Genomic DNA, 115,343 nt, shown 5'->3' on the forward strand with positions numbered 1-115,343 from the left:
ACCGGTTTTTATTGGTCAACAGCCGTTAAGGTTATTTAAGATGCGTCTGCCGTGACGTATTATTAAACCTATTCAACACTATTTAAACAATTCGGGACTCTGTTTTTATCTTTTTTCTTAAAATTTTATTATGGAATCCAATTTATCGCCGCCGAATTCTGCTGTATTCTTCTGTCAATGCGTCTCATTAAATTCATCGATGGAATAATTGATGAAATCATTGAAGCGCCCGGCCTGTCTGATTATAGGCAGGAGATTCCGGGGAAAATCGTCCCGCGACAAAGAATCATCTGAAAAGATATCCGTACTACAGCAGAAATCTTTAGGTCGGATATAGTCCATGTATGGCCAGTCTTTCGGGAATCCTTTCGGTGCAGTCTTTAACAGATTCTCTCCGATTCTTGGAAACACGCAGCGAAACCCGTCAGACTCCACGATGGAGCGATACTCGTCAATCTCGTCGTAGATACTCTGCCTTATTGCTTTTACTAGAGGCGACGGGAGGCACACAGTCCCTGCGGCAAAGAAACAATTGTCCGGCTCGATATGCAGATAGTATCCGCAACGGAGCGACTTCTTGCCGAACGGAGGATTGACGAATATGCCGACATGCGTCTTATAAGGACTCTTGTCGGTCGAAAAACGCGTGTCACGATAGATGCGGTATGTGCAGTCGGCCGGAGTCAGACGCGATGCCTCCGCATCAACCTCCGACACCAACGTGATCAACTCAGCGGCAAGCCCGTCGACCCTCTCCTTTACTTTCAGATACCGCTCCTTATTGGCATTGAACCACTCTCGGTCGTTATGCGCCCTAAGCTCACGCAGAAAGTCCAATATGTCATTCATATCCATCATGTCTCACTCCAAATTTTTACGGACACGTGATAGATAGGCAGCCATAGCGGTGGAATCTCGATTCTCGATAATAGATTGAAGTTCGGAGAGTTGTTCGCGAATCTTTTCGAGCTGGCGGGGAGTGTTCGGATTGAAAAGAATCTCGCTTAGCAGATAATCGTCCTCACTCATCAGACCGTCGGCTATGACCTTGTGGCGCTTGAAAGTTGTGCCAGGGGCCGACTGGTGTTTCATACATCCGGCAAACACAAGAGTGGACGCAAACGGTATTGACAGCGAGTAAGCTATCGTCTCGTCATGTTCGCTAAAAGTATATTCCTCTATATGAAGGCGGAGTTCGTTGTACAGATCCTTGAAGAACACCTTGCCGAGATGGTCGCTCTCGCTGATGATGATGGCATTTTCATTGCTCAGGTTGCTCAGAGAGGCGAATGTCGGGCCGAACATCGGATGGGTCGACACAAACGGGTGGCCACATTCCGCGTAAAACTCGGGCAACCCGGTCTTTACCGATGCGATATCGCTCAGTATGCACCCCTTTGGGATATGCGGCATCACAGCCTTGAAGGCATCGATGGTGTATTTTACCGTAGCTGCGTTGATAACCATCTCGGGAGCGAACCCGTCTATCTCATCGACATTGCTGAACCGGCGGCAGTTGAATGTAAACAGCAACCGTCCGGGATCGGTGTCGAATATCGCCACCTCGTGCTTGCCGGAAAGGACGTCGCAGAAGAACGACCCCATCTTTCCGGCTCCTATTATCAGAATCTTCATCGTCTTATATCATCGGGTCCGGTCATTGAATATCTCAATCTGCTGGCGCACGGATTCCTCGTGTATCGCAGCCAGCACAGTGCGCATGAACTCTCCTGACATGCCCATCTCCTCGGCCAGACGTGCACGGCTCTGCATTATCTCGTCGTGACGACCGATCTGGAGCACAGGCATGCGGTGTTCCTTCTTATATTGGCCTATCTCGCGCGACACACGCATACGCTTGTTGAGCACTTCGAGCAGTTCATTGTCAAGCTCGTCGATCTGTTGGCGCAGAAGAGTAAGGCTTTCTGTAGTCACGGTAGCATCACGCAATACAAGGGTATTGAGAATGAAATTTAGCACCTCAGGAGTCACCTGCTGCGTCTTGTCGCTCCACGCGCAGTCGGGGTCGCAGTGGCTCTCGATGATAAGTCCGTCGAAACCCATGTCAAGTGCCTGCTGCGATAGCGGCGCCACAAGTTCCCTCTTTCCGCCGATATGGCTCGGGTCGCAGATGAGGGTAAGATTTGGGAAACGGCGACGCAGCTCGATTGGAATATGCCACTGAGGCATGTTACGGTAGAGGTGCTTTCCGTAAGCGCTGAATCCGCGATGTATAGCCCCGAGACGATGAATGCCGGCATTGTAAAGTCGCTGCAATGCGCCTATCCACAATTCAAGGTCAGGGTTGACGGGATTCTTCACAAAGACAGGCACATCCTTACCGGCATCCTTGAGGGCATCGGCGATCTCCTGCATGGCAAACGGATTGGCGGAAGTTCTCGCTCCGATCCACAGTATGTCGACACCGGCACCAAGAGCATCCTCGACATGCCGGCGGGTGGCCACCTCTGTAGCCGTGAGCATCCCCGTCTCCTCTTTTACCTTGGCGAGCCACGGAAGCCCTTCGCGCCCTATGCCCTCGAAACCTCCGGGCTTGGTGCGAGGTTTCCATATGCCGGCACGAAAAATCTTCACTCCGTTACGGGCGAGTTCACGGGCCGTGGCAAGCACTTGTTCTTCGGTCTCGGCACTGCACGGACCGGCTATGATCAACGGATGTATCGCACCCGTCTCTTCTGACAGAATAGGTTTAAGATCAGTCATTATTATACTGTTTTATATGTTTCTTCAATACGTTTCAAAGCTTCCGACAACTTCTCCTCCGTGGCACACAAGGAGATGCGCACATACCGGTCGCCGTTGGGACCGAATATGAATCCCGGAGTGATGAATACACGCGAACCGTAGAGGACCTTGTCGGCCAAGGATTCGGATGATTCCTCCTTGTCGGGAATACGTCCCCACAGGAACAAGCCACGCTGACGCGGGTCGAAAGTACAGCCGAGCGCCGACATTATTTTCTCTGCCACTACACGACGGGAACGATACACATCATTAAGTTCCGCATACCATTCGGCCGGAGCGTCAAGACCTTTGGCCGCCGCGAGCATCATAGGACGGAACTGGCCGGAATCGATATTGCTCTTCACCTTGAGCACCCACTGTATGAACGTCGGATTGGAGGCAAGCATCCCTACACGCCATCCGGCCATGTTGTGGCTCTTGCTCATGGAGTTCATCTCGATAGCCACATCCTTGCCACCCTCTACCTGAAGCAGGCTCAGAGGCTTATCGTTAAGGATGAAGCTGTATGGATTGTCGTGGGCGATGACTATACCGTGACGACGCCCGAAATCAACAATCTTCTCAAACAGCTCCATGGTTGCCGGAGTGCCGGTAGGCATGTGCGGATAATTGATCCACATGAGTTTTATACGGTCGAGAGGCAGACGCTCCAAAGCCTCGAAATCCGGCATCCAGCCATTCTCTTCCGTAAGGTCGTAATTGAATATCTCAGCCCCCACAAGTCGGCTGACGGAGGTATATGTAGGATAACCCGGATTAGGCACGAGCACTCCGTCGCCGGGGTTAAGGAATGCGAGCGACACATGGAGTATACCCTCCTTCGAGCCGATAAGAGGCTGGATCTCGGTGTCGGCATCAAGTTCCACCCCGTAATGGGTGGAGTAAAAACGGCTCATGGCCTTACGAAGTTCAGGAATACCGACATAAGGCTGATAACTGTGCACACCGGCTTTATGCGCCTCAGTGCAGAGGGTGTCAATCACCTCTGCCGAGGGCATGCGGTCCGGACCGCCTATGCCGAGCGATATTATGTCGCGTCCCTCGGCATTAAGGCGTGCCACCTCCCGCAACTTGCGCGAGAAATAATATTCCTGAATCTCCGACACACGGTCGGCGGGTCGTATCTCTTTCATTAGTTCAAACTTTTACATTATTAAGTATCCTCACACCTCATTCTTGCATGCGGTGTATTCACCAAGTATGCGCAAGTCGTTGGTCAGCGGACGGACAGCGTCGATTGACTGCCGGTAGCGCGAATAGCTGTCAAACTCCAGATCGATGTAGAAGCGGTATTCCCACTCCCTGCCGAGTATGGGCATCGACTGTATTTTAGTGAGATTTATATCGTAGAACGACAATATGGTAAGCACCTTCGACAATGCCCCCTTTGAATGCGGAAGCGTGAACACCACCGACGACTTGTCAATCAGCCTTTCGGAAGGCCTGGTCTCTGCGGCAATGAGCGGATCGGCAAGAATTAGGAAACGTGTGAAATTGCGTTTGTTGGTCTCGATGCCACGCTGGAGTATCTGCAGCCCGTAGAGCTGTGCGGCATACTCGCCACACACGGCGGCATGCCCTGTAAGCCGTTTCTCGGCAATCTCCTTGGCGCTTCCGGCAGTGTCGAAGGTCTCGATCATCTTCATGTTGGGATGGCGCAGAAGAAACTGCTCGCACTGCCTCAACGCCATAGGATGGGAGTTCACCTCGGTCAGCTCGTCGATGGCCTGACCCGGGAGCGCCGCGAGGGTGTGGGATATGCGCATCTTGTACTCACCGACGATCTGCATGTTGGACGCACGCAGCAGTTCATGGTTCTGTAGCAGCGAGCCGGCGATGGTGTTCTCGATAGCCATTGTGCCGAGCAGCGAAGCGTCGGCACCGAGCATGTCGAACATAGCCGGGAAACTGTCGCACGGGATGGTCTCGATCTCCTCGCCCGCGAAATACCCTCGCGCCGCAGCATCGTGATAGCATCCGGCGACACCCTGAATGGTGACGCGCCGATGCGATTTGCCGCCTGTATGTGGATTGTCTATGGTTTCCATAAAAAATACGCTCTTCGTATAACAAAATTCCCGCTTGCCTCATCGCGGAGGAGCGGGAATTTTTATAGTGATGTTTTATTATTGCTCTATCATCATGATTTTGCGCATGCCACTACCCGCTTCAATTTCCGGTGAAATAGAAGTAAGAAAAATAGTATGCGTAAAATCGATTCATCATAGTTGTTCAGCTTTGACCCGACAAATTTAAATCATTCTTTTTAATCCCGCAACATTCTACCCATAAAAGTTTCTTTTCATTTCCATAAATATATACAACGATTCTTTAACAATACTTTTTTATATAATTTTAGAGAGAAAATCAGCGTTAGTCAATATATGGAAAATCATACCGCTACACGCAGCCACACCCCGGGACGACGATTCAAAATAGGGTTGCTCGGGAGAATAGCCATCGCAATAGCCGGTGGAACAGCCTTGGGATTGATAGCCCCCATGTGGCTCGCGCAACTACTACAGACGTTCAACTCGATATTCTCGCAATTCCTTGGCTTCATGATTCCGATGATCATCATTGGATTCGTGGCTCCGGCGATAGCCGACATAGGTGCACGTGCGGGGAAACTGCTCCTTGCCACCTGTGCCCTCGCCTACGGAGCCACATTTTTTGCAGGACTGATGTCATATTTCACCGGCACCGCGATTTTCCCGTCGCTGATCGAGGGTATGAAAGGATTGGATTCCTTGCAGGAAGGAGCGCCGCAGGTGTCACCTTATTTTACCGTAGAGATGCCTCCGCTGATGACCGTGATGACGGCGCTCGTGCTGGCTTTCATGCTGGGACTCGGCATGGCGTTCCTCAACGGAAAGGCATTGCGCCACGGCATGGAGGAGTTCCGCACCATCGTGGCTCGCACCATCGACAGCGTGATACTCCCCTTGCTCCCGCTCTACATATTCGGCATATTCGTAATCATGACCGTAGCCGGGCAGGTAAGTGTGGTGCTCAACGCTTTCAGCAAGATAATTGTGGTTATATTCGTGCTACACGTGTTTATCCTCGTGCTGCAATACTGCATCGCCGCATGTTTCAACCGCCGTAACCCGTTCACTATGCTGCGCACGATGCTTCCTGCTTACTTTACGGCTTTAGGGACACAGTCGTCGGCAGCCACCATCCCCGTCACTCTCCGTCAGACCATAAAGCTCGGCGTAGACGAGGACGTGGCCGGATTCACCGTGCCGCTATGCGCCACCATACACATGTCAGGCTCGACGCTGAAGATCGTGGCGTGCGCCCTTGCATTGACCATCATGCAGGGCCAGCCCCACGACCTGTCGTTGTTCCTCCATTTCATAGCCATGCTCGGAGTGACCATAATCGCAGCTCCCGGCATACCCGGCGGCGCCATCATGGCCTCTCTCGGACTGCTTTCGGGCATACTCGGCTTCAACGAACAGTCGATAGCCCTGATGATCGCGCTCTACATAGCCATGGACAGCTTCGGCACTGCATGCAACGTCACCGGCGACGGGGCCCTCGCCGTAATCCTCAACCGTTTCTTCGCCAAACGTTCCCTCAGGGCGCAATGAAGGAGGAAAAGTTTCGTAAATTTGTAGCCGATACAAAACATCTTACTGCATGAGAACAATCATTTCACTTATAGCTACATTGCTCATTGGGGCCGGTGTCAATAAAGCGGCTTCCGATGAAAAAAAGGTAATACGCATCTCGACCGACTCTACCGACCTGCTGCTACAAGTGGGTGACAACGGCAGGCTCTACCAGACATATTTAGGTCCGAAACTGCTCCACGAGGCCGATACACGGGAATTCGACTGGTCCAGGCATGCAGCGACCGACGGGGCAGTGAGCCGCCGAGGATGGGAAGCTTACGCCACTTCAGGCAACGAGGACTTCTTCGAACCTGCTCTCGGCATGACCCACGCCGACGGCAACATGACCACATATCTCTATTACGTGGACTCGTCCTCCGAACCGGTAGACGGGGGCATCCATACTCGGATAAGCTTGCGTGACAACAAGTATCCTCTTGACGTCACGCTTAACTACATGGCCTATCCAAAGGAGAATGTCATAAAGACATGGAGCGAAATCTCACACCACGAGAAGAAACCGGTATCGCTCTGGCAATATGCATCCGGAATGCTATATTTCGACAAAGGAGAATACTGGCTTACGGAATTCAGCGGAGACTGGGCCAAAGAGGCCGGCATGAGCAGCCAGCAACTGCAGTTCGGCAAAAAAGTAATAGATACCAAACTCGGAAGCCGCGCGGCGATGCACGCCTCGCCGTTTTTCGAGGTAGGACTCGACGGGCCGGTAAAGGAACACTCAGGTGAAGTACTTATGGGCACCATCGGATGGACCGGCAACTTCCGCTTCACCTTCGAAATCGACAATGTGGGTAACTTGCGTGTAATTCCGGGCATAAATCCGTACGCATCAGCCTACAAACTTGATGCCGACGAGACGTTCACGACACCTGAGTTCATATTCACCCTCAGCTATGACGGCACATCACAAGGTTCACGCGACCTTCAGGCCTGGGCACGCCGGTATGGTCTTAAAGACGGTGACGCCCCTCGGCTCACACTGCTCAACAACTGGGAAAACACAGGCTTCAAGTTCGACGAAAATATACTTTCCGGACTAATGAAAGAAGCACGGCAGCTTGGAGTCGATATGTTCCTGCTCGATGACGGATGGTTCGGAAATAAATACCCGCGCCGGAACGACCGCGCAGGTCTCGGCGACTGGGAAGCTACACGCGACAAGCTTCCCGGCGGAATTCCCGCCCTTGTCGACTCAGCCCGCAACGCCGGCGTAAAGTTCGGCATATGGATAGAGCCGGAGATGGTCAACCCCAAAAGCGAGCTTTACGAGAAACATCCCGACTGGGTGATCGAACAACCCGACCGCGACACGTATTATTACCGCAACCAGCTCGTACTTGACATGAGCAATCCAAAGGTACAGGATCACGTATTCGGCGTTGTCGATGACATCCTGACCAAGAATCCTGATGTGGCTTACTTCAAATGGGACTGCAACTCGCCTATCACCAACATCTACTCCCCCTATCAGAAAGGAAATCAAGGCAATCTTTACATCGACCATGTGCGCGGCATCTACAACGTGCTCAAACGCATAAAGGAGAAATATCCCGACGTGCCCATGATGCTCTGTTCGGGAGGTGGTGCCCGTTGCGACTACGAGGCGCTGAAATACTTCACCGAATTCTGGTGTTCCGACAATACAGACCCGGTAGAGCGCGCCTACATACAATGGGGGTTCTCCCAATTCTTCCCTTCCAAGGCCATGGCGGCACACGTGACGGGCTGGAACAAGAAAACCACCGTCAAATTCCGCACTGACATGGCATCCATGTGCCGCCTCGGTTTCGATATCGGCCTCGAAAAGCTGTCGCCCGACGAACTGGCCTACTGCCGTGATGCCGTGGCAAACTGGAAGCGGCTCTCGCCGGCCATCATGGATGGCACGCAATACCGCCTCGTGTCGCCCTACGACACCAACCACATGGCAGTGGAGTATGTCGACGGTACCGGGAATACCGCAGTTGTATTCGCTTACGACCTGGCCACCCGTTTCTCAGAGAAGCTGCAACGGGTCAAACTGCAGGGTCTCGATTCGGCGAAGCGTTATCTTGTCAAGGAAATAAACCTGATGCCGGGCACGGAAACTCGTTTTCCACAAGATGGGAAAATCCTTACCGGAGATTACCTGATGAAAATCGGTCTCGACCTGCTATCATCCAGACAAAAAACTTCAATGGTGGTGGAACTCACTGCGCAATGAACCTAAACCCATTATCACTCATCTACTTCTGAACCGGGTTTACCGTCTACACCCTGACGCTCCGATTTCTCCTCTTTCTGTTGTTTCTTTTGCTCATATTTGCGGCGCAGACGTTTTATGAATGAAAAAATATCATCAAAATCGCGTTTGAACACCACTCCCACGCCCTGGGTGGTTAGAGCCGACTTGACGTAGTAGTTCTGGTCATTGTAGCGGTTATAAGCCTTAAGACGCACGTTGCCCGACTTGTTAAGGAGGTATTCGAGGTCGAAATCACCTATGAACGAATTGTTGTTGAGAGCCTTGTCGCGGTAACCGAAGTTCCCGTTGAAGAGCAGGCGGTTGTCAAGCAAGTAGCTCGACAATGCAAGATCCACCTCCATATCGGAAAAGTCCCCTCGATCGCTTCGGAAAGTAGGGGCTATGTTCCACTTGTCGCTGAGCTGCCCGAGCATAGAGCCTAGCTGTGACGATATTGTCGACGATGCCACCGACACAAGCTCGTTGCCTTTGGTGGTAGACGCCATGTAGTCAGGAGTATAGAATCGGTTCAGTGCAAGGAGGTAGATTATCTGGCGGTTCATCATGTCATCGGTGCTGACTATGCTCCGTACCTTGCGGTAAATGTCCTGGGTGAGCGTGGGGAACTCAAGGTCGAAGCTGATGTCCGGCTGCTGCATGTCTCCGCTCACCTTAAGCAGCGCGTGCACCGGTACGTTGGTGCGGTTAAGGTCCTTATCCTGAAGGAACGACTCGTCAAGATCGCTAAGATTGGCGTTGACGCTATAGACGGCATTGATGTCAAGGTCGGCTGAATAAGGGCTGCCGTGAAACGATATGGAGCTGCCCGGCTTGATCGTGAAGTCCTTTATGATGATGTCCTGCAACGTGAAGTTGTAGCTGCCTTGAGTAAGAGAATAAGTGCCGAACATGCGCAGGTCCTCGTCGGTGGAGTTATACTCCATGCGCAGATTGCCGTCGCCACGAGCCTTTATGCGATCGCCTCCGGCAGGATCCATCACCAATATAAGCTCCGCCTGAGGAGTGGCCTCGACCTGCAGGTTGATACGGTACACCGACGAATTCTGCACGTGCTGCCGCTCCTTGCGTATACTCTCCTTAAGCTGCCGCAACGCCGCTTCCTGCGGATCCTCCAGATTGAGAAGCAGGTCGCCTTTCAGCTCTTCACGGTCATGGAACGTAAGGAACGTATACTCCCCCGCCGCTTCAGTGTCCGAGAGAACGAAAGTAAATGTCGAACCAGTGGCGGTCGACATGTTAACGTTTATGTCTACAAAGCCGGGCACACCCTTCACGAATGCCGATCCATTGCAGAATATGCGTCCGTACCAGTCCGGATTGATGCGGTCGGTAACATCGTAACACATGAGGTTGCGCGCATCGCTGACACGGAATTCAAATTCCGGCTCCTTGAAGCATTTATGGGTCACCCATCCGTTGAGCAGCGCCGTATGCCCGAAATCATCGCGCAAAGTCACGTCGGCAAAGCTTATACGCCCCGATGTCAGATGTATGGAATCGGTGGCATGATAATAAGTATTGGTAAAATCAAGTTTCAAAGCAAGATCTTCAGCCAAGATGTCGCCTGTCATGTCGATGAACTTGAATGTGCCGAAAAGACGGGCCTCCCCGGAAGCATATCCGGACACCTCGGAAGTGAAAGCTTCCATGAAGGGACGCATGAAGCCCACATTGAGCTTCTCGGCCTTGAAATGGAAGTCAAGACTGTCAGCCATGGGATATATGGCACCGTCGACATAGGAATGCGCTCCATTCTCACCCGTGATGTCGGCATTTATTACCACCCCTCGGGAAGCATTGTCCCAATACGAGGCTATCAACGCATCACCGAGCGGCGAACCGTTGTAGGTCATGCCGGCGACATCGAGACGGGGAGTCTCCAGGCGAGGCTCGCTTCCAAGAAGCCCCGAAGCATAGAATTTTCCGGTAGCTATGCCTCCGAACATGGCAGCGCCTATATCGAGCGTCTCAAACACGTAGTCCAGATCGATGCTCTGAAGGTCGAGACACAGCCGGTCGGCAGGATCATCTGACACCGCACCATTTATCTTTATGAACTGATTGCGGCGGCTTACTTCGAAATCGCGAACATAGACATGCCGGGCCGGAGTCACCTCTATTAATGACGGATGTATACGCCATACAGTATCGTTGATCACTATACGTGACGAACGCAGATCTATATCCGTGGCCATGTCTCCGGGAATCTTGCTGTCGGGAGAACGTGAGAACATGGCACCTACATCCACCGAACCGCGAAACACACGCTCGCGGGCTATATTCCAGTCTGCATGCACGCTTATGGAATCATGACCGCCTCCGGCAGTCAGACTGATCGCGGCATCACCTTTCTTGGTAGGATATACCGTATTGGCAAGCATCCGTGCGTCGTCGGCTTCCCCGTCAATGGTGATTCCGACATACGTATTGTCTATGAACTTGTCTTTATGCAGCAGATTAGGAGCGTCGATGCTCGCTTCTATCAACATGTCGGCCGCGCTCATCACGCCTTTTACCGAAACAGGACGCAATAGCCTGACAGGTACATTGAAAAACGACAGCCATCGGTCGGTGACGGCATTCTGTCGCACCTGCATGTCGAATGTCATGTCAAGAGGTGTCGAATCCGCGACATTCCGGCCCCTATCCTCCCGGCCATGAACCTCCAAACCGCTTTCACCCGCCAAAGAAGGAAATACCCGTGCCAATATGCAACGTGCCACAGGAACTATGTCCTTGATCCGGTACTCCCCTTCGGTACGTGCATCTATTACATCGCTATGGAGCATCAGGAACCGAGGTGATGTTGTGCCGGAAGCCATGAACAGCAGATGGTCGAGAGTAAGCTCATCAGCATCGTCTGGAGCGGCATAGCGCATTTCAGTCAGCTCTATCCTGCCGTCAAGTGAATCGTAGTCATCGCCGTGCATGTCCACCTCCACTCTTCCGCTGAGAGTATGACCGGAAAGCCTGTCACTCTTAAACAGACCGAACATAGCCGGATTGAATGAAGCGATTCTTATGTCGGCATCAATATCATGACGGCCCGCCACCATACCGTAAGAGCCTCGTGCCGAAGCGTCAAGCATCGGGTCATGTGACTCCACCACAGCATCCAGCGAGGCTGTGGAAAGGTCTACCATGGCACTTAAACCGCTTATCACACTTCCACCCCACTCGACTTCATCGATATGCATCTCGGCACGACCGACAGGAGCACGCCGGGCCATCAGACGACCGTCAAATGTGACGTTACCACTCACCGTTCCAAGATTTTTCACTCCCGATATAGCTCCGGCTTCTATGCCGTCAATAGTAAGCGATGCCCGTAGCGGCCCCTCAGGATTACGGAACGGTCCGTGATACCGTGCATCCACATCAAGTACGCCGGCCTCCGAATCAAGTGTCATGCTCAAATCGGTAGTCCCGTCGGCCACTGAAGCGTCTATCACAGCTTCTACCACACCCAAAGTGTCGGCCATGGCTATAACTTTCGGATTCATAGTGGCTGTACGGCTCCACAACTCGGCAAGACTATGACCGTCGGCATGCGCGCGCAGCATAGGCAGCCTCACGCTTAGAGAATCTATCGCCGGCAAACCTGTAACAGTGGCATCCTCTATCTCAACTGAAGCAATGTCATCGGCCGATGTGAGCGACAGCCGCGACAAGGCGATATTCCCGAGTGTGCCTCCTGCCTTCAGATCTATTCCGATCGGGGAGTCAAACGGAGCGAAAGGAGCGAAAAAAGGAGCGAGATCGGAAGGTGTTACATGGCTGCCCGGCAGAGTGGCCACCGTAAAACTATGCTGAGCGAAACGCGCTGTCAGATCAGCCCATCCCGAATAGGCCAGCCTGACGGGGGCCAGGTCAATCTGTGTCGATGGCAGCTCAAGGTGGAAATCGTCAGCCGTGAGAAGAGTGTCCGAGACGCGCACCTTCCCCGACAACGAGTTGAGGACAAGCCCGGAGCGTTCGGTGGCTGCAAGCCTGCGCAGATCGGCCACATAGCAGTCGTTGCTTACGCGTGGAAGCCTTATGTCTGCCTTTATGTCATTCAACCCGATATGGTCGAAGTCGATAAGCCCGGATTCCGGAGGCAACGCTGACATCACGTCGTAGGCAAGACGGCTGCGGCGTATCACTATATTGTCTATTGCGAGGTCGAATGCCGTAGGAGGCTTATTGCGGTCACGAGGCTTAAGATGGTCTATTACCGGCTGTATGTTGAGCGGGGCCGAGGCCGAATCACGTCTGAGCCTGGCATCCAGACCGATAATCTCGGCATACGAGAAAACTATGCGCCTGTTCAACAACAACTTGCCCAGACGCACTCCCGCTCCAAGACGCGATACCTTCAAAGCGGTATCGCCCGGAGCTACGATAACGCTCACGCCATGCAGGGTGACCTTGTTGAACGGCGCTATTCCAATACTCTCAATCTCTACGGGGACACCGAGAAGCTCTGTCAGTTCGCTGCGTCCCCGGTCGGCCACAGCCCTCTGCACGGCAGGAAGCGACAATATGACATACAGTAACGCCGGCACAGCCAGAGAGAGCAGCACCAACGTTACCAGTATCGACCTGAGTATCTTATAAAACAGCGTCATCCGGGAACTATCTCTAAAAAAACGGCAGACATGTCACCGTCTGCCGATACAAAGTTACATAACTTCCACGACATAATGCCGTACACCCCCTTGAAATTAACATAATCGCACCGTGAAATACGAGAAATATGTGATGAACCGTAAATAATGAAATTATTTCTTAAAAATCATTTGCATCACATCATTTCATTGCATATATTTGCAAAATCGGTGCTTTTGACGTCAAGGACATAAAAAACATCGGCTTAAACCAATTATTAATCACTCGAGCGCGTTGCAGCCGACCACATGACTGCCGGGCCGATAAAGTTCCGGACAAGGCCGGAAGTAAAACAACCCTTCAACCATGTTACCCACAAACCGAGGCTTCTGGCTCACATTTTTCCTGTCGATCATCACGTTAGGGTTCTACCAGTGGTATCTGATTTATGCTTTTGCCAAAGAGACCAACACGGCATGCCGTGCCGATGGGCAGAACACGACCGGACTGGCACTGTACATAATCCTGTCGATAATCACGCTTGGCATCTACTCCATCGTGTGGTACTGCAAATGGATATCCCGCTGCAACACCTATCTTGCCGTCAACGGACAACCCCAGGGCCTACAGGTCACAACCTACATCCTCTCGATATTCTTCGGATGGCTGACCCTCGGTATATTCAATCTCGTGGTATTCTGCAAGATGCTCTATCTACAGAATGCAGTAAACGCCACCTACAACAGCCTCAACGGCTTTATCCCAGCAGCACCCGCAGGCTTCGCTCCCGCTGCCGTCTGATTACTTACGCACATCCTCTTCCGCCCGACGAAGCTTATCGGGCGTGCCGATATCGTGCCAGCTCGTATCTTCGGGCTGGCACCATCCTTTTATAGCCATACGCCGACATGCATCGATATAGTAGCCGGTAATGGAAAACACCGTCTTACCTTTGTTCCTGCCATAGCGGCACAAATCGTCGAGCAACGAGGTGGAAATCACATGCACACCACCGAAAGCCAGCTGAACCAGCCCCGACGCATCAGTTCCCTCCGGACGTACCGAACCGTCGCGCACGTCGGTCCATCCCTGCATGCGCATATCCTCGTCGAACAGCAGATACCGCGACGTGACACGATGTGCTACCATAAGTGTAGCGTCGGCTTCAGAAGCGGAATGGCATCGCTCCATTTCCCGGAAATCCACGTCGGTATATATGTCGGCATTGTGCAGCAATATCGGCTCGTTGCCACGAAGCATGTGCGCAGCAGCAGCCAAACCTCCTCCTGTGTCGAGCAGCATCCCGCTCTCGTCGCTCACACGTATGTCCATTCCGAAGCAGCCGTGCTCGCGCAGGAATGCCTTGACCTTTTCAGCGAAATGATGCACGTTGACCACCACCTCTTCTATGCCGCAATCCTTCATGCGCAGCAGCACCCGTTCAAGCATAGGTATCCCTCCAAGTTCCACGAGAGCCTTGGGTCGATCGTCAGTCAGTGGACGCAGGCGTGTGCCAAGCCCCGCCGCAAACACCATTCCTTTCATCGGCGCGCATTGTAAATGGTGGATATACCCTGTTCGCGGTGGCACAGCACCACCCTCACGCCATATTTGTCGTTGATATGACGTGCCATGTGCTCGGCGGCATACACTGATCGGTGCTGTCCCCCGGTGCATCCGAAGCTCACCATCAACTGAGAAAATCCGCGCTCGATATAGCGCTCGACTGCCATGTCGACAAGCGCATAAGCATGATCGAGATAGCGCCCTACCTCACCGTCGCTTTCAAGGAAGTCGATCACGGCCTGATCACGGCCCGTGAGAGCGAGATACTGGGGATAACGCCCCGGATTGCTCAATGCGCGACAGTCAAACACGAATCCACCGCCATTAGGAGTAGTATCCTCGGGGATGCCCGATTTGCGATATCCGAAACTGTTGACCCTTACGGTCATGTCGGTTCCCGCGCCTTTGTCGGCGTTCCATCGCGGCAGCCGGGTCAGGCGCCGCAACGTCTCCATAAGGTAGTCCATTCCCTCGGGAGCGTCGTCGAGCAGACGGCGCAGATTGTCCATGGCCGCCGGTATGCTCTGAAGGAAATGGGCCTTGCGCTGCACAAGTCCGCGAAGCCCGTAGGCGCCGAGCACCTGAAGTGTACGCAGAAGCACAAACAGTTTAAGCTCTTTCCGGAACACATCGCCGTTTATACTTACATACGGCTGCGCGGCCTTTATGTATTCATCGATAAGTTCCTCGCGAAGCTCATCAGGATACCGAGCCTGCGCCTGCCAAAGAAACGAAACCACATCGTAATGGTAAGGGCCACGCCTGCCACCTTGAAAGTCGATGAACCATGGAGAGCCGTCAGCACCGAGCATCACGTTACGCGACTGGAAGTCGCGGTACATAAATGTGGGCGTGTCATGCTCCAGCACCCTGTCGCAAAGTTCCATGAAATCCCTCTCCAGCAACGGTTCGGAGTGCTCCAGACCGGACGGTTTCAAAAAGCAGTATTTAAAATAGTTAAGATCCCACATAAGCGCACGGCGATCCATCGCGCCTACGGGAAAACATACGGCATCAAAATCAAGGCCCTCGGCACCACGCCATTGGATTGCCGGAAGCACACGGATGGTGCGCTTCAACACGGCGCGAACATCGTCGCTCCAAACACCCTGGGTACGTCCGGAGGCTATGAACGCGAAGAGCGACGTCGACCCAAGGTCATCCTGTATATAATTCATGCCGTCGTCGCTCACCCCCTTCACCTCCGGCACGGGCAGCCCCTTGTCGCGAAAATGCCGCGAAAGCCTGATGAACGCCTTGTTCTCTGCCGCATCTGTGCCGACTACGCCTATCATAGTCTCGGAGCCGCGAAGTCTATAGTACCGTCTGCCGGAACCTGCGCCGGGAAGAAGCACCATGCTCTCCGGAACCGTCCCCGTGACATTCTCATATAGGCGGCCAAGCATATTGTCGCCGGCCATCTTTGCATTTTCCTCAATCATCATTCAGAATCGCCCGATGAATTAACTATAGTCGAATTTTTCTCTATCGCAAAATCTAATGAGTCGGCTTGCTCGGATGCACGATGCTGAGCCGATCGGTAAGTATCACGCCTATAAGTATCAGCGAACATCCCATATACCCTACCCACGTGACATGTTCCCCAAGCAGAAGAGCTGAGGCCACAAGAGTGATGATAGGCTGTACATACAGGTAATTGTTGGATTTTACCGCACCTATGCCTTTGACGGCCCATGCCCATATCAAGAACGCAAGCATAGAACAGAATACTCCAAGGAACAGGAAATTAGCCCATACCGCCGTTTCGGCGAATACCTTGAAATCGCAATGCCCCGGCTCGGTAAAGAGGAATGGGAGTGCGGTGAGCAGACCGTAGAAAAATGTCTTGCGTGTGATGAACAGAACCGTATAAAACGCACTGAGCTTACGCAATACCAACGAATATACCGCCCAACACACAGCCGCCGACAAAGCGAGAAGATCGCCGAGAGGCTTTACAGCCAACACAAACGAGCTGTTGAATATCACCAGACCGACTCCAAGGAAAGCCACGAGAGAACCGGCTATCATCCCCTTTGTCGGACGCTCGGCCTTATAGAGGGCACCAACAAGCAACGTGGTTATCAACGGCGCAAGAGTCACTATCAGCGACACGTTCGACACCAGCGTATGCTCCAAAGCCGTATTCTCGGCGATGAAATATAAAGAACCGCCACACATGCCGCACGCAATGAAAAGCAGCTCGTCGCGTACTGAATTTGACACCAGACGTTTGTGGCATACCGACAATATCATAACATATGCGAGCAATGTGCGGTACACATACACTTCCGTCGGCTGAAGCCCGTGATCGAGAAGTACTTTCGTGGATACAAACGACACACCCCACGCAGCTACCGTGAGCAATGCTCCCACATTATACAATATAATTGACATCTGTGGTCGATGTGAAACGCCGGTCTGTGAAACCATATATACTCTCTTTTGACTGTTTCTTTACGTGCATTAAAATTGCAAAACGCTTCCCGCTTGCAATTTTTATGCAAATTTACGGATAAATCACGGGATTTCTAAGAGCCTGTTCAAATTTATATGATACGGTTCTCTCATGAAAAGACCGTGCTCTCTGAGTGATCTGACACACTCGGAAAACACGGTCTCCATGATACCTAAATAAATTGTATTCCAATAATCAATGGAATGTCAAAACCATAATATTTACTTACGGTTCTGAAGCTATTGCCGGTTATGGATAGAGGATTATTCTTCTGAAAGCTTGATATGCTTTAGGACGAGGACAGTCTTGCCGTCCTTGTCGGTCATTACAACGTTGCCGTTCTTTCCGGGACGGGCATGCTCGACGCTTTCGAGAGCCACAAGGAGGGCGGTCTCGGTGGCCATGCTCTCACGGTCGCACATCATGCGGGTGGTGGCAATGTCGAGAAATTGCACACTATTGTTCTTGTCGGGATCGATAAGAAGGGATCCGTTCATTAGATTGCAACCGCTGTTGCCATGCAGTTTCTGCTCCGGCACATCAATCACCATCCTCACTTCCTCATTGTGATTGGCTTTTCCGTTGATCTCGACCGGCGTCCATGCCCCGTTGAGAAATTCCATGTTGTGGCGGCGCAACACCATTATTGTCGATTTCGACGAGTCAAGCAGGTCAAGATAAAGTTCATGTCCTTTCTTTGACACGGTGAAATAACGTGCATTGTCGAGAGCCTGGTTGATGGCACTCTCAAAAGGAGCGTCAGCACATGCCATCATCGTGGAAATCACGTTGGAGATACCCAGCGACTGCCCTGCGCCTGTGGTAAAGTCGCCGTTGATTGTATTGCAGCCGTTGTTTCCATAGATACGTCCCTCGGCAATCGAGAAATTCAAGTAAGGACGCGCCTCGCCGGTTACTTTCTTGCCTCCTACCGTCCATACGAGCCATTCGCCGTCAAGCTGAGAAGCATCAGTCGGCTTCATCGGTGTGGCAGTCTGTGTCACTTGTTCTTTAGGCACTGTAATAGTCTTTTTATTGCTTTTGAAAACTCCGCATGAGGAGAGGAGCAGGGTAGAAACGATTATTGTAAGAATTTTACGGTTCATAGTCGTGTAATTTTAATCAGTTCGTTCTATATAAATAAGACACAAATAAACGGATAAAGTTTAAGAGATTATTAAAAAGCAACCTCTAAAATCTTCTCTCAGAGAGTAATCGAGAGGCCGTCGTAAGCAAGGCGGACGCCCGGAGGAAGTGTCGGCTCTACATCGGCATGACGCCCAAGACCGTCGGCGATATGGGTAAACCATGTGACACGCGGCTTCACACACCGGACTACTTCAAGCGCCTCCTCGACCGAAAGATGGCTATGATGCGGGAGGTAGCGCAATGCATTCAGCACAAGAGTATCCACACCCTCCAGAAGGCGAAATGTGGATTCCGGCACTGTCTTGGCATCGGTAATGTAGGCCAACGGCCCTACCCTGAAACCGACAATAGGAAGCTTGTCGTGCATGACAGGCAGCGGCGTGACCTCCACACCCTCTATCATGAAAGGCTTGGATGGATCAATCTCATGTATGGCAAAAGTCGGCACGCCCGGATAAGGATGCTCCAAAAAGCAGTAAGGGACTCGCGAACGGAGATCGTCAGCGACATCTGCGGTACAGTAGACCGGGAAATGCCCCTCGGGTAGGGAATGGCAATAAGGGCGCAGGTCGTCGATGCCGCCCACATGATCGTAGTGGCTATGTGTGAGCAAAGCGGCATGTAATGGCGGCGCACCCGCATCGATGATCTGGCGGCGGAAATCAGGCCCACAGTCGATGAGCAGATTGACAGAGCCTACCGACAGTATGGCCGATGAGCGCAGACGCTTGTCACGTGTGTCGGTCGACAAGCATGCGGGACATGTGCAGCCAATCGCCGGCACACCTGTCGACGTGCCGGTGCCGAGGAAACGCAATGTCAAAGAAGGCATAGTCATATAAAAATCACTTCAGGATGAAGTTCCAGACCGAAAACACGCATGACTTCCTCCTGCACCTTCCTGCTGAGAGCCACGACATCCGCGCCGACAGCCGATCCGGTGTTGACAATGACAAGGCACTGACGCTGATAGACCCTCGCACCTCCTACCCTCGCACCTTTCATTCCCGCGTGCTCTATGAGCCATCCTGCGGGGATCTTCACATCACCGTCGGAGAGGATATAATAAGGCATGTCGGGATATTCACCAAGGAGCGAATGGAATTTAGCTTTATCCACTACCGGATTCTTGAAGAATGACCCGGCGTTGCCCTCCACGTCGGGATCGGGGAGCTTGGCACGGCGAATGTCGATGACGCGCCGACGCACGTCGGCAGGTGACAGTGCCGGATTACCGGAGAGTTCCCGAAGCGGCCCGTAGTCGAGATGAAAATCATTGAGCGTGGAGAGGCGCACGGTGACGGCAGTGACCACGTAGCGTCCGGCAACCTCCGGCTGCTTGAAAAGGCTCTGCCGGTAGCCGTAGGCCAGTCGTTCGCGAGGAAGCTCTACGACCTCCGCACTGAAAGTGTCATAGACCTCCACCGAATGCAGCCGGTCGGCAAGTTCGACCCCGTAGGCCCCGATGTTCTGCACTGCGGCAGCCCCTACCGAACCCGGGATGAGCGAAAGATTCTCTATGCCCGCATATCCCGCACGGCATGCCGTCTCCACAAATGAATCCCACCTCTCTCCGGCAGCGGCAACAGCATAAACGACAGTATCGTTTTGTGGATCGGGATGGAAGTTTATACCTCTGATGTCGGAATGGAGCACTACACCCGGATAGTCGCGGGTAAAGAGGAGATTGCTCCCTCCGCCCATGTGCATCACGGGTAGAGAACGTAACTCCGGCATGTCAAGCAACCGCTTAAGTTCATTGACAGACGAATATGAAGCATAGTAGCGCGCACGAGCCGGAATGTGGAACGTGGTGACGGATGCAAGATCGAAATTCTGTTGCAGATTCATAGAAAAAGTCAATTGACGGTGAATCTATTGACGGAATGATGAGAGAATCCCGTCGAAGAATATTAAGTAGACGCCGTTTTCGTAGATCCATCGCTCCCCGTAGGCACTCGTGCCCTGATAGCGGTCAATACGCGACGGCGACCCGAGCGCAAGACGGCATTCATCACGTGTCATCTCAAGAGCCACACGCCCGTGGACTATACGGTCCCAGTTGGCATCGGCAATCATAGGATAGCGCTGACGGGGATCGGTGAAACTGAAAAGCGAAGAGAAATTGCGTGCGGAATGCACCGCATCCCCAACCGACATGAACATCGAGGCAACGGCCGGACGTCCGTCGACATCGGCTGAGAAAACGACCTTGACAGGATATACCGCATTGCCCGGGACCACATCCTCGATCTTGACCGGGATATATTTCAATCCTGTAAAGGGGCTGCCCACTGAATCATACCACAGCGAGGTACGCACGTAGAGATCGCGCCCGACAAGCCGCGAGCGCACCGAATCGACCATGCTCGTCTCAATTGTGAAAGGGACCGGAACAGCCGGACGACTTTCCAGCTCGGACTGCGAGGCGCTTATGCGATATACGGCCTCGCCACCTTCAGGAAAAGCGAATATCAATTCGGTATCCTCACCACCGGTGACTGACGTGACGCCACGGCTGCCGAGATACCGCAACTCGGTGCCGACAGCGGCTTCCGGCGCCCCCGGCTCAAGAGCGAGGGAGATTTTCTGGTCGGTGACGTAAAAGCGCTTACCCGGCTGCCATGCCTTTATAGGCTGACGGGCCACATCGGCAAGGAAACGGTCCTCGTCGGTGGTCACGACATGACGGCGCGACACATCCTTATCGGTTATGCGCGGAGTGCTCTCGATACCGGTGAAGCATGAGGTGGCGACACCCGCGAGGAGAGTCGCCACTATGGTCAGAGGGGATAGGAGACGCATCGTCATTTCACAGCGGGAGTCTTGCCTAAATTCTTGAATATGAATGAATATATGTCGGTATATTCATCAATGACCTTCCCGACCGGCTTTCCGGCGCCATGACCTGCCTTGCTGTCGATGCGTATCAGCTTGGGAGCATCTCCCGTATCGGAAGCCTGTAGCCGCGCCGCATACTTGAACGAGTGGGCCGGCACCACGCGGTCGTCATGGTCGGCGGTAGTGACCATTATCGCAGGGTAAGGAGTGCCATTGTCACTTATGTTGTGAAGCGGCGAATAGCCGAGGAGATATGCGGCCATCTCGGGAGAATCGGCAGAAGTGCCGTAGTCCGGCGCCCAGTTCCATCCGATGGTGAACAGATGGTAGCGCATCATATCCATCACGCCGACACGCGGTATGGCCACCTTGAATAAGTCGGGACGCATGTTGACGGTGGCACCTACGAGCAGGCCACCGTTTGAGCCGCCTTCGATGGTGATGAGTTCGGGGTTGGTCCATCCCTGCGATATCATGTACTCCGCTGCTGCGATGAAGTCATTGAACACATTGAGCTTGTTGAGCTTTGTGCCGGCAAGGTGCCAGTCCTCGCCATATTCGCCTCCGCCACGAAGATTGGCCTGGGCGTAGATACCGCCGTTTTCAAGCCACAGAATACGCTGTGCGGAAAATGACGGATTGAGCGATATGTTGAAGCCACCGTAGCCGTAAAGATATACGGGGTTGGAACCGTCACGCTCAAGTCCCTTCTTGTAAGTAATGAACATGGGTATCCTGGTACCGTCGGCCGATGGGTAGAATACCTGCTCAGTAACATAGTCGGATGGATTGAAATCCGTTATGTCGGATGAGCGGTAGAGTACGGACTGGTCGGAATCGACATCGTAGCTATAAAGAGCCGAAGGATATGCAAACGAAGTGAACGCATAATAGACTTCCGGATGTTTGCGACTCGCCGAGAATCCTACAGAGCCAATCGAGGGCAGCTGAATCTCGCGAATCTCCTTCCCTGCAAGGGTATAAAGATAGGCATGATTGGAGGCATCGGTGTCGTAGGTGAGTATCATCTTGTCCTTGCCTGTGAAGTCAACGCCGGTCAGCACCCCTTTCTGTTGAGGCACGAGTTCTTTCCAATGATCCATACCGGGATTATCGAGGGTAGCCGTCATAAGGCGGTAGCGCGGAGCACCATAGTTGGTGTAGATATACATAACCCCGTCGATCACATCGAGCACGCTAACTTCGTAGTCCTGGGTGGGACTCATCACCTTCCATTCGGCAAGTTTATCCTTAAGGCTATGCACTTTCACGGAATTGCCGAGACCTTGTCCGGCCCCATAGACGAAAATCATCGACTCATCGTCGGGGATAGATGCCGAGAAGAATCTCAGCGGCTGGTCGGCTTCCTCATAGACGAGGGCGTCATCGCTCTGCGGAGTGCCGAGACGGTGGAAGTATATGCGGTGGTTCTCGTTGGCGTTGCTGAACTCCTTCCCTTTCTCGGGAGCCGGATAGGCGCTGTAATAGAACCCGTCGCCATGCCATGCTGCACCGGTGAACTTCGCCCACTCTATATGGTCGGGAAGGAGCTGCTTAGTAGCGGCATCCATTACATATATCTCAGTCCAGTCCGACCCACTGCGCGATATGGTGTAGGCGGCATAGCGTCCGTCGTTGGAAAAGTATACTCCGGTCAGTGCCACAGTGCCGTCATCACTCAAGGTGTTGGGGTCGAGGAACACTTCCGGTTCGGCATCGAGCGAACGGGTGCGATAGAGCACCGACTGGTTGCGCAGTCCGTCGTTCTCATAGAAATAGTACCATCCATGCTTCTTCGAAGGCAGACCATGCTTGCGGTAGTCGAAGAGCGAAGTCAGACGCTTGTGTATGTCCGCACGGAACGGGATTGAATCAAGATAGGCGCGTGTGACCGCATTCTCCTCCTCGACCCACCGGGCGGTTGTGGCGGCCGTGTCGTTTTCCAGAGGGCGGTAAGGGTCAGGAACGCTGGTACCGAAATAGTTGTCAACAGTGTTATCGGACGGAGCGACCGGATATTTCAACGACTGTGCGCTTGAAGCCATGATGCAAAAAGCTGTTGTTAGTGCTGATAAAGAAAATGATTTCATTGATTTATCTATTTATATGAGCGGGGACGCGGTGGCTTGCGTTGCATTTGTTATGCCGGAAGCATCCGGGATGCAACGCGGCGTCGCCGCGTCCCTACACCTGTAGGATATTGTACCGGCCCAACCGGTTGAAAACCGATTCAAATCAGTCCATCAACGGTTGATACCTTATTATTATCCGGAATAGAGTTATTATCCGGAATAGAGCCATTAAAGTCCGCGACCGTGGCAGTTCTTGTACTTCTTGCCGGAACCGCATGGGCATGGATCATTGCGACCCACCTTAGGTCCGTTATTGACCACTGGAGCCACAGGTTGCTGTGCGCCCTGACGTGCCGAGGCAGCCTGACGCTGTGCGGGATCACCGGGAAGCTCTCCACCGCGCCCCGTGCGGTAGCGGCTATAGTCGTTGCGCATCTCGGGAGCGGCCTGCTTCATCTCCGGCATCGGTCGACGCGGTGCCGCCGGCTGAGGAGCTGCAGCCTGACGACGCTCCGAACTGAGCTGCACGTCGGAAACGCGCTGTGCCGGCTGACGGGGCTGCTGCGGCTGTTGCTGCTGAACAGGAGCGGGAGCGGGCTCCTCGGGACGCTGCGGTATGAATATCTGGCCTCGCATCAGCGACGAAATCGCCTTGACGTTCATGGTGTTGATAGCGCTTTCGAACAGATGGAACGACTCTACCTTGTAGATTACCAGAGGGTCTTTCTGCTCGTAGGATGCATTCTGCACCGACTGGCGCAACTGGTCAAGCTCACGGAGATGCTCTTTCCACACTTCGTCGATGGTGAGGAGAAGGATTGCCTTCTGCCACTCCTTGGCAATGGACTTGCACTGGGTGTCGTAAGCGGTCTGCACGTCGGCAGGAATATTGAACACGCGACGCCCGTCGGTGATGGGAACGAGTATGCGTCCCTTTGCTCCGTGGGTTTCCACGGCATCCTTAATAACGGGCCACGTGATCTCGCAGATGCGGTCGGTGCGGCGCTGAAACGATTCCGTAACAGTGGTGAAAATCTTCTCCACGGCTTCTTCTTTAGAAAGTTTCTTGAACTCGGCCTCGTCGAAAGGAATCTCTACGGCAAACACCTTGAACAGTTCCATTTTAAGCTCACCATAGGCTTCGGGAGAATCGTAGTTGTTGACAAGATTCTCGACAGTATCGTAGAGCATGTTGTTTATGTCGATACCGATACGCTCTCCGAGCAGTGCGTGGTGGCGACGACCGTAGATATACTGGCGCTGCTTGTTCATCACGTCATCATACTCAAGAAGGCGCTTACGTATGCCGAAGTTGTTCTCCTCTACGCGCTTCTGTGCATTCTCGATGGCCTTGTTGACCATGGAGCTTTCAATCATCTCGCCCTCCTGGATGCCCATACGGTCGAGCATCTTGGTGACGCGGTCGGTGGCGAACAGACGCATGAGCTGATCCTCGAACGAGAGGTAGAACACCGACGAACCGGGGTCGCCCTGACGGCCCGAACGGCCACGCAGTTGACGGTCGACACGGCGCGACTCATGGCGCTCGGTACCTATGATGGCAAGACCGCCGACAGCCTTCCCCTTGGCGATGTCAGGATCTTTCATGTCCTTTACTTCCTGGGGGAGCTTTATATCGGTACCACGTCCGGCCATGTTGGTAGCGATAGTAACAGCGCCGGGCAGACCTGCGAGAGCCACGATGTCGGCCTCTTTCTGATGGAGCTTCGCGTTGAGCACCTGATGGTCGATGCGCTGAAGCTTCAGCATCTTTGAAAGAAGCTCGGAAATCTCGACCGAGGTGGTGCCGACGAGGACAGGGCGTCCGATGTTGTGCAGACGCACGATTTCGGCAATGACTGCATTGTACTTCTCGCGCTTGGTCTTGTAGACTCGGTCATTCATATCGATACGCGCGATGGGCTTGTTGGTCGGAATGGTGACCACATCGAGCTTATAAATGTCCCAGAATTCACCGGCCTCAGTCTCGGCAGTACCTGTCATGCCCGCGAGCTTGTGGTACATACGGAAATAGTTCTGTAGTGTGATTGTGGCGAATGTCTGCGTGGCGGCCTCGACTTTCACACCCTCCTTGGCCTCGATAGCCTGATGGAGGCCGTCGCTATAGCGTCGACCCTCCATGATACGTCCGGTCTGCTCATCGACAATCTTGATCTTGTTGTCGTCGATGACATATTCCACATCCTTCTCGAAGAGGGTGTAGGCCTTCAGAAGCTGATTTACCGTATGGACACGCTCGGCTTTCACGGCATAATTATCCATAAGCGCGTCTTTCTTCTCCTGACGGGCGGCAGGTTCGAGCGACTGGTCACCCTCGACCTCGGAGAGCTGTGCGGCAATGTCAGGAAGCACGAAGAACTGCGGATCCTGCGAACGTCCCGTAAGCTCGTCGATGCCCTTGTCGGTGAGATCGACCGAGCGGTTCTTCTCGTCGATGACGAAGTAAAGCGGCTCCACAGCCACAGGCATCTCGCGGCTGTTGTCCTGTAGATAGTATGCCTCAGTCTCAAGCAGGAGCGGCTTCATGCCCTCTTGTGAGAGGAACTTGATGAGCGGGGAATATTTCGGCAGGCCCTTGTAGGCGCGGAAGAGGGCGAGGGCGCCGGCCTTACGCACTTCCTTGTCAGCGCTGGGTATCTTTTCCTTGGCTTCCTGAAGCAGCTGCCCCACAAGTCGGCGCTGAGCGTTGTAGACATTCTCCACATTGTGCTTGAACTCGTTGAAGAGCTGGTCGTCGCCCTTGGGCACAGGTCCGGAGATGATAAGCGGCGTACGGGCATCGTCGATAAGCACGGAGTCGACCTCATCGACGATGGCGTAGTAGTGTTTGCGCTGCACGAGATCCTGCGGTGACATGGCCATGTTGTCACGCAGATAGTCAAAGCCGAACTCGTTGTTCGTGCCGAAAGTGATGTCGCATGCATATGCGCGGCGACGTGCCGGGGAGTTCGGCTCGTGCTTGTCGATACAATCGACGGTCTGGCCGTGGAACATGTAGAGCGGGCCCATCCACTCGGAGTCACGCTTCGAAAGGTAGTCGTTGACGGTGACTACATGCACGCCGCGTCCGGTGAGAGAGCGTAGGAACACCGGCAGAGTAGCCACAAGGGTCTTACCCTCGCCGGTAGCCATCTCAGCGATCTTTCCCTGATGCAGGACAATGCCGCCAATGAGCTGCACGTCATAGTGCACCATGTCCCATGTGACTTCGTTGCCACCGGCCACCCAATGATTCTTATAGATAGCCTTGTCACCCTCGATGGTGAGAAAATCGCGCCCCTGGCCTGCCAGTTCGCGGTCGGCATCGGTGGCGGTCACCTCGATAGTCTCGTTGGCGGCGAAACGTGCTGCGGTCTCGCGCATTGCAGCGAACACAGTGGGGAGCACGCGGTCGAGTTCCTTCTCATAGGTATCAAGGATATTCTTCTCGCGACGATCCACCTCGTCCCAGAGCGGCTGGCGCTCCTCGAAAGGGAGAGTCTCGATGCGCGACTTTATGTCGTCGATAGCTGTGGTATCGTCCTCGACGGCCTTGGCCAGTTCGGCCTTGATGTCGGTGATGGTCTGGCGGAGCTGGTCGTTGGTAAGCTCCTTCATGCTCGGACCGAGCGCATTGATTTCGTCGACAATAGGTTGAATCTCCTTGAGGTCGCGCTGCGACTTATTGCCGAAAATCTTATTGAGTACTGAAATGAATGACATTTAAGTTTAATTTATTTGCATTTTGGTTGTATAGCGGCAACGGTACGCGACCGCCATTGTTTAAGGTCGAGACAGAGAGGCTACTGCTTGCGCTTCAACGGGAGAGCCGGAAGCTCCACCGCATTGGGCGAACGTATTCGCAGCACCCTTGCCACCGTAGGCGCGATCGAACGCGCATCAACAGGGACGGAGATGCGCTCGGGAGCCAGCTCCGGCGACAGGATGAAAGCCGGTGCAGATATGAGTCCCGTGCGGACAGTGGTGCGCTGTTCTTTCTGTGTAGTAGGATTCACGCTCACTATCTCCCATCCGGGATTTACCTCCACGATTACATCACCGGCATAGTCGGCCACGACGTTACGGCGGAGCGCCTGCGCGTTGGTACCGGCCTTGCCGGCCACTACATCGTCGATGGTCCAGGCACCGCTAACGCCGCTCATGCGTATGAGGAACGAAGCAGCGTCCTCGCGCACCTTGCGCAGGTCGAGATCATGTTTTTTTATAAGTTCCTTGTTGAGAAACAAGTGTCCGTTGTGGTATCCGCTAACCCAATCGCCGTTGCCATGTTGCGCCATGAGATAGACGTTGAGCAGCGACATGGCCTTGCGTGCGGAGAATTCGCCGTTCGGTATGCCCCAGCGATCATCGTCACGCTTGTCGGATGGAGCCGCAGGCGTACCTGTGAGGAAGATAAATGTCTTATCAAGACCCACAGAACTGTCGATGGCCTTGAACAGGCGGGCAAGGTCGGCATCGAGGCGCAAGTAGGTGTCCATGGTCTCCAGACGATGGTCGGAGTCCTTGGCCTTTGCAAACGGGCCTACGGTGTACCCGAGATTGAGCATATCTATAGGGCCACGTGTACCGAGTTGCATTCCGCGTATATATTCGGCGGCGATGTCTGTCACCTCGGCATTGACGGGAGCCGCAGTCTTGAAATTGCGGAAACGGTCCACGTCGTTGTGCTGGAAGAGGTGGCGGAACGGATAGTACTTCTTATATGCCGGGAGATCGGGATATTGCTCCGGCTTCATCAGCGGTCGCCATGCGAGCGTATCGAGGCGTGCCGGGAGAGGCTTTGCGAAATTGCGCGCCTGGATGGGCTGCGGCACATCCTTATAATATGTGGTGGTAGCCCACCGGCCTGTCACGTCGTTGAGCCAGAAAGCACTGTTGCCGGCATGCCCGGCGAGGATGATAGCCTGTGCCGGCTGAGGGGCGACTGAGTAGACGCTCCCCACTCCACCTCCGTCGATGCGCACCTCGTCACCGAGAGTACTGACACGGATTGTCTTGGGGGAGTATGTCTCGTCGGTGTAATTTCCTATCTTTTCGGGATCAAGGACTATGGAATGCTCCCTGCGGCCTGCGGCGTCGTAGACATAGGTGGAAGGAACGCCGTTGACCGATGGCGAGGCGCCGCTGTAAATTATAGCGGTGGCGGCCGACGGATCGACATAAGTACCGAAGTCCACATTATCGAGCATCACACCGTCGCGCATCAGACGACGAAACCCGTCAGGTCCGAAGTAACCTTTAAGCAGGTCGATATAGTCCTCGCGCAATCCGTCGACCACGATTCCCACCACCAGACGCGGACGAGGCGACGGGGACTGGGCAGCCAGCGTGAGACTGACCATCGAGGCCACGAGCAATGTGGCAAGACGAGCGGTTATGCTTGTATCGATTTTTTTGCGCATGAGGCGTAGATATATATGTAGCGTGCTGAGAGAACCATGTCGGCGGCAATCAAAGGCCAAAAAGCGACATTGGCAACCTGGCCGGTAAGCGGCCACAGCATACATAACAAAAATAATGCCACAAAGTTAAGAATTTCATAGCAGAATAGCAACCGGGCATATTTTTTTATGAAGATACACGCAGGTACTATGAAACACAGAGGATTAAGCCATACAATCAGCCAGTTGGGCGATGTAGCCTCATGCGTAGATACTAATACAAGGAACGCGACAAGACATCCTGCCAGACCGGCCGCCGTCATATAGATAGCGTCGGCCCATCGTGACACATGCCTACGGCGCAGGTCGTACAAGGCGCATATGAGGACAGCTATTAGAATGTAGAATGATACAGCCAACGGCGTCAGAGGCCACGGTGTAGGTCCGAGAGGGCCTCCTCCGGAACGAACAGGGCCATACTCCACAAGTTCGTCCACCATTATACGCCTTTCTCCGGCAGAATCGGCGACAACGGCGCCGGAAAGCATAAGGCGGAGCATATCAGGAGCGAAAACCTTCTCATGATCCGAGAGCGGATAGTCGATGCCGCTGCCAAGGGCGAGGTCGATGCCGAACTGATACCAGGGGTAATTCCTGTGATAATGGCGCATTGCGTCGCGGAAAGTCCATCCGGCGGTGTATGGGGGCGCCTGCAATGAAAGAGTGTCACCCACCGCCGCCTCGACGATACGCAGAGGCCGCGTGGCGCAATTGTCTTTCACGTAATTGTAGCGATACACACGGTTCTCAGGGAGGAGGTTGCTCTGAAGCATTTCGAGCAATTTCGACGACTCGCCGGAGGTTAGCCTCAATGGATATTCCACCACCTCGCGGCCATCGCGACGGTAGCTTTCGAGGAAGTAGGCAAACGGATATGCCGCAACCATATAGTCGGTCTCCCCTTTCACGAAGCGATATATGAAGTTGGGCGAATCGAAGTCGAAGATTCCGTAGTTGACGGCCATGTCGCGCCCGTCGGGAAACACCACACGCAATGCTGCGTGCCCTTCCAACTCGTAGACAGCACTTCCGGGAGAACAGACAACGAGGCTTACGCGCACGGAGTCGGCAGAGGGCTGCGCGACAACAGACAAAGCTGCAACAACAATGGAAATTAATAATGTGATAATACCTTTCATATTATATCGCCTGCATGGCGAGGATTGATTGGAGAATCGTCACAGCCTCTTCGACGGTAGGTACGTCAGCGATTAGCATACTGCGCTTTTCACCTTTCTGGCGCAACTGCGCACGGCGAGGATTGGCCTGCAAATAACTCAAGCACCGTCCGAACATGGGTGACTGATAGTAGGCGCGGTTACTCTCGTCGACGAAGTAGAGGTACATGCGACCCTGCTTGAGCATTACGCGCTCTATGCCGAGGCTTTGCGCAAGACGACGCAGGCGCGGGATGCGCAACAGTTCGGCGGCTTCGCGCGGAATCTTGCCGAAACGGTCCTCCAGACGCAGCTTGAACTGCTGCAGGTCAAGCTCGCGCTCGATACCGTCAAGTTCCTTGTAGAGGGATATTCGCTCGCTCTCCTGAGGCACATAGTCGGGCGGAAGCAGAAGTTCAAGGTCGCTTTCTACGGTGCAGTCGGCTACAAACTCATCGGCGTTGTCGGCATCCTTGGCCGATTCGGGCGACGCGAGCACATCGGCGAACTCCTGAGTTTTAAGTTCAAGGACCGCCTCACGCAGGATGCGCTGGTAAGTCTCGTAGCCGAGATCGGCGATGAAACCGGACTGTTCCGCACCAAGAAGATTGCCGGCACCGCGTATGTCGAGATCCTGCATGGCTATGTGTATGCCGCTGCCAAGCTCGCTGAAGCTCTCGATGGCCTGCAGACGACGACGTGCTACGGGCGTAAGCGGATTGCCCGGAGGCACGAACAAGTAGCAGAACGCCTTGCGCGACGAGCGCCCGACCCTGCCACGAAGCTGATGCAGCTCGCTGAGGCCGAAATTCTGGGCATTGTTGATGATTATAGTGTTGACATTCGGCATGTCTATGCCGCTCTCGATGATGGTGGTGGCAAGGAGCACGTCGTAGTCGTGGTTGGCAAAGTCTATGATGGCCTTTTCGAGCTTCTCCGGCGGCATCTGCCCGTGGGCCACTATGGTGCGTGCGTCGGGTACGAGACGGTGGATCATCTTCTCCATCTCGTAAAGGCCCTCTATGCGCGGATTGACGAAGAACACCTGGCCGCCGCGCGACATCTCGAAGTTGACGGCCTCGCTTATGGTGTCATCCCCCATCACACCTACGGTAGTGAGTATGGGGTAGCGGTTGGCCGGAGGAGTGGTTATGGCGGAAAGGTCGCGTGCGCCCATGAGGGAGAACTGCAACGTGCGCGGTATCGGGGTGGCCGACATGGTGAGTGTGTCGACATTCACCTTGAGTTGCTTCAAACGTTCCTTTACAGCGACACCGAATTTCTGCTCCTCATCGACAATCAGTAGTCCGAGATCCTTGAACTTGACCGATTTGCCTATCATCTTGTGAGTGCCGACGAGTATGTCGATCTTACCCTCGGCGAGGTCGGCGAGAATCTGCTTGGTCTCCTTGGCCGTGCGGGCACGCGACAGGTAGTCGACGCGCACGGGGAATTCCTTAAGTCTCTCGGAGAATGTGTTGAAGTGCTGATAAGCGAGGACTGTAGTGGGCACGAGCACTGCGGTCTGCTTGCCGTCGGTGGCGGCCTTGAAGGCGGCACGTATGGCAATCTCAGTCTTTCCGAAGCCCACATCGCCGCATATCAGGCGGTCCATTGGCCGGGGCGACTCCATGTCGTGCTTCACTGCCTGCGTGGCGGTGAGCTGATCGGGAGTATCCTCGTATATAAACGATGCCTCAAGCTCGTTCTGGAGATACGAGTCGGGCGAGAAGGCAAAACCTTTCTCATCCTTTCGTGCGGCGTATAGCTTTATGAGGTCGCGTGCGATGTCCTTCAGCTTGCTCTTGGTTCGCTCCTTCATCTTGCCCCATGCTCCGGAACCGAGGCGGTTTATGCGCGGCTCGACACCCTCCTTGCCACGGTATTTGGCGAGCTTATGGAGGGAGTGTATGCTGACCAGGAGCAGGTCGTTGTTGAGGTATACTAGCTTGATCATCTCCTGCATGCGGCCGTTGACCTCGGTGCGGATAAGTCCGCCGAACTTGCCAACGCCATGATCCACATGCACTATGTAGTCACCGACCTCGATCTGGCCCAGCTCCTTGAGCGACAGGGCGAGCTTACCGGAGCGCGCACGGTCACTGCGCAGACTGTATTTGTGGAAACGGTCGAAAATCTGATGGTCGGTAAATACACAAATCTTGGTGCGATGGTCTACGAATCCCTCATGGACGGTGGAGATGACCGGGGTAAAGCGGATACCGTCATCGCCACGGTCTGCGAATATGGCACGCAGACGCTCGATTTGCTTCTCGCTGTCGGAAAGCACGTATATGGTGTAGCCGTCGGCGATGAATCGCGAGAATGAGTCGGAGATGAGGTCGAAATTCTTGTGATAGATGCCCTGCGGCGTGCAACCGAAGCGTATTACTGGCGCGTCGGGGAAGTCAGAGTCAGTAGGAGTATCGGCAGCGGCTGTAAAACGCATCTGCTTCATGCCGGCGATGGTTGAGGCAAAGCTGCCGGGGTCGACAATCTGGCGCAGTGCATCGGCCTCACCCTCGTCGGCCAATGTGGCGTTGGTGCTGAACGAGTCGGAGGCAACAGCGCGGACGCGCTCCACAGTGTAGGCCACGTCGCGTGCCCAAAGTACGGTGTCACGCCCGGCGAAGTCGAGAAACGACACTGACGAGGCCGCAGCACGTGGAGCCACATCGGCGGTGATTGAGACTTCGGACAGATTGCGTTCCGAGAGCTGCGTCTCGACGTTGAATGTACGTATGGTCTCAATCTCGTCACCGAAGAAGTCGAGACGGAAAGGTTGCTCGGAGCTATAGCCGAATATGTCAAGGATGGAACCTCTGATAGCGAACGTGCCGGGCTCGTAGACATAATCGACCTCCTTGAAGCCATTATCACGAAGCCAGCGGGCGGTGTCGGTGAGATCGGACGGACGATCCTTGCGAAGGGTGAGCGTGCTGCTCTCCACCTCGGCACGGTCAGCCACCTTCTCGGCCAGAGCCTCGGGATAGGTGACGACGTAGCGAAGCGCCGGATCGGTTTCCCAGCGGTTGAGCACCTCGGTGCGCATGATCTGCGATGGAGGATCGACCTGTCCGTACTTGATGGCGCGCTTGTAGCCGCTCGGCAACATAAGCACGGCCTCTTCACCGAGGGTACGGGAGAGGTCGTGGTAGAGATAACCGGCATCGTCGAGCGAGTCTCCAATGACGATCATGGGTTTACGGGGACGGTCTTTTGCGAGGATGGCGGCAGCGGCCATGACCATCGGAGCCGACGAGCCGGCGAGGCCGTTGAGACGGCACACGCGCATGGAGGAATCGTCAAGTGCGCTGTCGAGAGCTTTCCGCCTGGAAGGGGTGAGAATGCGCGCGCAGAGCTGTGTGAGATCCATTTATTTCTTCAAACTTTTTACTTTTTCTTGCTTGCCGGGGGCAAGTATCTGCTTGTAGCGCAAAGGAGTTGAGAGGATGTTGCGGGCCGAATCGACGGCATTGTCATGGCGCAGCGACTGAGCCACCTGGCCGCGCTGGTAGTAATAGCGTTTGACAAGCTCCGAGGCAAGTATGTCGTCGATATCGCGGCGGTTGTTGTCAAGGTCGTGACTGAGATCATGTCGTAGAAGCCCCTCGAGTATATCGAGCTGGCGGCGCGTGGAGTCGGTCATGTAGCCTTCGGTCTCGGCAGCCTTGCGCAGATTCTGCACCATCTGCTCGCACACCTTGTCATATTGGAACTTGGCAGGATCGATGAATGCCTTGAACTCGTTGAATATAGTGTCGGTGACATCGAACTGTTCCGGTGCAGGAATAGTAGGATGTGTCGCGGCATAACGCGTAGCGAAGTCAAACGCCCAATGATCGCTTACAATATTATATGTAAGGCGGTTGATTTCGGGATATTCGACCTTTATGTCAGGGGTGATGCCACCGCCGTCGCGTACGATACGTCCATGGCGTGTGGAAAACTCGTTGGTGAGAGAATCCGGCGTGCGGGCCACCGATCCGTCAGGATTACGGCGCGAATAGTCGATGGCCTGGATAAGACGCCCGCTCGGCAGGTAATATTTGCCGGTTGTGACCTTGAACATGCCGTCGTAAGGTAGAGGACGCGTTCCCTGCACGAGGCCTTTGCCGAATGAACGGCTGCCGACAATAACCGCGCGGTCGATGTCCTGCAACGCTCCGGCGGTAATCTCGGAAGCAGAAGCCGACGAGCCGTCGATGAGCACAACGAGCGGAAGCTCGGTGTCAATGGGCGAGGAGGTGGTCTTGTAGACCTTCTCATTTAGAAGCCCCTTGCCACGGGTGCGTATCACCTCGGTATTCTTCGGCACGAAATAGCTCACGATCTTCACAGCAGCCTCAAGCAATCCGCCAGGATTGCCGCGCAGATCAAGGATGAGCGATTTCATCATCTGATTCTTCTTAAGTTCCAGCAAGGCGTCTCTTACATCGGAGGCCGACTTGTCGGTGAACTGCGACAGGTAGATATAGCCGATATTGTCGGTGGCCATGCCATAGTAGGGCACGGAGGGGAGTTGAATCTTGCTGCGCACGAGGTCGAACCTGAGGATAGAATCGGCTCCATTGTAAGGGCGCTTTACTGTGACGGTCAGAGGCGTGCCGGCCTCACCCTTGAGGCGCTTGCTCACCTTGTCGTTATGCCATGTCAGTGCTGTGTCGGTATCGATGGCCACAATCAAGTCGCCGGCCTTAAGTCCCGCCTTCTGCGAAGGAGTGCCCTCGTAAGGCTCGGAGATGAACACACCTCTGCCGGGTATCTCGGTGATGACTGCACCGATACCGCCATACTCGCCGGAAGTCATCATGGCGAGATCCTCCTGCTCAGAAGCGGGATAATACTCAGTGTAGGGATCGATGGTGTTGAGCATCGCTGATATGGCGGTGTTGACCGACTTTTCGGCATCGATGGTGTCGACGTAGTTGGTCTGCAACTCCTTGAAAACGGAGGTGAATATGTCGATGCTTCGCGTGATGTCGGTTTTCGGGCTGCGGGTGTCGGCCGAAGCGGCTGCTATTACCAAAGCGGTTGCCAAACAACCAGTTGCGAGCCGGTTGAAACGATATTTACGTGGAGAAAACTTCATTCGAGGCAAAATTGAGGTGCTAAGTTACTTATTTTATTTCAGAGAACGCTTCTTTTATTACAGAGATTGCTTCCCTCTCCCAATAATTATAACACTTTACACACGGTTTTGTCAAAATACAGCCACATAATATTATCAACGTGGCCGACCTCACGGCCGGCCACGTTGGCTGTCAAACATTATTATGGTCTTTTCACCTTGTCATTATAATCAGTGGATTTACTGTCATTTGCCGGAGGTGCACTCCTTAACTCTCAGTATATCGTTGAGGAGGTCACCCGTGTCACATCCGGCCTGCTCCATCTCCAGCGATGCCCACACGAATGGACCGACGGCCTTTGCGTCGTTGTCGCGTACAGGTTCAGATATATAGTAGTCGAACGAGCCGTCGCGCCTGCGGTTCTCCTTGACTTTGGGAGCGGCCTTGCGGACGGCGGGGCTTACACCCGGACCAAGACCGGCCACAGCGCAGCAATCGGTGATTGACAGCGTCATGTCGGGATTGACCTTCAGAAATCGCTCAACAATGCCATTGTAGGCCCTGCGTGCGGGTTCCATGAAACGCGCGTCGACGTATCCCTTTCGCACGCCTTTGAGCATCGAATAAGCCATCATGGCCGAGCAGGTCGACTCAAGATAGTTGCCGTCGCGTCCAGGCTGGTCCATCACCTGCCACCACACTCCACTTGTCTTGTCCTGCCATCGCACCACGCCGTCAAGCGTGCGTGTCAGCAGGTCGGCCACTTCGCCGCGCCGGGAGTAATCGACAGGAAGAGCGTCAAGAATCTCTACCAACGCCATCACATACCATCCCTGGGCGCGTCCCCAGCAATGCTGCGAAAGACCGGTAGTGTCATTGCTCCAGAACATGTCGCGATTCTCATCCCACGCGTGCCGGTTAAGCCCGGTGGCCGTATCGAGAGTGCGCTCGTAGGTCTTTTTAAGCTGGTCGACCGCATCATCATACACTGCCTTACGTTTCTTTTCAGGAAGCATTCCGGCTGTCTTTACCCTGAACGGCAAACCCATGAATATACCGTCGAGCCATACCTGGTAGGCATACATGGCCTTGTGCCAGTAAACGCCTTCCTTGGTGCGAGGCTGCTTGTCGAGTTGCATCTGAAGGGTCTTTATCGCCATCAGATTCTTATCTTCGGGGAAATGCTCCTGCATGGCCGCCACGAAATGGCCTGTGCGCACGTTGTCGAGGTTATAGTCGAGCAGATTGTAGCCGCGTATCGAGCCGTCGTCACCAATCATCGTGTCGGTGTAACTCTTGCAATAGTCGCGTATGCTCTCGTCACCATAGCGCAGATATGTGTCGAGCATAGCCTCAAGCTCTATACCCATCACATAGCTCCACTTCGGTTTCTTGGAGAAGTCCAGAAGCCAGCTCTGCGGCACACGCTGCATCTCCGACCTCGTGAGCCAGTGGCTCAGATGGCGGTAAGGTGTCTCGCTAAGGCATGGCTTGCCATTGAGTGTCGTGTTCCGGAAATTCACGTCGCCAACCTTCCCGGTAATCTTGTTGCGCTCCGCCACACCCTCAAAACGGCAGTTGTCCACATTTATATTATATACGTTGGCCACCGAATCGAGCGAGTTAAGCAATATGCCGTAACGGCTCTTGTTGCAGGTGACATTGTCGAGATACACATTGCGCACCGTAGGCAGATATCCTCGGCAGCATATCTCCCTCGGCTCATAATCGAGATTGATGCGCATCACCGATTCCTTGCACTGTCCTACTTCTATGTTGCGGGCGTAGATATTCTCAATCACACCCCCACGGCATGTATTGGTCTTTATGCGTATCACGCGGTCGAGGCTTGGACTGTCCATCGTGCAGTTTTCCGCAAACACATTGCGGCAACCTCCCGAAATCTCGCTCCCGATCACGACGCCACCGTGGCCGTTTTCCATGCGGCAGCCACGTATGATTATGTTTTCCGACGGACGGCCCCACTGCCTTCCGTCATTATTGCGTCCGCTCTTTATGGCTATGCAGTCGTCACCGGTGTTGAAGAAGCAGTTTTCGATTACAACTCCGTCACACGACTCCGGATCGCAGCCGTCGCCGTTAGGCCCGTCATTGTTGATATGGACACCGCTCACTGTCACGTTCTTCGACAGAAGCGGATGTATCACCCAGAAAGGGGAACGCAGCAGAGTCACGTCCTCGATGAGTACACCGTCACACTGGTTGAAATTGACAAGCTGCGGACGCAGGCACTCAGCCGCGCTGAAACGCCGCTCGTCCATCCCCACACCATCTTCGGCGAGACGTAGCAGTCGAGGACGGGCATTGTCATCCTGCTGACGGGGCATCCCCTCTTTCCAGCCGAAGCGCTCCTTCCCGCACCATGGCCACCAATGTTCATTATCGGCTCCGCCGTCAATCGTGCCCTTGCCGGTAATTCCCACATTGGATGCCTGAAAGGCATAGATGCATGGAGAAAGATTCCAACAGTCGAGCCCCTCCCAACGAGTGGGAACTATCGGATAAAGTTCGGGACGGAACACAAAGAGCAGCGTGGCCCCTTCGTCTACCCTAAGGTTGACACCGGAAAGCAGGCGTATTGCTCCGGTCTCGTACACTCCCGGCGAAACCACCACCGTGCCGCCGCCGGCCTTGTGGCAAGCTTCGATGGCCTTGTTGATGGCTTTCTGGTTCTTCTCCGGCTTTGCCGCAGGCTTGGCGCCGTACTTGTCTATGTGGAATGTCTTTTCAGGAAATACAGGACGCTGCACGGCATCCTCGATGCGCTTATAGTCGGTGTCCCAGCCCGAGCCGAATGTCAGCAACGGCAACAGCAGGCACGCTATATGCAATAGGCATTTTTTCATGTCGGTCTATGCTATTTATGGATATTAGATGATGTGATGTCTGTGCAAACTTAATAATTAATTCTTGGAAATTTCATATATTTGCAGCCGTAACATGGCTATGTGAAAACTATTACACCCAAATTCGCCAATTAATATCCATAACAGAGACTCATGACAAACACCTTGCGTCCAATCATCACGGTTGCGGCCATGCAAATCGCCGTCGCCGCCTGTGGGGCATCACTCGACGTGACAGTCGCCAACCCCTCGTCCGCACCACGCTCCGCTGTAGGAGTGGCAATACCGGTAAAAGACATGTTCCCGGGAAAATCGCGCCATCTCGCCTCGGTAAACATCGAAGGACATCCTATCCCATGGCAACTCGACGACCTCGACGGAGACGGCATGCCCGACGAACTTGCCTTTACCGTCGACATACCTGCATCATCCGAAGTGTCGGCGACAGTGACCGTCGGGGAGGGTACAGACGGCTCGGAGTTCACCCCGGCTACATGGGCCGGACTCCGCCTGCGCGACACACCAAAGCGCTATCCCCACGTCGATAGCGTGACGTTTCCCGGAAGCGATATCCCGCGCCACACCTACGACGCCATCTACGGCCACGGCGTGATGCTCGAAGGTTCCCACGGAGGCATACGCGTCTACGCCGACAACCGACAGAGCGTTGACCTCTACGGCAAGTCATCCCCACGTCTCGAACTCGCCGAGACTGCTTTCTACACCGATTCTGCCCGCGAGGCAGAAGGCTACGGCTGCGATATTCTCTGGGCAGGAAATTCCATCGGTGCGGGATCGTTTCGCGCCGTAGCCACCGACGGCACTCTTGTCGCCATGGACACCATCGGCTCGCGCACACAACGAGTAGTGTCCTCAGGCCCTGTCCGCTCCATAGTAGAGGTAATCACGCCCGGATGGAAAGTCGGCGACTCACTCTACGACATGACGCAACGCTATACGCTATGGGCAGGCCGTCGCGACGTGGCCGTGGACATAACGGGCCTCTGTGGAGCGCCCGAGGCAGCGTTTGCTACCGGAGTGCTAAAGCTCACGTCTGCAAACGACTATGGCAATGGATTCATTTCGAGTCGCGGACAAGCCATATCTACAGGGGAAAATATACCGGACAAGAAGCATCCCGAAAAAACCGAGACGCTCGCTGTAGGCGTGGCAACACGCAGCTCCGCGGTAGCATCCGTCAGAGAGGATTCCCTCGACTACATTCTAATTCTTAATCCTGACATATCCGGGCGCATATCCTACTCAATAGCATTCGCATCGGCAAAGGAGAACGGTGCTCCGGTAAAACTTGCCGACTGGCAGCGCTACATGGACTTACTATCCTCGGAAATCGAGACACCATGCACGGTAAGCATATCCGTCAAAGCCCCAGCCGACACAATAACCATCTTCACCATCGGCGACTCAACTATGGCCGACAAGGATCTGCGCAACGAAAACCAGGAGCGCGGATGGGGACAGATGCTGCCGTTGCTTGTCGACGGGCCTGTCAAGGTCGACAACCATGCCGTCAACGGACGCAGCTCCAAGAGCTTCATCGACGAAGGGCGCTGGGACAAAGTCATCAACAAGATGAAAGCCGGCGACTACCTCGTAATCCAGTTCGGGCATAACGACGAGAAGGCATATAACCCGTCGCTCTATACCGTACCCGGCTCTACATTCGATGAAAACCTACGCCGCTACGTAAGAGAGACACTCGCCAAAGGAGCCACCCCGATACTGATGAATTCAATAGTGCGGCGCAACTTCCCCGCTCCGGGCGACTCCACTGTTGTAGTGCCGGACTCACTGAAGAAAGGCTATCATCCCGAAGCCTACGCCCGCGAAGGAATGTTACTCTCAGACACCCACGGTGCATACCTCGATCCGCCGCGCCGCGTGGCCGACGAGATGGGCATCCCATTCATCGACATGAACGCAATCACCCACAATGCCATACAGGCGCTTGGACGCGATGCCTCGCGCGAGTACTTCATGTGGATACTCCCCGACCGATACAAGTTCTGCCAGGAAGGCAAGATAGACAACACACACCTGAATGTCAAAGGCGCCACGTTCATCGCTACCCTCGCGGCACAGGCCCTTGCCGACCGCATTCCGCTCCTGCGCCCATACATCACCGTAGCCCGAAAGAAATAGGTATTTGATCAAAAAACATTTGTAACGGAGAGCACAGAGATGAAAGCCATCCTATAACTTTTCATCTCCGTGCTCTTCGTGTGCTCCGTACGTTTTTTTACTAATCCATACGTCTTATTCCATATCCTCAGGCATAAAATGCTGATAAGGATGATCGCATCCGGGACATGCTTTCGGAGGTTCCTTGCCTACGAACTCATAGCCGCAAACAAGACACTTCCATGTGATGGGTTTCTCACGTTTCCAAAGTGTACCGGCCTTGATACGGTCGAGATACTTCTGGAAGCGCTCCATATGGTGCTTCTCCACCGAAGCTATGGCGGTGAAATGCTCTGCTATTTCAGAGAAGCCCTCCTCTTTGGCAGTCGCGGCCGCGGCAAGATAAGTCTTGACTGCCTCGTCGCCTTCCTCATGGATAGAGATTTCCAGATTGGTGATCGTGTCCTTAGCCGGGATGGCATCGACCGGAATATTGCAGTTGAGCGTGCCACCCTCAAGCATCTTCAGGTAGACCTTGGCATGATGCAGCTCGTTGTCGGCGGTTTCCGTGAATACTTCCTGCAAAGGAAAATAATTTTCCTTACCGGCCTGCTTGGCATAGAACATATAGCGCGCGTAAGCCTGTGTCTCGCTTATATAAGCATCGACGATATTTTGCTCCGTCTTTGTACCCTTGATACTTTTCGGAGCCTTTTCCGATTTGCTCATAGTTATACTGTATTTTGGTTGTTCTTGTAATCATAAATAACAACACCGTTAGCCCTGGAAAAGTTGAAGCGATGCCGAAATCAATCGACACCGCTTCATGATAAAATTATTAAAACAATAACGTTTATTTAATCACTATCTTCTTATATTTAGGAACAAGCAACTTCATGATGCACCATCCTACAAGGTAAGATACACCGCAGATACAGAACACTATGAAGTAGCCTGCCGGCTTCCCTTCGAAGCCCATGAAGCGCATTCCGGTTTCTCCGGCATAGTCAAACAGACGTCCCGAGCACAGGTTGATGAGGAACGAGCTGACACCTCCTGCCATGCCGCCGACACCGATGATGGTGGCGATGGTACTCTTGGGGAACATGTCGCCCACCACCGAATATATGTTGGCAGACCACGACTGATGAGCCGCTCCTGCTATACCGATGATGATTACAGGCCACCAGTAGGAATAAGCTCCGAGAGGCTGTGCGAAAATGGCCAGCAACGGGAACAAGGCGAAAATGAACATAGCCCTCATGCGTGCCGCATACGGATTCAATCCTGTCTTGTTCATTATGATTGTCGGAAGCTTGCCCCCATATATCGACAACATGGTGATGGCATAAAGCACGAAGATGAGCATCTGGGCCGTGCCGGTGTCTGAGGCGAAACCATAGACGTCGGAGATGTATGCCGGAATCCAGAAGAGGAAGAACCACCACACACCGTCGGTGAAGAACTTGCCGAACACCACGGCCCAAGTCTGCGGGTATTTGAAGCACTGCCAAAAAGGTATCACGTCCTTATTGGTATCCTCTTCCGAAGCCTTCTTCTCGGGAGACTCGTCGGCATGGTTGTCAAGTTCTATGTAAGCAAGCTCGGCCTCGTTGACACGCGGATTCTGAGCGGGCTTCTTGTAGTAGAACATCCACAGTCCCATCCAAACGAAGCCAAGACCGCCTATCACCACAAACGCCATCTCCCAGCCGTTGCCCACACCCATATTCTGGAAGAAACGCGCAAGCGGCGGTATTGACACAGGAGCTGCCAGGGCGCCTACGGTGGCACCGGCGTTGAATATCGCCGTGGCATAAGCGCGGTCACGCTTAGGGAAATACTCTGCGGTCACCTTCACGGCAGCGGGGAAGTTGCCCGACTCGCCCACGGCGAGGACGATGCGCGCCGCAATAAAGTAGTAGACCGACGTGATGGCCACAAGCGATGCCACCGTACCTGTAGCCCCGACCATCTCGGCAGCATTGTGCAGCCCGACAGTGTGCTCCGTGGCCCATCCGCAGAGCGCATGCAGGCACGCACCAGCCGACCACACGCCTATGGCCCACAGATAACCTTTCTTGGTTCCCATCCAGTCGATGAAACGACCCGCGAAAAGGTTTGCCACTGCATACACTATCGAGAAGATGGCAGTGATCACGCCGTAATCGGCATCCGTCCAATGGAATTCCGGAGCTATGAAGTCCTTCCACGTCAGTGAGAGCACCTGACGGTCCATGTAGTTGACAGTAGTGGCCAGGAACAACAGGAAGCATATCACCCAACGGAAGCTCGTCATCTTCCGGGAATATTCATTGTCGATTGTCTGTTTGATTTCCATGCTTCCGACAGGTTAGAATTTGAAATATTCCTTGGCGTTGTTATAGCAGATGTCCTCTATCATCTTGTTGACACGCGCCTCCTCGTAGCCGGTGTACGGCACCTCGCCGTTCTCTATGTCGTTGCCCACGAGATTGCACAACGTGCGGCGGAAATACTCGTGGCGCGGATAGCTCAGGAACGAACGCGAGTCAGTCAGCATGCCCACAAAGCGACTCAGCAGGCCGAGCACGGAAAGGGCGTTCATCTGCTTCTGCATGCCGTCCTTCTGGTCGAGGAACCACCATCCGGAGCCAAATTGTATCTTTCCTGCCACGCTCCCGTCCTGGAAGTTTCCGAGCATGGTGGCTATCACCTCGTTGGCGCAGGGGTTAAGGTTATAGAGGATAGTCTTGGTGAGCTTGTCGCGCGAGTTGAGCGTGTCGAGGAACTTCGACATGGACTTTGCCGTGGTAAACTCACCGATGCTGTCAAATCCAGTGTCAGGACCGAGCAGCTTGAACATCTTTGAATTGTTGTCACGTATAGCCCCGTAGTGGAACTGCTGCGTCCAGCCGGACTCATAATCCATCTCGCCGAACACCACGAGCATGGCGCTCTTGAACTTGTGGATCTCCTCCTTGGTAAGCTCCTTTCCCCCATACACCTTGTTGAATATGCCGTCAATCTCAGGCTGTGTATAGTCGGCGGCATAGAACTCCTCGATACCATGGTCGCTCAGGCGGCATCCCATCGACTCGAAGAAATCATGACGCTTCTGAAGGGCATCGATCATATCCTGGAACGTGGTGATCTCCACGCCACTCACCTCCGCAAGTTTCTCCACATAGGCACGGAATGCCGCAGGATTCTCCACGGCCATAGCCTTGTCGGGACGCCATGTCGGCAGCATCTTGACTTCAAAGCCACTGTCGGCCACAGCCTTGTGGTATTCAAGCGAATCCACCGGATCATCGGTCGTGCACACTGTCTCCACGTTGTAGCGGCGCATAAGTCCGCGGGCGGTCATGGTGGGGTCGTTCTGAAGCTTATCATTGCATGCGTCGAATATCTCGCGGGCGGTCTGCGGATTGAGCAGCTTGTCGATGCCGAAAGCTGTCTTTAGCTCGAGATGCGTCCAGTGGTAAAGCGGGTTACGGAAAGTGTATGGCACTGTCTCGGCCCATTTCTCGAACTTTTCCCAGTCGGTGGTATCAGTACCGGTGCAATAGCGCTCGGCCACGCCGTTCGAACGCATGGCACGCCACTTATAGTGGTCTCCTCCAAGCCATATCTCGGTGATCGAGCTGAATTTATGGTCATCTGCCACCATCTTTGGAATCAGATGGCAATGATAGTCGATGATAGGCATTCCAGCGGCATGCTCATGATAGAGTTTCTGTGCCGTAGGTGTCTGGAGAAGAAAATTCTCATCCATGAAAGGTTTCATAATTATTCGCTTTTTGTGTCTGTCAGATATCAGATTTGACAATTATTCATCAAGAAAGTGCTGATGCGCTTTTTAATCTGTGTCTATGGATAATCTCAAATCTCTATCGGATTTAACGGTTGTTTACTGTATTTATTGCCCAATTGTGCCACTATAAAGTTACGCCGTTCTTGAATATGGCGATCTCCTGATAGCCATGCCGTTCCGAATTCACCTTGCGCCCGGAAGCCACTTCCAGCACGAAGCCGATGAAATCATCGAGCACCTCATCCATCGAACGATCCTCCACGAGAACTCCGGCGTTGAAGTCGATCCATTCCGGCTTGCGACGCGCAAGCGCACTGTTGGTCGAAATCTTGGCCGTAGGGACAAACGTGCCGAACGGTGTGCCCCGTCCGGTGGTGAACAGCACCATCTGGCATCCTGCCGCAGCAAGGGCCGTGGCGGCAACCAAATCGTTGCCGGGAGCAGACAACAGGTTAAGCCCGCTTGTACTCAAGCGCTCGCCATAGGCAAGAACGCCCCTCACAGTGCTCCGGCCTGACTTCTGCGTGCATCCCAACGCTTTCTCCTCAAGCGTGGAGATGCCGCCGGCCTTGTTGCCCGGCGAGGGATTCTCACCCACAGGCTCTCCATGGCTCAGGAAGTACTCCTTGAAGTCGTTGATAAGGTTTATCGTGTCGTGGAGCAATCTTTCGTCGGCACATCGCTCCATAAGTATTGTCTCGGCACCGAACATCTCGGGCACCTCGGTAAGCACGGTCGTGCCTCCCTGGCAGTTGCAGAGATAATCAGACAGTTCCCCGAGCAGAGGATTGGCTGTGATGCCGGAAAAACCGTCGGAGCCGCCGCACTTCAGACCTATGCGCAGCTTCGACGCGGGCTGTACGGTGCGCCTGCACTCGCGTGCATTTCGGTAAAGACCGCGAAGTATCTCCAGGCCGGCCTCAACCTCGTCGCCCTCAACCTCCTGCGACACCATGAACTTCACACGCTCGCGGTCGTAGTCGCCGCAAAATTCCTCGAATAGACGAGGTTGGTTGTTCTCGCATCCAAGACCCACCACAAGTATAGCGCCCGCATTGGGATGACGCACCATGTCGCGAAGTATCTTGCGCGTGTTTTCATGGTCACCCCCGAGCTGCGAGCAACCGTAGTTGTGGGTGAACGCCACGATGTCATCGACACCCTCGCAGCCGGTCTCGCGGCGCAAGGCATCGGCGATACGCTTTACGATGCCGTTGACACAACCGACCGTTGGGATGACCCACACTTCGTTGCGGATACCCACCTGACCGTCGCTTCGCAGGTATCCTTCGAAGGTACGCTCATCGCGGTAGCGGGCAGGACATTCCTTAGAGCCGCCCTTTATCGCGATGCCGGAGTAGTCGAGAGTCCCGGCGAGGTTGGTGGATATGACGTTATGGTCGAGAAACGCCCCCTCGGCCACAGCGTGACGCACATGGCCGATAGGGAAACCGTACTTTATCACGTCCTCACCCTCAGCGATGGGACACAAGGCGAACTTATGCCCGGCGGGGATGTCATCGACAAGGGTGATGTCCCTACCCTCGACTGTCACAATGATGCCACTCGTCAGCGGAGCAATCGCCACGGCTACATTGTCGGCAGGGTTTATTTTTATATACTCTTTCATGGCTACAGTATCTCTTCGACTGTGGCGAGCATCCCCTGCGCTTGTATCTTGTCAAGGAAATCCTTCACCATGGCAGTAAGTCCCGGTATCTTGTTGAGGTCGCCATGCTCTTTCCATATCAGAGCATCGGCACCGAGCACGCCTTCGGCCACTTTGGCCGTGTCGCCCGTGGCCCAGAGCCGTGCAAGCAGATCCATGATGGCCGCATCGTCCTGGGGCTTGATTTCAGCGCCGTCAGCGCGTTGTCCACCCTTGTAGTAAGTGATGATGGCCGCCAGACCGAGCACTATCCCCTTGGGAAGTTCACCCTTACGCTCAAGATATGTCTTTAAGCCGGGCAGGTCGCGGGTCTGGAACTTCGGGAACGCATTGAGCATAATCGATGTCACCTGATGGTCGACGTAGGGGTTGTTGAAGCGTTCAAGCACGTCGGCGCCAAACTTTTCCAGCTCGTCCATCGGCAGGTTGAGAGTCTGCATAAGCTCATCGAACTGCACCTTGTGGATGTATTTCCCGAGCACCGGATGATTGCATGCGTCGCGTACGATATTCACGCCGCTGAGATATGTCACCGGGGACAGCACGGTGTGAGGACCGTTTAGAAGGGTTACTTTACGTTCATGATATGGAGCCTCGGAGTCGGTGATAATCACGTGCAGTCCAGCCTTCTCTGCCGGGAATTCGGCGCGTAGCTCCTCGATGCTCATATTGCAAGGACGCTCAATCACCCAAAGGTGGAAAGCCTCTCCCTGCACCACCACATTGTCGACATAGCCGAGCTTCTGCTGTATGGCGCCGATATCCTTGCGAGGAAAGCCGGGCACAATGCGGTCGACAAGCGTGGCGCATACGTAATTGTATTTCTCAAACCACTCCTTGAAGCCCTCGTAGTCGACACCAAAATCCTCCTTCCAAAGGTCAATATATTTCAGAATGGCATCACGCAGATGGTGGCCGTTCTCGAAAATAAGCTCGCAGGGCATGATGATGAATCCCTTGTCGGGAGCACCATGGAAAGTGGTGTAACGGCGGTATAGAAGTTGTGTCAACCGGCCCGGATAAGCAGAAGCCGGACGGTCGGCAAACTTGCACTCCGGATCAAACACTATGCCGGCCTCGGTGGTGTTGGAGATGACAAATCGCATCTCGGGCTGATCGGCGAGAGCGAGATAAGCGTCGGTCTGTCCGAAAGGATTGACCCCGCGGCTTATCACGTCGACGCGTGTGTAGCTGTCGACAGCCACGCCGTCAAGACGACCCTGGAGATTGACGTGGTACATATAGTCCTGTGCCTGTAGCAGACCCATGGCAAAGCTATCGGGCTGTCCCTGCACCACCACCACCGATGAGTTGAAGTCTGTGCTATCGTTCATGTTCTTGATAATCCAGTCTACAAACGCACGCAGGAAGTTGCCCTCCCCGAACTGAATCACACGCTCGGGTGCATGTGCCTTGGGAGCCGTAAGGCTATTGAGAAATTTCATGATATAATAAGTTTATGTTGTGTTGATTATAGTTTGTTCTGTCTATGGATAATATTGGAAGAGAGGAAAGTGATGTAAAGAGAGCCGCCGCAGGTTACGGAATCCATGCCGGACGCCCGGAGGCGAAAAGCCAAACCGGATCGCATAGACGCTGCGCCTCCGATGGCGAAAGCCTGCTGGCCCACCCTACCCGAGAAGCCTTGTCCGCACCGGGACCGGTGGAACCGAACTCACCGTAGCGTGCGGTCTTTTCATTATCGGGGTTACGCCAATTGTGCCATCCATCAGCCACCACATGACCGCCCATCTCGCAGTCGATGAAATAAGTCGAGGCATATGGACGCCACGGACGCCCGAGATACACACGGTCTATGCCGTCGGCGGCTGTGAGACGGCAACGGTGCATCACATAACCCGTGGCCACAGTATCGGGCGTGGAGGCTGCGGTGATGTAGCTGTTGCGCTTGCTGTGAAGTGTACAGTCGCGGAAAAGAGCGGTGGCAGGTCCGAAAATGAAATCGGTAGTGCCCTCAATGTAGCAGTTGTCAAAAAACAGCCGCGAGCCGCGTCCGCCTGTGAACAGCGTGTCCTGATTGCCACGCAGGCTACAGTTCTCAAACTTAAGCCTGTCACCCTCGGTGTGCAGGGCCACAGCCTGGCCCACCTCTCCGGCGCTGTTCTCAATGGTAAGGTCGCGGAAGGTGATGCCGTTCCCTTCCACCTTGACGGTGTAGGTACGGAATGTGCCCATGTTGTCGAGCGAAGCATAGTCACCCCACGTGATTACCGTGCTGTCAGATCCGGCACCGATAAAATCCACATTTTCTATCCACGCCGGTATCACCAATTTCTCCCGGTAAACTCCGGGGCGGATGTTGACGGTGACACGGTAGTCCATATAGGCGCGTATCCCCTCCATGGCCTCGGTCAGAGTAGCGTAGTCGCCGCTGCCGTCAGCGGCGACGGTTATCTCACGCTTATACTCGGCTCCCGCACATGAGAGGCCGAGCATAAGCATTGATAAAAGTGCGATTATATGTCTGTGATATAACGTCATGACACCTTACTTGGTGATACGGAACCAATCAACGTCGGCACGGCCGCCGTCGTTGGTAGTCTTGGGACGGGTGCAGAAAGTACCTATCTTGGCCCCTATCCACTTACCTTCACGGGCAGTGAAAGGCTTGCCTATATCCTTGTACTTCTTTCCGTCGAGGCTGTAGCTGAAACGGCATACACCGTCGGCCATCTTCACGCGCAGATAGGCCGTGGAGTCAGGAAGCATGACCGAGGCATTCTCAACCTCAGTCTTGCCCTTGTCGGCCTTGAGACATTCGTTTTCGCTCAGTTTGAAGCCTTCGGCAGTCTTTTCAAGGGCGAGCACGGCATAATCGAGTCCCATCACCACAAGACCGGTGCGCTCACCGTCGAAACGCGAGTCGGGAGTCAGAGTCACCTTCATAGTGGCGGTGAATTTCGGGGCCGGTATCTTCTGGAGCAGAAGGTTGGGCACATCCCATAGACTGCGGTAATTGGCACTGACAGGCACGGAATATAGCGACAGCACACCCTTGCCGACATTATTATATGCCCACCATGGCTGCGGATTGCCGTGCCACTGCCACTGTAGTCCGAGATCGAGACTGTCAAACTCGTCGCTCTCCTGCGGTGTGGCCTTAGGATATGTCTTGCCGACGTTAGGCTTCTTGTAGGTGCGAACCGGATCGCCACAGCCGTCGCCATCCTTGTCGACCCCCATCACTGGCCAGTCGTCAATCCAATGCACAGGATTGAGGTGGGCGATGCGTCCGATAGGCCCTACATCCTGGAAATGTATGAACCAGTCCTCGCTGCCATCAGGAGTGTCGACCCAACCACCCTGATGAGGGCCGTTGATGTCGGTGTCGCCCTGTGCGAGCACTACCTTGCGCTCATACGGGCCCCAGGGGCTTTTAGAGCGGAGCACAGTCTCCCATCCGGTAGGTACTCCTCCGGCGGGTGACATTATATAGTAATAGCCGTTGCGTTTGTAAAACTTTGTGCCCTCAATAGTCACATCCTCGTCATGACCGTCATAAACCACCTTGGGATGTCCGATGAGGCTCTCTCCGTCCGGCGACATCTCACAAACGGTAATCATGCTCTTCATGTTGGCGCGGCTTCCTGCCATGCCCCACGACATGTAGGCTTTGCCGTCCTCGTCCCAAAGGGGACAGGTGTCTATCACACCCTTGGTCTTTGCCACGAGCTTGAGCGGTGACCACGGTCCTTTGGGATCTTTGGCCTTCGTCATAAAGATGCCCAAATCGGGATCCCCATAATATATGTAGTATTCGCCGTCGTGATAGCGTATGGAAGGCGCCCAAACAGCATTGCCATGGTTCACACCGTCCTTCACATAGATGGCCTCGTCGGGCATGCGGTCTATTGCATATCCGATGATAGTCCAGTTTACAAGATCATTGGAATGAAGTATCGGAAGTCCGGGCACACAGTTGAAACTCGACGCTGTCATGTAGTAGTCGTTGCCGACGCGTATCACATCGGGATCGGAATAGTCGGCGTAGATGACAGGGTTTCGATAGTTGCCGTTGCCGAGATCGGCCACCCATACCTCGCTCACATACGGAGCGGCCTGAATGGCAAAAGATGTCACGGCACAGCACGCGAGCACTGAGAGGGTTCGGTTCAGTTTCATAAGGTTAAGAATTTCTGTTTATGGCATGGAGGACACGGCACAAACGACGCTTCACGCCTAATGACAGCCGCATCCAGCATCCCAAAGTTAATATAATTATGTTTTAGTACGTAATATGCTATGCTGAATTGTTAATTTTTCACTCTTTTTCTGCCAATTTTCCTTTCCCCATGCGCTCGCGCCAGGCAGGATAACTCTCTTTCAGCACGAAGTCGGGCCACGTGCCGAGATAACGGTAGCGTATCCTACGCGAGGCGTTGAGCGACGGCGCGAATTTGTAGCTCCATCCATCCGGAGCCGCCGACGGAACATCACCGAACATGTAGAGGAAGCGGAACAGATGATGGGGAAGCGAGTCATCATAGATGCTGAATATAGGCTGATGAGCCTTGCCGGGATCGTAGCTTTCTACAGCGTTGCGCCACATCTCGATGCTTATGGTATCGCTCCCGACTGTCAGATGGCGCGGACGGCGGCTTTTCAGTCGCTCGAAGAAGTCAGGGTAGACCTTACGGGCGACATCACCGCCGAGCTGTATGAAGCGGCCCCACATGCGGGCGCTGTCGGAGTCGACCACAACCTCGTCGATACGCTCGCCACGGTCGTTGTACACGAACTCGGGCTTCTTGCCGGAGATGGCAGTGCTTTCGAGAAACGCCACACCATGCTCCACGGCATCTACCACCGCAGCGGAAGGCTCGTCGACCGACATAAGAAACCAAAGGAGCGATGTGCCTTCATCGGCAGAATAGGACGGAAGCTCGTGAGGCCTCCCCTCGGCGGGAAGAAGGGTATAGGGATCATGCTGTGCACACCATAGAGTCTTTACACCATCCTCCGTCACCTGGCAGTCGAGTATGCATTGCAGACCTGCACGGTAAGCCGCCTCGACCTCGACGCGCCATTCGTGAGGAAGTATGGCCGACACCTCTGTGGAGGAATTCATAAGATCACGCAGCAAAAGCATGTTGTTGAGATGCAGATTGTCGTTGAACGTGAAATAGTCGCTATATCCTCCGCGAAGGGGATAGTACTGGGGCCAGCCGCCCGCATGTGCATCAGGAGCCTCGGCATTGGGATACTGAGAATCGAGGATGAAACGCACACCACGTCGTGCGCCGTCGAGATACCGCGCGTCACCGTTAACGCGCCACATGTGCGCGAGGAAACGGATCTCGCTCGTTGTGGCGTCGTTGTCCATGCACCCTTTCTTCGAGGCCTCCCGCGAATTCTTCTCCCCGGCCACGCGGATCTTGTCCTCGTAGCTCATGGGCAGATGCATGGGCACATTCTTGGGCCATCCTCCCGAATCCTTTTGGTAAAGGAGTACGTTGGAAGCCACTTCGCGCGCATCATCGGTGGAATACCATTCCTCGGTCTGGGTACGGCTGAACCGGGTCCATTTCCCCTCGGAGGTGCGAGGCGCTGTGCCCCCGGAAGCGCTGTCGGCAACTATAAGTATAAGAGCCAGGGTAATAGCCCGTGTCAGCGATTTCATAATCGTCATGATGTTTCTTTGATTGAAGGTAGTTTGATGCAGGTTAATGTGAATTGCTTACTGCATCAAAAGTAGTCAAATTCAATGCAAGGCATGGGAAACGACACACTTAATCAGCGCAAGGCAACATTTATTCCCCGTTTTCCGACAATTCGTGGCACTCGGTGACCGCAACCCAACCATTATAAAAGATACGCCTAAGCAACCGTGTACGCGTAAATCCTTCGGACAAGCGCAAGTCTCCAAGCCTTCAAGTTAACTTAATTTAACGTCTTTATTATCATTTCCATCTCCCTTTATCCCCAATTTTGCGTTACATAATAATAGCAGCAATACAAATAGGTTTAAGAATGATGCGAAAATTTTTATCGTCTCTCCTCTTTACAATCATGACCGTAGCCACAGCATGGGCTGCCGGGCCTAATTTGGTCATCAAAGACAAGACCCATAACTTCGGCACAATACGCGAAGCCGACGGCCCTGTCACATGTGAGTTTGTACTACGCAACGACGGTGACAAGCCTCTCATAGTCATGTCGGCAAAGGCGCAGTGCGGATGCACCACGCCCAAGATTCCCAAGCAACCGATACGCCCGGGAGAATCTGCCTCACTCACCGTCACCTACGACCCCGCCGGACGTCCCGGTGAGTTCGACAAGACCATTCGCGTGCGCACTAACCAGAAGCAGAAAAACGTGATACTTAAAATAAAAGGTACAGTGTTGCCAAAATCCACACCTAAGAAAAAATGAGACTGATTCATCTTCTGGCAGTGGCAGCTCTAACATTGAGAGCGACCGATGCCGCCTCCCAACCGCAGGCTAAATGGATTAACACCACCCACAGCTTCGGGGCATTTGACGAAGATATGGGAAGCGTGACCACATACTTCAAAGTAGTGAACACCGGCGACAAGCCGTTGAGCATCCTGTCGGTGCGTGCTTCATGCGGCTGCACTTCGCCAACGTACAGCCACAAGCCTGTAGCCCCGGGTGACACCGGGCAGGTAGCCGTGACCTACAACCCTGCCGGACGCCCCGGAAAATTCGACAAGAAAGTAAGAGTGGAGACAAACACCACGCCGGCTACAACAACCCTCACGATAAAGGGTGTGGTGATTGGCGACCGACAGACTCTGCGCGCCCATTATCCCGTGGATCTCGGAGTGCTAAAGCTGAAGAATACCGTGGTACAGTTCGGCGAAGTAACCAAAGGACGCACAAAGACGGCATTCCTTGACGGATACAACCAGAGCGCCGACACGATCCGTCCGTCTCTCACAGGCCTGCCACCATTCGTGGTGGCAGACATAGCCCCTAAGGCAGTTCCACCTGGCGAACAGGTGACATTCACGTTCTTCTACGACTCGTCAAAAGCCAAGGAACAATGGGGACTCTCGACCTCGGAGGTGGTGCTCTCACCCGACAAGTCGTCGTCACAGAAAAAACCGGTGTCGCTTGTGGCCATCGTAAACGAAGATTTCTCAAAGCTTACGCCCGAACAGCGCGAGAAAGCTCCCAAGGCAGCATACTCCACCGCGACAATCGACCTCGGACGCATAAGCCGCGACGACAAGGTGCATGCCGAGCTTTTCATCGACAACTTCGGCAAGGAGCAACTCGTAATAAGGCGAATATCCTGTCCCGACGAGTTCATAACAGTGAAGTGCAGTAAAGATAAGGTCAAGCCGGGCAGCCGCGCAAAAGTCGACATCACAGTCGATGCCGATGCCATACCCGCCTCATCCTCTCTTGTCAACTCTCGCCTGACAATAATCACCAACGACCCTACCCGCCCGTCATCCCCCATCCGTATCGTCGCCGAGCTTCCCATCACAGAATAAGAGTCTGTTTAAAACAGCATATAAAAGTCAGCTCCGTGGAAGTAACCGATACTTCCACGGAGCCTGGTGTTTTGAAGCGTATATTGTATCTTATTATATCACAAGATAGAAATTTCTATTTTTTTGCCTCACCGACGGAGATACTCCTTACCATTTCCGGATCAATCGTGCCCTTCATCATGACCGCTGACAACAACGAATCTTTCATCACCAGTACCAGCAGTCGCGACAACTTATCACCTTCGCCCGTACCGTAGATGTCAACTTTCGTACCGTCGCTTTCCGACATATGGGTAAGCAGCTCCATGCCGTTACGACCGCTGTCGAGCATATCGAATGCCTTTATAGCCGAATCGTGGCTCGAAGTACTTAGCATCTCCATAGAAGTGAGCTGAGATGCCACTTCATCCATACCCGACACAGGAAGAGATCCCCCAACCATCGACAGCACATCTTTCGACAAGTACACGTATTCCACCTCCGGGAGCTTGGCGGCACGCTTGAAAGACTCCTCCTGGGCCGTCACCACAAAAGTCGTACATGCCATGAGAGCCGCCACCGCCAATGTGCGGCATAAACCGTTAATATTCATAATCTTCAGATTCATACTCCGATAGTATCGGTAAATTCTCCAGAAAACGTGCCGTTGCAATCCTGCATGAGGCTATCGTCCATCTCATCCTCGAAAAGAGTAAGATCGAATCCAAGACGCTCAAGCAACATGTCGGTCTCGGCAACCTTGCTGTCGGCCTTGTTCAGGCATTCCGACACAAGCAGCAGAGCACGCTGCGCCTCCGCCTGGGCCTCCTGCGGATCGGTAAGCTCATAGGATGCAACCGACGATTCCTTTATCAGGAACACTCCGACAGTGACAAGGATGGCCAACGAAGCCGCTACGCTCGCCCATACCATAAGACGACGGCCTCGACGACCACGACGCTCACGTCGGTCGAGCATGTCGATATGCGCGGAGAGCTGCTCCCTGAGAGCGGATGGAACAACTATTTTAGGATCGGCGCCCCTACACACCTGCACCAGCCTGTCGGCTCGCATGTCGGCCGGAATGTCCGACTCTTGCCCGGAACGGAAATAGTCCATCAGCTCCCGCTCCTGACCGCGTGTTGTGAAACCTCCGTAATAAAGGTTCAACAACTGCTTTATGTAATAGAGATCTTTTCTCATAGAATGTTGTTGGCAAATTGTTTCAATCGTCTGCGCGCACGGCTAAGAAGCTGCCGCACGTTGGCCGGGGAGAGTCCTGTAATGGCTGCAATCTCATCGACAGTACAATCGCCGTGTGAACGCAATCGTAGTACCTCCTGTTGCGAAGGCGGCAATGACTTGATCATCCGCTCGGCCATCATCAGCATGTCGGCATCCTCCACCCTGGCAAGGGGATAGTCGGATGGATCGTCATGCTCCTCGGCCACGGCGGCCTGTGGGCGTCGCTTGCGTGCTCTCAGCAAGTCGATGCTCAAGTGCTTGACGGTCATCGCACACAAGGCATCGGGCGATTCGACATGCAAAAGCTCGCGTCTTTTCGACCATAAACGTGTCACGGCATCCTGAACGACGTCCTGGGCATCATCGCTATCCTGCACGATGGCATACGCCATGCGATACATGTCGCCATAGCGGGAGAGGATGATTTCTTTAAACGTCTCGGCATCCATCACAATCATATGACGCTCCAACCATTCATTCTGTGACACTCAACTTCCGATTTTTTTAAATAAAGGGAATAATAATGACAATAGGGACAGTAAGGGCAATAAGGACATTAGGGAGATGCCCCTACTCTTTATTGACCCTATTATCCCTACTCCTCCTTTCATTTCCGTTTGCCCCAGCGGGCCTCCTGAAGAGCACTGGCCTTCTCCTCCTGGGGGTTGGCGCCGGGTGTCCAGAACACGCTCCCTTCAAGCGCGTCGGGAAGGAACTGCTGGCACACGAAATTACCGGGGTAATCGTGGGCATACTTATAGCCGTCGTGGTAGCCAAGCTCGCGCATGAGTTTCGTCGGAGCATTGCGCAGATGCAACGGAACGGGGAGGTTGCCAGTGGCACGCACACGCTCCTGCGCGGCGCCGACAGCCACATACGCCGAATTGCTTTTGGGCGACGTGGCCAGATAGATGGTACACTCGGCCAACGGAATCCTCCCCTCGGGCCATCCTACCTTGTGGAGTATGTCGAAAGTGGCGTTGGCGAGGAGGAGGGCGTTGGGGTTGGCGAGGCCGATATCCTCTGCCGCCACTATCGCCAGACGCCGTGCTATGAACTCCGGATCCTCGCCACCCTCAATCATGCGCGCAAGCCAGTAGACGGCCGCATCGGGATCGCTGCCGCGTATGCTTTTGATGAAAGCCGAGATTATGTCGTAGTGCATCTCCCCACCCTTGTCGTAGGCGGCGGGGTTCTCCTGCAAGCGTGCTGTCACAACCTCGTCATTGATTAAAATCTCGTCGCCAAGAGGCGTAGACTGCTCAAGCAGATCGAGGATGTTGAGCAGCTTGCGCGCGTCACCTCCGGAATAGCGGAAAAGCGCTCCGGTCGATTCCACTCTTACTTTCCGCTCTTTCAGCACCTTGTCGGTCGACAACGCACGGTCGAGCAATTGCCGGAGTTGCGGTTCCTCAAGCGGACGCAGCGTATATACCTGCGCCCTCGAAAGCAACGGGCGTATCACCTCGAACGATGGATTCTCCGTGGTGGCTCCGATTAGTGTCACCGTGCCGTTTTCCACTGCCCCGAGCAGGCTGTCCTGCTGCGATTTGCTGAAACGGTGTATTTCATCGATGAAAAGTATGGGCCTTCCGGTTGAAAACATGCTGCGCGCATCGGAGCGGCATTTGTCGAGCACCTCCCGCACTTCCTTCACCCCAGAGCTTACGGCGCTGAGAGTGTAGAAAGGCGACTCGGTAGTGTTGGCTATGATGCGAGCCAGAGTGGTCTTGCCAACTCCGGGAGGCCCCCACAGGATGAACGACGACACTCGCCGCGTGTCAATCATGCGACGCAGTACTGAATCCGGTCCTACGAGATGCTCCTGTCCTATATAGTCATCGAGCGTACGCGGGCGCAGACGCTCGGCCAATGGTGGCTGTATGTTCATTTCCATTTTTTCATTTATTGCACATGTCAATTGTCTCTACATGCTCTTAATCGCATTACATAGGCGATAAATCGCGTGTCACATACACAAATTTAACAATTTTCCTCCGATTTATACTCAGGAATGGATTATATGTTGGCATAATTTTGTAACTTTACCGTGCCCGGATGAAGATCCAGGACATAGAAAGGCTTCGCCGAACTATTGGCGAGCCTGAGTGTTAGTGTGGTATAGGCTTTGCGACACTTTCCGCAGGCTTTGACCGCGAAACACTTAAAAACTTTTTATTATGAGCAACGAAGGCAACGAAAAAAAGAACCGCACCGACGGTGCAAGCGTGATGCGCACGGTTTTCGGCATATTCATGATCGTGATATATGTCGGCATGGGCGTGCTGTTTCTCATCGACTTCTTCAATTGGGAGACCTCTCCGTGGGGATGGCTCAGATGGGTGGCAGGCTTCGGCCTGATCATCTACGGCATATGGCGTGCCTACAGGCAGTTTGCCGGAATCGACCGCAACATCGGCGATGATGCCTATTGAACATGGCATGCCCCACATAGACTGATTATCTCATATCCATACAATAATCCGACGTGAACCGAAAGATTACATCATTCACCATAGCCTTGTCAGCCTTGATGTTATCAGGGCTGGCAAGTTGCCGCAAGGCCCCGACCAACACAAGCACGTCGGGACTTGCCACAATCGTATGCGACGCCTCGTTCGAGAACATAATGAACCAGGAGATAGATGTATTTGAGTACACCTCTAAAGGGAAGGCCGACATCATCCCCTACTACGTGTCGGAGAAGGCCTGCATCGACTCGTTGCTCGACCTAAAGACAAAGACCATAGTGATTCCGCGCGACCTCACACAGAAGGAGAAAGACTATCTTGAAAGCCAGAAGAAGCATCCGCGCAGCAACATGATCGCCGTCGACGCCATAGCGCTCATCGTCAACAACGACAACCCAATAGAGATACTCTCCATATCGGAGATACGCGACATCCTCACCGGCAAGGTGACCAAATGGAGCGAGCTTGAGCCTACGAAGCTCGGCGACATCCAGGTAGTGTTTGACGACGAGGGGTCGAGCACCGTCAAGTACATGCGCGACTCGATCATGAAAGGCGAGCCGTTCGCACAAAACGTCTACGCGCAGAACTCTATCAGCGAAGTGTTCGACCAGGTGCAGATGCGCAAAGGCGCCATAGGCATAATCGGAGTCAGCTGGATCAGCGCCGACATGCGCACCCGCGACATGTCGCGCGACGAACGCATAAAGAGCCTCCAGGAACAAGACACCACCGTGGCCGACTTCAACCCTGCGGTCAAGGTGCTCAAAGTGCGCCGCGATGACCAGTTGCGCGCCTACAAGCCCTACCAGGCATATATCTACGACGGCACATACCCGTTGTTCCGCTCGATGTACATGATAACCACCGGAGTAAACGGATCGCTTTCCCACGGCTTCTACTCTTTCGTCACCGGCACGATAGGACAGAAGATCATACAGCGCACCGGCATACTCCCTGCCAGGGTGCAACCGCGAATGGTCTATCTCGAATAAGGCATCTCGGAGGGCCTAAATACATCCTATTTAAAATAAACCCGCCGTTATCACCGTTTAATAAAGCACAATATAAAAATCAGAACAATAACACGACAAAACAGATCTATAGACATGAAACTGAAATTCCTATTTTCTTTCTGCCTGGCCGCCACGCTGTCAGCTTCGGCTCAGCAGGGCTACCTTGACGGAATCGAGTACTTCAAGGCCGACCAGTTTGACAATGCCAAGGAAATCCTTGAGCGCAACCTCAACGCCCCCTCCACCGACAAGGCTCTCGCCTACTACTATCTCGGCGAGATAGCCCTGCACGACAAGGACTACACCACAGCCAAAGCAGACTTCGACAAGGGTCTCGCAGCCAATCCGCAGAGCGCACTCAACAAAGTTGGCCTCGGATCGCTCGCACTCCTCCAGGGCGACGTGAAAGGTGCGGAATCGCTATTCGACGAAGCCAAGAAGATCAACAAGAAGGATGCCGCCGTGCTCACCGCCATCGGCCGCGCCTACTTCAACGCCGACCCTGTGAAATATGCCAAGGAAATCGAGAAATTCGACCAGCAGGCCTATAAGGCCAACTCTAAGGAGCCTGCCATCTTCGTGCTCCGTGGCGACCGCGAGGCAGCCAACAAGGAATGGGGCGACGCGGCTGCCAACTACGAGAACGCCATCCTCTACTCCAAAGGCCTTCCCGAGGCTTACGTAAAGTATGCCAACGCCTACTTCAACGTAAATCCCGACTTCGCCATCAACAAGCTCCAGGAACTCCTTCAGGCATCGCCCAACTCCGCCCTCGGACAGCGCGAACTCGCCGAGAAGTACTACCAGAACGACCAGTGGGCAAAGGCAGCAAGTGCCTATGGCGACTACATCAAGAACCCCAACCACTTCAAGAGCGACGAGGTGCGCTATAGCGCCCTGCTTTACTACGGCAAGCACTACGACGAGAGCCTCCAGCTCGCAGAGAAGATACTCGGACAGAACCCCACCGACATGCAGAAGTTCCAGCTGATGCGTATCATCTTCCTCGACAAGAAGGATCTCCAGGACTATCCCGGCGCAGAGGTAGCAGCAGAGAAATTCTTCGCACTGAACCTCCCCAACCTGAAATATTCTTCCAACGACTACTCCTCCTACGCAGAAGTACTTCAGGAACTCGGCAAAGACTCCCTGGCCGTGCCCGCCCTTGAGAAAGCCCTCGAACTCAACCCCGACAAGACCGACATCTACAAAGCCCTCAGTTCGGCATACTCCGGAGCAAAGAACTATGACAAGGCCCTTGAGATCTACAAGGCATTTATCGACCGCGGTGACTATGTGACCAACGACCTTGTGACACTTGCCAACCGCTATCAGAACGTTGCCGCCACTTCCGAACCCGGATCGCAGAAGAAGATCGACGCCATCAACAACGCCATCGCTACCGTAGACCAGATTATCGAGAAAGTGCCCGACAACCCCATCCCCTACCGCAACAAGGCACGCATGATGCTCGTGAAGCATGACAACCAGCCTTCGGCAGAGCAGCGCGACGCTTACCTCAAGGTAATCGAGATTCTCGATCAGGATCCTTCAAACAAGGAAAAGCGCTCCGACATGTACAACGAGGCTTACTCGCAGATCGCTTCATTCTATATCTCCGAAAAGGACGTGGCTACCGCCAAGACCTATTACGAGAAAGTGCTTGAACTTGATCCCACCAACGAGGCCCTCCGCGATTATATCTCGAAGATGAAGGTCAACTGATTCCCTCGGAATCATACCTGCACACATTTGACGACAGGCTTCGGCGATACCCCGGAGCCTGTCGTTCTTTATTGATTTTTCCCATCTACCTAAAAAGGGAACAAAAAAAGCAGTGAAAACGGGTCGGAAATTGCGGAGGATTCGAGGAAAATCAGTAACTTTGTGCGCAATAAATTAAACCATATCGCCATATGTCATCATTTATTGCAGACAGAGTGAAGATGGAGGGTCTTACTTTCGACGATGTCCTCCTTATCCCCGCCTACAGCGAAGTGCTGCCCCGCAGCGTAGATCTCACCACCCGTTTTTCCCGCCGTATCACACTGAACGTACCATTGGTGTCGGCTGCCATGGACACCGTCACCGAGGCCCGTCTTGCCATCGCGATAGCCCGCGAAGGTGGCATTGGCGTTATCCACAAGAACATGTCGATTGCCGAGCAGGCACGCCAGGTGCATGCCGTGAAGCGTGCCGAAAACGGCATGATATATGACCCCGTGACCATACTCACCGGCAGCACCGTGCGCGACGCGCTGGCCATGATGGAGGAGTACCACATCGGCGGCATACCCGTAGTCGATGCCGACAAGCGCCTCGTGGGCATAGTCACCAACCGCGACCTGCGCTTCGAGCGCAATCTCGACCGTAAGGTCGACGAGGTGATGACCCGCGAGAACCTCGTCACCACCCGCCAGTCGACCAACCTCGAAGAGGCTGCCGCCATACTTCAGGAACACAAGATAGAGAAGCTTCCCGTAGTCGATAACGACGGCCGCCTGGTGGGGCTTGTCACCTATAAAGACATAACCAAGGCAAAGGACAAACCCAACGCATGCAAGGACTCCCTGGGACGTCTGCGCGTGGCTGCCGGCGTCGGTGTCACCGCCGACGTGATGGAGCGCGCCACGGCCCTTGTCAACGCAGGCGTCGACGCAATCGTCATCGACACCGCCCACGGCCACAGCAAGGGCGTCGTAGGCGTGTTGCGCCAGATTAAAGAGACTTTCCCCGAAATCGACGTGGTTGTCGGCAACATCGCCACGGGCGAAGCAGCCAAGTTCCTTGTCGACAACGGCGCCGACGGCGTGAAGGTCGGCATCGGTCCCGGCTCAATCTGCACCACACGCGTGATAGCAGGTGTAGGCGTTCCCCAGCTCTCCGCCGTCTACGACGTTGCCAAGGCTCTTGAAGGCACCGATGTGCCTCTGATTGCCGACGGCGGCATACGCTATTCGGGCGACATCGTGAAAGCGCTCGCCGCAGGAGCATATTGCGTGATGCTCGGAGGAATGCTTGCCGGCGTTGAGGAAAGCCCGGGTGACACGATCATCTACAACGGACGCAAATATAAGGCATATCGCGGCATGGGATCGCTGGAAGCAATGGAAAAGGGATCGAAGGACCGCTACTTCCAGGCCGGCGAGACCGACACACGCAAGCTCGTGCCGGAAGGCATAGCCGCACGCGTGCCCTTCAAGGGTTCGCTTTACGAGGTGACATATCAGATGCTTGGCGGCCTGCGCTCGGGCATGGGCTACTGCGGCGCCGAGAACATCGACAAACTGCATTCGGCACAGTTCACCCGCATCACTGCCGCCGGAGTGCTTGAGAGCCATCCCCACGACGTGGCCATCACGAGCGAGGCTCCCAACTACAGCGCTTCACACCAGTAATCCGCTAAAGACCTATCGCTAAAAGACAGAGATATAATAAGGAACTACAGTTCCGCGTTATATCTCTGTCGTAATTTAAAGTAATTAACATAACATACATAATGAATCTACGCAAATCGCTTATAGTGCTTGCAGCGGCCACATGTGCCACCTGCGGTGCGGATGCAAAGAAGCCATCCGATCCGGTGCTGATGACCATCGACGGCAACAACGTGCATCTGAGTGAGTTCGAATATCTCTACGGGAAAAACAACATGCAGCAGCAGTCGCCCGTTAGTGTTGACGATTATCTCGACATGTTCATCACCTACAAGCTCAAGGTGGCCGACGCCATCGCTGCCGGCATCGACACCACCGCAGCGTTCAACAAGGAATACGAAGGATATCGTCTCGACCTCGTGCGCCCTTATCTCACCGACAAGGACGAGGAAGAGCGTCTGGTGACCGAAGCCTATTCACACTATCCCGAGGAAGTGGAGGCAAGCCACATAATGGTAGCCTTGGGCAAGACACCGGAGGAGCGCGAAAAAAACAAGGCCTTCCTCGACAGCCTGCGCACGGCGGCGGTCGGCGGCGAGGATTTCTCGATGCTGGCGCGAAAATACTCCATCGACCGCTCCGCATCGCGCAACGGGGGCAGCATGGGCTACGTAGTGCCCGGACGTTTCCCCTACGCGTTTGAGAAAGCCGCCTACGATACCCCCGAGGGACAGATCTCACCCGTGATCGAGACCCCTTTCGGCTTTCATATCGTGAAGTCGGGCGCACGACGTGCCGCTACCGGTGAAGTACTCTCACAGCACATCCTCAAGCTCACCCAGGGCAAAAGCCCCGAGGAGCAGGCAAAGGCCAAGGCACAGATCGACTCGATTTATACCCTCCTGAAAAACGGAGCAGACTTCAGTGAGCTCGCACGCAAGGAGAGCGAGGATCCGGGCTCGGCACGCAACGGAGGCATGCTCCCCTGGTTCGGCACGGGAAGAATGGTGCCTGAGTTTGAGAAAACAGCGTTTGCGCTCGCCGACAGCACATTCTCCGAGCCGTTCGCCACGTCCTACGGCTACCATATCGTAAAGACCCTCGGACATCGCGGCGTGCCGTCGCTCGACGAGGTGCGCCCGCAGATCATGGCCATGATGCAGCGTGACGGACGCGCACAGATACCCTACCGCAAGAAAATGGACGAACTACACGCACGTTTCCAGCCTGCCGGAGCCGACTCGCTGAGCGAGAACGAGCTTATCGACCGTGAGGTAGCGCGCCTTGCAGCAGAGGATGCCGACTTCGCCAACCTGCTCCGTGAATACCACGACGGCATGCTCCTATTCGAGATAAGCAACCGCAAGATATGGGAAGGTGCAGCCAAGGACACCGAAGGAATCGAGAAATATTTCGAGGCACATCGAGGCGACTACGCTCTGACCGAGCCTAAATACAAGGGCTTCATGATTTATACCCCAAACGATTCAATGATGACCGTAGTAGCTGACTTCGTGAAGGCCAACGCAATCGACCGCGATTCAATCGGAGTAGTGCTGAAACGCCAATTCGACAAAGATGTACGCGTAGAGCGCGTGCTTGCTGCAAAGGGCGACAACAAGGTCGTCGATGCCGTGGCTTTCGGGGCAGAGCGTCCGGAGCTTCCCGGCAAATGGAAATGCTGGATGGCATGGGAGGGACGCCTTATAGAGGCACCCGAAGAGGCCGCCGACGTGCGCGGCGCTGTCACCACCGACTACCAGGCGCAGCTCGAACGCCAGTGGATAGAGCAGCTTAAAGCCACCCATAAGGTCAAGGTCAACAAAAAGGTGCTCAAGAAGCTCACCAAGAAATAAGATGCCTATGCCGAGGCGGCTACAACGACATCATAGAAATTAAGGACAACAAGGACTTTAAAGCCTTTTACCGATCTATATAAAGGGGTTGATGCCGGTCATGGCATCAACCCCTTTCACATCTGATACAACTGATAAGTAACAATAAGTTATAGTATTGTAAAGCGGAAATCCCCTTCAACCTTGCAGTCAGATTCAGGATTTATCCCGAAGTATTCGTGACGATATGCCTCGATGAACATAGGCATTGACACATGACGAAATGGCGGCATCCGGCATGGATGTCGCTGCAATATCTGATGTATGACAGGCTAATCGAGGCGAAAACAACGTCCATTGCATGAAAAACCAACAAGTCTCGGCTATCCCTGCGGGAAAACCGTGACCTATGATTCTGCAAGACGGGACTCAGAACATATGTCGAAAATCCACCGGAGAAGAGCCGTCCCATCACTTTCAGCCACCTCGTCGCGATGAGTGATGGCCGAATTGCCTCGGTGATGTAATCCCCGGAGACATGGTGCACAATGTCCCCATGCCTTTGCTCTGCAAAAATATCGAAGAAAACCGACAATCCCTCCCGCTCCACGGTTAATATAAGTTAAAACAATTTTATGCCAACACACCCCTACTATTTTTCGCCATAGACGGGTAAATGAAATTTGGGTGACGATGGTTGGGTTTATAGGAAAATTCGTAAATTTGAGGCTTGAATCGGGAGGCAGGCGCATGCGCCTGTCACGGTAAAGCCCATGATGATGCAGATAGCGCCTATTACAATCCCGGGAATCAGGTCGATTGCCATTTGTGCAGGCTGCTGCGTGACGATGATGTCGTGCGGTGGCCGGAGTGGTGACGACATATTGCCGGAGGGAGTACTGGCGAAGGTAGGGACTGACGAACTTACCGTGGCCGACGTGCGCGAGGTGCTCCCTTACAGCCTTACGGGTAGCGACAGCGCCGCATGGTGTCGCAGTTATGTCGACGCATGGGTGGAGCGCAAGGTGATTGGCGTGGAAGCCTCGCGGGAGATTGCCGATACCAGGCGTATCGACCGCATGGCCGAGGAATACCGCAATGACCTGCTCATGCGCGAATACCGCAGGCAGATGGCCGCACAGAACTCCTGCAAGGAGTTTGATGAAGGCACTCTCCGCGCAGAATACGACAGGAACCGTGGCATGTATCGCTGCACACAGCCCATGATGCGCGGCATTTTCCTCGCGGTAGACTCTCGTCATCCACGTCTGCACGACCTGCGCCGCTGGAGCCGGTCGACACACGCCGACGACCTTGAGAGACTTGAGAAAGAGAGCCTTGACCCGGACATGGAATATCTGTATTTCCGCGACCGATGGCTGTCGTGGGGCGACATAGCCGGCAGAGTGCCGGGAGGCGTAGACACCAATCCCGACAAACTTCTGAAACTGCATCCCGGATTCGAGGCCAGAGTCGGCGACCGCGTGTATATGCTGTCGGTGAACGAATATCTCGCTCCCGGCGAACAGATGCCGTTTGACCTCGCCCGCGAACAAGTGGCACGGATGCTCGCGTCGGAGTCTGCCGCCGACTACGACCGCACTTTGCGCGACGGCCTTGTGAGCCGCGCTTATGCCAACGGACTGGTGCGCATCAACAGAACGCTTATCCCCGGACAGGACACCGCCTCTGTGGCAGTTGACAATTGAATGAACGTATAACACAATACATAACCGATAAAGAAGTGAAAATATCAAAGCATATGATTGCCGGCGCTTTCGGCGCTCTGGCGCTGACGATGGCCGCCCAGAACAATATCATCGAGGAAGTGGCCTGGTGGATCGGAGACCAGCCTATCTACAAGAGTGAAATCGAGGAGTCATATCAGACCATGCAGTCGCAACGCAGCGACATCGACGGCGACCCTTACTGCGTGATTCCGGAACAACTCGCAGTAGAGAAACTTTTCATCCATCAGGCCGAGATCGACTCGATAGAAATTCCTGACAACCAGGTGATGCAGATGGTCGACCAGCAAGTGAACTTTCTCATCGCCAACCTCGGCACCCAGCAGAAAGTGGAAGAGTTCTACCATCGCCCGCTGCCTGAAGTGCGCGAGCAGCTCCGCGACATGATACGCAACCACCAGCTCGTCGAGGAAGTGCAGAGCTCCCTGACAAAGGATGTCAAAGCCACCCCGAGCGACGTGCGCCGCTACTTCGCATCGCTACCCAAGGACAGCGTGCCTTTCGTGCCGATGCAGGTGGAGGTAAAGATCATGACCCTCAACCCCGTGATACCGCGCGAGGAGATTGACGAGGTGAAAGCCCGTCTGCGCGACTATGCCGACCGTGTCAACAAGGGCGAGAGTGATTTCAGCACCCTCGCCATCCTCTACAGCGAGGATGGCAGCAGCCTGCGAGGCGGTGAACTGGGCTTCATCGGCCGCGCGAACCTTGAGCCTGAATACGCCGCAGTGGCCTTCAACCTCAATGACACCAAGAAAGTGTCGAAAATCGTCGAGACCCAGTTCGGCTACCATATTATCCAGCTTATCGAAAAGCGTGGCGACCGCATCAACACACGCCACATACTGTTGCGACCGAAGGTTTCAGACAAGGACCTCACAGATGCCGTCAACCGTCTTGACACGGTGCGTCAGGAGATTCTTGCCGAGAAGTTCACCTTCGAGGATGCCGTCCCCTACGTGTCGCAGGACAAGGACACCCACAACAACCGAGGTCAGATGGTAAACCAGGAAAACAACTCCACCCGATTCGAGATGGGGCAGCTTCCTCAGGAAGTCAGCCGTACCGTGGCCGACATGAGCGTAGGTGAGATATCGAAGCCTTTCATCATGAAAGACCCTAAGCGCAACCGCGACATAGTGGCTATGGTGAAACTCACAAACCGTATTCCTGGCCACCGCGCCAACATGAGCGATGACTACCAGCTGATAAAAGATCTCTACGAAAGCCATGCCAAGGAAGAGATCGTCAAGAAGTGGGTCGAAAAGAAAATTGCCGATACCTACGTGAAGATCGAGGACGGATGGCGCGACTGCGACTTCAAGCATAAAGGATGGATCAGACAGGGCGTCAACCAAGACTCCGCCAACGGCGAGAAAGAATGACACGCTGCCGTTGAAGTATTGTTTATCATGACATGTTCAATCAGGATTCGATGAGCAACGACGATATGCATCGGGAGGCGGCCGATGCGGGAAAGACGACGCATGACAACCGGCGACGCGGAGGATGGGCCGTGGCCTGCCTGCTTGCACTTGGCGTCCCGGCGTTGCTTTCCGGGCATCCCGACCCTCCGAAGGCGCCGGCCACAGAACTCCCCCCGGTCAATCCTCCGAAGCGCTACGAGATAAAGCCTACTGTGCCCGGCACAGACCGCCACACTCCCGGAAAGGTTTTCCTTGAGCGGGCAGACCGCCTGTGGACGGATGACAGCCGCGATTCAGTGGCCTATCAGATTCTCGTTGGTAACGTGCAGTTTCGCAAGGATGACATGTTCATGTACTGCGACAGCGCACATTTCTACGACCAGGAAGGAAGCTTCGACGCTTTCGGCAACGTAAGGATGGAGCAGGGTGACACCCTCTTTGTCTACGCCGACGAGCTTAACTACAATAATCCCGAGGAGATGGCCGTGTTCTACGGCAACGGCGTGCAGGAGGTCAGACTCATCAACAACGACGTGCAGCTCACCACCGACGTGTTCAATTACGACCTCGGGCAGGACCTCGGATACTACACCAATGGCGGCACACTGACCGACACCGCCAACGTGCTTACATCTATCTACGGAGAGTACAGCCCCACGACAAAGGACGCGCAGTTCCGCCTCGACGTGGTGCTGAAAGACAACGGCGAGCGCGACTTCACCCTCGAGACCGAAGAACTGCTTTACAACACCGACAACCATATCGCACAGATTGTCAAGCCTTCGGTAATCACCACCGACAGCGCCACCGTCTATTCAAGCAACGGTATGTACAACACCGAGGCCGACACCACACGTCTCTACGACCGCTCACTGATAAAGACCCGGCGGGGCAACACGCTCACAGGCGACACACTGTTCTATGACCAGGTGGCCGGCTTCGGCCAGGCATGGGGCAATATGGTACTGACCGACTCTGCCAGACAGTCTGCACTTGAAGGAGGCTACGGGTGCTACTTCGAAAAGCAGGACAGTTCTTTCGCCACCATCCGTGCGCGGCTTCTCGAATACAGCAAGAAGGACACGCTCTACCTCCACGGCGACACTATCCGCACCTATGTGATGCGCAGCGACAGCGATTCAACCCATGTGATGACCGCATATCCACGTGTACGCTTCTGGCGAATCGACCTACAGGGACTGTGCGACTCGCTCAGTGTGGTGGAACGTGACTCGCTGATGTACATGCATCGCCATCCCATAGTATGGAGCGGAGAAAGGCAGGTGTTCGGCAACATCATACAGGTGCATTTCAATGACTCCACTGTCGACTGGGCCAAATTGCCGGAATTCGGCTTCGTGGCCGAGCATGTAGGTGACGAGTTCTACAACCAGCTGACAGGCAAGGAGATGTTGGCGCAGTTTGCCGACGGTTCCATATCGCAGCTCGACGTAAGCGGCAACGTGGAGAACATAATGCTTCCGCAGGAGAATGACTCTACCTACAATAAGATAATCAGCTCCACGAGCAGCTTTTTAAGAGCGCATTTCAACGACTCGACACTGCGGAAACTCACCATGTGGCCCGAGGTCGACGGAACCGTCACCCCCTTGTATCTTGCTAAGAAATCTATCTACTATCTCCCGCAGTTCAAGTGGTACGAGGCTCTTAGACCCAAGGACAAGGACGACATATTCAATGTGCCCCCCGAGATGGAGGCTCTGCTCAAGGAGCCGGATCCCGGTTTGCGGCGACGCAAAGTCAATTGAGCCGGGACTTATTGTGCGTTTTTTTGCATAAATCAAAATTCAATTCCATTTATCGACTATCTCTGATGATTGAGCAATCTGAAAACCGGCTTCCCGTGGCCGAAAGCGCGGGTTTGCGCCTCACCGGGGCAAAAACCTTGTTGTTATTCGTATGCTGCTGGATTTTCTCATGGGCGCTTGGCCTGGTGGTAATCGGCCTCGTGGGTGGCGCTACTCTCGAACGCCTTCGTTGGGCGGTGGTGCTCCAGGACCTTGTGATATTCATGCTCCCGACGGTGATGACATTCCTTATCGCCGCACGCCGTCCATGGCACGTAATGGGCGTGGATCGTGCTCCCGGATGGTTCGGACTGACAAGCACGCTTTTTACGCTTATCATCGCCATTCCGGCCATGAATCTTATCGTGGCATGGAATGAAAGCGTGCATCTACCCGACAGCATGTCCCGGCTGGAAGAGCTGCTGCGCACCTATGAAGCCACTGCAGGCGCTATGGTCGAGGGGCTGTTCGGCGGCACCGGCGTGACCGACCTTATCGTTTCCGTGCTTATCATCGGTGTACTGACCGGTGTGGCCGAGGAGTGTTTCTTCAGAGGCGGTTTGCAATCCATCCTGATGCGTATGTTTCCTAATCCGCATGTGGCAATATGGGTGGCGGCGCTCGTATTCAGCGCCATCCACATGCAGTTTTTCGGTTTTGTACCGCGACTGCTGCTCGGAGCCTTTTTCGGATACCTCTACTGGTGGAGCGGTTCGCTGTGGCTTGCCGTCGCAGCACATGCATTCAACAATTCGCTTGTAGTACTTAACATGTGGCTCATCAGGCGTGGGATTGACAACATCAATCTCGATTCTCTTGGTGCGAGTCCGGGAGGAGGTCATGCCATATTGGCCTTAATGAGCTTCGTGCTCGCATTCGTATCGGTATGGTACATGTGGAGACATCTTCCCAGGATGCGTGACACAGTGAAACAATGAGACTCTGAGCATATTGCACAATTTCCCAGTTAGACAACTCCCGGCAATATGTTTTAAAACAAAGTTACCCAAAACGAGCACACAACACATTATCAAACAACAATATACAATTTTGCAATATGCCTAAAGTTTTCCAAAACGAAAACTTTAGGCATATTTAGTTGTTGGAATGATTGCATAATTGCAGACACTTGCATAACTTTGCATTCACAAAAAAAATACATTTTCCGAACATCCTGCTAACTCTAAGACATAGATGATACAGACAGTAGTCAAACGCGACGGACGCGTCGTGGGATACAACGATGAGAAGATAAAGGCCGCCATCCGCAAGGCCATGTTGCAGACTGAAATCGGGGAGGACGAAAGTCTCATAATGAAGATTACCGACCGCATCTCGATGACAGGCAACGAGCGCATGACCGTGGAGGAAATCCAGGACCGCGTGGAGTTCGAGCTGATGAAAAGCCCGCGCAAGGAGGTGGCAAAACGCTATATCGCCTACCGAGACCAGCGCAACATAGCCCGTCGGGCCAAAACACGCGACATGTTCCTCGAAATAATCGAGGCCAAGAACAACGACATCACCCGCGAGAACGCCAACATGAACACCGATTCCCCGGCAGGTATGATGATGAAGTTCGCGAGCGAGACTACAAAACCTTTCGTCGACGACTACCTACTCTCCCATGAGGCTCGCGAGGCAGTCCGTCAAGGCTATCTGCACATCCACGATAAGGATTACTATCCCACCAAGAGCCTCACCTGCGTCCAACATCCGCTCGACAAGATACTGAAATACGGCTTCACGGCAGGCCATGGCGAATCGCGCCCGGCAAAACGCATAGAGACGGCAAGCATCATCGGATGCATATCGCTCGAAACCGCGCAGAACGAGATGCACGGCGGCCAGGCCATACCCGCGTTCGACTTCTATCTGGCTTCGTTCGTGCGCTCGTCGTATATCGAAGAGGTAAAGACTCTTGAGGCACTGTCAGGCGAGGATCTCAGCGACCTCTACGATGCCCCGATTGACGACTACCTGAAACTGCCTCTCGACGGACTGAAAGGGAAAGAGCGCATGAAACAGCATGCCATAAACGAGACCGTAGGCAGGGTGCACCAGTCGATGGAGGCTTTTATCCACAACATGAACACCATCCATTCACGCGGAGGCAACCAGGTGGTGTTCAGCTCCATCAATTACGGCACCGACACATCCGCCGAGGGACGTTGCATCATCCGCGAGATCCTTAATTCCACCTACGAAGGTGTGGGCAACGGCGCTACAGCCATATTCCCCATCCAGATATGGAAGAAAAAGACCGGCGTGAGCTACAAGCCGGGCGACCGCAACTACGATCTCTACAAGCTCGCATGCAAGGTGACCGCGCGCCGCTTCTTCCCCAACTTCCTGAATCTCGACGCGACGTTCAACCATCATGACAAATGGCGTGCCGACGATCACGAACGCTACCTATATGAGGTAGCCACGATGGGTTGCCGTACACGTGTGTTCGAGAACCGTTATGGCGAAAAGACCTCCGTAGGCCGTGGAAACCTCAGCTTCTCCACAATCAACATCGTGCGCATAGCCATCGAGTGCATGAACATCCAGGACAAGGAAGAGCGCCTGTCACGTTTCTTCAGCCGTCTCGACAACGTGCTCGACATCACCGCACGTCAGCTATGCGACCGGTTCGACTTCCAAAAGACAGCGCTCGCGAAGCAGTTCCCGCTGCTGATGTCGCGCCTGTGGATCGGAGCTGAAAGCCTCAAGCCCACCGACACCATCGAGAATGTAATCAACCAGGGCACTCTCGGCATCGGATTCATCGGACTGGCCGAGTGCCTGGTGGCACTTGTCGGCAAGCATCATGGAGAGAGCGACGAAGCCCAGGAGCTTGGCCTGAAGATAGTGAGCCATATGCGCAGCCGTGTCAATGAATTCTGTGAGCGCTACCAGCACAACTTCTCCGTACTTGCCACTCCCGCAGAGGGATTGTCAGGAAAGTTCACCAAAAAAGACCGCAAGTCGTTCGGTATAATTCCGGGAGTTACCGACCGAACCTATTACACCAACTCCAACCATGTGCCGGTCTACTACCACTGTTCGCCGCGCCACAAGGCCAAAATAGAAGCCCCCTACCATGCGCTCACTGGGGGCGGCCATATATTCTACGTGGAAATCGACGGCGACGCCACGCACAACCCCGAAGCTATCAGCGATATCGTCGACCTCATGGACAAGTACAACATAGGTTACGGATCGGTCAACCACAACCGCAACCGCTGCATGGATTGCGGCTATGAGGACGCGCAGGACAATCTCGACACATGCCCCAAATGCGGCAGCCATGCCATCGACAAGCTACAGCGCATCACAGGCTATCTCGTCGGCACCACCGACCGTTGGAACAGCGCCAAGCTGGCTGAACTTAACGACCGTGTCATACACAAATGACGATGCGGGTGCTTGACATAGTAGCGGGCACAAGCGTAGACGGCCCGGGACTGCGCACATCCATATACCTCGCAGGATGTGACCACGCATGCCGAGGATGCCACAATCCGGAGTCGTGGGGACACGACAGTGGCCACGAGATGAGCGTTGATGAAGTGATGGAGGTGGTACGCGACAACGACTTCAACGTCACCTTTTCCGGTGGAGACCCGCTCTATCAGGCCGAAGCTGTCACGGAACTTGCACGTGCGGTCAAAAGCGCCGGTTACACCCTATGGTGCTATACCGGGTTTACGTATGAGCAGATTGCCGTGCAACCACGCTTCGCCCCCCTTATGTCCCTTGTCGACGTGCTCGTCGACGGCCCTTTCGTGGAGGAACTGCGCGACACGTCGCTCCTTTTCCGTGGCTCCTCCAACCAAAGGCTCATAGACCTGAATGCTACACGCCAATCCGGAAAGCCGGTGATATGGAGTTATCCGACGGAATGACCGCATTTTAGCATGGTTAAAAGGCCATTGGAGATGAACACAGAGGGTTTTTATGCTGTTATCAAAGCATAAAAACCCTTTAATCATGTTACGACACCGACCCATAATAACTATACTTGGACTCTTCATACTCATGGCATGCAGTTCTACCGTGTGGGATGACGTGCCTACTCCAATCAAGGAATTCATATCCTCGTATTGGCCGGGGGCATCTGTCAGCACCTATGACGAACGTAACGACCATTACTACGTCACCATCAAGAACGGCGCATCGCTCGCTTTCGACTCAGGCTATCAGTGGACCTCAATAAACGGCAACGGCGTGCCTGTACCGTCGATACTCATTTTCAACGAAATGCCACGCGTGTACCAGTACCTCGAAGCCCGTGAACTGACTTCCGACCTGATGTCGGCTGAAAATAATCCGCGATCTATTATACTCACGTTCACCGATTTCATACTCGAATACAACAAAGAAACTTCCGAGATAAAAATGATCACTCAAAAAGAGTGACCAAACCTACATGACCTCTGTGCGCCACGTTGCCTCTCCTCCGTACGAAATCATTGCACCTTGGCAAAACGGATACGCGACCGGTAAAGAGGAAATTCGAGGGTGATCACCCATTCCTGCACCGCAAGGGTAGCATAAGCCTCATCATCATCGAGCATCACACCCATCGCATCATACCATTCCACTTCCCACATATGCTCGAAACGCGACGGCATGAGACGCCCTTTAAACATCATAGGATACCACGTCGTGGCACCGATTTCAGCACCACCCAAGTAAAGTATATCGTAGCATCCCGGGCGTGCGCCCTGCACTACTGCCAGACGATACTTGCCGCCAAGGCGCGCACGTGCATCGTCGGTATTACGGTCAAGGTATTCCCAACGGCCTTCCATATAATCGAGAGGAGCGTCCATACGGGCCGCAAGCGTTTCATCGGTCCATCCAGAAAAAAGAGCGTCGCGGGCATCCGTAATCCATTCAGTCATCAGCGTCTCAACGATCCTATCCCCTTCGCCGACCATATGCAGTCTCCCCCGAGGCATCTGAGCCTTGACCGACATAGCCAACACCGGCTCGTCGCTTCCTACATAGATGTCGAGTCTGTCGGCGCTACCGGCGTCAGAGGCACGATGCCACTCAAGGGCAACGGTGTTGAATCCGCGCATAAGGTTCACTCCGTCAAACAGATCGACGGAATCTACGGCCACACGCCGTGAGTCATCTCCGGTATATCCACAACTCAGGCGCAATCCACGACGGTCGAGAACCGAACCATAGTCGGAATTGAATCCACGGAGCGCAATCCAATGTCCGTCGGCGTCTGCCATACCCCACCAGTCGCATGAAAGTCCCCTCCCCTCCTTGACACGAGGTAAGGATGCACGCACTTCAACAGTAAAACCTTCCACATGATCCGGGACAGCCACTTCCTCCGCATCGACGGGATAGTAACGGCGATCCGACACAGAGAGCGCGGCGCATATGTCAACGGCGGCAAGAACCGCGAATAAGACATGGCTCAACGCCACAAAAGAGGAGAGAGGCTTCATGATGTTATCTTGTTTTAAATGGCTTACTTAACCGAGATTGCACAAAGAAATGCTTACATGAACTTGGGAGCCAGGAAAAACAGGCCGAACGACAGGCCGAAGTTCCAGCGATTGCCGGGAGAGTCACTATAACCCGCATAGGCCGACAGCTGCGCGAACGGTAGCGCATAGCTCGCCTTCAGCTCGCCCATGAACCGTGGGTTGCGGAACCATTCGCCATACTCCACCCCATCAATACCCGGCCGCCCCGCGGAGAGCATGGCAGGACGCACCTCGCGCCACGGCATGAAGCAATAAAGCTCGGCACGAAGCTGGAGCATTCCCACCGGATTCCATATCGGGATAAGGCCGAACGTGGTAAACTGGCGCGCACGAAAGCGTGTATTGAAATAGGCGTAGGATGATGGCACGGGACGGAACGCCGGCAGCATAACCTCGGTAGCCGCATAGGTATCGAAAGGCTTCATCGACGAGGCAACAGTGGTAGTCGACACGCCGAGATGCAAACGGTGGGCCAACTCCCAATAGCGTGCGAAGTCGAACTCGGCCTGCAGCCACCATTTACCGGAGCTACGCATGGACAGGTCGTCGCGGTTCTGCGGGAAATAAGTATCATCCCCGTACACACCCGTGACTCCTGCACGCAGCCGCATGCCGGATGTCGGTAGCGACGGATTGTCGAGATTATCGCGTTCATAAAATGCCCGACCCTGAAACAGACGTAACGTAAGACGGTCGCGGTCGACCGGTGTCACCACCAGCGCGTCGTAGAAGCGGTGGCTGAGCCTTCCGGCTCCCGCCGACACTACAATCTTGCCGCTCCGGCCCATAGCCAGACCGTAGTTGAGACGCAGGAACAGCTCGGATGATGTGGCGAGCGTCGATCCCTCGTCATAGAATATGCGGTCGTTGTCATACAGCTTGCTGCGTGTGATCACGCCCTGCAACTCGAGATAAGAAGGTATGGCGCCGCGCATTGCCATACGGGCCTTGGCAGTACATGCCATGTAGCTCTGTCCGATCCATGCATCCACGCCGATATTCAGCGAATTGAAGCTGAGGGTGGAATATCCGGTGGATAGGAACAGCATGGAATTGCTTGTTGAGGTGATATAGCCGCCCATGCCGACGTTGAACTTGTTTTTCACATCGGCGAGCAGGTCGAGCGTGAACAGTCCGGTGGAATCATGGTAGACAGCCTTTGGCACAAGGTTGCGCAATTTACCCGTGGAAATGAGCCGGTAGTAGGCATCTTTGGCGGGAGCGAGGCCGAAAGTATCGGTATCGGTGTGAGTGAACACCGATTTTATAAATGCATTCTGCTTCGCCGAACCGCCGGCCACGCTCACCGAATCGAAACGCACATAGGGCGTGGCCGATTTGAACACCTCGCGGCGCAGGGCGCGTGTCTCTGCCGGTATGCGTGCCGTGACACGGGTCTTGATCGAGTCCATCATCGACATTGCCTTGTCGTAGCCTATAGAGCATATCTGGCGTGCCAAAGGGAAGTCGAGCAGTCCGAACTGCTGCACTGGTACGCGCAACTTTATCCCCTCATCGGCAGGGAGGGAGTAATCATTGTTCTGGATGATCATGTCCTCAAGCTGCTGGAACATGTTGTTACGGTCAGGTTTGGTATCGGGGGCGCTGACATCCACGCCAATCATTATGTCGGGAGCGAAGTCGGACCGCATCACGTCGACGGGAAAATTATCATATATACCGCCGTCGTACATCAGCACACTGTCTATTTCGATAGGCTCGAACACCATGGGAAACGACATGGAGGCGCGTATGGCGTCGCCGAGCGATCCGGAACGCATAACAACCTTATGCTTGTGGTAGACATCGGAGGCCACGCAGCGGAACGGCACAAAAAGCCTGTCGAAATCGCCCCCGCACTGTGCCGAATAGCGGGCGAACAGCTCCATGAAAGCGAAGTTCATCGGGAGCGGATTGATAAGCGAGGTAGGCAGGATGCCGGGAGTGCCGGTGGAATCGCGCAGGCTGAGGTTGAGTTTCACCATGTGGGGAGTGGGATCCTCCTTGGCGTAATAGTAGAGATATGAGGGATTGATAGTACCGGTCGACCAGTATGAAAAGTCCTTCGAGAGGAGCATTTCGAGCATCTCGTCAGTAGTGTAGCCGGCAGCATACAGTCCGCCGATTATCGCGCCCATCGATGTCCCGGCGATGTAGTCGATGGGGATATTATTCTCCTCCAAAGCCTTGATGACACCGATATGGGCTATGCCCTTTGCGCCGCCACCACTCAGTACGAGCCCCACCGACTGCTGTCCGGCAGCTTCCTGCTTTTCCGGGGCTACTGCAGCCGGCAGGGACGGTACGCACAACGACAGCGCCAGGCAGCCCGCAATCAGACGACCGCGCAGGAGATGACGCTCAAACATTGCCGTCGGAGATGAACGAGTCCTTGAAACCTATGAAGTATAGAACGCCGTCAAGTCCTATCGTTGACAGGCTCTGACCGGCAGTGGCCTTCACCTTGGGCTTGGCGTGGTAGGCGATGCCGAGTCCGGCGGTGGTGAGCATGGGCAGGTCGTTAGCACCGTCGCCAACGGCTATCGTCTGGGCGATGTTGATGTTCTCGACCTGTGCGAGCAGGCGCAGCAATTCGGCTTTGCGCGGGCCATTTACTATAGGTCCGAGATGGCGGCCGGTAAGCTTTCCGTCGACAATCTCCAGTTCGTTGGCATACATGTAGTCGAAGCCGAACTTCTGCTTCAGATAGTTGCCGAAATATGTGAATCCGCCGGAGAGTATCGCGGTCTTGAATCCGGCGCGCTTCAGCACCTGCATCATGCGGCCAACTCCTTCAGTGACGGGCAGATTCTCGGCAATCTCGCGCATCACGCTCTCGTCAAGCCCTTTCAGAAGGCCTACACGCTCGCGGAAGCTCTCATCGAAGTCAATCTCGCCGCGCATGGCACGCTCGGTGATGGCCTTTACCTTGTCACCCACGCCGGCGCGCATGGCAAGTTCGTCGATGACCTCTGTCTCGATGAGCGTGGAGTCCATGTCGAAGCACACCAGACGGCGGCAACGTCGGTACATCGTGTCCTCCTGGAGCGATATGTCGAAATTCTCACTTGCCGACAGTCGCATGAACTCACTCTGCATGCGGTCGACGTCGCGAGGATTGCCTCGTACGGAAAATTCCACGCATGCTTTTGCTCCTGCGGGCTTCGATTCCTCGAGCGGCACGCGTCCGGTGAGGCGCTGTATGCCGTCGATGTTAAGCTGCTGCTCGGCGATAATGGAAGTGACTGCAGCAATCTGGCGTGCTGTGAGCTGACGGCCAAGGATGGTCACGATCCAGCGGTTCTTGCCCTGCATGGTGACCCATTCCTCGTATTCGGCCACTGGGACGGGCGTGAAGCGTATCTGCACGTTAAGTTCCGAGGCCTTGAAGAGCAGATCCTTCATGATGTTGCCCGACAGGTCACCGGAGGTCTTGAAGAGTATGCCGAGTGAGAGGGTATGGTGTATGTCGGCCTGACCGATGTCGAGGATGGAGGCGTCGTAGCGCGCGAGAATGTCGGTGAGCGTGGCAGTGACTCCCGGACGGTCGTAGCCGGAGATGTTTACGAGGATAAGTTCGGTGTTCATTGGGGAGAAGGCACTTGGATTTGGCGTTGTTGATGCGTATCAGCGCAGACGGCAGGGAAACGCGTCAGCAGCAGGAATGATATTTGACCAGACCTTCCATGGGTGTGCGGAGCACGATGGAGATGGTCGTGTCGAGAGCTGCGGCAGCCTCGTCGAGGACATTACGGTAGTGGAAGGCGATGGAGCCTACGAAGCCCACGGGAAGCGACCGGTAGTTGTCATACTGGGCTACGTTGCGCACGAAGAACGACTTGAACTCGTTGAGCACCAGACGGTGGATGGCGGGTTCCTCGATGTTTTTTAGGAGAAAGGGCGTGACGCTCGCCAGAAAGCGGTTGGGCATCGGCTCCTTGTAGACACGGCGCAGAATGGCGGCGGAGTCGAGGTTGTATTCATCAAGGAAGCGGTCGCACAGCTCGCGCGGCAGTTGATGTTTGAGCACGTCGCCTATGAGATGACGGCCGAGCACAGCGCCGCTCCCCTCGTCGCCGAGTATGTAGCCCAACGGGCTTATATGGTCCTTTATGAGAGTGCCGTTGTAGTAGCCGGAGTTGGCCCCGGTGCCGAGTATGCAGGCAATGCCGCACTCTCTGCCGAAGAGGGCACGAGCCGCACCGAGCAGGTCGGAATGAGCCTCGACAGCCTCGACCGGTATGTTGGAACGGATTGCGCGTCGCACGGTGCGGCACACGTCATCATCGACACATCCGGCTCCGTAGAAGTACACTTCTGTCACCTCCTTGGCGAGGTCGCCGAGCTGAAGCATAAGCTCGTCATCGATATATTGGGAGATTTCCTCTTCGGTAAGAATCAGTGCGTTGATGCCGGAGGTGAATATCTGCTTCACCACCTTCCCGGCATCGACCAAAGCCCACTCGACCTTGGTGCCGCCGCTGTCGGCAATAAGTTTCATTCTCTTAAACGGTTACTATTAGAGATTGTCAAAATTTCACTTAACTCCCGCAAATTTAGCAATAATTATGGAAACAGTGCAAAGATTCACACCGCTAAATCAAACAACGTTCCACAAACAGCGACCACATCTCACATATTCACATATCTCTATAATCCGAATACGGAAATCATTCCCATTTTATGTGATTCCGGAAAGTTTTGAAAAGATTCGGTCTCCTGATTCTAACCTCTTCAAAGCGGTATGGCCGGGAATCAGCGGGCGAGGTTGAGGTTGAATGTAATGCCGTAGTTGGAGTTGGTGGTGGGATAGGCGGAGGAGGAGATGAGGGGGGTGTTGACCTGGTGGTCGATGTAGGCCGAGATGGTCATGCGGCGGCTCATTACGTAGGATGCGGAGAGGTTGAAGCCGATGGTGCGCGTGCCTGAAGTGGCCTGTGTGTAGTTGGTCTCGATGCGGCGTATGAGTGCCTGGGTCTGCTGGTAGGAGAAGTCGGCGTTGATGGTCAGGTCGTTGGATATGCCCTGGCCTGAACCGCGCATCTTCAGCACGGTGTTGAAACCGACAATCTTGTAGCCCACACCGGCGGTGATATTGCGGGTGTTGGCCTCGACGAGCTGTCCGGCATCGGAGTTGAGTGTGAGCGTGCGTCCGTCGCGGTATTCAGCGTTGAATTTAAGCTCATTCTTGAGCGTGACAGCCACGCCGATCAGAGGGGCGAACTTCTCGGTAATGGACACGGTGGAAATATTGTAGGGCGACGAAGGTATGGGCGCACCGTCGGCATTAGGCACGAAGCCCATGTCGCCACGGCCCACCTGCATCCAGTTAAGGTAGGAGCCATATGAGCCCACAGTGTAGGTACACTGGTAGGCATGATTGAGGGTTATGGTCTTGAATATGTTGCTGAGACGGCCAATGCGTATAAGTCCGTCATAGGTCACACGCCAGTTGGGGAGCATGTCGGCAAGCTTCGGGAAGGGAGTAAGATAGATTTTGCGGGCATCCACACCGGTGTAGGCGGCGATGAACGCAGGTATGAGCACGTCTGACGATGCGCGGTTGGCCTCTCCGACCGATGTGGAGAACGGCCGCCCGGCATTGGGATTGTCGGCCATGAATCCCCCGGTAGGATACGTAGTGCCAGCATAGCGAGCCTCGATACGGCGAGCTATGACAGGGATGTTTTCGAGGAACTGATTGAAAGCTGCACTGTTGTAGCCATCCTCCGCACGCGACGTGCGCAACGCAGTGCGCAGCGCGCAGTGGGTCTTGGTGTAGCTGCCGCTACGCGTGGTAGGCATATCGGCATACATGAACTGCACCTGGCTGGAATGATTGTCGGTACGGTTGTTGGTGAGCTTGATCTTCAGACCGCGCACAGGTTCGAGGTCAATGTCGAGGTTGAACTCGTTGGTGGTCGACCATATGGAGGGCGAAGTCTGGTTGTCATCGATCATGAGCCATCCGCGCTCCTTGGCCTTGACCACGTAGTCCTCGCCGGAGAATCCGAAAGCAAAGTCCAGACCGGGCGACATAGGGCCGTAGCTGCGGCTCTGTCCGAACACGTTGCCGATGTCAGGCCCGAATAGCGGGAGCGACATGGAATGGCTGGTGCGGTAGCGTATATTGACCGAACGCGTGAGCATGGCGAAACGCGTGGCATGCTCGCCAATTTCTCGCCATATCGATTTGTCGTCCTTGAGCACCTCGATTACGGTGAACTTTATGTTCTGGTCTCCACGTGTCAGCACCTCGACAGTGTTGAGGTCCTTCACACGCGTGCTCACCGGGAACGGCTTGCCGTCGGTGGTCGCGGCGGTGACTTTCACCTTGCGGTTGCGCAGGTTGTGGCGTATGACGAGCGACGTGTCGGCATTGAGCTTGAAAGTACGTTCGAACCGCTTGGCCTTGCGCGGTGCCGTAGGCCGCTTCGACGACGAGAAACGCTGGTTGATTTTCTTCAAGTATGAGAACTTGTTGTAGAGCCCTTCGAGATTGATGCGGCCGTCGAAATTCCACGCCCCCTGGTTGGCGATGGTGTTTCCCACCTTCTCGCCATCGACGGTAGCGCCACGGTCCCAGCGGTAGGTGGCATTGTATGTCACAGATCCAGTAAGAAAGTCAACCACAGGAATACGCGAGAACGGAGCCTTGTAGTTGGCAGTGAACGTCTGGTTGTAGGCCCATGGCGTGCCGAGGTGCAGGATAGAGCGTATCACTGTGTCGCGCCATTCCTTATAGCGGTCGGGGAACAGCCGGCGGTTGACAGCGCCCACAGGCTCCTCGATGCGTGCCGAAGTGTTGCTCGAGAAGTTGAATGTGAGTTGCTTGGTAAGATTCCATGTGAGGTTGAGCTGACGGTCCCACAGGAAGTTCTTGCTAACGGCCACCGGGAGCTTCATCATCTGGTCGACCTCAGAGCGTGTCTGCTGCTCGTAGTAATAGCGCGACATGGTGGTGAGGAACGATATGTTTGACGGCAGATAATTGACCTCCCACTCCTTGAAGAACTTCAGGTTGCGATTCTTCGACTTCATCCATCCGAAAGGCTTGAGACCCTTGAGATATGGCGACCATGAGTATTGCAGCGAGCCACGGTAGTCATTGGTGTTCTCATACTCCGTGGTAGGGTCGGTGTTATGGCGCTTGTTGAACGAGAAGTTGAACACGAAGTTGGCCGGATCCCACGGCATCGGCTTCTCCGACCGGCGGTCGAACTGGAGGCCTGATATGCTGAAACTCTTGATTGTGGTCTTTTCTATGGCGTAATCACGTATGGAGTCACGTTCGGCCTTCGTGGCGGCTTCGTCGAGGGCATCCTTCAGAAGCACGTCCTGATCGAGCGGATTATATTTGGGCAGAGTGGTCTCGTTGCTTACCGAGTAGTAGACCGGAGCTTTCAATTTAAGCTTCTCCGGGAAGAAACGGCCCATGTCGGCCTGCACGGCGAAGTTGAACTGACGGTAATCGTCCATACGGCGCGCGTTGAGCGGCTGGTCCACTCCGCCGAATCCTGCGGTCTCGATGTGGGTGCCGAAGTTGAGTGTGGCGATGTCGCTGACACCGAGGTTGACGTTGGCCTTGGCAGCCCATCCGCCCGACTCGTCGAAATCGGTCACTTTAAGCTCATTTACCCACACGATACCGTCGCGCGCGGTCGACGCGTTGTTGCGCACACCGATCATCATGACACGCACATCACTTAGCGAAGGGTTGCCCATCACCGCCATGCGGTTGGATTCGTTGTCGGGGTCGCGCCCGGTGAACAACGTAGTATAGCCTACCCCGCTGGCAGGATCATGCTTTGCACGGTTGCGCTCCTTCTTGAGGTTGACAAGCTCCTGAAGGGCGAAATCGAAGCGGTTGGAGAGCGGCCACACAGCGTAGCGGTCCTCGACGTTGTCCTGCGCATACTTCTTGTGAGGCGTAAGAGTCAAAGGTATCTCGTACTCATAATAATTGTTTTTCACGTCCGAGCCGAGGCGCAGGAATATCGACAGCTCGCCGCTGCGGAGATTGGTGACATTCTCTATAAGGCTCTCGGCATGCACCCACATCTGGAGGCGCTTGTAGTTGCGCAGGTCGTGCTGCGTGTTGCGGTAGACGGCACGCGCGTCACCGGCCTGAAGGCCGAGCACCTTGAGCGACATCGACTGCTCGTTGAGCTGCAGGATCTGCGACTGCCCCGGATCTGTGGCTCGCGTCACCCCGGGAGGAAGCACGTAGTTGACCGGCTCTCGCCCGGCGTTCTCCTCGATGTTGACCACTGATATGTCAAGTTCGCCCTCGGCGGGAGAGTCGCCACGGGTGTTGAGCGAAAAGTCGTAGGGACGCCACTCACCGCGCACCAGCTCGAGTGTGGCGAAGCGCAGATGGGTAGTGGCCTTGAAACCGGTCATGAACATACGCATGAAGCGCACGGTGGAGAAGTCGTTGATCGAGCCAACCACGCGCTCATAGTCGGAAAGAGGTATCTTGAACTGGTACCATTCCGCCATCTGGGTGGATCCGTCGCGGCATATCACGGGCGAAACCTGCTTGTCGGTGATGTAATTCTTCCCGACCACCAGATCCTCGGGACGTAGTGATACCTTATACTGGAAGTAGCGCTCATACTCGTTGAGGGTGTTGTCCTGGTTGATGTCCTCCACGTCAGGTCCGGTGCGCGCGCTCTGATATAGCGGCTCCGGTGCGTCGGAGGGCGACAGCGAGTTGCCTTCGACACCGTTGTAACGCTTGTAACGTTCGAGCACACCGAGACGCCTCTCGTCGTAGTCGTAGCCACGATAGAAGTGGTAATTGTCGCCTGCAGGGTCGTTGAACGGGGAGAACTGGTCGGAGTACATGCGGTCGAGAGCGTCCGGAGCAAGTTTACGCCGCAGTCCGTCAAGATAGTCGGAATAAGAGCTGAAAGTAAACTCCTCATCATTTTTCAGACCATCGAGCCCCACGTCCTGCACCAAACGCGAACCGGCATTGTTGTCAAAGGCGTATGTGAGCGAATTCTGGCGCGAGACACGTCCCCACACTGTCTCTTCGAGAAACTGGTTGTTGCCGTCGTAAGGTATGCCGTTCTCATAGCTCTTGAGTCCATCCTTCAAGATATCCTCGCTGACCTCGCCGAAGTTGATGTAGAAATCACCACCTTCGGTGTTCGGATTGTCGGGATCTAGAAACGGGTTGAGAAGCCAGAACTGCACATACTCGATGTTGGCCTGCTCGAAATTGGTGTTGTCAAGGCGTCGCATGATGCCACCCCAACGCTTTTCAGGCTGCATGAGATTTCCCTGATCGTCGATGTTGACGGCATCGAGGTTGTAGGGTCCGCGCTCGGTAGGATAAAACGACAGGTTGAGCGTCTGAATGAGGTTGGACTCTCCGTAGGCAAGCTGACGGTCGGGGAATATCTCGGTCGATGTCACCTCGCGCACATAAGGGTTGGAGAGCTGCTTGAGGTCGGAAGCGATGTAACCGGGGCAGAGCGACGAGTTGCGCTGCGTGAACATGCGGTCGATATAGTACCACGCCAGCAACGCTCGGTTCTTGCCATAGTCTACGTTGTTGCTGAGTGCCGCCTCAGGGAAAAGAGCGTTGTTACCTTGCTGATAAGGAGTGGAAGCAAGAGACCATGCATAGGGAGAACGCAGGTCTATACCCGTCTGTGTCGACTCGAAGTCGTCTACATAGGATGACCCCTTGTTGGAGCCTGACTTCTGTTTATGTGGCTGCAGTCGGGCAGCCTCGGCCTGTATGCTCAGTGTCGACGGCTGTGTAGCGTTGACGGTGGGAATCTTGTTGAGAAGATTCGTCAACCACATGAATCGCGTGTTGTAGGCGAGGTTTATGCCGAACATTGTGTTGTTGACGGTCTCATCGCCTATATTGACTTTCTCGGTCAAAGCTTTCTCAGAGAAATGCATTATGGTGGCCCCGAGGTTGAAGTCCTTGCTGAACTTGTAGTTAAGGTCAAGTCCGAGGAGGGTCTTTCGCTGAAGGTTGAACATCGACTGGTTTTCGAGCGTGACCGATATGCTCTGACCCGAGTCGATGATGCTCTGGTTGGTTATGGTGACCACTCCCATGGCATAGTCGACGGTATAGTCGGAATTCTCGGTAAGCCGCACGCCACCGGCCATCACCACCACCGATCCACGCGGCACGTTCATGGCGTTGAGGCGTATCTGCGAACCTCCGGAGGCCTGGTATTCTCCTGAGATTACGTATTTGTTCTTGTGGGCGAACTGGCGTGCCACCACAAGAGTGGAGTCGTAAAGCTCGGGATAGGTGTAGTTTTCTGCGATGACAGGGTTGCCGATCGATTTCTCAAGATGTGATCCGAACGGCTCGGCCACAGGGAAGATAATCTTACCGGAAGATGCAAGCACCGTATAGCCCTCGATGAAATCGAAGAATCCGTCGGGATTCCCCTCCTGGTTGGAGTCGAGACGGTCGAGGTTCATCACCTGCAGGAGCGGTTTGTCGGTGAGTCCGGGCACGGGAAGATAATTGATCTGCGTGCCGGTCGTATCGCTCAGATACTTGATGTTTAGGCGGAAGTTGCTCTTCTCCACCTGGTATGCGCCGAGCGAATATACATTCTTCATCATTAGCTTCCACATAGGCACCCGCGGGGAGGTGGTCGTGTTTTTAAGCATCTTGACGAAAAGAGCGTCGGACGACGTAGTGATGTCGGCGGAGAATTCTCCGACCTGGTAGACTTGCCCGCGATAAGTGTACTCGTAAGCCACGCCAAGCACTTCGTCGGCGTTGAGGGCGGTTTTCAGAGATATATATCCGAGAGTGGAGTTGAGGGTGTATTCCGATGACTGGAGCAGACGTGCGCTCTCCACTTTCTCGAAGTCACGGCCACCCTCTATGCCGAACGCCTGCAAGGGGTCGAGAGCCTGAGTGACGGTGTTGATGTTGCGTGCTCCCGGATATTCGGTCTTTATTATCTCCAGAAGGGCGTTGGAGGTGTTGGATGGATTGGGCACTGCGGGATTGGGTCGCCAGTAATCGCTGGCAAGCACCTGACTCTCGCCGAGATCCATGAATGAGACAATATTGCGCGACTGGTTGTAATTGCCGCTCTTGTTGGTGACCCACACTTCGATGCGCGTAATCTTTACTCCGGAAGCCACGTATGGGAGCTTCGATGCGAATGTGTCGTAATTGTCGCGGAAGAAGTGGGCGAGGAAGAAGTGACGGTTCTGGTCGTACTGGTCGGCGTTGACCGAGAACTTGGTGGTCTGCACGCCGCCCTTGGTCGATACCGACCGCGACTCGCTGTTCTGCTGCGAGACAAGGGCTGTCGCGGTAAGCTTTCCGAACTGTAATGTTGATTTTATACCGAAGAGTGCAGAGCTACCGCGAATAAGCGACGAACCTGTGGTCATCGACACGTTACCGGCCTCTATGCTCTTCACGATGTCATCCTCCTTGCCTTCATAAGCAAGAGTGATATTCTTGGAGTCAAAGTCGAAAGTGGCGTCGGTATTGTAGTTGAGACCGAACTTCATGCGGTCGCCTACAGAAGCGTTGACGTTGGCCTGTATCTTCTGGTCGAAGTCAAAATAAGTGCGCCGCCGGGCTGTCAGTGACAGAGCCGGATTGTCGGTCTTGTTGCTCTTGACACCCATCGACATCTGCACGGAGCCGGTGGTCTTGAGTTTGACACCGCCGGGACCGAAAATCTTCTCTAAAGGCCCGAGGGCGAAGTTCATGTCGAGCACGTTGAACGGCTCCTTATCCTTGACACCCTGCACCAGCTCTCCGTTGCGCTTGTTGAAGTACTGCTGCATGGAACGCCTGAGTTGCAACTGGTTGTATTGCTCCGGAGTCAGCATGAATGGTGTGGCTATGTCAAACTCGCCGACCTTTGTGCGCACGATGTAGCATCCGGACTCGATATCATACTCTACTTCGGTGCGGATGTTGGATGGAGTGGACAGGTCGGCGGCAAGTTCGTCCTCGGCGAGGGCCTGGTAATCAGGCGGTATGGTGGGAGTAAGCACCGGGAGGCCCGAACTGTCGGGAAGCGAGGAAAGTCCTGTAACCGGGATGTCGCGCGATGGAGGCGGTGGAGGCATTATGGCCGGGTCACGATACTGCGGAGATGCAAGCGCACGAGGGATAGCCACCCCCCAAAGCAACATGGCCACGACAACCGCCAGAAACAGCATCGTGGTATATTGCGTTGGCCTATAGCCTTTTGCCGACTTCAAAAGTCGCAAGAAATGTATATATAACTCCGGTCTGTTAAGTCCCATTCATGGAAAGGACGCCCTTACTGTGGAGGCATCCGCATGCACTATTAACGTGCTCCCCGTCCCGTTTATTTTAAGAGGTTGTCTAAAAACGCCCACCTATAACTATACATATCAGCACTCCGCAGAGAAAGAATGCCAGCGACGGTAGGCGTAGCCGAGCATTGAGAAGGCGGCACGGTCGAGTTCCTCACGGAACTGAGGTGCGGCGATGGATATAAGCATACGCGCACGGTCAATCATGTTCCTACCACGGAGATTGACAGCGCCGTACTCTGTAACGACCCAGTTGGTCTGGAAGCGGGTTGTCACGACCCCGGCCCCGGAGGTAAGCACGGGCTTTATCTTACTTTGACCGCCCGAAGTGGTCGAAAGCATTGCTATGAAAGATTGTCCGCCAACACTGCGCGACGAGCCGTAGACGAAATCCTGCTGGCCGCCTACGCCGGAATAGATGCGCGTGCCGATGGAATCGGCGCACACCTGACCGGAAAGATCGATTTCAAGACAGGAGTTGATGGCGGCCATATTGTGGTTCTGTGCTATGACGAATGGATCGTTCACCCATGCTATGTCACGGAATATGACGCCCGTGTTATGGTCAAGAAAATCGTACAGACGGCGTGTGCCCAGGGCAAGAGATGCCACAGAGCGTCCAGGCTCTACCTGTTTGCATGAGTTGTCGACAACCCCCGACTCAATCAGAGGCATCATGCCGTCGGTCATCGCCTCGGTGTGCAGCCCGAGATGCTTGTGGGAGCATAGGGAGTGAAGAACGGCGTTGGGTATCGTGCCTACACCGACCTGCAGCACCGCCCCGTCGGGAATCCGCTCGGCAATGTAGCGCCCTATGCGCAGTTCGTTTTCGGTAGGCGGAGTGTCGGGCGTCTCGGCCAAAGGATCGTTGACATTCACCAAAGCATCGATTCTCGACATATGTATCACGGAATCTCCATATGTAAATGGCATGAGTGGATTTATCTGCGCTATGATAATTTTCGCACACTCCACGGCGGACGGCGTAAGATCGGCCGACACCCCGAAAGACACGTAGCCATCCTTGTCCGGCAACGAACAGTTGATAAAGGCCACATCGAGCTTTATAGTGCCGTCACGGAAAAGCTGCGGTACCTGGCCGAAAAATCGCGGTGTAGTGGTAGCGTACCCCTGGTTGACCCATCCGCGCACTGCGTTTGACACGAAAAACGAATCGATAAGGAAGGAATCCTTCAATGATGGATCGCACAACGGTGAAACACGTCGGCCGAGAGCGAAAGCGTTGAACAGCACCACGTCGCGCAACTCGTCGCCACGCCTTGCGAGTGCCGCGATCAAAGCTTCAGGAATAGAACAACTGCCTTGGACGAACACGTGATCGCCGCTCTTGACCATTTTCACCGCTTCGTCCGGTGTCATATACTTGGATTCCATATCTTCTTCACTTTAATTCAACGAACCATGATAATGAACCGACTGAAAGTAAAGCTACTGAATCAGTCCTACATGGTAAACGCGCCCGTTTTTTTACACACTTCGGGGAGTTTTGTGCAAAGATAGGATATTTTTCCGAATCACAAAGCGAATATACGGATATTATGCAACAAATAATCCATATCGACAAATTGACGGCCAAAGCACACCTACTAAAAAAGAAAGACGAGGGTGTGTCATAATGGCTCATCTGGGTCGTCGTTATCGACATTCGGCTTTGGTCACGTAGGGAACTACGCTCCCATCAGCCTCAGTCTCAGCCCCTACCATCTGAGGCCATTCTGACAGCACCCTCCCGTCCGGACACAAAAACGGCGGTATGCCGAATTTAGACACACCGCCGTCTTGGTTACATTGACCGTCCGGGAAAACCGGATGGCATCAGATCAGCGTACGGCTACCTTCAGAGTAACGGTAGCAGAATCGGAGGAAGCTGCCGAAACAAGGTAGACACCCGGAGCGACACCGAGACCGACTACCGTGCGACCCGGCTCTACATGATGGACAGCGACTACAGAACCGGCGGCATTGTAGACAGTGAGCATTACCTCAGAAGTAGCATCGACGGTGACATCACCACGAATGTCCGCTTTCAAGGAAAGAGCGCCCGATGATGCATCGACGTCGGAGATTGACGAGCTGCCACGCGTGTAGGGTGTATAGAGTCCTACAATCTCAGCCTCGTCGATTTTGTCGAACATGGCCGTTCCAAATGCCGTTGCCTTACCGGTGGCAGGGTCAATTTCATGTATAGCACCGTTGACAGCATCGGAGGTGTGCGCCCAGAAGAGGCGTCCGGTGTTATGGTCGAAAGCCATTGACTGAAGATACTTGACAGAACCGACACCGGTCTCGCCCACGAGCGAAGGAGCAGCCGTCGAGGCATCGACCGAATACAGCTTACCGTCATCGGATATGGCATAGAGCTTCCCTGAAAGATCACATGCGAGCGTGCGGACGATGAAGCCTACAGTTCCGACAAGTTCGGTGGTGCCATCTTCCGTATTCACCTTGACAAGCTGCACGTTGTCGGCATCGCCATCGGGACGCAACGCATACATGGTCGATGTAGAGTAGTCGTAGGCCATATCGAGGATATAGTCATCGGTATTGTCGATGGCACGCTGAACGGTCCATGTGACAGGATCAATCTCTACAAACTGACGTGAAGCGCCATACCATGTCGCGGTATATCCATAGAACTTGCCGTCGACACATTCACCGGCAATCACGAGAGCATCGTTGGGAGTGACCTCACACAGGTAGGAAGCACCCTCGGGGTTATTGCTCTGTAGCTTCATGAATCCGGCGTTGCCATAAGCGCTCCAACGATAGCCGAAAAGTTCCACATTCTTGATGTTGGGAATAAGCTGAGTGCATGCATCGTTGGCAGGTGTCTCATCGCCATCTACAGAAGTATAGGCGGTAAACTCATGCACACCTTCGGGCATCTCCATGTCGCAGACGGTAACATCGGCCGACTCACCCTTGGCGAGCGTGCCCTCAAACGTCTTGCTGACCGGAGCATCGTCGCCAAGCTTCACCGACACGGGGAAACCGGATACAGGCTTCTCGCCGAAGTTAGTCACGGTTACAGTCACAGTAACGGAATTGCGCATCTCCGTCGACTTGACAGGCGAGACGAAAGCCACCACACCGGCATCAATGTCCTTGCTGCGCGAGATCGACTCGGAATAAGCCTTGGCCGACTCCCCACCGAGATACACTGCCGACACGGCATAGCTGTATGTGCCGGAGACGAGCGAAGCCCAACCTTCGTCGGTAAACGCAAGCTCGCTTACGGGAGCGGATGTGAGTTTCTCCCACCCTTCAGAACCGGCAGCCGAACGATAGACATTATAGGAGCATTTGGGAGCATCAGGATTCTCGGCAATGGAGACCTCAGTGCCCGGCACTACACATTCCGCCATTATACACCACGGATAGAAACCGTCATAGACGTAACCGCCATCGTCGCTCCATTTGAGCATATTGTTGCCACCGGTCTCCGGCGACTTCTTGGCGGTGCCGACAGGAGATTTCGAGGCGTTGACACACTGAATGCCCACTATATAGTCGGCATCGGCTTTTATCTCGGCTGGATTGTCGAAGCGGACGGTAACCCACGAGCCGGACTCTGTAATCGACTCGGCGGGAACCGGCTGCGCCGCCACCTCCTCATTGTCATCGCGAGTACCCTTCCACACCTTGGCGACGAAAGTGCCTTGAGTGGCCTTGAGGTACACCTTCACAGAACCTACCGACAGTCCGGCCATCTTCTTGGATGCGATAAGATCCTTGCTGAAATAATGGCCCACATTGTAGTTGGTGCTCGAATAGTCCCCACCATTGCTGTCGACCACCGATACATCGCCCACCGACTTCCATCCGGCCTCACCGTCGCGTGAAAGCGGGTCGAGCCATGTCAGCGCCACAGAACTTCCGTCAGCAGCAACCTTAGCATCGACTCCATAGGTGGCAATCATAGCGCGATCCAGTGTAACCTCGTCGAGAGCAACAGCAGCGCCGGTAGTGTTGTTGACAGCCGCCGTATAGATGTCATAGAGCGGATATTCTATCGAAAGGGTATAGTCCTTTCCCGAATATACCGTATCGAACTTCCATCGCCCTTCGGCATCGGCTGTGACAGAGACATCCTCATAGCCTGAAAGACTTACAACAGCTCCGGCAGCCGCCTTTCGGGTATCTCCCGCGATGACTGTGCCGGAAAGCGCATAGTTGGCAAGCTGAGTCATTGTAATATCCTTCACCGTAGTCTCTCCATCGACGACGGTGACGGATGTGCTGACATCTTCATAACCTGCGACTGTCACAGTAAGCACATCGGCTGCTACAGGCACGTGGGGGAATGCATACGTTCCGTCAGAGGCGGTGACGGCCGCCATTCCGGCATATGCCGGAATGCTTACGGTAGCCCCGGATATGGGACGTCCGGTAGCGGCATCGGTTACCGTGCCGGATAGAGCGCCCATATTCTTGGGACTGATTATGAAACGTGTGGAAGGGAGCTGCGCCACAGCCTTGTCATACGATCCGGCAGCGGGAAGCGACGTGATATCAACCGCATCGTAGACCGATTTACGGAAGCTACGTGCAGCCCCGTCGATTTCAGCAGACAGAAACCTGTCGGAATATGAACCCTGCGGGCTACCGTCTTTTATGAACGTCACCAGAAGATTGCCGCCTGTGTAGGAATACGGCTCCGTGAGCACCACTTCAAGGTCGCATGTTCCATAGCATAATGTGATATCGCCCTTATAGACCTCCTTCGACGTCGACATGTCGGCATACCCGGAAGTCAGGTCGGACAGTTCCGTCGATGCCATGTAGATCCTCACAGAGAATGTCAAGTCGGAATCCATGCCACGGAATGTCTTGTAGACAAGTCGGGTGATGTCACCCTGTACGAAAGCAAGGTCGGCAGGTGTGTAGATAGATTGTGTCACAGAATATTTGGAATTGACCTCTATAGGCAGACGTTCAAGCGAATTATCGCGCACTGTAGTCGATGCCACGGGCATATCGGCGAGAGTTTCGTCGTAGACGATTGCCGATGTAAGTCCGTCAATCGCCGACTCACCACCGCTGCTGACAGCAGTCACGGAATAGAAACACATCTTACCGGAAGGAATGGCCTCATCTATATAGGATGTCCCCTTTACTCCGGTGGCGATAGTCGCGGACACTCCGTCGATCGAACGGACAACGTTGTAAGTGAGATTGTCGACATTTATGAAGCCCTTGTTGGCCCCTGTCGTTGGGGCTGTCCAAGAAAGGAGGGCACGGCCGCAGTCGGCAATCGCCACAAGGTCCTTCACCGGAGCCGGCACATCATCACCTATATAAACCGATGAAGCGGCGACGCGCGGAGTCTCTCCCTCGCTATTCCGTGCTGAAATGGCATATGAATGCGTGCCTGCCGCAACAGAATTATCGATCCATGTAGATGACGTACCCGGAGTCGCGTCGGAAATAACGGCTACCTGCTCATTATCGCGGTATATGATTATCTCCAGACCGGTCAATTCCTCGCCGTTTGCCGTCTTTGAGGGGTTAGTCCACGAAAGCGTGGCCGAAAGCGCGCCATTCTCTCCGGCGGCAGCCTTGAATCCCGACGGTTTGGCCGCCCCGAGTTTGTTGTAGACATACACGTTGTCGACACTAAGTCCATAGGAGCCTGAGGCCTTGTGGCGGAAGGCTATGCGGATGGTCTTGCCTGCATAGTCGGAAAGCGCACGGCTGAAGGTGTAGATTTCAATGTCATCACTATATCCGTTATCGACATTCTCGGAAAAGAATGTCTTGAAATCGCCAACCGCTGTTCCGCCCTCCGACACGAGCACTTCGAAAGGCTCTGTAGAATTCAGATCCTGAGCGGCGTACACGAACTCAAGGACATGTGCGTTGTTGCCGATAGTGATCGGTGGAGTCACAAGCCAGTTGTCCTGCGCCGGATAGGACGTATAGTCGGCGGGATTACGCAGAAACGACATTGCGAGTTTCTTGCTGCCTCTTACCTGGGTAGCGACACTCGCCGATCCGCTGAATCCCACCCAGTTCGTACCATCGCCGTCATTATCAATCAACGACCATCCCGACGGAGGGAAATCGGCACCTTCAAAATCCTCTCCGAGCGTCACAGCCTGCGCAAAGCCGTCCGCCGGGACTGAAAGCGCAAGCATGGCCGGAAGAGCCATTGCAAGTAAAGTTTTCTTCATACGAAACAAAATTATATTGGTTTATCCATTTATATCGCATTTTACTCATGCATACCGACAAATTTAAGCATTATGCCAATAAAAGACAAAAGCAACAACAAAAAAAATAATCAGCAAACGGCCCTTTCATGGAAAACGTGCTAAGAGGTTGTTTTTAGAGGTTGTTTAAAAACAAAAGTGAAATACCTGGCTGTCGGATTTTTAGGGAAATCGGATTTAAGTCGAAGGAGCATAGTGGGCTATGTGACTGAGACGCGAATGCGATTTCACAAAAATCCGGCAGTAGAAAGGTAATTTCCGTTTCCGATTATTTCAGGATGTTAAAATATAGTCTATCCATGGTGAAATTAGAATACCCTTGGTTTCGCATCTTTGGATGCCTTTCACCTTTTGATTCAGTCGCATAGCCCACTATGCTCCTGAATCCGCAAGGCGAAATCCATCGCAAATCTGCGAACCCGGTATTTCACTTTTGTTTTTAAACAACCTCTTAGACAACGACCTCTAAATTTCCGACAACAGGATAAATGTCTATGTTTTCAAGTATCTTACTTCAAGGCCGCGACGTATCACGTCAAGACGGGAGCGCCACGTTTTTTTATATTTCCACGAGGCGCAGAAGTGATGTATGGCAGCCGCTCCCGGACGAACAGTAATCTCTCCTGTGACATAATTCTTACAACTAAGATATCCGTTCTGGAATATTACAGGTTGCTCCTCCGGGGCGATACGCGGCAGAATGTCACGTGTAAGCAGTTTTGTATTGGCAGTGCGCACAGGATGCCCCAACAGATTTATAAAATGTCGGTTCCTGTAATATTCCAGGAACCGGCCAATCCACATCGTACCTTTCTCCGCCCCGATGACCGCCGTGCCGACCAGATCCTGCTCGCGCCCTACAAAAGAATCCGTCAACAGATAACGGTCCAACGAGGATATAATCTCGATATCTGTGTCCAGATACACTCCACCTTCGGTATAAAGAGCATACATACGGGCCACATCAGCGACAAAAGCGTAATCCCCCATCCGGAAAGCTTCCCGGGAATAGATGAAATCATCGATCGGGAAATTATCTTCATTCCATTCCTTTATCTCATAACCCGGCAGATGTTTTCTCCATGTCTCAAGATATGAATTGAATTCGGGAGGCTTGACCCCTCGTCCAAACCAACAATAATGAATCTTCTCAGGTATCATGCCTTGCACTAAATTATTACCATTTATACCACCGGTATTCCGTTACCTTGGCCATCATCATTATCTGATAGTAAGCTTCCAGATAGCTGCGTATCAGGCCACGACGGCCATCCCTTATAGCACCTCTGATGAAGTATGTCCTGATGAAAGCCCATAACGGACGGAACAGGAAACTCATATATCCGAAATTACGGAAACGGCGCCGGATCACCTCATTTGAGCTGTATGTATTGAGTTTGTCGACACGTTCCGCGATAGTAGGATTATCAAGATGTATGAGAAACAGATCCTTGCGCGACAACGGAACGTATTCCACCGGCCCATCGATGACAGGACGGCTATGGATCGTCGGCGGCCAGTCAACCTTATCTTTCCGGAGGAAACGATACAACCGGTCAGGACCTCCGGTAGCCTTACGCCCCATGAATTGGTTTATGCGTCCGAAAGACAAGGCGGCAGCCGATTTATTCTTTCCAATCCAGTCATAAAGATATTCCGGCATCCCGTCGGGCACGAGTTCATCGGCATCAAGCACAAGCACCCATTGATTGGATGCGGCCTGAATGGCAGTATTACGTGCGGGTTCACAAATGGTATGGTTACCTTTTGGAAACGTCACGATACGACATCCGTGTTTCTTTGCAATCTCTATCGTGCGGTCGGTGCTCTCCATATCGCAGACAACTATTTCATCAAATGCCTTTGCACTTTCGAGTACCTTGTCAAGGTGCTGCTCGGCATTATATGTGTTGATCACTACAGATATCTTGTTCATAGTCCTCATTATTTACAAGTGTATTTAAACTCAATCAAAACACGGTCGATGACGCCTGTGTGAAGTGTGGCATAAGCGCGTAAAGCGTGCCCAGAATATGAATAGCCTCGGAGAAATCATTCCAAGACGATAATATATCCTGTACTTCAACGACAAGCCTTTCATCGCCTCAGGGAGAAGTCGCGCCCATTTCTCAGCCCTACCCATCAGCCTGCCTATCATTTCCGACAACATATCAGACGGTATATTATTATTCCCGGGCAGGAGGTCTCCACGAGACAAAGATTTTCCCGAACGCAGTATCCCCTTGATTATATTACCGACAATCGACAGTGAAATATCCGACTCCTCCACATGATGCTCAAACTGACGGTTCCTGAGCATCACCGCATCATAATAAGCTATCGCCTTGCCGATACCGACCTTTCCAAGGATGCTGGAGCGACGCTGACGATAATGATAGCCCTTGATATCCGGCGCGAACACCACCTTGTTGGAACGGAGAACCCACTGCAATATGCCGGATATATCCTCAAAGTATCTTATCCCGGGTGGTGTATAGTAAATCAATCTGCGATGGAACATTTTGTTCCACATATAATTAGGGTTTCTTTTATCCTCACACAGCAATGACGCGTACTCGGTTGATGAAAATTCCTCGTACCCATACTCGCAAGTAGACGGTATAGATATGGACGGATGCTCGTAACAAAAGCCTCCAACCACGATTTCTCCACCGGAGCGTCCCGCTGTCTCCAACAATGACGAGTAATAATCGCTGTCTATCCAGTCATCGGGATCCACGAAACCGACATATTCGCCCGAGGCATGGCGCAATCCCGCATTGCGTGCCTCGGCCACTCCATGATTGGACGTATGTATTACCTTGAGTCTTTCGTCCCTCCCGGCATATTCATCGCATATGACTCCCGATGAATCGGTCGACCCGTCATCAATCAGTATCGCCTCCCAGTTGTCGAAATTCTGGGAAAGCAATGAATCAAGACATTGAGGGAGATACTTCTCGACATTATATACCGGCACTATAATGGATATATCCGGAGCCTTTTTATTGCACATGTTTCGAGTCTCGGAATTTTTCGAAATCATGCCGTCGGACTCGCCTCGTTGGCGGAATATGGTGATAACAAAAAGCGCGCGAGCCTGTATCTGTTGCCCGTTCCCACGATTCGAGGCCTTCGCATTGCCCATCTCAGTCGGAACGAGCAACGCAGAAGCCCACACGCCATATGAATACACTGCCACCCGGACCACCACGCTCACGCGCGCAATCCGGGAACATGAAGATATTCATATCCACAGGGCATCTATCGTTGCTTCATCCTTGACTGAGATAAAGAAGTTGCGAAGTTCCGAATCGTCAAGAATCAAGCGTCGGATAAACGCTTTCCTAATATGTAAATTGCCACGGCAGACTCTTCCGCCACAGCTTTCTTCTCCCTCCTCACACTCGCCTGACGGGCTTCTGCGATACGGGATACTCCGCAAATGTACTATCATTTTTTATTTATTCCAAATCCCGCAAACATTTTCTATTTTTGCAAGAACATTATGAACGACGTAATCCATATCATAAAAAATAAGATGAACAGGACAGTCAGAGCAATATTGATATCGGCAATGATGACTCCAATCGCGGGTCTGTCCCAGTCCGTGCCGGCAATTGAAGTGACCGGGTCAGCCACAGTAAACATCGTGCCCGACCGCATCACAATAGAAATAGGAATGGAAGAATACTACAAGCACACGGATTCCGGCGACAGCATCCTGGTTAGACTGCCGGAAATAGAGAAACAGGTGCGCAAGACTCTTCGCAGTGCCGGTGTGACCGACTCCATGATAGTGGTCGCCGACATGAGCAACAGCTACGACCGCAACAAGCCGACAGAGCTAATGATGGCAAAGCGCATCTCGGCCACGGTGGCCGACTTCAATCAAATCGAGAAGATAGCCGACAGAATAGGACGTAAAGGCATCGCATGCTTCAATATCGCAAAAATAGATAATACGGAGATTGAGCGGTATAACCGCCAAGGACTCAAGGCTGCACTTGATGCCGCACGCGAGAAAGCCGAATTCATCGCCGAGAACGAAGGTCTCAGTATCACCGGCCCATATGAGATCGTGGAGAACGGCCCTAACTACTACGACACTCCGGAGTTCAGTAACGTGGCGATAGCCCGAGGCTCGGGAATGGAAGGGATGCGTCGTATAGTGCGCCGCTACAGTGTGAAAGTACGCTACCTGTTCTCTACCAAGTAATATGGACATTGAATCATTCAGAGAGTACTGCCTGTCGCTTGGCGAAGTAACGGAGAAAACGCCGTTCGGCAAATTTGCCGCCCGCTACGATTCCATACTCGTTTTCTACGTGTGCGGCCACATGTTCTGCCTGCTCGACATGGACGATTTCAGATTCGTGGATGTCAAGTCGACACCCGAAGAAATTGACGGTATGAAGCTGGCATACACTTCGGTAAGCCGCCCGATCAACCTCAGCGACCGACATTGGATACAGCTCGACTTCGGCGGCGATATTCCGGACAGCGAGATATACCGCCGAGTAAAACGCGCCTACGACATCATTAAAGCAAAATACACTAAGAGGGTGTTTCATAACAGAAGTTAAATACCGGGTTCGCAGATTTGCGATGGATTTCGCCTTGTGGATTCAGGAGCATAGCGGGCTATATGTTATCGCGAAGCGCTTTCGAGCTTGTCGAGAAAGACTGAATCAAAAGGTGAAAGCCATCTAAAGATGCGAAACCAAAGGAATCCATATTTCGCATATGACTTACATAATATGAACCTGAGAATTAACAAAGTGAATCTATCAGCAACAGAAATTACCCCACTACTGCCGGATTTTTGTGAAATCGTATTTGCGTCTCAGTCACATAGCCCACTATGTTCCTTCGACTTAAATCCGATTTCCCTAAAAATCCGACAGCCCGGAATTTAACTTCTGTTATGAAACACCCTCTAAGAGACCGGTTAAAACAACCTCTAAATCATCCATCAATAAATAATGACGAACCTCATCACCCGTCTTATCGTTACTATGACCGTAACGACAACCATCATGACAATGACAGCACAAGAAAAGCAACTTCCGGCACCGGCCACAACCGGCGGGATGCCGATAAACGAGGTCGTGGCCAAGCGCCACAGCATACGCGAGTTTGACAAGAAACACGCCATCGACGACGCAACCCTCGGGCAACTCCTGTGGATGACAGCCGGAGTAAACCGCCATGACGCACAGCCGTCGGCATTCGGCGCTCCCGTCAACCGATGCAACCCGACCGCACGCAACTGGCAGGAGATACGCACGTTCGTGTTCGGGGAGAAAGGCGTGTGGGAATACATCCCTGCCACGCATGTGTTGTCGCCGGTAGCCGACGGTGACTATCGCACGCTGGTGGCCGGCACAAAAGAGTTCTCACAGGATTTCGTGACCGACGCCCCCTACTCCATCGTTTTCGTGGCCGACCTGACCGGGTTGCCCGAAGGCGAACAGGTGAAAGCGATGGCGATGGTCGATACCGGGATTGCATGCGAAAACCTCAATCTCGCCTGCACGTCGCTCGGAGTGGCGACTGTGCCGCGCGCCACGATGGACATCGTAGGCATCTCGCGTCTGCTCTGCCTGACGGAGCGACAGTTGCCGGTGATGAACAATCCGATAGGTTATCCCCGGAAATAATCATACCGATATAAGACTGTTACAGCGGCCACGCACAAATCAATGCGTGGCCGCTGTAACAGTCTTATATCGTAACCTTGTCAGCGTACTACTATCTCGTCAAGGAACATGAAATGCGAACGGTTGAAAGCCTGGTAACGCACATAGCGTGCCTCCGTCGAACCTTCCCAAGAGAAATCGAGGAAAGAAACCCCGGTATCCTCCTTAGGCTCACGCTCGATTACCTTCAGCTCCTTGAAGTCGTCGCCATTGTCGGAAACTGAAATCACAACCTTGCGCGGAAACCATACGTCAGGCCCGCAAAGCTGCATGAATTCACCACCTATATACGAAATCTTCTCCTTACGTTCGAGGTCGATAGTGACATCCAGTGCCCGGTCGGTGGAATCTACGGAGAATCCCTGCCAACGGTAATCGTTGTAGTTCCACCCTCCACGCAACCCGTCGGTAAGCGTGGCAGCCTCCGCGGCAGGATAGTTGGGCGACCATGCGCAATCGTTGTAGACCACCTTCTTCCCTCGGGCCAGATGCTCCACGGGTTCCAGCGCCTCCTTGCGGTTGCCCACCTCGGCGCGCATGTCAAACACATTATAGCCGTCGCTGGCCAGACGGTCGTTCATTACCAACGCGCGGGCATGGAAATCGTCGTAGTCCCTGAGCACCTGTGGTGTCCATGCCGCCTCGGCAAGCGCGAGCAGACGCGGATAGAGCATATACTCGGCATGGTCGTCGGTTGCGACATATTCAGTAAACAACGTGGCTTCCACTCCTTTTATATTCTTTGCCACATCGACCGACAGGGAATCTGGAGCAGGGTCAAAGCTATAGGCGAGACTCAACGGCAGGTAGCCGCCGATAGCCTCCGGCTGGGTGGAAGGAGCGTCCTGGTAGCCGTCGAGATAGCAGAAACGTCCGGGAGCCATCACCACCGGGTGTCCGGCCGATGCAGCCTTTATGCCGGGCTCCGGCCCACGCCACGACAGTATGGCGGCACCGGGAGCGGCACCTCCGTCCATTATCTCGTCCCATCCGAAAAGAGTGCGTCCCTTCGAGTTGAGATAGCGCTCCATGCGATGTATCAGATAGCTCTGCAGCCCGTCGACATCCTTTATGCCTTCGGCAGCCATGCGGCGCCGACACTTGGGGCACTCTTTCCATGCGTCCTTGTTGGCCTCGTCGCCACCGATATGTATATATTGCGAGGGGAACACCTCGATCACCTCGTCGAGCACGTTCTCCAGAAATTCGTATGTTTCCTCGTTGCCGGGGCAGAATTCATGATGTTTGTAAGGCTTCCCCGTACACGACAGCTCAGGATAGGCGGCCAGCACCTCTGCGGAATGCCCGGGCATCTCGATTTCCGGAATCACCGTAATATATCGGTCGGCGGCATAACGTATGATCTCGCGCAGGTCGTCCTTGGTATAGAATCCACCCGTGGCGGCAGAGTCGGTCGACTCGCAGTAGGTGTTGTCCCACTCCTTCCAGGTACCCCCCTTGCGCCAGGCGGCAAATTCGGTAAGGCGCGGATAGCGGTCGATCTGCATGCGCCATCCCGCCGCGTCGGTGAGATGGAGATGGAGATTGTTCAGCTTGAGCATGGCCATGGCGTCGATCTGCTTCTTTACAAACTCCTTGTTGCGGAAGTTGCGGCTCACGTCGAGCATCAGGCCTCGGTAGGGAAAACGCGGATAGTCGGTGACATGGCATGCCGGCACCTTAGACCCGTTCTGGTCAGCGAGCTGTTCAAGCGATTGCATGGCATAGAACAAGCCAGCCCCGGAAGTGGCCTCTATCATGGTAGTGTCGGGACGCACGTCCATCACATATCCTTCATCGGAATCAAATCCCGGAAGAGAATCCACTATGGCAAGACTAAGCACCGGGATTTTCCCTCCGCTTTTATCAGCGCTGTCCCCAAACGCTCTGCCGGCAAACTCCAGGAGACGGCGACGGTCCGTGTCGGAAACATCGGAAAAAAGGAGTGACACATTCCGGTTCATGTCGAAATAGCCACCACCTTTAGGGGTCATCTCCACCGGTTTAGGCAATATGCCGGCTGTAGGCTTGTCGGATACACAGCCGGGACATGTGGCAGTGACCGCAGCAAAAATGGCGAGTGCCGCCACTGTCGAAATCTTGATTTTTTTCATGTAATTGATGTTGGGAATCAGTTAGTTCTTGTCAGGTAAGGTATAAGGAGTCCGTGGACGGACGTAATCATCTCGGGATTCAGACATAATTATACAACGGTCATACAATTGAATTTATTACATCATCGCCACAATCTTTTTCCGTCCCTTGGAATGACTATACAGAAAAAATCAACTGAAGTGGTGGAAATGGAAAAATATTATGTAATTTTGGATTGCAAAACAAAGTTTACATGAGAGTGACAGGACATATAATAGCGACAGCGCTGGCTCTGACGTGCGGAACGATGTCGGCCCAGACACTCGACGAAGCAAAGCAGATGATGCTCGACGGCGATTACGCCGCCGCTCTTCCGATATTTGAGAAAGCTCTTGCCGCCAAGCCAAAGGATGCCTCGCTAAACCAATGGGTGGGCGTATGCCTTCTGCGCACCGGCGAACCGAAGAAAGCCGAGCGCTACCTGAAGGTCGCAGACGAGCGCAAGGTGCTTGAGGCACCGCGCTATCTGGCCGAGGCCGCATTCGAGCAATATGAATTCTCGAAAGCCTCCGACCTGCTCGACCGCTATGAGGAGGGTATCGAGACAGCCAACAAGAAGAAGCCCAAGAAAGCCGCAAAGGCAAAAAAATCGCCAGAAGCCGACGATCTGCGCCGGCGCACACTGCTCGGCCAGGCCATGCTCGACCGTGTGGAAAAGATAGTCGTGATCGACAGCATGGCCGTGGACCGCGACGAATTTTTCAAACATTACCATCTGAGTCCGGAAAGCGGCACACTGAACAGCACCGATGTCATGCCGGAGGACTTTGAGGTAGCCGAGCCTTCAGAGGTCTACATGCCCCAGTCGGGAGAATTCCGGATATGGTCGGCACCTGACAAGGACGAGAACTACGTGCTAATGGGCGCAACGCGCCTCATCGACGGCTCATGGGATACCCCCCACCCGCTCGGGAGCGTGCTTGACGCCGGTGGCGACAGCAACTATCCTTTCATGATGTCCGACGGCGTGACGCTCTATTACGCCAACAACGGCCCTGAATCCATCGGCGGCTACGACATATTCATCTCACGGAAGGACGAGAACGGATTCCTGAAGCCGCAAAATGTGGGTATGCCCTACAACTCCACATCCGACGACTATCTGCTGGCTATCGACGAGGTAAACGGCGTGGGATGGTGGGCCACCGACCGCAACAATCTCGGCGACAAAATCACCATCTACCGCTTCATCCCATCCGACCTGCGCGTCAACTACCCCGTCGACTCGCACGGACTCGCATCGAATGCCCGCATAGATTCCTACCGGACGACATGGCCCGAAGGAGCAGACTATTCCGAACTGCTCAAACGCATCGACTCCGCCGAATATGGCTCACGGCAGTCCGGACACGATTTCTACTTCGCCATGCCCGGCAACCGTATAATCACATCATGGGATGACCTCCACTCTCCCGCAGCACGCAATGCCATGGAGGATTATCTCGAAAGAAAGAAAGAGCTTTCCGACCGACTCGCCGAACTCGATTCGCTGCGCCGAAAATATGCCGCAGGCGAACACAACGTGGCGGGACAGATTACTTCGATGGAACAAGAGACCGAACGACTGCGCACGGCCCTGCGCGAAATATCAAACAAAGTAGTACGTGCAAATGGTGAAGCCCGCTGACATAGCGCGCGTAACCACGCGCTACAACTTCCACAGCCACACGCAATGGTGTGACGGACGCGCCTCCATAGCCGATATGGCGCTCGCGGCGATTGACGCCGGCATGGAGCATTGGGGATTCACCCCCCACTCGCCAGTGCCGATCGCCTCTTCGTGCAACATGAGCCGTGAAAGCGTCGACGAATATCTCGACGAAGTGCGACGCCTGGAGCGTATGCACGGCGACCGCATACACCTCTACGCTTCCATGGAGATCGACTATCTGTCGCCCGAATGGGGCCCGGCCAACGAATATTTCCGGACATTGCCTTTGGACTACCGGATCGGATCCGTGCATTTTATCCCGAGCGACGAAGGCTTCGTCGATGTCGACGGCAAATTCGACTCGTTCAAGGAAAAAATGCACCGGTATTTCCACAACGACATCCGGCACGTGGTCGACACATTCTACGACCAGTCGGAAAAGATGCTCCAGGAGGGCGGATTCGACATAATCGGACACTTCGACAAAATAGGGCACAACGCGTCCATGTTCAAGCCGGGCATTGAGGATGAGCCTTGGTACAAGGCACGTGTAGACTCCATCATCGACCTTATCATCGACCGTAAAGTAACTGTGGAGTTAAACACAAAACAATGGGACACGGCCCAACGACTGTTCCCCTCGCGACGGTGGCTCGACAGGCTCGTAGAAGGCAGAGTCGACATAACCGTCAACAGCGACGCACACTTCCCCGAGAAAGTAGATTCAGGCCGTCACTACGGGTTATGGCTGATACACCGGCTACAGAAACTAAATGATATAATCAATCCACAGACACAATGCCTGTAAGAGTCCCCGTATCGCTGCCGGCCGTAGAGCAGCTGAAAGAAGAAAACATATTCGTTATCGACGAGCAGCGTGCGTCCACACAGGACATACGCCCACTGCGCATAGGCATCCTCAACCTCATGCCACTGAAAATCATGACCGAGACCGACCTGCTGCGACTGATTTCCAACACGCCCCTACAGGTGGAACTCGACCTTATCGACACCCGGAGCCATGTATCGCGCAACACACCACGCGAACATATCGAGGAGTTCTACAAGACTTTCGAGGAGATACGCACACAGAACTACGACGGATTCATCATCACAGGCGCACCGCTAGAGATGGTCGACTTCGAGGACGTGGACTATTGGGAGGAACTGTGCGAGATATTCTCCTGGTGTCGCACCCACGTCACCTCCACCCTATACATATGCTGGGCGGCTTTCGCCGGACTATACTATCACTATGGAGTGCCGAAGCACCTCACGAGCAGCAAGATTTCCGGAGTGTTCAGGCATCGTGTCAACGACCAGCGCAACCCCATATTCCGTGGCTTCGACGACGAGTTCCACGTGCCCCACAGCCGCCACGTACAGCTCGTGCGCAGCGAGATAGAGGCCGTGTCAGGGCTGCATATACTTTCGGAAAGCCCCGAGAGCGGTATCTACATGGTGATGGCACGGGGAGGCCGTGAATTCTTCATAACCGGACATTCCGAATACTCCCCGCTGACGCTCGACTACGAATACCGTCGCGATCTGGCCCGAGGCCTGAATCCGTCCATACCGGTGCACTACTACATCGACGACGATCCGGCGCGCGGACCGCTTGTGCGCTGGCGGTCACATGCCAATCTGTTGTTTTCCAACTGGCTAAACTATTTCGTCTACCAGGCTACTCCCTACGACATACGCGACATACACGACTGACGGTCAGCCTCTGCCGATATGCTTGATGACGCGCGCAGGGTTGCCGCCTACCACCGTCCACGAAGGCACGTCGCGCGTTACCACCGCACCGCCGCCTATCACCACATTGTCGCCGACAGTCACACCCGGAAGTATCGTCACCGAACCTCCGACCCACACGTTGTCGCCTATGGTCACAGGCTCGGCCCATTCCACCCACGTGTTGCGCTCCGCAGGGTCAAGAGGATGGCATGCAGTGTAGATGCTCACGTTGGGACCGATGAACACGTTGTCGCCAATGGTGACGCGGGCCTCGTCAAGAACCGTGAAGTTAAAATTGGCAAAGAAATTCTCCCCTACATGTATGTTGCAGCCATAATCGCAACGAAACGGCTGGTTGATATTGATTCTCTCGCCGCATGACCCGAGTAGCCCGCGCAGTATCGTGCGGAGGTCGTCGATTCTCGCCGGATCCATATCGTTGAACTCTTTTAGTTTCTTCCGTGTAGACACAAGTCGTTCCAGAAATTCGCTGCGTCCGGCATCGTAGACCTCTCCTTCGAGCATCTTCTGCCACTCTCTTTCAAAATCATTCATAAATTTCCCTATTGGTTCTCTGTTGCAACGCGAATTTACGAATTTTTATCCGTAGATGCAACGCCGGTGTCAGCCATGCCTCCATTCACGCGTTCACGCACCGACCGGCGGTGTATCATTATATAAAGGGCGCTGAAGATCCCCAAGGCCACAAGCATCGCCGACTGGAAGCTCCAGCACACGATGGAATAGGCCGCCCCGTCGCTGTCGCTCACTCCAAACAGTGTCAGGGCGAACATCACAGCGATGTTCCAAGGGCCAAGTCCCCCGTTGGAGGGCACAATCATGCTGCACGACCCGAACACAAACACTACCAGCCCCGGCACAAGCCCCAAGCAACTGCCCGGTTGCTCGATCAGCGCCCGTGTAAAGGGAAACGCATAGAAGCAAAGGTATGTCTCCGAAAAGTAGCATATCCATATGCCCATGGTAAGAATCAGGTAAAGCCCTATACCTTTCATATGGAAAAGCACGGCAAAACCGCTCCACATGCGCCTCACACTCGCCAGCATGCCCTGTACCGCCCGCGTGCGGCGGAATATCCATCCACACACCGCAAGCAGAGCCACCACACCAACGATGCACACCCAAAGAAGCCCGTCGGTGGCATAACGGTCAAGAGCCTCACCAATAGGATACCTGTCTATGAAACGGTCGATGGAAGGATGGGCCACAAAGAGCGTGAGCACGATCAACAGACCGATCACCACACCGTCGGAAGCCCGGTCGCCGAGATCGGTGCCCACCACGGTGGAAAGCCGGCATTGCTGCCGCCGCGCCACATATACACAACGCCACCCCTCTCCAAGAAACGGAAAAACAAGATTAAGAGCGTATGCCCCGAAAATCGACACATATTCGGCCACGACCGGCATTCGCGGAATCCCGGCGGCGCGAAGCTGTATGCCCCAGCGTATGCCACGTATCATGTGGGAAAACATCGTTACAAGCATCATCGCCACGATAAAGCGATAATCGACACCATCCCGTATGATTGCCTCCACACGGGCTATGTCGACTTTATGAAATAGCCACACGACAAGAACTACCGAGATGCCAAGAGGCACGACGACCTTTAATACACGTCCGAACGCATATCGGATATCATGGCTTGACGACGGAGTTGATGCAGGAGCATTCATGACACTTCAATGTTTTATAGGGGAACGGAAACGGTGAATCAGTCTGAGTCCGCGTTTTCGGCGAAATCCGAGTTGAATATCGCCGGATTATGAGTCTTGTTGTAGCGCTGCACCCAATTGGTTATATAGACCGTGAACAACGGAAACATCAGCATTCCCAAAGCGGCCAGCAGCACTCCGAGGATCTTGCCGATAACAGTCACCGGATATATGTCCGACCCTATGGTGGTGGCATCCATCCAGGCCCACCAGAGAGCGGCGCCGTAGTTCGGGACCATGTCGTTGACCGTATGCTCGCAGTTAAAGAATATAAGACTCGAAAAATAAATGATCATTATCACAATCACCACATAGCTCTTGAACAGTGACGAAAGCCTGTTGGAAGTCATGTAGCCTATGACTATGGCAAGCGCAAGCGCGCCGCGAGCCAAAGGTATGAACCTTACGAAATAAAGTTCCTCCGGAGTGAAATCGACATGGAAGAGCTGTATTATATTAAGGTATGGTATCGACAGCAGGAGGAAAAGCCAACGCCGACGCACATAACGGCCTTTGTCCTCCGCCATCCACAACTCCACGAAAAAATCGAATATGAACACCACGCATACCCAGAACTGGAAGCGCATGTAAGAACTGTTTTCAAGGAAATTGACCCCCTGGAATGTATCTATGGATATGTAGACGATCAGGCCCAACGACAACAGAAGCACGATTATGTACAGTGTCGTGCTTATAAGATGCCGCCCTCTTTCGGAGATAGTCATAATGCTGAAACGTTTTTTAGTAAATCTTATACCTTAGATAACACTCATACCTCCGTTTTTGCTCACACCACACGACATACGCAAAGGGACACCCGATCACATACGCGACACAATAACGTGTACAAAGCATTCTCCACAAAGGCGCATTTAATCGCCGGATTGGCGTGATTAAGGTAAATTAAGCAAATAAGCATGATTACAGACGTATATTTTTTAGTAAATTTGCATCCAAATATTCAAATCAATCATTATGAAAATAACCGGATTCATCACATTCTCAATGCTTGCAGCTATGTTGGGAACCACGACATCATTCGCACAGCAACTGCCCAACGCGGGATTCGAAGGCGAATGGGTCGACTGTCAGCCGTTTACAAGTGCGACCTCTGATCCAATAACCATCGGACAGAACCCGGAATCATGGTGTATCTCACACGTCACCGGCCTTAGCGGACTCGGAAAAAAAGAACTCGGAAGTAAATCCGAAGGATATAATTCGACAACCGCAGTAGCACTTCTAAGCAACCAAACCGGTGCTTTTGGTATCTACCGCAACGTGCCTGCCTATGTCACCCTTGGAACGAGCTGGAACACCTCCCAAGGCATGGGCACAAATACCGACGGCGGCTCGTTTGGAGGAATAGACTTCACTTATACCCCCGATGGCCTGCAGTTCTACTATAAGCGCACTTCAACAGAACCATCAACCGTGCTCGCTTATTCATGGACAGGCACCTGTACCCAGGCTGACGTGCCCGCTGAAATCTCCTTCGGCGCGCCAAAAACGATTACCATGACCGACCGCGACCGCTGCATCATAGACTACACGCTCGAAGGATGCCAGGGTGGTGATGTGACCAAATCCGATGATGCAGCACTCGTGTCGCTCATCAATACGGCAATTACGGAAGATGCAGCTGACTGGACCGAATTCTATCACGAATTCGAATACAAAGCCGATGCAAAGCCGTCGAAATTCAATATCGTCATAGCTTCCGGCGACTACTTCTCGCAGAACGTTGCAAAAGACAATAGCCTTATCATCGATGATGTGAAGCTCGTCTACTATTCACGTCTGAAATCATTCTCTGTCAACGGCACTCCCGTCACACTCGAGGATGGGAAATATGATTACACCGTTGAGTCTGAAATTCCCGATGGCGCGATGCTTGAAGCCGTGGCGCTCGGAAAGTCAGCGACAGTCAAGTCAGCTTACGATGCCGCATCAAAGAAAGTCACCGTCACCGTAAGCAATGTCGATGCCGACCGCGACGGCAAGTCGGAACATGTCTACACATTCACATTCGGCAACGCTGCCGGCGATGAAAACAAATCTTACTCAGGATTCCTCACAATCGACATGAACGGAACGAGCCTGACCCCGGAGCCGCAAGCCGCCACCATACAGATCATACCGACCGGAGAGAACACATGCAGCTTCCTGCTCCCGAATTTCACCCTCGAAGGATTGGGATCACTTGGTGACATCAAGATCAACACCGTCACCACCACGACCGATGCCAACGGAACCACCACGTATAACGGCGAAGAGAAAGATTTACAGCTCATGCTGATGGAAATACAGCCGATTCTGGCCGACGTCAACCTCGACGGTACAATCGACGCACAAGGCAACATCGACATGAACATCCATGTAATCTGGAAGGACGGAGAAAACGGCATCCCCATCGAGGTGAAGTTCTTCACCAAATCGACCTCGTCCATCGACAACGTGGCTGCCGACAATGAATCACCTGCCGAATACTACACCATCGGAGGCATCCGCGTAAACAACCCCGTTGCCGGCAACATATACATCGTCCGCCGTGGCAACACCGTCACAAAAGAACTACTGAAATAAGATAATTTTTGAACACGTTTTTAGCGGGGCTGTCTCATAATATTTGACATGGGCAGCCCCGTTTTTCCACCAAAGCACCGGTTCAGACATCACCATTCTATACCTTGTTGGCCGTTCTGTCCCCCGTTTTACAACGATGCTATTCAAAAAAAGCATATTTTTATAAAAATATTTGCTAAAGCCGAGTAAAGTCCCTATCTTTGCACTCGCATTTACGCCCACCGGGTGTATGATGGCCCATTCGTCTATCGGTTAGGACGCAAGATTTTCATTCTTGAAAGAGGAGTTCGATTCTCCTATGGGCTACCAATCAAAACAAAACAAACATAAAGATTAAGCTTTTTAAATAATGGCAAATCATAAATCATCTATTAAGCGTATCCGCCAGACCCAGTCGCGTCGTCTCCACAACCGCTACTACGCCAAGACCGCCCGTACAGCCGTTCGTCGCGTTCGTGCGATGAAGGATCAGGCCGAGGCAGAAGCAGCCTATCGCAAAGTAAGCGGCCTGCTCGACCGTCTGGCCATGAAGGGAACCATCTCTAAGAACAAGGCTTCGAACCTTAAGAGCAAACTCGCCCTTCACATCAACAAGCTGGCTGCTCAGGCATAACAGCCACCTTAATAGAGGATACCGGCTGCGCTGACAGCCACCGTTATCCGGCCCATTCGTCTATCGGTTAGGACGCAAGATTTTCATTCTTGAAAGAGGAGTTCGATTCTCCTATGGGCTACTCTCAACTTTGATTTGTAAATGGCTCGGTGTCACATTCGACACCGAGCCATTTTTATATGCCATCATACATCAGACCGGAAAAAATGACATGATAATGAAACACACAGCACAAGGGGCATTCAAGAGGTTGTTTAAAAATAAGACGAGAATACAACCTTTAATGCGACGAAAGCGTTAGATTGACATGACGTAACCATCTAACATAACGAATTATGAAAAAAGATTGCAAGCATACCCCCGACACCAAGAATCAGACACCGGGCGTACAAACCGATTTCTACAGCGATGCCACCCAAGGCGCAGTCAAGCAGGAAGTGAAATCGCTAAACAGCCTCGGAGCACAGGAAAACCAGGCAGCCGGACCTGACACTATCATCAAGTGACAGGAAGGGAAGAGCAGCAACCGTCGTCATGCCCTACCCCGTCAAAACGGATAAAGACTCAACATGCTTGACGTCGTAGAATTCGAATCTGTTTTTAAAGACTTTTTAGGCAGACACACCGATGTCTGCCTTTGTCATATCGGCGGAAAACGCTATCTTTGCTCACTGAAATCATTGATAATCATACATACAATCATGGCTCAACAAGAAGATCAGTTTAAAAAGATAGTATCACATGCCAAGGAATATGGCTTCGTGTTCCCATCGAGCGAGATATACGACGGTCTGTCAGCGGTTTACGATTATGGGCAGAACGGCGTGGAGATGAAAAACAACATCAAGCGCTACTGGTGGGACGCTATGACGCTGCTCCACGAGAACATCGTAGGCATCGATTCGGCAATCTTCATGCACCCAACAATCTGGAAAGCATCCGGACATGTGGACGCATTCAACGACCCTCTGATTGACAATAAGGACTCCAAGAAGCGCTATCGTGCCGACGTGCTCATCGAGGAGCAGATAGCCAAATATGACGACAAAATCGAGAAAGAGGTAGCAAAGGCAGCCAAGCGTTTCGGCGACAGCTTCGACGCAGCACTCTTCCGTGACACAAATCCGCGAGTGCTTGAGCACAAGGCCAAACGAGACGCCCTCCATGAGCGTTTCGCCAAGGCCATGAACGACAACGACCTCGACGGACTGCGACAGATAATCCTCGACGAAGAGATTGTCGATCCCATTTCCGGCACCAAGAACTGGACGGAGGTGCGACAGTTCAACCTCATGTTCCGCACCGAAATGGGTTCTACTGCCGACGGCGCCATGACAGTGTACCTGCGTCCGGAGACAGCACAAGGTATCTTCGTCAACTATCTCAACGTGCAAAAGACCGGCCGCATGCGCATACCATTCGGAATAGCCCAGATAGGCAAGGCATTCCGCAACGAGATTGTGGCCCGTCAGTTCATATTCCGCATGCGCGAGTTCGAGCAGATGGAGATGCAGTTCTTCGTTCGCCCCGGACAGGAACTGGAATGGTTCAAGAGCTGGAAGGAGACACGCCTGAAATGGCACAAGGCCCTCGGTCTCGGCGACCACAAATACCGCTACCACGACCACGAGAAGCTTGCCCACTACGCCAACGCCGCCACCGACATCGAGTTTGAGATGCCATTCGGATTCAAGGAGGTAGAGGGTATCCACTCGCGCACCAATTTCGACCTCTCGCAGCACGAGAAATTCTCCGGCAAGAAGATACAATACTTCGACCCCGAGCTTAACGAGAGCTACACCCCCTACGTGATCGAGACCTCGATCGGCGTCGACCGCATGTTCCTATCCGTGCTATGCTCGAGCTATGAGGAGCAGGAACTCGAAGGTGGCGACAAGCGCGTAGTGCTCCATCTCCCGCCGGCCCTTGCTCCCGTGAAGTGCGCCGTAATGCCTCTCGTGAAAAAAGACGGACTACCCGAAAAGGCCCGCGAGATCGTCAACGACCTGAAATTCGACTTCCCCACCCACTACGAGGAGAAAGACTCTATCGGCAAGCGCTACCGCCGTCAGGATGCCATCGGCACACCGTTCTGCGTCACCGTCGACCATCAGACCCTTGAGGACAACACCGTCACCCTGCGCGAGCGCGACTCCATGGAGCAGACGCGCGTGAAGGTGGAGGATCTCCACCGTCTAATCCACGACACCGTAAGCATCAACTCGCTGCTGCGCAAGCTCGGATAATTCCGGGCCTGCGCGCAAGCGTGCCACAATTCCAACCTCTTACATATTTTCACACCATCATGACAATCAAACGACGCATCATAACCATCGCCACAGGCATGGCGTGCATGGCAGGACTTAGCTCTTGCAACTACAACTCCCTCGTGGAGAAACAGCAGACCGTCGACCAGCAATGGGCCGAGGTAGAGAACCAGTACCAGCGCCGCAGCGACCTCATACCCAATCTTGTGGCCACCGTCAAAGGCTACGCCGCACATGAGGAAAAGACCTTTACCGAGGTGACACAGGCACGCGCCAACGCCACGGCAATCAACATCGACGCCAACGACCTCACAGAGGAGAATCTCGCACGCTTCACCGAAGCACAGAACAAACTCACAGGCGCCCTCAAATCGCTTCTCGCTGTCAGCGAGGCATATCCCGACCTGAAGGCCAACGAGAACTTCCGCGACCTGCAAGTGCAGCTCGAAGGCACCGAAAACCGCATAACAGTGGCTCGCGGACGCTATACCGAGGCTGTGAAGGATTTCAACACTTCGATAAAGAAGTTCCCCACCACAATCTACGCCGGATGGTTCGGATTCACTCCCAAGCCCCAGTTCCGGGCAAGTGAGGGAGCACAGACCGCGCCTACGGTTGAATTCTGAAACCCGAAAAAAATAATGAACAGATCCTCCATATTACTCGCCGGCATAGCGGTCGTGGCATCAGCACTGGCCTCATGCCATGGCGACGATTCCAATTGGGACACCTACCGCGAATGGCGCGAGGCAAACAACAGCTGGCTTGAAGAGCAGACAAAACGCACGGAAGAAGGCTCAACCGACCTATACTTCACACGCGTGGTGCCCCCCTACGACCAGGGCAGCTACGTGCTGATGCATTGGTTTAACGACCGCGCACAGACGGCAGGCAACCTCAAACCATACTCCACCTCCACCGTCGCAGTAAAATATATCGGCCGGTTCTATAACGGCACGGCATTTGACTCAAGCTACCTTCAGCCCGACTCGATATTCAAGACCAAAGTCAGCGCAGTCGTGCCCGGATGGCAGATCGCCTTGCAGAACATGCATGTCGGCGACTCGTGCGAGGTGGTGATACCCTACCAGTCGGCCTACGGTGCAGATGGCTATGGTAGCATGGCTCCCTACTCCAATCTCGTATTCCACATGAAGCTTAAGGATATCCCCGCCTGGGAGATACCTTGATTCGCGCACTCCTCCATTCCAGCATCCTCATGGAAAACTATATCGTATCGGCACGCAAATACCGCCCGTCGACATTTGCGAGCGTGGTAGGGCAGAAGGCGCTCACCGCCACTCTGCGCAACTCCATCAGCAAGAACAGGCTGGCCCACGCCTACCTGTTCTGCGGATCGCGCGGAGTAGGCAAGACCTCTTGTGCCCGCATTTTCGCCAAGACAATCAACTGCCGCCACCGCAACGCCGAAGGCGAGGCCTGCAACGAATGCGACTCTTGCCGTGAGTTCAACAAAGGCGCGTCGCTCAACATCGTCGAACTCGATGCCGCGTCCAACAACGGCATCGACGACATGAAGAACATCATCGACCAGGTGCAGGTACCACCCGTCAATGCCGATTACCGCGTGTTTATCATCGATGAGGTGCACATGCTCTCCAACGCGGCCTTCAACGCATTTCTAAAGACCCTGGAGGAACCGCCATCCTACGTAGTGTTCATCCTCGCCACCACGGAGAAGCACAAGGTGCTCCCAACAATACTCTCGCGATGCCAGATCTATGATTTCAACAGGATTACCATACAGGATATGGTCGACCACCTGTCATATGTGGCATCACAGGAGGGCATAACCGCCGAACCCGCCGCTCTCAACGTAATAGCGCGCAAGGCCGACGGAGCAATGCGCGACGCCCTTTCGATATTCGACCAGGTGGCGGCTTCGTCGATGGGCAACGTGACCTACGAGGCTACAATCGACAACCTCAACATCCTCGACTACGAATACTACAACCGCCTCATAGATGCATTCCTCACAGGAAATGTAGTGGAATCACTGCTCATCTACAAGGAAATCCGCGACAAGGGTTTCGACTCCTTGTTTTTCATCAACGGACTCGCACAGCATCTGCGCGACCTGATGGTGGCGCGCGACCCCAGGACTGCCGGACTCATCGAGGCAAGCGATCAGGCCCGTGCATCGCTTACCGAGACTGCGGCAAAATGCCAGCCGGCATTCCTCTACAACGCAATGGCGCTATGCAACAAGGCTGACCTCGACTACCGCACGGCATCCAACAAGCAGCTTCTGGTGGAACTCACGCTGATAAAGCTGTGCCAATCGTGCAGCCCCTCCCCGCATGACAACGGCGCCGGTGAGGGGCAGCTACGTCCGATAAAGCCCGTGGAAAGTTCGGCGAGGCCATCGGAAAAAGCGCCGTACACACCCGCCACCCCCCCGGTGGCATCAGACCAACAAGCCGCTTACGGACAGCAACGTCCTCACGCACAACAGCCCACCGCTACTGTGGCCGACATCCCGACGACAGGCACTGCGCATCCCTCCAAGGTTCCGGCACAGGGTCCGACACATTTGTCGCCCATGGCGTCATCGCGCCCGACCGCGCCAATCCATCATGCCAAAGTACCACCGATAGGAGGCATTCCGGGATTTTCAATCACAAATCCGAAGGCAAACAAGAAAGATGCCACGACCACCGCATCGGCACATGAGACCGTGCAGCAACGGACCGAGAAGTTCACCGATGAGGAGTTTGCCGAAGCATGGCAGGAAATCATAGACGCCCATCCCACGGAGCAGCTTCTCACCAACGCCATGCGCAACGCCCGACCACGCCGATGCGCGGAAAATGCCTTCGTGGCCACCGTAGAGAGCGAGGCCATCGAGGGGAGCATCATGTCGAATCTCGGGATGCTTCTCGGAGAACTGCGCAACAGGCTCAAGAACGACATGATCCAGCTCTCGATAGAGCTAAACAAGGGGCAGGCCACAGCCACATCGCTTACGGATGCAGAGTTCTATTCGGTGCTGCGCAAGAAATGCCCCTACCTCAACACCATGATCCAGGACATGCACATCACCCTGATGTAAACATAATACCGGTCAGACGGGTCATACTGTCTGACCCGTCTGACCGACCCATCCTGTACACCGATAGTCCATGCGGCCTTATACCGTAGCGAGCCTGTAGCCGCGCAGGAATTCGTCGGCCTGCATACGTCGCTTGCCCGCAGGCTGAAGCTCAAGGATTTCAATCCAGCAGTCGGCAGTAGCCACATAAAGTGCATTGCCGTCCACTCGTACCGCCCCCGGAACAATCCCCTCGCCGACAGGTTTATCTGTGAGCCGCGTGCGGAACACCTTGACGTTTATCTCTTCGCCCCCATCCTCTCTCGGCAACAATGTCCATGCCGCAGGGTATGGCGACAGTCCGCGCACATGGTTATGAACGTCGCGTGACTGACGGTTCCAGTCGATGCGGCACGTCTCCTTGAAAATCTTCGGAGCCGGTGTAGGCTCCCCTTCAAGCGCGTCCTGGGGCATTGCCGTAAGGTTTCCGGCAATGATACGATCCACGGTAGATATGGTAAGATCGGCGCCGAGCATCATTAGGCGGTCATGCACATCGCCCACACATTCGTCCGGTCCTATAGCAATACTTTTGCGGTCGATCACGTCACCGGTGTCTATCTCATGTTTAAGGAAGAACGTGGTGACCCCGGTTGTGTTCTCTCCGTTAATAACGGCCCAATTGATCGGGGCGGCGCCGCGATAGCGCGGAAGCAGCGAGGCATGAAGGTTGAATGTGCCGAGACGCGGCATCGTCCACACCACCTCCGGAAGCATGCGGAAAGCTATCACCACAAACAGGTCGGCATCAAGCGAACGCAGCTCATCGACAAACTCAGGCGACTTTAGTTTCACAGGCTGCATAAGTCTCAACCCATGTTCCATGGCATACTGCTTCACCGGCGACTGAAGCATCTTGTGGCCGCGTCCTGCCGGCTTGTCGGGCATAGTCACCACTCCTACCACATTGTAACCGCCTTCCACAAGGCGCTTCAGGCTCTCTACGGCAAAATCAGGGGTGCCGAGAAATACTATTCTAAGATCTTTCTTCTCCATCTTAATCATTTTTGGGAACGCAAAGAGCATTCATCCGAATCCGTGCATATGTACTGAAAAGGGCGCATACCGCGTCGGAATGACGAGGAATGCGCCCGAATGGGGTTTAATCAGCTGTGGAAAGCTCAGGCTTTTACAGTCGGATCAATGTTGATGAAACGACGACCGTTCTTTCCCTCAGAGAATACTACCACGCCGTCAACGAGAGCATAGATTGTGTGATCCTTGCCCATGCCTACGTTAAGACCGGGATGATGCACAGTGCCACGCTGACGCTTGATGATATTGCCTGCCTTAGCGTGCTGACCGCCAAAAATCTTAACACCGAGTCGTTTGCTTTCCGACTCGCGGCCGTTCTTCGAACTACCTACACCTTTCTTATGTGCCATTTTCTTTTAAGATTTAGGGGTTAAGCGATTTCTTTGATTACCACTTTGGTGAAGCACTGGCGATGGCCGTTTTTACGGCGATAGCCCTTACGGCGCTTCTTCTTGAACACGATGACCTTGTCACCCTTCACGAGGGGAACCGCCACTTCGCATACTACCTTCACTCCTTCAACGGTAGGAGCACCGACTTTAACGTCACCGTCGGCATCCACGAGAAGAACACGGTCGAACTCTACGGTCTCGCCCTCTTTCTTGTCGTCACCGAGATAGTGAACATACAGGAACTTTCCGGCCTCAGCCTTGAACTGCTGTCCCTGGATTTCTACAATTGCGTACATTTAAACTATTAATGTATTGATGGTTAACTCCGCCAGGCGAGGCTTTCATGCCTTCTTTCCTAAGCCCGTACGGAAAAATTGCGCACAAAGTTACTGTTTTTTCACGTCATAACCCAAAAATCACACGGATTTT

Annotated in this window: 80 protein-coding genes and 2 tRNA genes; 33 read left to right on the plus strand and 49 right to left on the minus strand. The window is 53.8% G+C overall.

The window, feature by feature from the left end; genetic code table 11:
• Nucleotides 1–174: 174 nt before the first annotated feature.
• Genes QZ303_RS00005 through QZ303_RS00025 form a run of 5 tightly spaced genes read right to left on the minus strand, consistent with a single transcriptional unit; the run spans nucleotide 175 to nucleotide 4,814 of the window.
• Nucleotides 175–855: a DUF2461 domain-containing protein gene (locus QZ303_RS00005; RefSeq protein ID WP_295727783.1), complete on the minus strand. Its 681-nt coding sequence runs from the start codon at nucleotides 853–855 to the stop codon at nucleotides 175–177.
• Between the two features lie 6 nt (nucleotides 856–861).
• The gene (locus tag QZ303_RS00010) at nucleotides 862–1,635 is read right to left on the minus strand and encodes a prephenate dehydrogenase/arogenate dehydrogenase family protein (RefSeq protein ID WP_295727593.1); all 774 of its coding nucleotides are present in this window, start codon (nucleotides 1,633–1,635) and stop codon (nucleotides 862–864) included.
• A 9-nt stretch (nucleotides 1,636–1,644) separates the two neighbouring features.
• Nucleotides 1,645–2,724: a bifunctional 3-deoxy-7-phosphoheptulonate synthase/chorismate mutase type II gene (locus tag QZ303_RS00015; RefSeq protein WP_295727594.1), complete on the minus strand. Its 1,080-nt coding sequence runs from the start codon at nucleotides 2,722–2,724 to the stop codon at nucleotides 1,645–1,647.
• Nucleotides 2,725–2,726: 2 nt separating this feature from the next.
• The gene (locus QZ303_RS00020) at nucleotides 2,727–3,899 is read right to left on the minus strand and encodes an aminotransferase class I/II-fold pyridoxal phosphate-dependent enzyme (protein ID WP_295727595.1); all 1,173 of its coding nucleotides are present in this window, start codon (nucleotides 3,897–3,899) and stop codon (nucleotides 2,727–2,729) included.
• 30 nt (nucleotides 3,900–3,929) lie between these two features.
• On the minus strand, nucleotides 3,930–4,814 hold the full coding sequence (locus tag QZ303_RS00025) for a prephenate dehydratase (protein WP_295727596.1): 885 nt from the start codon (nucleotides 4,812–4,814) through the stop codon (nucleotides 3,930–3,932).
• A gap of 336 nt (nucleotides 4,815–5,150) precedes the next feature.
• Between QZ303_RS00025 and QZ303_RS00030 the strand changes: the two genes are divergently transcribed.
• The gene (locus tag QZ303_RS00030; protein ID WP_295727597.1) at nucleotides 5,151–6,365 is read left to right on the plus strand and encodes a dicarboxylate/amino acid:cation symporter; all 1,215 of its coding nucleotides are present in this window, start codon (nucleotides 5,151–5,153) and stop codon (nucleotides 6,363–6,365) included.
• Between the two features lie 58 nt (nucleotides 6,366–6,423).
• Nucleotides 6,424–8,613 (plus strand): alpha-galactosidase, encoded by a 2,190-nt coding sequence (locus tag QZ303_RS00035; RefSeq protein WP_295727785.1) that lies wholly within the window; start codon nucleotides 6,424–6,426, stop codon nucleotides 8,611–8,613.
• Nucleotides 8,614–8,627: 14 nt separating this feature from the next.
• Here the strand turns inward: QZ303_RS00035 and QZ303_RS00040 are convergent, their stop codons facing one another.
• Nucleotides 8,628–13,265: a translocation/assembly module TamB gene (locus QZ303_RS00040; protein ID WP_295727599.1), complete on the minus strand. Its 4,638-nt coding sequence runs from the start codon at nucleotides 13,263–13,265 to the stop codon at nucleotides 8,628–8,630.
• Between the two features lie 346 nt (nucleotides 13,266–13,611).
• Here QZ303_RS00040 and QZ303_RS00045 point away from each other — a divergent pair, with 346 nt between their 5' ends.
• Entirely contained in the window at nucleotides 13,612–14,046 is a 435-nt protein-coding gene (locus tag QZ303_RS00045; RefSeq protein WP_295727601.1) for a DUF4234 domain-containing protein, read from the plus strand.
• On the opposite strand, the gene QZ303_RS00050 is transcribed toward QZ303_RS00045, so the two are convergent.
• The 14 genes from QZ303_RS00050 to QZ303_RS00115 form a co-directional block, all read right to left on the minus strand.
• Nucleotides 14,047–14,790, minus strand: coding sequence for a nucleotidyltransferase family protein (locus QZ303_RS00050; protein WP_295727602.1), 744 nt, complete (start codon nucleotides 14,788–14,790; stop codon nucleotides 14,047–14,049).
• Entirely contained in the window at nucleotides 14,787–16,256 is a 1,470-nt protein-coding gene (locus QZ303_RS00055; RefSeq protein WP_295727603.1) for an RNase adapter RapZ, read from the minus strand. Before QZ303_RS00055 ends, QZ303_RS00050 begins: the two co-directional genes overlap by 4 nt.
• A 52-nt stretch (nucleotides 16,257–16,308) precedes the next feature.
• The gene (locus tag QZ303_RS00060) at nucleotides 16,309–17,208 is read right to left on the minus strand and encodes a DMT family transporter (protein WP_295727604.1); all 900 of its coding nucleotides are present in this window, start codon (nucleotides 17,206–17,208) and stop codon (nucleotides 16,309–16,311) included.
• Nucleotides 17,209–17,532: 324 nt separating this feature from the next.
• Complete coding sequence (locus QZ303_RS00065; protein ID WP_295727606.1) at nucleotides 17,533–18,375, minus strand: META domain-containing protein; 843 nt, start codon at nucleotides 18,373–18,375, stop codon at nucleotides 17,533–17,535.
• Nucleotides 18,376–18,473: 98 nt separating this feature from the next.
• The gene (locus QZ303_RS00070; RefSeq protein WP_295727786.1) at nucleotides 18,474–19,241 is read right to left on the minus strand and encodes an MBL fold metallo-hydrolase; all 768 of its coding nucleotides are present in this window, start codon (nucleotides 19,239–19,241) and stop codon (nucleotides 18,474–18,476) included.
• An 11-nt stretch (nucleotides 19,242–19,252) separates the two neighbouring features.
• Entirely contained in the window at nucleotides 19,253–20,269 is a 1,017-nt protein-coding gene (murB, locus tag QZ303_RS00075; protein WP_295727607.1) for a UDP-N-acetylmuramate dehydrogenase, read from the minus strand.
• 24 nt (nucleotides 20,270–20,293) lie between these two features.
• A complete protein-coding gene (locus QZ303_RS00080) occupies nucleotides 20,294–21,229 on the minus strand; it encodes a hypothetical protein (RefSeq protein WP_295727609.1) in 936 nt (311 codons plus the stop codon).
• Nucleotides 21,226–23,304, minus strand: coding sequence for a prolyl oligopeptidase family serine peptidase (locus tag QZ303_RS00085; protein ID WP_295727611.1), 2,079 nt, complete (start codon nucleotides 23,302–23,304; stop codon nucleotides 21,226–21,228). Before QZ303_RS00085 ends, QZ303_RS00080 begins: the two co-directional genes overlap by 4 nt.
• 255 nt (nucleotides 23,305–23,559) lie before the next feature.
• A complete protein-coding gene (gene secA / locus QZ303_RS00090) occupies nucleotides 23,560–27,054 on the minus strand; it encodes a preprotein translocase subunit SecA (RefSeq protein WP_295727613.1) in 3,495 nt (1,164 codons plus the stop codon).
• Between the two features lie 80 nt (nucleotides 27,055–27,134).
• A complete protein-coding gene (locus QZ303_RS00095) occupies nucleotides 27,135–28,754 on the minus strand; it encodes an alkaline phosphatase family protein (protein WP_295727616.1) in 1,620 nt (539 codons plus the stop codon).
• Nucleotides 28,727–29,932: a DUF4105 domain-containing protein gene (locus QZ303_RS00100; protein ID WP_295727617.1), complete on the minus strand. Its 1,206-nt coding sequence runs from the start codon at nucleotides 29,930–29,932 to the stop codon at nucleotides 28,727–28,729. The genes QZ303_RS00095 and QZ303_RS00100 overlap by 28 nt, the downstream gene beginning before the upstream one ends.
• A gap of 1 nt (nucleotide 29,933) precedes the next feature.
• Nucleotides 29,934–33,326, minus strand: coding sequence for a transcription-repair coupling factor (gene mfd, locus QZ303_RS00105; RefSeq protein ID WP_295727619.1), 3,393 nt, complete (start codon nucleotides 33,324–33,326; stop codon nucleotides 29,934–29,936).
• Nucleotides 33,327–34,991 carry a S41 family peptidase gene (locus QZ303_RS00110; RefSeq protein ID WP_295727621.1) on the minus strand — a complete coding sequence of 555 codons (1,665 nt, stop codon included), beginning with the start codon at nucleotides 34,989–34,991 and terminating at the stop codon, nucleotides 33,327–33,329.
• A 276-nt stretch (nucleotides 34,992–35,267) separates the two neighbouring features.
• Nucleotides 35,268–37,889: a glycoside hydrolase family 88 protein gene (locus QZ303_RS00115; RefSeq protein WP_295727623.1), complete on the minus strand. Its 2,622-nt coding sequence runs from the start codon at nucleotides 37,887–37,889 to the stop codon at nucleotides 35,268–35,270.
• 153 nt (nucleotides 37,890–38,042) lie between these two features.
• On the opposite strand from QZ303_RS00115, the gene QZ303_RS00120 reads away from it, so the two are divergent.
• Nucleotides 38,043–40,052, plus strand: coding sequence for a DUF4861 family protein (locus QZ303_RS00120; protein ID WP_295727626.1), 2,010 nt, complete (start codon nucleotides 38,043–38,045; stop codon nucleotides 40,050–40,052).
• A gap of 114 nt (nucleotides 40,053–40,166) precedes the next feature.
• Here QZ303_RS00120 and QZ303_RS00125 read toward each other — a convergent pair whose 3' ends face one another.
• The 8 genes from QZ303_RS00125 to pelA all read right to left on the minus strand — a co-directional run bounded on the left by QZ303_RS00125 (nucleotide 40,167) and on the right by pelA (nucleotide 51,137).
• Nucleotides 40,167–40,760, minus strand: coding sequence for a ferritin family protein (locus tag QZ303_RS00125; RefSeq protein ID WP_295727628.1), 594 nt, complete (start codon nucleotides 40,758–40,760; stop codon nucleotides 40,167–40,169).
• A gap of 124 nt (nucleotides 40,761–40,884) precedes the next feature.
• Nucleotides 40,885–42,372, minus strand: a complete 1,488-nt coding sequence (locus tag QZ303_RS00130) for an MFS transporter (protein ID WP_295727630.1) — start codon at nucleotides 42,370–42,372, stop codon at nucleotides 40,885–40,887.
• A gap of 12 nt (nucleotides 42,373–42,384) precedes the next feature.
• Nucleotides 42,385–43,800, minus strand: a complete 1,416-nt coding sequence (uxaC, locus tag QZ303_RS00135) for a glucuronate isomerase (protein WP_295727632.1) — start codon at nucleotides 43,798–43,800, stop codon at nucleotides 42,385–42,387.
• Between the two features lie 151 nt (nucleotides 43,801–43,951).
• Nucleotides 43,952–45,457, minus strand: a complete 1,506-nt coding sequence (locus QZ303_RS00140) for a UxaA family hydrolase (protein WP_295727634.1) — start codon at nucleotides 45,455–45,457, stop codon at nucleotides 43,952–43,954.
• A gap of 2 nt (nucleotides 45,458–45,459) precedes the next feature.
• Entirely contained in the window at nucleotides 45,460–46,941 is a 1,482-nt protein-coding gene (locus QZ303_RS00145; protein ID WP_295727636.1) for a tagaturonate reductase, read from the minus strand.
• A 94-nt stretch (nucleotides 46,942–47,035) separates the two neighbouring features.
• Complete coding sequence (locus QZ303_RS00150; RefSeq protein WP_295727638.1) at nucleotides 47,036–47,959, minus strand: pectinesterase family protein; 924 nt, start codon at nucleotides 47,957–47,959, stop codon at nucleotides 47,036–47,038.
• A gap of 45 nt (nucleotides 47,960–48,004) precedes the next feature.
• On the minus strand, nucleotides 48,005–49,639 hold the full coding sequence (locus tag QZ303_RS00155; RefSeq protein ID WP_295727639.1) for a glycoside hydrolase 43 family protein: 1,635 nt from the start codon (nucleotides 49,637–49,639) through the stop codon (nucleotides 48,005–48,007).
• A gap of 139 nt (nucleotides 49,640–49,778) precedes the next feature.
• On the minus strand, nucleotides 49,779–51,137 hold the full coding sequence (gene pelA / locus QZ303_RS00160; RefSeq protein ID WP_295727641.1) for a pectate lyase: 1,359 nt from the start codon (nucleotides 51,135–51,137) through the stop codon (nucleotides 49,779–49,781).
• A 389-nt stretch (nucleotides 51,138–51,526) separates the two neighbouring features.
• Between pelA and QZ303_RS00165 the strand changes: the two genes are divergently transcribed.
• Both QZ303_RS00165 and QZ303_RS00170 read left to right on the plus strand, forming a co-directional pair.
• Complete coding sequence (locus tag QZ303_RS00165) at nucleotides 51,527–51,889, plus strand: DUF1573 domain-containing protein (protein WP_295727643.1); 363 nt, start codon at nucleotides 51,527–51,529, stop codon at nucleotides 51,887–51,889.
• On the plus strand, nucleotides 51,886–52,980 hold the full coding sequence (locus QZ303_RS00170; RefSeq protein WP_295727644.1) for a DUF1573 domain-containing protein: 1,095 nt from the start codon (nucleotides 51,886–51,888) through the stop codon (nucleotides 52,978–52,980). Before QZ303_RS00165 ends, QZ303_RS00170 begins: the two co-directional genes overlap by 4 nt.
• Nucleotides 52,981–53,095: 115 nt before the next feature.
• Here the strand turns inward: QZ303_RS00170 and QZ303_RS00175 are convergent, their stop codons facing one another.
• The 4 genes from QZ303_RS00175 to QZ303_RS00190 all read right to left on the minus strand — a co-directional run bounded on the left by QZ303_RS00175 (nucleotide 53,096) and on the right by QZ303_RS00190 (nucleotide 56,095).
• Nucleotides 53,096–53,587: a DUF4252 domain-containing protein gene (locus QZ303_RS00175; RefSeq protein ID WP_295727646.1), complete on the minus strand. Its 492-nt coding sequence runs from the start codon at nucleotides 53,585–53,587 to the stop codon at nucleotides 53,096–53,098.
• Nucleotides 53,584–54,162, minus strand: coding sequence for a hypothetical protein (locus tag QZ303_RS00180; RefSeq protein ID WP_295727648.1), 579 nt, complete (start codon nucleotides 54,160–54,162; stop codon nucleotides 53,584–53,586). Before QZ303_RS00180 ends, QZ303_RS00175 begins: the two co-directional genes overlap by 4 nt.
• Complete coding sequence (locus QZ303_RS00185; protein ID WP_295727650.1) at nucleotides 54,159–54,692, minus strand: sigma-70 family RNA polymerase sigma factor; 534 nt, start codon at nucleotides 54,690–54,692, stop codon at nucleotides 54,159–54,161. Before QZ303_RS00185 ends, QZ303_RS00180 begins: the two co-directional genes overlap by 4 nt.
• A gap of 119 nt (nucleotides 54,693–54,811) precedes the next feature.
• Nucleotides 54,812–56,095: a replication-associated recombination protein A gene (locus QZ303_RS00190; RefSeq protein ID WP_295727787.1), complete on the minus strand. Its 1,284-nt coding sequence runs from the start codon at nucleotides 56,093–56,095 to the stop codon at nucleotides 54,812–54,814.
• Between the two features lie 289 nt (nucleotides 56,096–56,384).
• On the opposite strand from QZ303_RS00190, the gene QZ303_RS00195 reads away from it, so the two are divergent.
• The 12 genes from QZ303_RS00195 (at nucleotide 56,385) to QZ303_RS00250 (ending at nucleotide 72,293) form a co-directional block, all read left to right on the plus strand.
• On the plus strand, nucleotides 56,385–56,639 hold the full coding sequence (locus QZ303_RS00195; RefSeq protein WP_295727652.1) for a hypothetical protein: 255 nt from the start codon (nucleotides 56,385–56,387) through the stop codon (nucleotides 56,637–56,639).
• Between the two features lie 53 nt (nucleotides 56,640–56,692).
• Complete coding sequence (locus tag QZ303_RS00200; protein ID WP_295727654.1) at nucleotides 56,693–57,670, plus strand: substrate-binding domain-containing protein; 978 nt, start codon at nucleotides 56,693–56,695, stop codon at nucleotides 57,668–57,670.
• Nucleotides 57,671–57,784: 114 nt separating this feature from the next.
• On the plus strand, nucleotides 57,785–59,416 hold the full coding sequence (locus QZ303_RS00205) for a tetratricopeptide repeat protein (RefSeq protein ID WP_295727655.1): 1,632 nt from the start codon (nucleotides 57,785–57,787) through the stop codon (nucleotides 59,414–59,416).
• Between the two features lie 191 nt (nucleotides 59,417–59,607).
• On the plus strand, nucleotides 59,608–61,089 hold the full coding sequence (guaB, locus tag QZ303_RS00210) for an IMP dehydrogenase (protein ID WP_295727657.1): 1,482 nt from the start codon (nucleotides 59,608–59,610) through the stop codon (nucleotides 61,087–61,089).
• A 101-nt stretch (nucleotides 61,090–61,190) separates the two neighbouring features.
• The gene (locus tag QZ303_RS00215; RefSeq protein WP_295727659.1) at nucleotides 61,191–62,924 is read left to right on the plus strand and encodes a peptidylprolyl isomerase; all 1,734 of its coding nucleotides are present in this window, start codon (nucleotides 61,191–61,193) and stop codon (nucleotides 62,922–62,924) included.
• A gap of 752 nt (nucleotides 62,925–63,676) precedes the next feature.
• Nucleotides 63,677–64,612 (plus strand): hypothetical protein, encoded by a 936-nt coding sequence (locus QZ303_RS00220; protein ID WP_295727661.1) that lies wholly within the window; start codon nucleotides 63,677–63,679, stop codon nucleotides 64,610–64,612.
• A 35-nt stretch (nucleotides 64,613–64,647) separates the two neighbouring features.
• Entirely contained in the window at nucleotides 64,648–66,036 is a 1,389-nt protein-coding gene (locus QZ303_RS00225; RefSeq protein ID WP_363322798.1) for a peptidylprolyl isomerase, read from the plus strand.
• Nucleotides 66,037–66,086: 50 nt separating this feature from the next.
• Nucleotides 66,087–67,847 carry an OstA-like protein gene (locus tag QZ303_RS00230; RefSeq protein WP_295727663.1) on the plus strand — a complete coding sequence of 587 codons (1,761 nt, stop codon included), beginning with the start codon at nucleotides 66,087–66,089 and terminating at the stop codon, nucleotides 67,845–67,847.
• 65 nt (nucleotides 67,848–67,912) lie between these two features.
• On the plus strand, nucleotides 67,913–68,824 hold the full coding sequence (locus tag QZ303_RS00235; protein WP_295727664.1) for a CPBP family intramembrane glutamic endopeptidase: 912 nt from the start codon (nucleotides 67,913–67,915) through the stop codon (nucleotides 68,822–68,824).
• A gap of 256 nt (nucleotides 68,825–69,080) precedes the next feature.
• A complete protein-coding gene (locus QZ303_RS00240; protein WP_295727666.1) occupies nucleotides 69,081–71,288 on the plus strand; it encodes an anaerobic ribonucleoside triphosphate reductase in 2,208 nt (735 codons plus the stop codon).
• Nucleotides 71,289–71,290: 2 nt separating this feature from the next.
• Nucleotides 71,291–71,779, plus strand: a complete 489-nt coding sequence (gene nrdG / locus QZ303_RS00245; RefSeq protein WP_295727668.1) for an anaerobic ribonucleoside-triphosphate reductase activating protein — start codon at nucleotides 71,291–71,293, stop codon at nucleotides 71,777–71,779.
• A gap of 85 nt (nucleotides 71,780–71,864) precedes the next feature.
• Nucleotides 71,865–72,293, plus strand: a complete 429-nt coding sequence (locus QZ303_RS00250) for a hypothetical protein (protein ID WP_295727670.1) — start codon at nucleotides 71,865–71,867, stop codon at nucleotides 72,291–72,293.
• Between the two features lie 50 nt (nucleotides 72,294–72,343).
• Here the strand turns inward: QZ303_RS00250 and QZ303_RS00255 are convergent, their stop codons facing one another.
• The 10 genes from QZ303_RS00255 to QZ303_RS00300 all read right to left on the minus strand — a co-directional run bounded on the left by QZ303_RS00255 (nucleotide 72,344) and on the right by QZ303_RS00300 (nucleotide 94,942).
• Nucleotides 72,344–73,345, minus strand: a complete 1,002-nt coding sequence (locus QZ303_RS00255; protein ID WP_295727671.1) for a hypothetical protein — start codon at nucleotides 73,343–73,345, stop codon at nucleotides 72,344–72,346.
• A gap of 53 nt (nucleotides 73,346–73,398) precedes the next feature.
• A complete protein-coding gene (locus QZ303_RS00260) occupies nucleotides 73,399–75,756 on the minus strand; it encodes a patatin-like phospholipase family protein (protein WP_295727673.1) in 2,358 nt (785 codons plus the stop codon).
• Complete coding sequence (gene serB, locus QZ303_RS00265; protein ID WP_295727675.1) at nucleotides 75,749–76,975, minus strand: phosphoserine phosphatase SerB; 1,227 nt, start codon at nucleotides 76,973–76,975, stop codon at nucleotides 75,749–75,751. Before serB ends, QZ303_RS00260 begins: the two co-directional genes overlap by 8 nt.
• A gap of 64 nt (nucleotides 76,976–77,039) precedes the next feature.
• Complete coding sequence (locus QZ303_RS00270; protein ID WP_295727677.1) at nucleotides 77,040–77,888, minus strand: ATPase; 849 nt, start codon at nucleotides 77,886–77,888, stop codon at nucleotides 77,040–77,042.
• Nucleotides 77,889–78,142: 254 nt separating this feature from the next.
• Nucleotides 78,143–85,624, minus strand: coding sequence for a cell surface protein SprA (gene sprA, locus QZ303_RS00275; RefSeq protein WP_295727679.1), 7,482 nt, complete (start codon nucleotides 85,622–85,624; stop codon nucleotides 78,143–78,145).
• A gap of 147 nt (nucleotides 85,625–85,771) precedes the next feature.
• On the minus strand, nucleotides 85,772–87,088 hold the full coding sequence (locus QZ303_RS00280) for an acetyl-CoA hydrolase/transferase C-terminal domain-containing protein (protein WP_295727681.1): 1,317 nt from the start codon (nucleotides 87,086–87,088) through the stop codon (nucleotides 85,772–85,774).
• A gap of 446 nt (nucleotides 87,089–87,534) precedes the next feature.
• Nucleotides 87,535–91,887 carry a choice-of-anchor J domain-containing protein gene (locus QZ303_RS00285; RefSeq protein ID WP_295727682.1) on the minus strand — a complete coding sequence of 1,451 codons (4,353 nt, stop codon included), beginning with the start codon at nucleotides 91,885–91,887 and terminating at the stop codon, nucleotides 87,535–87,537.
• Nucleotides 91,888–92,418: 531 nt separating this feature from the next.
• Complete coding sequence (locus QZ303_RS00290) at nucleotides 92,419–93,087, minus strand: glycosyltransferase family 32 protein (RefSeq protein WP_295727684.1); 669 nt, start codon at nucleotides 93,085–93,087, stop codon at nucleotides 92,419–92,421.
• A gap of 16 nt (nucleotides 93,088–93,103) precedes the next feature.
• Nucleotides 93,104–93,862 (minus strand): glycosyltransferase family 2 protein, encoded by a 759-nt coding sequence (locus tag QZ303_RS00295; protein ID WP_295727685.1) that lies wholly within the window; start codon nucleotides 93,860–93,862, stop codon nucleotides 93,104–93,106.
• 30 nt (nucleotides 93,863–93,892) lie between these two features.
• Nucleotides 93,893–94,942 (minus strand): glycosyltransferase family 2 protein, encoded by a 1,050-nt coding sequence (locus QZ303_RS00300; RefSeq protein ID WP_295727687.1) that lies wholly within the window; start codon nucleotides 94,940–94,942, stop codon nucleotides 93,893–93,895.
• A gap of 561 nt (nucleotides 94,943–95,503) precedes the next feature.
• Between QZ303_RS00300 and QZ303_RS00305 the strand changes: the two genes are divergently transcribed.
• From QZ303_RS00305 to QZ303_RS00315, 3 genes are all read left to right on the plus strand, one after another.
• Entirely contained in the window at nucleotides 95,504–96,145 is a 642-nt protein-coding gene (locus QZ303_RS00305; RefSeq protein WP_295727688.1) for an SIMPL domain-containing protein, read from the plus strand.
• A 1-nt stretch (nucleotide 96,146) separates the two neighbouring features.
• Nucleotides 96,147–96,512, plus strand: a complete 366-nt coding sequence (locus QZ303_RS00310) for an MmcQ/YjbR family DNA-binding protein (protein ID WP_295727690.1) — start codon at nucleotides 96,147–96,149, stop codon at nucleotides 96,510–96,512.
• Nucleotides 96,513–96,971: 459 nt separating this feature from the next.
• Nucleotides 96,972–97,589: a nitroreductase family protein gene (locus QZ303_RS00315; RefSeq protein ID WP_295727691.1), complete on the plus strand. Its 618-nt coding sequence runs from the start codon at nucleotides 96,972–96,974 to the stop codon at nucleotides 97,587–97,589.
• An 80-nt stretch (nucleotides 97,590–97,669) separates the two neighbouring features.
• Here the strand turns inward: QZ303_RS00315 and QZ303_RS00320 are convergent, their stop codons facing one another.
• Nucleotides 97,670–99,742 carry a family 20 glycosylhydrolase gene (locus QZ303_RS00320; protein WP_295727692.1) on the minus strand — a complete coding sequence of 691 codons (2,073 nt, stop codon included), beginning with the start codon at nucleotides 99,740–99,742 and terminating at the stop codon, nucleotides 97,670–97,672.
• Nucleotides 99,743–99,975: 233 nt separating this feature from the next.
• Here QZ303_RS00320 and QZ303_RS00325 point away from each other — a divergent pair, with 233 nt between their 5' ends.
• Genes QZ303_RS00325 through metA form a run of 3 tightly spaced genes read left to right on the plus strand, consistent with a single transcriptional unit; the run spans nucleotide 99,976 to nucleotide 103,152 of the window.
• Entirely contained in the window at nucleotides 99,976–101,409 is a 1,434-nt protein-coding gene (locus tag QZ303_RS00325) for a type IV pilus biogenesis/stability protein PilW (RefSeq protein WP_295727694.1), read from the plus strand.
• The gene (locus tag QZ303_RS00330; protein WP_295727696.1) at nucleotides 101,393–102,241 is read left to right on the plus strand and encodes a histidinol-phosphatase; all 849 of its coding nucleotides are present in this window, start codon (nucleotides 101,393–101,395) and stop codon (nucleotides 102,239–102,241) included. The genes QZ303_RS00325 and QZ303_RS00330 overlap by 17 nt, the downstream gene beginning before the upstream one ends.
• Nucleotides 102,232–103,152 carry a homoserine O-succinyltransferase gene (gene metA / locus QZ303_RS00335; protein ID WP_295727698.1) on the plus strand — a complete coding sequence of 307 codons (921 nt, stop codon included), beginning with the start codon at nucleotides 102,232–102,234 and terminating at the stop codon, nucleotides 103,150–103,152. Before QZ303_RS00330 ends, metA begins: the two co-directional genes overlap by 10 nt.
• A gap of 3 nt (nucleotides 103,153–103,155) precedes the next feature.
• Here the strand turns inward: metA and QZ303_RS00340 are convergent, their stop codons facing one another.
• From QZ303_RS00340 to QZ303_RS00350, 3 genes are read right to left on the minus strand one after another with little or no spacing between them, the layout of a single operon-like run.
• On the minus strand, nucleotides 103,156–103,728 hold the full coding sequence (locus tag QZ303_RS00340) for a sugar O-acetyltransferase (protein WP_295727700.1): 573 nt from the start codon (nucleotides 103,726–103,728) through the stop codon (nucleotides 103,156–103,158).
• A gap of 35 nt (nucleotides 103,729–103,763) precedes the next feature.
• Complete coding sequence (locus tag QZ303_RS00345) at nucleotides 103,764–104,870, minus strand: lysylphosphatidylglycerol synthase transmembrane domain-containing protein (protein ID WP_295727702.1); 1,107 nt, start codon at nucleotides 104,868–104,870, stop codon at nucleotides 103,764–103,766.
• A 38-nt stretch (nucleotides 104,871–104,908) separates the two neighbouring features.
• On the minus strand, nucleotides 104,909–105,634 hold the full coding sequence (locus QZ303_RS00350) for a potassium channel family protein (RefSeq protein WP_295727704.1): 726 nt from the start codon (nucleotides 105,632–105,634) through the stop codon (nucleotides 104,909–104,911).
• A gap of 250 nt (nucleotides 105,635–105,884) precedes the next feature.
• Between QZ303_RS00350 and QZ303_RS00355 the strand changes: the two genes are divergently transcribed.
• From QZ303_RS00355 to QZ303_RS00395, 9 genes are all read left to right on the plus strand, one after another.
• Nucleotides 105,885–107,495 carry a calycin-like domain-containing protein gene (locus tag QZ303_RS00355; protein ID WP_295727705.1) on the plus strand — a complete coding sequence of 537 codons (1,611 nt, stop codon included), beginning with the start codon at nucleotides 105,885–105,887 and terminating at the stop codon, nucleotides 107,493–107,495.
• Nucleotides 107,496–107,729: 234 nt separating this feature from the next.
• A tRNA-Glu gene (locus tag QZ303_RS00360) sits at nucleotides 107,730–107,804 on the plus strand.
• 40 nt (nucleotides 107,805–107,844) lie between these two features.
• A complete protein-coding gene (gene rpsT, locus QZ303_RS00365) occupies nucleotides 107,845–108,108 on the plus strand; it encodes a 30S ribosomal protein S20 (RefSeq protein WP_295727706.1) in 264 nt (87 codons plus the stop codon).
• 49 nt (nucleotides 108,109–108,157) lie between these two features.
• A tRNA-Glu gene (locus QZ303_RS00370) sits at nucleotides 108,158–108,229 on the plus strand.
• A gap of 214 nt (nucleotides 108,230–108,443) precedes the next feature.
• Nucleotides 108,444–108,614 carry a hypothetical protein gene (locus tag QZ303_RS00375; RefSeq protein ID WP_295727707.1) on the plus strand — a complete coding sequence of 57 codons (171 nt, stop codon included), beginning with the start codon at nucleotides 108,444–108,446 and terminating at the stop codon, nucleotides 108,612–108,614.
• A 195-nt stretch (nucleotides 108,615–108,809) separates the two neighbouring features.
• Complete coding sequence (locus QZ303_RS00380; protein WP_295727708.1) at nucleotides 108,810–110,354, plus strand: glycine--tRNA ligase; 1,545 nt, start codon at nucleotides 108,810–108,812, stop codon at nucleotides 110,352–110,354.
• 59 nt (nucleotides 110,355–110,413) lie between these two features.
• A complete protein-coding gene (locus tag QZ303_RS00385) occupies nucleotides 110,414–111,001 on the plus strand; it encodes a LemA family protein (RefSeq protein WP_295727710.1) in 588 nt (195 codons plus the stop codon).
• Nucleotides 111,002–111,016: 15 nt separating this feature from the next.
• On the plus strand, nucleotides 111,017–111,565 hold the full coding sequence (locus tag QZ303_RS00390; RefSeq protein WP_295727712.1) for an FKBP-type peptidyl-prolyl cis-trans isomerase: 549 nt from the start codon (nucleotides 111,017–111,019) through the stop codon (nucleotides 111,563–111,565).
• Between the two features lie 29 nt (nucleotides 111,566–111,594).
• On the plus strand, nucleotides 111,595–113,448 hold the full coding sequence (locus QZ303_RS00395) for a DNA polymerase III subunit gamma/tau (RefSeq protein WP_295727714.1): 1,854 nt from the start codon (nucleotides 111,595–111,597) through the stop codon (nucleotides 113,446–113,448).
• A 78-nt stretch (nucleotides 113,449–113,526) separates the two neighbouring features.
• Here QZ303_RS00395 and fmt read toward each other — a convergent pair whose 3' ends face one another.
• From fmt to rplU, 3 genes are all read right to left on the minus strand, one after another.
• Nucleotides 113,527–114,483 (minus strand): methionyl-tRNA formyltransferase, encoded by a 957-nt coding sequence (gene fmt, locus QZ303_RS00400; RefSeq protein WP_295727717.1) that lies wholly within the window; start codon nucleotides 114,481–114,483, stop codon nucleotides 113,527–113,529.
• Nucleotides 114,484–114,608: 125 nt separating this feature from the next.
• Complete coding sequence (rpmA, locus tag QZ303_RS00405) at nucleotides 114,609–114,872, minus strand: 50S ribosomal protein L27 (RefSeq protein WP_295727718.1); 264 nt, start codon at nucleotides 114,870–114,872, stop codon at nucleotides 114,609–114,611.
• Nucleotides 114,873–114,892: 20 nt separating this feature from the next.
• A complete protein-coding gene (gene rplU / locus QZ303_RS00410; RefSeq protein WP_123477474.1) occupies nucleotides 114,893–115,210 on the minus strand; it encodes a 50S ribosomal protein L21 in 318 nt (105 codons plus the stop codon).
• Nucleotides 115,211–115,343: the final 133 nt, after the last annotated feature.

Origin of the sequence: uncultured Muribaculum sp., assembly GCF_910583865.1 — a bacterium.
Lineage (GTDB): Bacteria > Bacteroidota > Bacteroidia > Bacteroidales > Muribaculaceae > Muribaculum.

Bases quoted from the DNA above. Each gene is read 5' to 3' on its own strand.
- QZ303_RS00140 (WP_295727634.1), bottom strand. From the start codon at position 45,457: ATGAAAGAGTATATAAAAATAAACCCTGCCGACAATGTAGCCGTGGCG.
- QZ303_RS00340 (WP_295727700.1), bottom strand. From the start codon at position 103,728: ATGAATGATTTTGAAAGAGAGTGGCAGAAGATGCTCGAAGGAGAGGTC.
- fmt (WP_295727717.1), bottom strand. From the start codon at position 114,483: ATGGAGAAGAAAGATCTTAGAATAGTATTTCTCGGCACCCCTGATTTT.
- QZ303_RS00385 (WP_295727710.1), top strand. From the start codon at position 110,414: ATGACAATCAAACGACGCATCATAACCATCGCCACAGGCATGGCGTGC.
- rplU (WP_123477474.1), bottom strand. From the start codon at position 115,210: ATGTACGCAATTGTAGAAATCCAGGGACAGCAGTTCAAGGCTGAGGCC.
- uxaC (WP_295727632.1), bottom strand. From the start codon at position 43,800: ATGAAACCTTTCATGGATGAGAATTTTCTTCTCCAGACACCTACGGCA.
- QZ303_RS00305 (WP_295727688.1), top strand. From the start codon at position 95,504: ATGATGACTCCAATCGCGGGTCTGTCCCAGTCCGTGCCGGCAATTGAA.
- QZ303_RS00120 (WP_295727626.1), top strand. From the start codon at position 38,043: ATGACAAACACCTTGCGTCCAATCATCACGGTTGCGGCCATGCAAATC.
- QZ303_RS00020 (WP_295727595.1), bottom strand. From the start codon at position 3,899: ATGAAAGAGATACGACCCGCCGACCGTGTGTCGGAGATTCAGGAATAT.
- QZ303_RS00040 (WP_295727599.1), bottom strand. From the start codon at position 13,265: ATGACGCTGTTTTATAAGATACTCAGGTCGATACTGGTAACGTTGGTG.
- QZ303_RS00125 (WP_295727628.1), bottom strand. From the start codon at position 40,760: ATGAGCAAATCGGAAAAGGCTCCGAAAAGTATCAAGGGTACAAAGACG.
- QZ303_RS00030 (WP_295727597.1), top strand. From the start codon at position 5,151: ATGGAAAATCATACCGCTACACGCAGCCACACCCCGGGACGACGATTC.
- QZ303_RS00015 (WP_295727594.1), bottom strand. From the start codon at position 2,724: ATGACTGATCTTAAACCTATTCTGTCAGAAGAGACGGGTGCGATACAT.
- QZ303_RS00270 (WP_295727677.1), bottom strand. From the start codon at position 77,888: ATGAAACTTATTGCCGACAGCGGCGGCACCAAGGTCGAGTGGGCTTTG.
- QZ303_RS00055 (WP_295727603.1), bottom strand. From the start codon at position 16,256: ATGATGATTGAGGAAAATGCAAAGATGGCCGGCGACAATATGCTTGGC.
- QZ303_RS00180 (WP_295727648.1), bottom strand. From the start codon at position 54,162: ATGAGAAAAGATCTCTATTACATAAAGCAGTTGTTGAACCTTTATTAC.
- QZ303_RS00190 (WP_295727787.1), bottom strand. From the start codon at position 56,095: ATGAACATACAGCCACCATTGGCCGAGCGTCTGCGCCCGCGTACGCTC.
- QZ303_RS00100 (WP_295727617.1), bottom strand. From the start codon at position 29,932: ATGAAAGGTATTATCACATTATTAATTTCCATTGTTGTTGCAGCTTTG.
- QZ303_RS00295 (WP_295727685.1), bottom strand. From the start codon at position 93,862: ATGAACAAGATATCTGTAGTGATCAACACATATAATGCCGAGCAGCAC.
- QZ303_RS00155 (WP_295727639.1), bottom strand. From the start codon at position 49,639: ATGAAACTGAACCGAACCCTCTCAGTGCTCGCGTGCTGTGCCGTGACA.
- QZ303_RS00320 (WP_295727692.1), bottom strand. From the start codon at position 99,742: ATGAAAAAAATCAAGATTTCGACAGTGGCGGCACTCGCCATTTTTGCT.
- QZ303_RS00175 (WP_295727646.1), bottom strand. From the start codon at position 53,587: ATGAATCTGAAGATTATGAATATTAACGGTTTATGCCGCACATTGGCG.
- QZ303_RS00350 (WP_295727704.1), bottom strand. From the start codon at position 105,634: ATGACTATCTCCGAAAGAGGGCGGCATCTTATAAGCACGACACTGTAC.
- QZ303_RS00230 (WP_295727663.1), top strand. From the start codon at position 66,087: ATGAGCAACGACGATATGCATCGGGAGGCGGCCGATGCGGGAAAGACG.
- mfd (WP_295727619.1), bottom strand. From the start codon at position 33,326: ATGGATCTCACACAGCTCTGCGCGCGCATTCTCACCCCTTCCAGGCGG.
- QZ303_RS00315 (WP_295727691.1), top strand. From the start codon at position 96,972: ATGACAGCACAAGAAAAGCAACTTCCGGCACCGGCCACAACCGGCGGG.
- QZ303_RS00240 (WP_295727666.1), top strand. From the start codon at position 69,081: ATGATACAGACAGTAGTCAAACGCGACGGACGCGTCGTGGGATACAAC.
- QZ303_RS00325 (WP_295727694.1), top strand. From the start codon at position 99,976: ATGAGAGTGACAGGACATATAATAGCGACAGCGCTGGCTCTGACGTGC.
- QZ303_RS00285 (WP_295727682.1), bottom strand. From the start codon at position 91,887: ATGAAGAAAACTTTACTTGCAATGGCTCTTCCGGCCATGCTTGCGCTT.
- QZ303_RS00085 (WP_295727611.1), bottom strand. From the start codon at position 23,304: ATGGCTTCAAGCGCACAGTCGTTGAAATATCCGGTCGCTCCGTCCGAT.
- QZ303_RS00220 (WP_295727661.1), top strand. From the start codon at position 63,677: ATGATGATGCAGATAGCGCCTATTACAATCCCGGGAATCAGGTCGATT.
- rpmA (WP_295727718.1), bottom strand. From the start codon at position 114,872: ATGGCACATAAGAAAGGTGTAGGTAGTTCGAAGAACGGCCGCGAGTCG.
- QZ303_RS00250 (WP_295727670.1), top strand. From the start codon at position 71,865: ATGTTACGACACCGACCCATAATAACTATACTTGGACTCTTCATACTC.
- QZ303_RS00235 (WP_295727664.1), top strand. From the start codon at position 67,913: ATGATTGAGCAATCTGAAAACCGGCTTCCCGTGGCCGAAAGCGCGGGT.
- QZ303_RS00395 (WP_295727714.1), top strand. From the start codon at position 111,595: ATGGAAAACTATATCGTATCGGCACGCAAATACCGCCCGTCGACATTT.
- QZ303_RS00130 (WP_295727630.1), bottom strand. From the start codon at position 42,372: ATGGAAATCAAACAGACAATCGACAATGAATATTCCCGGAAGATGACG.
- QZ303_RS00165 (WP_295727643.1), top strand. From the start codon at position 51,527: ATGACCGTAGCCACAGCATGGGCTGCCGGGCCTAATTTGGTCATCAAA.
- QZ303_RS00375 (WP_295727707.1), top strand. From the start codon at position 108,444: ATGAAAAAAGATTGCAAGCATACCCCCGACACCAAGAATCAGACACCG.
- nrdG (WP_295727668.1), top strand. From the start codon at position 71,291: ATGCGGGTGCTTGACATAGTAGCGGGCACAAGCGTAGACGGCCCGGGA.
- QZ303_RS00145 (WP_295727636.1), bottom strand. From the start codon at position 46,941: ATGAAATTTCTCAATAGCCTTACGGCTCCCAAGGCACATGCACCCGAG.
- QZ303_RS00065 (WP_295727606.1), bottom strand. From the start codon at position 18,375: ATGAACCGTAAAATTCTTACAATAATCGTTTCTACCCTGCTCCTCTCC.
- guaB (WP_295727657.1), top strand. From the start codon at position 59,608: ATGTCATCATTTATTGCAGACAGAGTGAAGATGGAGGGTCTTACTTTC.
- QZ303_RS00310 (WP_295727690.1), top strand. From the start codon at position 96,147: ATGGACATTGAATCATTCAGAGAGTACTGCCTGTCGCTTGGCGAAGTA.
- QZ303_RS00095 (WP_295727616.1), bottom strand. From the start codon at position 28,754: ATGCGCAAAAAAATCGATACAAGCATAACCGCTCGTCTTGCCACATTG.
- QZ303_RS00290 (WP_295727684.1), bottom strand. From the start codon at position 93,087: ATGATACCTGAGAAGATTCATTATTGTTGGTTTGGACGAGGGGTCAAG.
- pelA (WP_295727641.1), bottom strand. From the start codon at position 51,137: ATGAAATCGCTGACACGGGCTATTACCCTGGCTCTTATACTTATAGTT.
- QZ303_RS00280 (WP_295727681.1), bottom strand. From the start codon at position 87,088: ATGGAATCCAAGTATATGACACCGGACGAAGCGGTGAAAATGGTCAAG.
- QZ303_RS00025 (WP_295727596.1), bottom strand. From the start codon at position 4,814: ATGGAAACCATAGACAATCCACATACAGGCGGCAAATCGCATCGGCGC.
- QZ303_RS00205 (WP_295727655.1), top strand. From the start codon at position 57,785: ATGAAACTGAAATTCCTATTTTCTTTCTGCCTGGCCGCCACGCTGTCA.
- QZ303_RS00010 (WP_295727593.1), bottom strand. From the start codon at position 1,635: ATGAAGATTCTGATAATAGGAGCCGGAAAGATGGGGTCGTTCTTCTGC.
- QZ303_RS00005 (WP_295727783.1), bottom strand. From the start codon at position 855: ATGGATATGAATGACATATTGGACTTTCTGCGTGAGCTTAGGGCGCAT.
- QZ303_RS00345 (WP_295727702.1), bottom strand. From the start codon at position 104,870: ATGAATGCTCCTGCATCAACTCCGTCGTCAAGCCATGATATCCGATAT.
- QZ303_RS00355 (WP_295727705.1), top strand. From the start codon at position 105,885: ATGAAAATAACCGGATTCATCACATTCTCAATGCTTGCAGCTATGTTG.
- QZ303_RS00255 (WP_295727671.1), bottom strand. From the start codon at position 73,345: ATGAAGCCTCTCTCCTCTTTTGTGGCGTTGAGCCATGTCTTATTCGCG.
- QZ303_RS00150 (WP_295727638.1), bottom strand. From the start codon at position 47,959: ATGCTTATGCTCGGCCTCTCATGTGCGGGAGCCGAGTATAAGCGTGAG.
- QZ303_RS00170 (WP_295727644.1), top strand. From the start codon at position 51,886: ATGAGACTGATTCATCTTCTGGCAGTGGCAGCTCTAACATTGAGAGCG.
- metA (WP_295727698.1), top strand. From the start codon at position 102,232: ATGCCTGTAAGAGTCCCCGTATCGCTGCCGGCCGTAGAGCAGCTGAAA.
- QZ303_RS00115 (WP_295727623.1), bottom strand. From the start codon at position 37,889: ATGAAAAAATGCCTATTGCATATAGCGTGCCTGCTGTTGCCGTTGCTG.
- QZ303_RS00300 (WP_295727687.1), bottom strand. From the start codon at position 94,942: ATGTGCAATAAAAAGGCTCCGGATATATCCATTATAGTGCCGGTATAT.
- QZ303_RS00080 (WP_295727609.1), bottom strand. From the start codon at position 21,229: ATGACGATGCGTCTCCTATCCCCTCTGACCATAGTGGCGACTCTCCTC.
- rpsT (WP_295727706.1), top strand. From the start codon at position 107,845: ATGGCAAATCATAAATCATCTATTAAGCGTATCCGCCAGACCCAGTCG.
- QZ303_RS00215 (WP_295727659.1), top strand. From the start codon at position 61,191: ATGAATCTACGCAAATCGCTTATAGTGCTTGCAGCGGCCACATGTGCC.
- QZ303_RS00390 (WP_295727712.1), top strand. From the start codon at position 111,017: ATGAACAGATCCTCCATATTACTCGCCGGCATAGCGGTCGTGGCATCA.
- QZ303_RS00045 (WP_295727601.1), top strand. From the start codon at position 13,612: ATGTTACCCACAAACCGAGGCTTCTGGCTCACATTTTTCCTGTCGATC.
- QZ303_RS00195 (WP_295727652.1), top strand. From the start codon at position 56,385: ATGAGCAACGAAGGCAACGAAAAAAAGAACCGCACCGACGGTGCAAGC.
- QZ303_RS00380 (WP_295727708.1), top strand. From the start codon at position 108,810: ATGGCTCAACAAGAAGATCAGTTTAAAAAGATAGTATCACATGCCAAG.
- secA (WP_295727613.1), bottom strand. From the start codon at position 27,054: ATGTCATTCATTTCAGTACTCAATAAGATTTTCGGCAATAAGTCGCAG.
- QZ303_RS00060 (WP_295727604.1), bottom strand. From the start codon at position 17,208: ATGTCAATTATATTGTATAATGTGGGAGCATTGCTCACGGTAGCTGCG.
- QZ303_RS00050 (WP_295727602.1), bottom strand. From the start codon at position 14,790: ATGAAAGGAATGGTGTTTGCGGCGGGGCTTGGCACACGCCTGCGTCCA.
- serB (WP_295727675.1), bottom strand. From the start codon at position 76,975: ATGAACACCGAACTTATCCTCGTAAACATCTCCGGCTACGACCGTCCG.
- QZ303_RS00260 (WP_295727673.1), bottom strand. From the start codon at position 75,756: ATGTTTGAGCGTCATCTCCTGCGCGGTCGTCTGATTGCGGGCTGCCTG.
- murB (WP_295727607.1), bottom strand. From the start codon at position 20,269: ATGAATCTGCAACAGAATTTCGATCTTGCATCCGTCACCACGTTCCAC.
- QZ303_RS00330 (WP_295727696.1), top strand. From the start codon at position 101,393: ATGGTGAAGCCCGCTGACATAGCGCGCGTAACCACGCGCTACAACTTC.